Annotated in this window: 119 protein-coding genes and 2 tRNA genes (1 of these 121 cut by a window edge); 76 read left to right on the top strand and 45 right to left on the bottom strand. The window is 65.1% G+C overall.

Annotated elements, in window-relative coordinates:
* Positions 1-335 carry the 3' portion of an HFX_2341 family transcriptional regulator gene (locus P2T60_RS12390; protein WP_276279561.1) on the top strand. 601 nt of this gene lie to the left of the window's left edge, so the window shows 335 of its 936 coding nt (coding positions 602-936); its start codon lies beyond the left edge, outside the window; it ends in the stop codon at positions 333-335.
* Here the strand turns inward: P2T60_RS12390 and P2T60_RS12385 are convergent, their stop codons facing one another.
* Positions 336-1,058, bottom strand: coding sequence for a DUF1405 domain-containing protein (locus tag P2T60_RS12385; RefSeq protein WP_276279560.1), 723 nt, complete (start codon positions 1,056-1,058; stop codon positions 336-338). It abuts the gene before it with no gap.
* 112 nt (positions 1,059-1,170) lie between these two features.
* Here P2T60_RS12385 and P2T60_RS12380 point away from each other — a divergent pair, with 112 nt between their 5' ends.
* The 3 genes from P2T60_RS12380 (at position 1,171) to pdxS (ending at position 3,180) form a co-directional block, all read left to right on the top strand.
* Positions 1,171-1,887: a hypothetical protein gene (locus tag P2T60_RS12380; protein WP_276279559.1), complete on the top strand. Its 717-nt coding sequence runs from the start codon at positions 1,171-1,173 to the stop codon at positions 1,885-1,887.
* A 79-nt stretch (positions 1,888-1,966) separates the two neighbouring features.
* A complete protein-coding gene (locus tag P2T60_RS12375) occupies positions 1,967-2,152 on the top strand; it encodes a hypothetical protein (RefSeq protein WP_276279558.1) in 186 nt (61 codons plus the stop codon).
* Between the two features lie 119 nt (positions 2,153-2,271).
* Positions 2,272-3,180, top strand: a complete 909-nt coding sequence (gene pdxS / locus P2T60_RS12370) for a pyridoxal 5'-phosphate synthase lyase subunit PdxS (protein WP_276279557.1) — start codon at positions 2,272-2,274, stop codon at positions 3,178-3,180.
* Between the two features lie 33 nt (positions 3,181-3,213).
* Here pdxS and P2T60_RS12365 read toward each other — a convergent pair whose 3' ends face one another.
* Complete coding sequence (locus P2T60_RS12365; RefSeq protein WP_276279556.1) at positions 3,214-4,098, bottom strand: homoserine kinase; 885 nt, start codon at positions 4,096-4,098, stop codon at positions 3,214-3,216.
* Positions 4,099-4,226: 128 nt separating this feature from the next.
* Between P2T60_RS12365 and P2T60_RS12360 the strand changes: the two genes are divergently transcribed.
* From P2T60_RS12360 to P2T60_RS12330, 7 genes are all read left to right on the top strand, one after another.
* Complete coding sequence (locus P2T60_RS12360; protein WP_276279555.1) at positions 4,227-4,871, top strand: adenylate kinase; 645 nt, start codon at positions 4,227-4,229, stop codon at positions 4,869-4,871.
* 343 nt (positions 4,872-5,214) lie between these two features.
* Positions 5,215-6,126 (top strand): DUF106 domain-containing protein, encoded by a 912-nt coding sequence (locus tag P2T60_RS12355; RefSeq protein WP_276279554.1) that lies wholly within the window; start codon positions 5,215-5,217, stop codon positions 6,124-6,126.
* A 148-nt stretch (positions 6,127-6,274) separates the two neighbouring features.
* Positions 6,275-6,850, top strand: coding sequence for a (d)CMP kinase (gene cmk, locus P2T60_RS12350; protein ID WP_276279553.1), 576 nt, complete (start codon positions 6,275-6,277; stop codon positions 6,848-6,850).
* Positions 6,851-6,854: 4 nt separating this feature from the next.
* On the top strand, positions 6,855-7,724 hold the full coding sequence (locus tag P2T60_RS12345) for an RNA-guided pseudouridylation complex pseudouridine synthase subunit Cbf5 (protein ID WP_276279552.1): 870 nt from the start codon (positions 6,855-6,857) through the stop codon (positions 7,722-7,724).
* Positions 7,725-8,189: 465 nt separating this feature from the next.
* Entirely contained in the window at positions 8,190-9,353 is a 1,164-nt protein-coding gene (locus P2T60_RS12340) for a succinylglutamate desuccinylase/aspartoacylase family protein (protein ID WP_276279551.1), read from the top strand.
* 72 nt (positions 9,354-9,425) lie between these two features.
* Positions 9,426-9,496: transfer RNA gene (locus P2T60_RS12335), tRNA-Pro, on the top strand.
* Positions 9,497-9,809: 313 nt separating this feature from the next.
* The gene (locus tag P2T60_RS12330) at positions 9,810-10,877 is read left to right on the top strand and encodes a beta-keto acid cleavage family enzyme (protein WP_276279550.1); all 1,068 of its coding nucleotides are present in this window, start codon (positions 9,810-9,812) and stop codon (positions 10,875-10,877) included.
* Between the two features lie 13 nt (positions 10,878-10,890).
* On the opposite strand, the gene P2T60_RS12325 is transcribed toward P2T60_RS12330, so the two are convergent.
* On the bottom strand, positions 10,891-11,421 hold the full coding sequence (locus tag P2T60_RS12325) for a hypothetical protein (RefSeq protein WP_276279549.1): 531 nt from the start codon (positions 11,419-11,421) through the stop codon (positions 10,891-10,893).
* 195 nt (positions 11,422-11,616) lie between these two features.
* Here P2T60_RS12325 and P2T60_RS12320 point away from each other — a divergent pair, with 195 nt between their 5' ends.
* Positions 11,617-12,312 (top strand): hypothetical protein, encoded by a 696-nt coding sequence (locus P2T60_RS12320; protein WP_276279548.1) that lies wholly within the window; start codon positions 11,617-11,619, stop codon positions 12,310-12,312.
* A gap of 17 nt (positions 12,313-12,329) precedes the next feature.
* Here the strand turns inward: P2T60_RS12320 and P2T60_RS12315 are convergent, their stop codons facing one another.
* The 3 genes from P2T60_RS12315 to P2T60_RS12305 are packed head-to-tail and all read right to left on the bottom strand — an operon-like array spanning position 12,330 to position 13,083.
* Positions 12,330-12,512 (bottom strand): hypothetical protein, encoded by a 183-nt coding sequence (locus P2T60_RS12315; protein WP_276279547.1) that lies wholly within the window; start codon positions 12,510-12,512, stop codon positions 12,330-12,332.
* The gene (locus P2T60_RS12310; protein WP_276279546.1) at positions 12,509-12,835 is read right to left on the bottom strand and encodes a hypothetical protein; all 327 of its coding nucleotides are present in this window, start codon (positions 12,833-12,835) and stop codon (positions 12,509-12,511) included. Before P2T60_RS12310 ends, P2T60_RS12315 begins: the two co-directional genes overlap by 4 nt.
* A complete protein-coding gene (locus P2T60_RS12305; protein ID WP_276279545.1) occupies positions 12,781-13,083 on the bottom strand; it encodes a hypothetical protein in 303 nt (100 codons plus the stop codon). Before P2T60_RS12305 ends, P2T60_RS12310 begins: the two co-directional genes overlap by 55 nt.
* A gap of 22 nt (positions 13,084-13,105) precedes the next feature.
* Here P2T60_RS12305 and P2T60_RS12300 point away from each other — a divergent pair, with 22 nt between their 5' ends.
* Positions 13,106-13,435: a transcription factor S gene (locus tag P2T60_RS12300; RefSeq protein ID WP_276279544.1), complete on the top strand. Its 330-nt coding sequence runs from the start codon at positions 13,106-13,108 to the stop codon at positions 13,433-13,435.
* 163 nt (positions 13,436-13,598) lie between these two features.
* On the opposite strand, the gene P2T60_RS12295 is transcribed toward P2T60_RS12300, so the two are convergent.
* Complete coding sequence (locus tag P2T60_RS12295; RefSeq protein WP_276279543.1) at positions 13,599-13,988, bottom strand: DCC1-like thiol-disulfide oxidoreductase family protein; 390 nt, start codon at positions 13,986-13,988, stop codon at positions 13,599-13,601.
* 172 nt (positions 13,989-14,160) lie between these two features.
* On the opposite strand from P2T60_RS12295, the gene P2T60_RS12290 reads away from it, so the two are divergent.
* On the top strand, positions 14,161-15,162 hold the full coding sequence (locus tag P2T60_RS12290) for a hypothetical protein (protein ID WP_276279542.1): 1,002 nt from the start codon (positions 14,161-14,163) through the stop codon (positions 15,160-15,162).
* A gap of 289 nt (positions 15,163-15,451) precedes the next feature.
* On the opposite strand, the gene P2T60_RS12285 is transcribed toward P2T60_RS12290, so the two are convergent.
* Positions 15,452-16,981 (bottom strand): RAD55 family ATPase, encoded by a 1,530-nt coding sequence (locus tag P2T60_RS12285; RefSeq protein WP_276279541.1) that lies wholly within the window; start codon positions 16,979-16,981, stop codon positions 15,452-15,454.
* 153 nt (positions 16,982-17,134) lie between these two features.
* Between P2T60_RS12285 and ppc the strand changes: the two genes are divergently transcribed.
* On the top strand, positions 17,135-19,828 hold the full coding sequence (gene ppc, locus P2T60_RS12280; protein WP_276279540.1) for a phosphoenolpyruvate carboxylase: 2,694 nt from the start codon (positions 17,135-17,137) through the stop codon (positions 19,826-19,828).
* A 104-nt stretch (positions 19,829-19,932) separates the two neighbouring features.
* Here the strand turns inward: ppc and P2T60_RS12275 are convergent, their stop codons facing one another.
* Positions 19,933-20,985 carry a hypothetical protein gene (locus P2T60_RS12275; RefSeq protein WP_276279539.1) on the bottom strand — a complete coding sequence of 351 codons (1,053 nt, stop codon included), beginning with the start codon at positions 20,983-20,985 and terminating at the stop codon, positions 19,933-19,935.
* 159 nt (positions 20,986-21,144) lie between these two features.
* Positions 21,145-22,695 (bottom strand): methyl-accepting chemotaxis protein, encoded by a 1,551-nt coding sequence (locus P2T60_RS12270; RefSeq protein ID WP_276279538.1) that lies wholly within the window; start codon positions 22,693-22,695, stop codon positions 21,145-21,147.
* Positions 22,696-22,794: 99 nt separating this feature from the next.
* On the opposite strand from P2T60_RS12270, the gene P2T60_RS12265 reads away from it, so the two are divergent.
* The 4 genes from P2T60_RS12265 to P2T60_RS12250 all read left to right on the top strand — a co-directional run bounded on the left by P2T60_RS12265 (position 22,795) and on the right by P2T60_RS12250 (position 25,073).
* Positions 22,795-23,337 (top strand): hypothetical protein, encoded by a 543-nt coding sequence (locus tag P2T60_RS12265; RefSeq protein ID WP_276279537.1) that lies wholly within the window; start codon positions 22,795-22,797, stop codon positions 23,335-23,337.
* Between the two features lie 61 nt (positions 23,338-23,398).
* Entirely contained in the window at positions 23,399-23,911 is a 513-nt protein-coding gene (locus tag P2T60_RS12260) for a hypothetical protein (protein WP_276279536.1), read from the top strand.
* Between the two features lie 65 nt (positions 23,912-23,976).
* Positions 23,977-24,150: a hypothetical protein gene (locus tag P2T60_RS12255; protein WP_276279535.1), complete on the top strand. Its 174-nt coding sequence runs from the start codon at positions 23,977-23,979 to the stop codon at positions 24,148-24,150.
* A 467-nt stretch (positions 24,151-24,617) separates the two neighbouring features.
* Positions 24,618-25,073 carry a phosphate-starvation-inducible PsiE family protein gene (locus P2T60_RS12250; RefSeq protein ID WP_276279534.1) on the top strand — a complete coding sequence of 152 codons (456 nt, stop codon included), beginning with the start codon at positions 24,618-24,620 and terminating at the stop codon, positions 25,071-25,073.
* A gap of 108 nt (positions 25,074-25,181) precedes the next feature.
* Here P2T60_RS12250 and P2T60_RS12245 read toward each other — a convergent pair whose 3' ends face one another.
* Positions 25,182-25,499, bottom strand: coding sequence for a cupin domain-containing protein (locus tag P2T60_RS12245; RefSeq protein WP_276279533.1), 318 nt, complete (start codon positions 25,497-25,499; stop codon positions 25,182-25,184).
* 562 nt (positions 25,500-26,061) lie between these two features.
* Positions 26,062-26,280 carry a DUF8142 family protein gene (locus P2T60_RS12240; RefSeq protein WP_276279532.1) on the bottom strand — a complete coding sequence of 73 codons (219 nt, stop codon included), beginning with the start codon at positions 26,278-26,280 and terminating at the stop codon, positions 26,062-26,064.
* 113 nt (positions 26,281-26,393) lie between these two features.
* On the opposite strand from P2T60_RS12240, the gene P2T60_RS12235 reads away from it, so the two are divergent.
* The 3 genes from P2T60_RS12235 to P2T60_RS12225 all read left to right on the top strand — a co-directional run bounded on the left by P2T60_RS12235 (position 26,394) and on the right by P2T60_RS12225 (position 28,200).
* Positions 26,394-27,089 carry an MBL fold metallo-hydrolase gene (locus P2T60_RS12235; protein WP_276279531.1) on the top strand — a complete coding sequence of 232 codons (696 nt, stop codon included), beginning with the start codon at positions 26,394-26,396 and terminating at the stop codon, positions 27,087-27,089.
* A 39-nt stretch (positions 27,090-27,128) separates the two neighbouring features.
* Entirely contained in the window at positions 27,129-27,758 is a 630-nt protein-coding gene (locus P2T60_RS12230) for a class I SAM-dependent methyltransferase (protein ID WP_276279530.1), read from the top strand.
* Positions 27,759-28,071: 313 nt separating this feature from the next.
* Positions 28,072-28,200, top strand: coding sequence for a hypothetical protein (locus tag P2T60_RS12225; RefSeq protein ID WP_276279529.1), 129 nt, complete (start codon positions 28,072-28,074; stop codon positions 28,198-28,200).
* Between the two features lie 21 nt (positions 28,201-28,221).
* Here the strand turns inward: P2T60_RS12225 and P2T60_RS12220 are convergent, their stop codons facing one another.
* Genes P2T60_RS12220 through pyrG form a run of 3 tightly spaced genes read right to left on the bottom strand, consistent with a single transcriptional unit; the run spans position 28,222 to position 31,131 of the window.
* Entirely contained in the window at positions 28,222-28,542 is a 321-nt protein-coding gene (locus P2T60_RS12220; protein WP_276279528.1) for a DUF7126 family protein, read from the bottom strand.
* Position 28,543: 1 nt separating this feature from the next.
* A complete protein-coding gene (gene guaA, locus P2T60_RS12215; protein WP_276279527.1) occupies positions 28,544-29,461 on the bottom strand; it encodes a glutamine-hydrolyzing GMP synthase in 918 nt (305 codons plus the stop codon).
* Positions 29,461-31,131, bottom strand: a complete 1,671-nt coding sequence (pyrG, locus tag P2T60_RS12210; protein ID WP_276279526.1) for a glutamine hydrolyzing CTP synthase — start codon at positions 31,129-31,131, stop codon at positions 29,461-29,463. Before pyrG ends, guaA begins: the two co-directional genes overlap by 1 nt.
* Positions 31,132-31,495: 364 nt before the next feature.
* Here pyrG and P2T60_RS12205 point away from each other — a divergent pair, with 364 nt between their 5' ends.
* Complete coding sequence (locus tag P2T60_RS12205) at positions 31,496-31,699, top strand: hypothetical protein (RefSeq protein ID WP_276279525.1); 204 nt, start codon at positions 31,496-31,498, stop codon at positions 31,697-31,699.
* A 56-nt stretch (positions 31,700-31,755) separates the two neighbouring features.
* Here P2T60_RS12205 and pyrF read toward each other — a convergent pair whose 3' ends face one another.
* The 4 genes from pyrF to P2T60_RS12185 form a co-directional block, all read right to left on the bottom strand.
* Positions 31,756-32,616, bottom strand: a complete 861-nt coding sequence (gene pyrF, locus P2T60_RS12200) for an orotidine-5'-phosphate decarboxylase (RefSeq protein ID WP_276279524.1) — start codon at positions 32,614-32,616, stop codon at positions 31,756-31,758.
* Positions 32,617-32,769: 153 nt separating this feature from the next.
* Entirely contained in the window at positions 32,770-32,964 is a 195-nt protein-coding gene (locus P2T60_RS12195; protein ID WP_276279523.1) for a hypothetical protein, read from the bottom strand.
* 411 nt (positions 32,965-33,375) lie between these two features.
* Positions 33,376-33,972 (bottom strand): DUF8135 domain-containing protein, encoded by a 597-nt coding sequence (locus tag P2T60_RS12190; RefSeq protein WP_276279522.1) that lies wholly within the window; start codon positions 33,970-33,972, stop codon positions 33,376-33,378.
* A complete protein-coding gene (locus P2T60_RS12185) occupies positions 33,969-34,898 on the bottom strand; it encodes a hypothetical protein (protein WP_276279521.1) in 930 nt (309 codons plus the stop codon). The genes P2T60_RS12190 and P2T60_RS12185 overlap by 4 nt, the downstream gene beginning before the upstream one ends.
* Before the next feature lie 111 nt (positions 34,899-35,009).
* Here P2T60_RS12185 and P2T60_RS12180 point away from each other — a divergent pair, with 111 nt between their 5' ends.
* On the top strand, positions 35,010-35,729 hold the full coding sequence (locus tag P2T60_RS12180) for an HAD family hydrolase (protein WP_276279520.1): 720 nt from the start codon (positions 35,010-35,012) through the stop codon (positions 35,727-35,729).
* On the opposite strand, the gene P2T60_RS12175 is transcribed toward P2T60_RS12180, so the two are convergent.
* The 5 genes from P2T60_RS12175 to P2T60_RS12155 form a co-directional block, all read right to left on the bottom strand.
* Complete coding sequence (locus tag P2T60_RS12175; RefSeq protein WP_276279519.1) at positions 35,726-36,046, bottom strand: hypothetical protein; 321 nt, start codon at positions 36,044-36,046, stop codon at positions 35,726-35,728. The genes P2T60_RS12180 and P2T60_RS12175 overlap by 4 nt on opposite strands.
* Before the next feature lie 5 nt (positions 36,047-36,051).
* Entirely contained in the window at positions 36,052-37,716 is a 1,665-nt protein-coding gene (locus tag P2T60_RS12170) for a GTPBP1 family GTP-binding protein (RefSeq protein ID WP_276279518.1), read from the bottom strand.
* A gap of 114 nt (positions 37,717-37,830) precedes the next feature.
* Positions 37,831-38,856: a restriction endonuclease gene (locus tag P2T60_RS12165; protein WP_276279517.1), complete on the bottom strand. Its 1,026-nt coding sequence runs from the start codon at positions 38,854-38,856 to the stop codon at positions 37,831-37,833.
* A 65-nt stretch (positions 38,857-38,921) separates the two neighbouring features.
* Positions 38,922-40,409 (bottom strand): BGTF surface domain-containing protein, encoded by a 1,488-nt coding sequence (locus P2T60_RS12160; RefSeq protein ID WP_276279516.1) that lies wholly within the window; start codon positions 40,407-40,409, stop codon positions 38,922-38,924.
* Between the two features lie 139 nt (positions 40,410-40,548).
* Positions 40,549-41,100 carry a J domain-containing protein gene (locus P2T60_RS12155; protein ID WP_276279515.1) on the bottom strand — a complete coding sequence of 184 codons (552 nt, stop codon included), beginning with the start codon at positions 41,098-41,100 and terminating at the stop codon, positions 40,549-40,551.
* 275 nt (positions 41,101-41,375) lie between these two features.
* On the opposite strand from P2T60_RS12155, the gene P2T60_RS12150 reads away from it, so the two are divergent.
* From P2T60_RS12150 to P2T60_RS12135, 4 genes are all read left to right on the top strand, one after another.
* On the top strand, positions 41,376-43,058 hold the full coding sequence (locus P2T60_RS12150; RefSeq protein WP_276279514.1) for a DUF255 domain-containing protein: 1,683 nt from the start codon (positions 41,376-41,378) through the stop codon (positions 43,056-43,058).
* A 369-nt stretch (positions 43,059-43,427) separates the two neighbouring features.
* The gene (locus P2T60_RS12145; protein ID WP_276279513.1) at positions 43,428-43,847 is read left to right on the top strand and encodes a DUF2178 domain-containing protein; all 420 of its coding nucleotides are present in this window, start codon (positions 43,428-43,430) and stop codon (positions 43,845-43,847) included.
* A complete protein-coding gene (locus P2T60_RS12140) occupies positions 43,844-44,068 on the top strand; it encodes a helix-turn-helix transcriptional regulator (RefSeq protein WP_276279512.1) in 225 nt (74 codons plus the stop codon). Before P2T60_RS12145 ends, P2T60_RS12140 begins: the two co-directional genes overlap by 4 nt.
* Positions 44,069-44,252: 184 nt before the next feature.
* Entirely contained in the window at positions 44,253-45,065 is an 813-nt protein-coding gene (locus P2T60_RS12135; protein ID WP_276279511.1) for a TrmB family transcriptional regulator, read from the top strand.
* Between the two features lie 43 nt (positions 45,066-45,108).
* On the opposite strand, the gene P2T60_RS12130 is transcribed toward P2T60_RS12135, so the two are convergent.
* Positions 45,109-47,457 (bottom strand): amino acid permease, encoded by a 2,349-nt coding sequence (locus P2T60_RS12130; protein WP_276279510.1) that lies wholly within the window; start codon positions 47,455-47,457, stop codon positions 45,109-45,111.
* Between the two features lie 325 nt (positions 47,458-47,782).
* On the opposite strand from P2T60_RS12130, the gene P2T60_RS12125 reads away from it, so the two are divergent.
* From P2T60_RS12125 to P2T60_RS12110, 4 genes are all read left to right on the top strand, one after another.
* Positions 47,783-48,397, top strand: coding sequence for a hypothetical protein (locus P2T60_RS12125; RefSeq protein WP_276279509.1), 615 nt, complete (start codon positions 47,783-47,785; stop codon positions 48,395-48,397).
* Between the two features lie 83 nt (positions 48,398-48,480).
* Entirely contained in the window at positions 48,481-49,266 is a 786-nt protein-coding gene (locus P2T60_RS12120; RefSeq protein WP_276279508.1) for a hypothetical protein, read from the top strand.
* A 300-nt stretch (positions 49,267-49,566) separates the two neighbouring features.
* On the top strand, positions 49,567-50,910 hold the full coding sequence (gene trkA / locus P2T60_RS12115) for a Trk system potassium transporter TrkA (RefSeq protein WP_276279507.1): 1,344 nt from the start codon (positions 49,567-49,569) through the stop codon (positions 50,908-50,910).
* Positions 50,907-52,433, top strand: a complete 1,527-nt coding sequence (locus P2T60_RS12110; RefSeq protein WP_276279506.1) for a TrkH family potassium uptake protein — start codon at positions 50,907-50,909, stop codon at positions 52,431-52,433. The genes trkA and P2T60_RS12110 overlap by 4 nt, the downstream gene beginning before the upstream one ends.
* A 265-nt stretch (positions 52,434-52,698) precedes the next feature.
* Here P2T60_RS12110 and P2T60_RS12105 read toward each other — a convergent pair whose 3' ends face one another.
* Positions 52,699-53,349, bottom strand: a complete 651-nt coding sequence (locus P2T60_RS12105; RefSeq protein ID WP_276279505.1) for a helix-turn-helix domain-containing protein — start codon at positions 53,347-53,349, stop codon at positions 52,699-52,701.
* Positions 53,350-53,882: 533 nt separating this feature from the next.
* Between P2T60_RS12105 and P2T60_RS12100 the strand changes: the two genes are divergently transcribed.
* Positions 53,883-54,113, top strand: coding sequence for an Lrp/AsnC ligand binding domain-containing protein (locus P2T60_RS12100; RefSeq protein ID WP_276279504.1), 231 nt, complete (start codon positions 53,883-53,885; stop codon positions 54,111-54,113).
* Positions 54,114-54,219: 106 nt separating this feature from the next.
* Here the strand turns inward: P2T60_RS12100 and P2T60_RS12095 are convergent, their stop codons facing one another.
* Positions 54,220-54,669: a DUF7975 family protein gene (locus tag P2T60_RS12095; protein WP_276279503.1), complete on the bottom strand. Its 450-nt coding sequence runs from the start codon at positions 54,667-54,669 to the stop codon at positions 54,220-54,222.
* A gap of 78 nt (positions 54,670-54,747) precedes the next feature.
* Here P2T60_RS12095 and P2T60_RS12090 point away from each other — a divergent pair, with 78 nt between their 5' ends.
* Positions 54,748-56,007, top strand: coding sequence for a DNA double-strand break repair nuclease NurA (locus P2T60_RS12090; protein WP_276279502.1), 1,260 nt, complete (start codon positions 54,748-54,750; stop codon positions 56,005-56,007).
* Between the two features lie 80 nt (positions 56,008-56,087).
* Complete coding sequence (gene phoU / locus P2T60_RS12085) at positions 56,088-56,765, top strand: phosphate signaling complex protein PhoU (protein WP_276279501.1); 678 nt, start codon at positions 56,088-56,090, stop codon at positions 56,763-56,765.
* 230 nt (positions 56,766-56,995) lie between these two features.
* On the opposite strand, the gene P2T60_RS12080 is transcribed toward phoU, so the two are convergent.
* Positions 56,996-59,221, bottom strand: coding sequence for a CDC48 family AAA ATPase (locus tag P2T60_RS12080; protein WP_276279500.1), 2,226 nt, complete (start codon positions 59,219-59,221; stop codon positions 56,996-56,998).
* Between the two features lie 578 nt (positions 59,222-59,799).
* On the opposite strand from P2T60_RS12080, the gene larC reads away from it, so the two are divergent.
* Positions 59,800-61,134 (top strand): nickel pincer cofactor biosynthesis protein LarC, encoded by a 1,335-nt coding sequence (gene larC, locus P2T60_RS12075; RefSeq protein WP_276279499.1) that lies wholly within the window; start codon positions 59,800-59,802, stop codon positions 61,132-61,134.
* Between the two features lie 32 nt (positions 61,135-61,166).
* On the opposite strand, the gene P2T60_RS12070 is transcribed toward larC, so the two are convergent.
* Positions 61,167-61,922, bottom strand: coding sequence for a hypothetical protein (locus P2T60_RS12070; RefSeq protein ID WP_276279498.1), 756 nt, complete (start codon positions 61,920-61,922; stop codon positions 61,167-61,169).
* 99 nt (positions 61,923-62,021) lie between these two features.
* Between P2T60_RS12070 and P2T60_RS12065 the strand changes: the two genes are divergently transcribed.
* Positions 62,022-62,396 (top strand): DUF7993 family protein, encoded by a 375-nt coding sequence (locus P2T60_RS12065; protein WP_276279497.1) that lies wholly within the window; start codon positions 62,022-62,024, stop codon positions 62,394-62,396.
* Here the strand turns inward: P2T60_RS12065 and P2T60_RS12060 are convergent.
* The 4 genes from P2T60_RS12060 to P2T60_RS12045 form a co-directional block, all read right to left on the bottom strand.
* On the bottom strand, positions 62,391-63,047 hold the full coding sequence (locus P2T60_RS12060; RefSeq protein WP_276279496.1) for an HAD family hydrolase: 657 nt from the start codon (positions 63,045-63,047) through the stop codon (positions 62,391-62,393). The genes P2T60_RS12065 and P2T60_RS12060 overlap by 6 nt on opposite strands.
* Before the next feature lie 160 nt (positions 63,048-63,207).
* Complete coding sequence (ilvD, locus tag P2T60_RS12055) at positions 63,208-64,917, bottom strand: dihydroxy-acid dehydratase (RefSeq protein ID WP_276279495.1); 1,710 nt, start codon at positions 64,915-64,917, stop codon at positions 63,208-63,210.
* Positions 64,918-64,978: 61 nt separating this feature from the next.
* On the bottom strand, positions 64,979-66,031 hold the full coding sequence (locus P2T60_RS12050; protein WP_276279494.1) for a TrmB family transcriptional regulator: 1,053 nt from the start codon (positions 66,029-66,031) through the stop codon (positions 64,979-64,981).
* A gap of 552 nt (positions 66,032-66,583) precedes the next feature.
* Positions 66,584-68,671: an alpha-amylase family glycosyl hydrolase gene (locus P2T60_RS12045; protein ID WP_276279493.1), complete on the bottom strand. Its 2,088-nt coding sequence runs from the start codon at positions 68,669-68,671 to the stop codon at positions 66,584-66,586.
* Between the two features lie 106 nt (positions 68,672-68,777).
* On the opposite strand from P2T60_RS12045, the gene P2T60_RS12040 reads away from it, so the two are divergent.
* Complete coding sequence (locus P2T60_RS12040) at positions 68,778-70,952, top strand: DUF7997 domain-containing protein (protein WP_276279492.1); 2,175 nt, start codon at positions 68,778-68,780, stop codon at positions 70,950-70,952.
* Positions 70,953-70,984: 32 nt separating this feature from the next.
* Here P2T60_RS12040 and P2T60_RS12035 read toward each other — a convergent pair whose 3' ends face one another.
* Positions 70,985-72,106: an ABC transporter ATP-binding protein gene (locus P2T60_RS12035; RefSeq protein ID WP_276279491.1), complete on the bottom strand. Its 1,122-nt coding sequence runs from the start codon at positions 72,104-72,106 to the stop codon at positions 70,985-70,987.
* 626 nt (positions 72,107-72,732) lie between these two features.
* Between P2T60_RS12035 and P2T60_RS12030 the strand changes: the two genes are divergently transcribed.
* From P2T60_RS12030 to P2T60_RS12005, 6 genes are all read left to right on the top strand, one after another.
* Positions 72,733-74,025 carry an extracellular solute-binding protein gene (locus P2T60_RS12030; protein ID WP_276279490.1) on the top strand — a complete coding sequence of 431 codons (1,293 nt, stop codon included), beginning with the start codon at positions 72,733-72,735 and terminating at the stop codon, positions 74,023-74,025.
* Between the two features lie 9 nt (positions 74,026-74,034).
* The gene (locus tag P2T60_RS12025) at positions 74,035-75,000 is read left to right on the top strand and encodes a carbohydrate ABC transporter permease (protein WP_276279489.1); all 966 of its coding nucleotides are present in this window, start codon (positions 74,035-74,037) and stop codon (positions 74,998-75,000) included.
* The gene (locus P2T60_RS12020) at positions 74,997-76,079 is read left to right on the top strand and encodes a sugar ABC transporter permease (protein WP_276279488.1); all 1,083 of its coding nucleotides are present in this window, start codon (positions 74,997-74,999) and stop codon (positions 76,077-76,079) included. Before P2T60_RS12025 ends, P2T60_RS12020 begins: the two co-directional genes overlap by 4 nt.
* A gap of 181 nt (positions 76,080-76,260) precedes the next feature.
* The gene (locus tag P2T60_RS12015; protein WP_276279487.1) at positions 76,261-77,220 is read left to right on the top strand and encodes a glycosyltransferase; all 960 of its coding nucleotides are present in this window, start codon (positions 76,261-76,263) and stop codon (positions 77,218-77,220) included.
* Positions 77,221-77,274: 54 nt separating this feature from the next.
* On the top strand, positions 77,275-78,243 hold the full coding sequence (locus P2T60_RS12010; protein ID WP_276279486.1) for a beta-ribofuranosylaminobenzene 5'-phosphate synthase family protein: 969 nt from the start codon (positions 77,275-77,277) through the stop codon (positions 78,241-78,243).
* Between the two features lie 694 nt (positions 78,244-78,937).
* Positions 78,938-79,774, top strand: coding sequence for an RAD55 family ATPase (locus P2T60_RS12005; RefSeq protein ID WP_276279485.1), 837 nt, complete (start codon positions 78,938-78,940; stop codon positions 79,772-79,774).
* An 83-nt stretch (positions 79,775-79,857) separates the two neighbouring features.
* On the opposite strand, the gene P2T60_RS12000 is transcribed toward P2T60_RS12005, so the two are convergent.
* Positions 79,858-80,232, bottom strand: coding sequence for a hypothetical protein (locus P2T60_RS12000; RefSeq protein ID WP_276279484.1), 375 nt, complete (start codon positions 80,230-80,232; stop codon positions 79,858-79,860).
* Positions 80,233-80,341: 109 nt separating this feature from the next.
* On the opposite strand from P2T60_RS12000, the gene P2T60_RS11995 reads away from it, so the two are divergent.
* Complete coding sequence (locus tag P2T60_RS11995; RefSeq protein ID WP_276279483.1) at positions 80,342-80,659, top strand: helix-turn-helix transcriptional regulator; 318 nt, start codon at positions 80,342-80,344, stop codon at positions 80,657-80,659.
* Position 80,660: 1 nt separating this feature from the next.
* Here P2T60_RS11995 and P2T60_RS11990 read toward each other — a convergent pair whose 3' ends face one another.
* The 5 genes from P2T60_RS11990 to P2T60_RS11970 all read right to left on the bottom strand — a co-directional run bounded on the left by P2T60_RS11990 (position 80,661) and on the right by P2T60_RS11970 (position 83,682).
* Positions 80,661-81,149 carry a double winged helix-containing putative transcriptional regulator gene (locus P2T60_RS11990; RefSeq protein ID WP_276279482.1) on the bottom strand — a complete coding sequence of 163 codons (489 nt, stop codon included), beginning with the start codon at positions 81,147-81,149 and terminating at the stop codon, positions 80,661-80,663.
* Between the two features lie 25 nt (positions 81,150-81,174).
* Positions 81,175-82,107 (bottom strand): methenyltetrahydromethanopterin cyclohydrolase, encoded by a 933-nt coding sequence (mch, locus tag P2T60_RS11985; RefSeq protein ID WP_276279481.1) that lies wholly within the window; start codon positions 82,105-82,107, stop codon positions 81,175-81,177.
* 112 nt (positions 82,108-82,219) lie between these two features.
* The gene (locus tag P2T60_RS11980; RefSeq protein ID WP_276279480.1) at positions 82,220-82,531 is read right to left on the bottom strand and encodes an MTH1187 family thiamine-binding protein; all 312 of its coding nucleotides are present in this window, start codon (positions 82,529-82,531) and stop codon (positions 82,220-82,222) included.
* Between the two features lie 79 nt (positions 82,532-82,610).
* Positions 82,611-83,039 carry a hypothetical protein gene (locus P2T60_RS11975; RefSeq protein WP_276279479.1) on the bottom strand — a complete coding sequence of 143 codons (429 nt, stop codon included), beginning with the start codon at positions 83,037-83,039 and terminating at the stop codon, positions 82,611-82,613.
* A gap of 572 nt (positions 83,040-83,611) precedes the next feature.
* Positions 83,612-83,682, bottom strand: a tRNA-Gly gene (locus P2T60_RS11970).
* Between the two features lie 213 nt (positions 83,683-83,895).
* Between P2T60_RS11970 and P2T60_RS11965 the strand changes: the two genes are divergently transcribed.
* The 25 genes from P2T60_RS11965 to P2T60_RS11845 all read left to right on the top strand — a co-directional run bounded on the left by P2T60_RS11965 (position 83,896) and on the right by P2T60_RS11845 (position 97,529).
* A complete protein-coding gene (locus P2T60_RS11965; RefSeq protein ID WP_276279478.1) occupies positions 83,896-84,780 on the top strand; it encodes an RNA methyltransferase in 885 nt (294 codons plus the stop codon).
* A gap of 4 nt (positions 84,781-84,784) precedes the next feature.
* The gene (rpl3p, locus tag P2T60_RS11960) at positions 84,785-85,801 is read left to right on the top strand and encodes a 50S ribosomal protein L3 (RefSeq protein WP_276279477.1); all 1,017 of its coding nucleotides are present in this window, start codon (positions 84,785-84,787) and stop codon (positions 85,799-85,801) included.
* A 3-nt stretch (positions 85,802-85,804) separates the two neighbouring features.
* Positions 85,805-86,551, top strand: a complete 747-nt coding sequence (gene rpl4p / locus P2T60_RS11955; RefSeq protein ID WP_276279476.1) for a 50S ribosomal protein L4 — start codon at positions 85,805-85,807, stop codon at positions 86,549-86,551.
* Positions 86,548-86,799, top strand: coding sequence for a 50S ribosomal protein L23 (locus tag P2T60_RS11950; protein ID WP_276279475.1), 252 nt, complete (start codon positions 86,548-86,550; stop codon positions 86,797-86,799). Before rpl4p ends, P2T60_RS11950 begins: the two co-directional genes overlap by 4 nt.
* A gap of 3 nt (positions 86,800-86,802) precedes the next feature.
* Positions 86,803-87,522, top strand: a complete 720-nt coding sequence (locus P2T60_RS11945) for a 50S ribosomal protein L2 (protein ID WP_276279474.1) — start codon at positions 86,803-86,805, stop codon at positions 87,520-87,522.
* A 2-nt stretch (positions 87,523-87,524) separates the two neighbouring features.
* Positions 87,525-87,950 (top strand): 30S ribosomal protein S19, encoded by a 426-nt coding sequence (locus tag P2T60_RS11940; RefSeq protein WP_276279473.1) that lies wholly within the window; start codon positions 87,525-87,527, stop codon positions 87,948-87,950.
* Positions 87,951-87,954: 4 nt separating this feature from the next.
* The gene (locus P2T60_RS11935; protein WP_276279472.1) at positions 87,955-88,416 is read left to right on the top strand and encodes a 50S ribosomal protein L22; all 462 of its coding nucleotides are present in this window, start codon (positions 87,955-87,957) and stop codon (positions 88,414-88,416) included.
* Positions 88,416-89,330: a 30S ribosomal protein S3 gene (locus P2T60_RS11930; protein WP_276279471.1), complete on the top strand. Its 915-nt coding sequence runs from the start codon at positions 88,416-88,418 to the stop codon at positions 89,328-89,330. Before P2T60_RS11935 ends, P2T60_RS11930 begins: the two co-directional genes overlap by 1 nt.
* Positions 89,330-89,551 (top strand): 50S ribosomal protein L29, encoded by a 222-nt coding sequence (gene rpmC / locus P2T60_RS11925; RefSeq protein ID WP_276279470.1) that lies wholly within the window; start codon positions 89,330-89,332, stop codon positions 89,549-89,551. The genes P2T60_RS11930 and rpmC overlap by 1 nt, the downstream gene beginning before the upstream one ends.
* Positions 89,552-89,558: 7 nt before the next feature.
* On the top strand, positions 89,559-89,942 hold the full coding sequence (locus P2T60_RS11920) for a ribonuclease P protein component 1 (RefSeq protein WP_276279469.1): 384 nt from the start codon (positions 89,559-89,561) through the stop codon (positions 89,940-89,942).
* The gene (locus P2T60_RS11915) at positions 89,933-90,310 is read left to right on the top strand and encodes a 30S ribosomal protein S17 (protein WP_276279468.1); all 378 of its coding nucleotides are present in this window, start codon (positions 89,933-89,935) and stop codon (positions 90,308-90,310) included. The genes P2T60_RS11920 and P2T60_RS11915 overlap by 10 nt, the downstream gene beginning before the upstream one ends.
* Positions 90,310-90,708: a 50S ribosomal protein L14 gene (locus P2T60_RS11910; protein ID WP_276279467.1), complete on the top strand. Its 399-nt coding sequence runs from the start codon at positions 90,310-90,312 to the stop codon at positions 90,706-90,708. The genes P2T60_RS11915 and P2T60_RS11910 overlap by 1 nt, the downstream gene beginning before the upstream one ends.
* Entirely contained in the window at positions 90,705-91,061 is a 357-nt protein-coding gene (gene rplX, locus P2T60_RS11905) for a 50S ribosomal protein L24 (RefSeq protein ID WP_276279466.1), read from the top strand. The genes P2T60_RS11910 and rplX overlap by 4 nt, the downstream gene beginning before the upstream one ends.
* Positions 91,058-91,768 (top strand): 30S ribosomal protein S4e, encoded by a 711-nt coding sequence (locus P2T60_RS11900; protein WP_276279465.1) that lies wholly within the window; start codon positions 91,058-91,060, stop codon positions 91,766-91,768. Before rplX ends, P2T60_RS11900 begins: the two co-directional genes overlap by 4 nt.
* Entirely contained in the window at positions 91,765-92,289 is a 525-nt protein-coding gene (locus P2T60_RS11895; RefSeq protein WP_276279464.1) for a 50S ribosomal protein L5, read from the top strand. Before P2T60_RS11900 ends, P2T60_RS11895 begins: the two co-directional genes overlap by 4 nt.
* The gene (locus P2T60_RS11890; protein WP_276279463.1) at positions 92,286-92,468 is read left to right on the top strand and encodes a 30S ribosomal protein S14; all 183 of its coding nucleotides are present in this window, start codon (positions 92,286-92,288) and stop codon (positions 92,466-92,468) included. Before P2T60_RS11895 ends, P2T60_RS11890 begins: the two co-directional genes overlap by 4 nt.
* A 2-nt stretch (positions 92,469-92,470) precedes the next feature.
* A complete protein-coding gene (locus P2T60_RS11885) occupies positions 92,471-92,863 on the top strand; it encodes a 30S ribosomal protein S8 (protein WP_276279462.1) in 393 nt (130 codons plus the stop codon).
* A 2-nt stretch (positions 92,864-92,865) separates the two neighbouring features.
* Positions 92,866-93,402, top strand: a complete 537-nt coding sequence (locus P2T60_RS11880; protein ID WP_276279461.1) for a 50S ribosomal protein L6 — start codon at positions 92,866-92,868, stop codon at positions 93,400-93,402.
* Positions 93,403-93,405: 3 nt separating this feature from the next.
* A complete protein-coding gene (locus P2T60_RS11875; protein WP_276279460.1) occupies positions 93,406-94,116 on the top strand; it encodes a 50S ribosomal protein L32e in 711 nt (236 codons plus the stop codon).
* Entirely contained in the window at positions 94,113-94,553 is a 441-nt protein-coding gene (locus P2T60_RS11870) for a 50S ribosomal protein L19e (protein ID WP_276279459.1), read from the top strand. The genes P2T60_RS11875 and P2T60_RS11870 overlap by 4 nt, the downstream gene beginning before the upstream one ends.
* Before the next feature lie 2 nt (positions 94,554-94,555).
* The gene (locus tag P2T60_RS11865; RefSeq protein ID WP_276279458.1) at positions 94,556-95,107 is read left to right on the top strand and encodes a 50S ribosomal protein L18; all 552 of its coding nucleotides are present in this window, start codon (positions 94,556-94,558) and stop codon (positions 95,105-95,107) included.
* A 3-nt stretch (positions 95,108-95,110) separates the two neighbouring features.
* A complete protein-coding gene (locus P2T60_RS11860; protein WP_276279457.1) occupies positions 95,111-95,755 on the top strand; it encodes a 30S ribosomal protein S5 in 645 nt (214 codons plus the stop codon).
* Positions 95,755-96,219, top strand: a complete 465-nt coding sequence (gene rpmD / locus P2T60_RS11855; protein WP_276279456.1) for a 50S ribosomal protein L30 — start codon at positions 95,755-95,757, stop codon at positions 96,217-96,219. The genes P2T60_RS11860 and rpmD overlap by 1 nt, the downstream gene beginning before the upstream one ends.
* 2 nt (positions 96,220-96,221) lie before the next feature.
* Entirely contained in the window at positions 96,222-96,701 is a 480-nt protein-coding gene (locus P2T60_RS11850) for an uL15m family ribosomal protein (protein WP_276279455.1), read from the top strand.
* 126 nt (positions 96,702-96,827) lie between these two features.
* Entirely contained in the window at positions 96,828-97,529 is a 702-nt protein-coding gene (locus tag P2T60_RS11845; RefSeq protein ID WP_276279454.1) for an MvaI/BcnI family restriction endonuclease, read from the top strand.
* Here P2T60_RS11845 and P2T60_RS11840 read toward each other — a convergent pair.
* Complete coding sequence (locus tag P2T60_RS11840) at positions 97,521-98,876, bottom strand: TRM11 family methyltransferase (protein WP_276279453.1); 1,356 nt, start codon at positions 98,874-98,876, stop codon at positions 97,521-97,523. The genes P2T60_RS11845 and P2T60_RS11840 overlap by 9 nt on opposite strands.
* 611 nt (positions 98,877-99,487) lie before the next feature.
* Here P2T60_RS11840 and P2T60_RS11835 point away from each other — a divergent pair.
* Positions 99,488-100,147, top strand: coding sequence for an HAD family hydrolase (locus P2T60_RS11835; protein ID WP_276279452.1), 660 nt, complete (start codon positions 99,488-99,490; stop codon positions 100,145-100,147).
* A 119-nt stretch (positions 100,148-100,266) separates the two neighbouring features.
* Here P2T60_RS11835 and P2T60_RS11830 read toward each other — a convergent pair whose 3' ends face one another.
* Entirely contained in the window at positions 100,267-100,974 is a 708-nt protein-coding gene (locus P2T60_RS11830; protein WP_276279451.1) for a DUF6663 family protein, read from the bottom strand.
* A 202-nt stretch (positions 100,975-101,176) separates the two neighbouring features.
* On the opposite strand from P2T60_RS11830, the gene secY reads away from it, so the two are divergent.
* Together secY and P2T60_RS11820 are read left to right on the top strand one after the other, a co-directional pair.
* A complete protein-coding gene (secY, locus tag P2T60_RS11825) occupies positions 101,177-102,649 on the top strand; it encodes a preprotein translocase subunit SecY (protein WP_276279450.1) in 1,473 nt (490 codons plus the stop codon).
* Positions 102,650-102,787: 138 nt separating this feature from the next.
* Complete coding sequence (locus P2T60_RS11820) at positions 102,788-104,206, top strand: dihydrolipoyl dehydrogenase family protein (protein ID WP_276279449.1); 1,419 nt, start codon at positions 102,788-102,790, stop codon at positions 104,204-104,206.
* 27 nt (positions 104,207-104,233) lie between these two features.
* Here the strand turns inward: P2T60_RS11820 and P2T60_RS11815 are convergent, their stop codons facing one another.
* Positions 104,234-105,142, bottom strand: coding sequence for a Vms1/Ankzf1 family peptidyl-tRNA hydrolase (locus tag P2T60_RS11815; protein WP_276279448.1), 909 nt, complete (start codon positions 105,140-105,142; stop codon positions 104,234-104,236).
* Positions 105,143-105,496: 354 nt separating this feature from the next.
* Here P2T60_RS11815 and P2T60_RS11810 point away from each other — a divergent pair, with 354 nt between their 5' ends.
* On the top strand, positions 105,497-106,495 hold the full coding sequence (locus P2T60_RS11810; RefSeq protein WP_276279447.1) for a metallophosphoesterase family protein: 999 nt from the start codon (positions 105,497-105,499) through the stop codon (positions 106,493-106,495).
* The gene (locus P2T60_RS11805; RefSeq protein WP_276279446.1) at positions 106,492-106,641 is read left to right on the top strand and encodes a hypothetical protein; all 150 of its coding nucleotides are present in this window, start codon (positions 106,492-106,494) and stop codon (positions 106,639-106,641) included. Before P2T60_RS11810 ends, P2T60_RS11805 begins: the two co-directional genes overlap by 4 nt.
* A 63-nt stretch (positions 106,642-106,704) precedes the next feature.
* On the opposite strand, the gene P2T60_RS11800 is transcribed toward P2T60_RS11805, so the two are convergent.
* Positions 106,705-107,568 carry an N-acetylmuramoyl-L-alanine amidase gene (locus tag P2T60_RS11800; RefSeq protein ID WP_276279445.1) on the bottom strand — a complete coding sequence of 288 codons (864 nt, stop codon included), beginning with the start codon at positions 107,566-107,568 and terminating at the stop codon, positions 106,705-106,707.
* A 207-nt stretch (positions 107,569-107,775) separates the two neighbouring features.
* A complete protein-coding gene (carA, locus tag P2T60_RS11795) occupies positions 107,776-108,843 on the bottom strand; it encodes a glutamine-hydrolyzing carbamoyl-phosphate synthase small subunit (RefSeq protein ID WP_276279444.1) in 1,068 nt (355 codons plus the stop codon).
* A gap of 102 nt (positions 108,844-108,945) precedes the next feature.
* On the opposite strand from carA, the gene P2T60_RS11790 reads away from it, so the two are divergent.
* The gene (locus P2T60_RS11790; protein ID WP_276282203.1) at positions 108,946-109,359 is read left to right on the top strand and encodes an Lrp/AsnC family transcriptional regulator; all 414 of its coding nucleotides are present in this window, start codon (positions 108,946-108,948) and stop codon (positions 109,357-109,359) included.
* Positions 109,360-109,406 lie beyond the last annotated feature (47 nt).

Raw genomic sequence — 109,406 nt, 5'->3', positions numbered from 1 at the left:
TCGGCGACGGCCACATCGCCGAGATTCCGGTCGCCTCGTTCTCCAACGTCAAACCCTTCGAAGAGGTCATCCTGTTCAAACTCGGCGAGGAAGGGGAGTTCGAGTCGGTCTCGGAACTCGCCGAAGCCCTCGCCAGCGAACTCGACGAGGAGTACACCGACAGCTTTCGCTCGAAGGTCATCTACAACGTCGATAGGTTGGGACCGGGCGGGAAAGGGTACATCGAACAGGAGGAACACGGGAAGTCCTACCGGACACGCCTGTCCCGAATCGGCGAGTTGTGGGTCCGAGCGCACGCCAACGGCGACGTTCTTGACGGGTCCGACAGGGCGTAACTACAGTCTCGCTTCCAACTTCTTCACCCGCGTCGAGAGCGCCAGAAACGTCGCCGCGACCGTAATCACGACGGCTCCGGCCGCCGCGATTTCGTGGGTCGGCGAGGGGTGGGAGAACCCGCGCACCGTCTCAAGCACTTCTTGGCCCGGAAGCGCGGTGTGGTGGGGGGTGCCGACGACGGGGAGGAAGTAGTCCACCACGTCGTTGAAGAGGTACCAGACCACCGCGACGAACACCGCGCCGACCGGGAAGTCGCTGTACCGATGAATCAGGAACGCCTCGGCGACCATCCCGAGGTGGCTCCAGAACAGGAAGTTGTACATCAGCACCGAGTTGTACGAGAACCCCTCCATGAACGCCAGCAGGGTGAACGGCGTCCAGAGACCGAGTTTGAGACACCCGAAAAAGGCCAGCGCGTTGACCACCTCCGAGTTCCGGCCGAGTTTCCAGAGCGCGAGGCTGGCCGCGATGAAGAACGTCGCCACCGGACTGTCGGGGACGAACGGCCACATCACCGGCGGTTCGACCGCGAACTGCCACGTGACGAGGGGGTCCGACAGCGGAAGCGGGTGGAAGCCGTAGTACCAGAAACCGAACGCGGTCCCGGCGAGGTTGACCGCGACGATGACCCACGCGAACCGGAGGGCGAAGTCCTCCAGCGACTCCGGCAGGGGGGCGACGTATCGCGGCAGGTCGGCCCGGTCGGGGAGCGGCACGGACATATGCCGACCGTCGGACGGTCGCGGCAAATCCTTGCCGGTTCCGATTCTTCCGATGTCTAGAAATAGTCTATTCCGACACATATATTGTCTATGTTCTTTCTTATCATAAACGATGTTACTTCGGTCGGTTTACGCAACGGCTCTGTTAGTGGCGGCGGCAGTCTGTCTTCTCTCGTTTCTGTTCACCGGAATGGTGATTCTCTTACTCAAAACTGTCACGAGCCGAGTGCGGAAGACTATACTTAAAACCATCATCGGTGCTATCCTCTTGTTTCCTACACTACTCTTCCTGCTCAAAGATTCGACCGGCGAATCGAGTTCGAAACTCTTCAGACGAGAATTCATCACGCTAGTCGCACTCGACGTAGCCATCACTCAGCACTTCTTCGTCATCGTCGGCTACTCGATGACCGCAGTTCTGTTCTCGATACTCGGAAGTATAGCTACTGGTACCTTTGTCGGAAATCTTCAAGCGTGGGTAACTCTAGGTAGTGTCGGGGCTACGAGTCCCTCGAAGTGGGTCTCGTTTCTACTCGGCGGATACGGGATGATTGGTATCGCTCTGCTCGTTAGTTTGATAATCAACACGTACAGCGACATCGTGGACGAATTTCCCCGCACTGCGACGGAGATGCAACAGTACCTCTCGACTGTCATCTACGACGACGAAATCGACGAAGACAACATCTCGTTGCACGATATGCCGGAAGACGTGAAGGGTTCGCTCGTCAAAACGATGGTCGGAGACTCGATAGAGGACGTAATTGAAAAGGGATATTTGGGAAATCCGACATTCTCGCGCGTGTGGACGTGGCTACGTAATCGATAAGAGTAGTTCAGAAGTATAAATGTAACAAAACTTTTAACCGGTGCCGTCCAAGGCATGGACACGAATCGGAGGGGGACGGATGAAAGAAACAAAGCTCAAAGAACGACGGGACACCTTCGAGAGTCGTGGCGAAGAGTATCAGGAGGCGATGAAGACTATCGCCGACTACAGCCGTGACGACTGCAACGACTGCGTCTCCCGAGAAGAGTACGAAGACGCGCTAGACACGGTTAAACAGTATCAGCGGTCGAACTTTCACGTTTAGTCCCTGCTTTCGGGTTTATCGAACGTCCAGCGCCGTAGTCCCCGCCTTCGAACTTCTTCCGTGAGTCGTTGCTACGACCAATCGGTACGCATTAACCCGTCGCGTTCTCATTTCCAGACATGGCCGAAGAAACCGACATCGAGCAACTCAAGCGAGGTAGCGAACTCGTCAAGCGCGGGTTCGCTCGGATGCAGAAGGGCGGCGTCATCATGGACGTGGTGAACCGCGAGCAGGCCCGCATCGCCGAGGACGCGGGTGCCGTCGCGGTGATGGCGCTGGAAGCGGTTCCGGCCGACATCCGCAAGCGCGGCGGCGTCGCGCGGATGGCCGACCCCGCCGACGTGGAGGAAATCATCGACGAGGTGTCCATCCCGGTGATGGGCAAGTCCCGAATCGGCCACACCAAGGAGGCCGAGATTCTGGAGGCGGTCGGCGTGGACATGATAGACGAGTCGGAGGTGCTGACGCCCGCCGACGACCGCTACCACATCGACAAGCGCGAGTTCACCTCGCCGTTCGTCTGCGGCGCGCGCAACCTCGGCGAGGCCCTGCGCCGCATCGAGGAGGGCGCGGCGATGATTCGCACGAAGGGCGAAGCGGGCACCGGCGACGTGAATCAGGCGGTCCACCACCAGCGCGCCATCAAGGGCGCGATTCGCAAAATCGAGGGCATGACCAAGGAAGAGCGCGAGGCCTTCGCCCGCGAAATCGAGGCCCCCGCTCCACTCGTCCACGAGACTGCCGAGGAGGGTCGCCTCCCGGTCGTCAACTTCGCGGCGGGCGGCATCGCCACGCCCGCGGACGCCGCGCTGATGATGCACCACGGGTGCGACGGCATCTTCGTCGGGTCGGGCATCTTCGGTGCCGAGGACCCCGAGGCGATGGCCGACGCCATCGTGGAGGCGACGAACAACTGGGACGACCCCGAGCGACTCGCGTCCATCAGCAAGAACATCGGGTCGGGCATGAAAGGCGAGGCAAACGCCGACCTGCCCGAAGACGAGAAGTTGCAGGGCCGCGGGAACTGAACGCGGGTTTCCTAACGAATTCTCTTTTTTGCGCTACGCGCGATGGAGTTCCGCCCCATCCCCGATTTCGGTCTGGTAGGCGCACGCATCCACCCCAGCGTCCTCGAACGCGCCGACCATCGCCGAGGCGACGGCCCGGCGCTGACCGCGGCGGCGACACACCGCCAAGACGCCCGGACCCGCGCCAGAGACGGTGACGCCGGTCGCGCCTGCCTCGCTCGCGGCCTCGGCCACCGCGTCGTAGCCGTCGATGAGTTCCGCGCGGGCAGGTGTGACTACGGGGTCGGTCAGGCCCCGACCGACGAGTTCGGGGTCGTCCCGACACATCCCCGCGACCAGCGTCGAGGCGTTGCCCACCGTCTCGACCATCTGGTCCATCTCGACCGACTCGGGAACGACGCGGCGGGCGTCGCGGGTCGAGACGACAGTCTCGGGCAGGCAGACCACGACCGGCAGGTCGGCGTCGATTGTCGTGATGCCCGCGTCGGTGACGACGGTGAACCCGCCCAGAATCGAGGGGGCCACGTTGTCGGCGTGGGCCTCGCCCGAGACGACCGCCTCGCCCTCGGCCGCAAGCCAGACGAGTTCCTCGCGGGAGAGTCCCCGGTCGTAGAGTTCGTTCAGCGCGACCGCCGCACCAGCGGCGCTGGCGGCCGACGAACCGAGACCCGACGAGGGTCGAACTCCTTTGTCGATTCGGATGTGAGCGGGCGCGTCGAGTTCGCGGGCGACCACGCCCGCGGTGTTCTCCGCCGGGTCGGTCGGGACGTACTCCGCGCCCGCGCCGGTCACTTCGATGGTGGTCTCGCTCGCTCGTTCGACCCGCACCACGTCCGCGGGGCGGGTCAACGCCGCCCCGAACACGTCGAAGCCACTGCCGAGATTCGCCGTCGTCGCCGGGGCCCGCACCGTAAGCATGGCCGTGCATAATCAGGGCCAAATCAAAAACTTGCCGGGGTCGTCTCGACGTGTGTGAGTGCTGACTAAACCGGGTCACGCTGTCCGCTTTCTTTAAGCCTTTATGCGAGGGCGATGGAGTTGCAGACATGAACCCGCACGTTCTGATACTCGGCGCGCCGGGCGCAGGCAAAGGAACCCAGAGCGACCGCATCGTCGAGGAGTTCGGCGTCGAACACGTCACGACGGGTGACGCCCTCCGGTCGAACAAGCAGATGGACATCGGACACCTCGGCTTGGAGTACGACACGCCGGGCGAGTACATGGACCAAGGCGAACTCGTCCCCGACGAAGTGGTCAACGAAATCGTCGAAAAGGCGCTGTCGGACGCCGACGGCTACGTGCTGGACGGCTACCCCCGAAACCTCGACCAAGCCGAACACCTCTCGGACATCACGACCCTCGACGCAGTTCTCTACCTCGACGTGGACGAGGACGTACTGGTCGAGCGACTGACCGGCCGTCGGGTCTGCGAGGAGTGCGGCGCGGCCTACCACGTCGATTTCAATCCGCCGGAGGAAGAGGGCGTCTGCGACAAGTGCGGCGGCGACCTCTATCAGCGCGAGGACGACACCGAGGAGACCGCCCGCGAGCGAATCCGGGTCTACGAGGAGAACACCGCGCCGGTCGTAGAGTTCTACGACGACGTTGGGAGTCTGGTCCGCATCGACGGCGAACAGACCCCCGACGAGGTGTGGGACGACGTGAAGATGGCCCTCGAAGAACACGCCTGAGAGCCGCGTCTTTTCGTAGTTTTGGTGTCGCGCACTTCTTTCTGTTTTGCACGCTGTTTTCGGTTCGCACACTTCTTTCTGTTTCGCACACTGTTTCCGACTCACGCTGGCGCGGCGCACGCGCCGCGCCAGCGCACAGACCTCTACGGAAACGCCCATCACGTCTACGGAAACGCCCATCACGTCAGAACTATCCTGCGTTCTGCGAAGCGGAAACGTGGCTAAGACGTGCCTCGTCCGTTCCGAGTGCCGGTCGTCTGACAGTCCCGGCGAGCCGACGATTCGAAACGAGTCGCACACGAGAGCGAAACTTGATTAACCGGGGGATTCCAAATCGTCCACAATGGCACGGACCGCGGACAAAATCGAGTCGCTCATCGCCGACGACCCGGCGATGGCCGACGCCTTAGCGGTCGTCTACGACCGCACCGACGGCGGCTCGGACCGCATCGAGTGGGCCGACGTGAACGACGAACTCACGAGCGGCCAGTGGGGTCGCCTCATCGAAAAGGACGTGTTGGAGAGCGTCGGCGACGAGTTCCGACTCGCCGACCCCGCCGCCGTCGAGACGGCGCTGGACGACGAACCGACGACGACCACGGTCACGACCGACACCGACGCCGACGACCTCGACGCCGACGAGTCGTCGTGGACCAAGTGGGACAAACTGGCGGCCGTCGGTGCCGCCGGACTGTTCCTCGGCTACTCCCAGACGGCGGTTCGGGACGTCGTCGGGGGCACCGTGGACTTGCTGTTGGGTCCCATCGACGGCGTGGTGCCCTTCTACATGGTCGTGTTGGTCGTGGCGGTACTGACGGGGCTGTTCACCACCCTCCTGCAAGCGAACCTGATGGACATGGAGAAGATGAGCGCGTATCAGGAGCGCATGAAGGCGATTCAGGAGAAGCGCAAGCAGGCCAAAGAGCGCGGCGACGACGAGGCCCTCGAACAGATTCGGGAGGAGCAGATGGACGCCATGGGCGACCAGTTGGGCATGTTCAAAGAGCAGTTCCGCCCGATGGTGTGGACGATGTTCTTCACCATCCCGGTGTTCCTCTGGATATACTGGATGGTGCTGGACGGCCACGTCTCCTCGGGCGAGTGGACCATCGTCGCGCCCCTCATCGGCGAAGCGCGCTGGACGACGAAGGTCCTCGGCCCGATGCAGCTCTGGATTGTCTGGTACTTCCTCTGCTCGATGAGTTTCACGCAGGTCCTCCGGAAGGCGCTGAACATCCAGACGACCCCGACGTGAGGTCGGGTTCCGTTTTTTTCTTCGCGTCACCGTCACGGTGTCTCTCGAAGCTCCCGCCCGGCGACGGCGTGCCGTCGCCGGGCGGCGAATCCACTGCCGGATGACGCAAGTTCAAAACCTCTTTCATACCCCCGCTCCGAGATGGGATATGCTAATTACCGTGTCTGGACCGCCGGGGAGCGGCAAGAGTACGACCGCCTCCAAACTGGCCGAGGCGCTCGACCTCGACCACGTTAGCGGCGGGGACATCTTCCGGGAACTCGCCGACGAGCGAGGCTACACGACGCTGGAGTTCAACAAACTCGCGGAGGAAGACGACCAAATCGACCGCGACTTGGACCGGCGACTCCGGTCGATTGCGGCCGAACGCGACGACGTGGTGCTGGAGTCCCGACTCGCCGGGTGGCTTGCGGGCGACCACGCCGACTTCCGAATCTGGCTCGACGCGCCGCTCTCGGTGCGCGCCGAACGCATCGCCGACCGCGAGGACAAGTCGGTCGAGGAGACCCGCGAGGAGACCGCCGCACGGCAGGGGAGCGAGGCCGACCGCTACGCCGAGTACTACGACATCGACATCACCGACCTGACTATCTACGACCTCTCGGTCAACACCGCGCGGTGGGACGCCGATTCGGTGCTGGAGATGCTCGTGACCGCCGTGGGCGACTACGACGCCGCGACCGACGAAGGCAAGTACCCCGTGGACGCGACCTACGACTTCTGACGCCATGCTCCGCCGACCTCCCGACGAACGGTCGCCCGACGAACTGCTCGCGTTCGGCGTCGTGAACCTCGACAAACCGCCCGGTCCCTCGGCCCATCAGGTCGCGGCGTGGGTGCGGGACCTAGCCGGGGTCGAACAGGCCGCCCACGCCGGGACGCTCGACCCGAAAGTCACCGGCTGTCTGCCGGTGCTGACCGGCGCGGCAACTCGCCTCTCGCAGGTGTTTCTGGAGGGTGCCAAGGAGTACGTCACGGTGTTGGAACTCCACGACGACCCGCCGGGAGACATCAAGGCCGTCGTCTCGGAGTTCGAGGGACCGCTCTACCAGAAGCCCCCGCGCAAGAGCGCGGTGGCGCGCCGACTCCGCGTCCGGGAGGTGTACGACCTCGACCTGCTAGAGGTCCGGGACCGGCAGGCGCTCCTGCGGATTCGGTGCGAGAGCGGCACCTACATCCGGAAGCTCTGTCACGACATCGGTCTGGCGCTCGGCACCGGCGCGCACATGGGCCACCTGCGCCGGACCGGAACGGACCCCTTCGACGACTCGACGCTGGTGACGATGGAGGACTTCGCCGATGGGTTGGCCAGATGGCGCGAGGACGAAACGGACGACTGGCTACGCGAGGCGGTCCAACCGGCCGAGCGCGCGCTGGCCCACCTTCCGGCAGTCACCGTCGCGCCGAGCGCCGCCGAAGAGGTGGCGCAGGGAGCACAGGTGTACGCGCCGGGCGTGTTGGAGTCTGAGGAAGCGGACGACGGGCAGTTGGTCGCGTGCTTCACACCCGACGACGCGGCGGTGTGCTTGGGCCGGATGGTCGGCGATGCTGATGCAGAGGCGGGACTAGTGGTGGAGTTGGAGCGCGTGTTGTTGTAGGTTGACGGCGGAGTCGCTTCGACAATCTATATATCTACCTTCCGTGGTTTGAGTTTCCTCATCAGATTCTATTTCGTTCTTTAAGAATTATTTCTGTTGCTCCGCGCTCCGGTGGACGCTACTCCCTGCGGCGTGACCGCTCTCCACCGCGACGACTCGGGACGCACCGCCACAGCACCGCGACGATTCGGAGACGCTAGCTTCAGGCTTGAACCAATGAAGACCGCACCGCACAGCACCGCAACCGCGAACCACACGCCTCCCCAACCGACTCCTTCGCTCCTTGCAGTCGCTCAGTCGTCCCTCGCGCGGTGGGCGCGGCCACTTGCGGGCCGCGCCCGCGCGCCGGGGAGGATAGAAAGGCCCGTCCAGCGCGCGCCGGTTGGAACCACGGTGTGAACCCCCGTACCGACCCCGGCCTGCCGCCACGCCCACCTTTTTGCTCCCGCCCGGACACCTCCCTGCATGCAACTCGGAACCGCGGAATCCGTCCCCGGCGAACTCGCTACCGGGTGGTTCGACGCCACCGAACTCCCGACCGGCACCCCCGAGCGACTCCCCGTCGTCGTCGCGGAGGGCGAGGAAGACGGCCCGACGCTCTGGATTACGGCCGCCATCCACGGCAACGAGGTGACGGGGATGGCCGTCGCTCAAGACGTGATGACCGGCGAGTTGGCCGAGGAAATCCGGGGCACCGTCGTCTGTCTCCCGAACCTCAACCCGGCGGGCCTGCGTCGCAACTCTCGGACCTCCTACTACGACGACGAGGACCCCAACCGCTACTTCCCCGACCCCGACGCCGAGCAGACCCGGCCCCCGAGCGTCCAGCAACTCGTGGACGAGCGCATCTACGAGGCGTTCGCCGACTCCGCGGACGCCCTCGTGGACCTCCACACCGCCCACGTCGGGTCGATGCCGTTCCTGATTCGGGACCGAGTTCTCTACGGCGAGAGCGAGGCCCGACGCGCCTCGGAGAGTCGAGCGGCGGAGCCGCGAGACTGGCGCACGGAAGCGGAGGCCCGCGAACTCGCCGCCGAACTCGAATCGCTCGTCGAGGCGTTCGGCATGCCCGTGGTCAACGAGTACGCCGCCGCGGAGTACACCGAACAGAACCTCCAGCGTTCGACCGCTGGCGCGGCCCTGAACAACGCCGGAATCCCGGCGTTCACCGCGGAGTTGGGCGGCCACGCCGTCGTGGAGGAGGACGTTCGCGCCGCGGGCGTCGAGGGCGTCCGGAACGTCATGCGCGAACTCGGCGTACTCCCCGGCGACCCCGACCCCGCCGCGGTGGGTCCCGAGGCACCGGTCGAGTTCCCGGTCAAGCGCGCGGTCCACCCCCACACCGACGCGCCGGGCATCGCGCGCCACCGCGTCGAGGCGGGCGACGTAATCGAGGCGGGCGACCCGATTGCGGACATCTGCACGCCCCACGGCGACCGGAAGACCACCGCCGAGTCCGACCACGACGGCTACGTCCTCGGCCGAATGCACGGCGTCGCGGCCTACGAGAACGACGCGCTGGCGAGTCTGGCGGTCCGGGACGACGGCGATTTGGTCGTCCCGCGGGACCCGGACGCCGGGGACGACGACCGGACCGACTCCGACGCCGCGGCCGACGACTCGGGGTGAAATCGCTCGACGCGAAACGAAGCGCTTAACTCACGGACGCACTTTTGTCGAATTGCACGCGAAGTGCATTGCGGGACCGTGGGGTAGCGGTATCCTCAGCCGATGGGGTCGGTTGGACCTGAGTTCGAATCTCGGCGGTCCCACTTTTCACGAAGCAACACGCGACGAGAGGCGTCTTTCTCTCGTCGAGTTCGCCTACCTTCTGACAGATTGGCATTTTCGAGCGGCGACTGTCGAACGTCGGTCGGGCGAGAGCCGGAGATAATTTCGATGTGACAAGACCGGCGTGCTATCGAACCCTTGACAACGAGTCTCTAGGCAAAACGATGATGTTAGAAACCGAGCGTTACTCGGCGTTCTCGTTCCTAGCCGGAGTGTTTTGAAAGATAATCATTTACCAATTTATTTTCATCAGAGCAAATATTTAAGTATTTAGCAGACGGTTGTCTGAATGTAATGTCCTCGCACAGCTCGAACCCCGACGCTGACGACGGTCGGCCGGACGAGGTGCCTCTTCACCGGAACCTCTACGACGACCTCTCGTTCAACGAGTTGGAGCCGTCGCCGACGTTCACCGAAGAGGCCGCCAAGCAGTTCTTCCCGGTTCACGAGGAGGAACGCATCGACACGATGGACAGTCCGGTCGTCATCGAGTGTGCCTATCCGGGGTGGCAACCCGGCGGGGACCACTACCCGGCGGTCCCCGAGACCAAAGGCGAGCAGATTCAGGAACTCGTTGATAGCGTTGAGGCGGGGGCCGCCGCGGTCCACGTCCACCCGCGCGACGAGGACGGCCGTCCCCAGTGGAACGACAACGACCTGTTGGTGGACGTTCTCGACCCGGTGTTCGAGGAGTGTGGCGATGTCGTGACGTTCAGTCAGGGGTGGAGTACTAGCCCCCACGCCGATTACGTCACCGGCGTCCACGACTTGCTCGAACGCGGCGACGGCAACAAGTACTGTCAGGGCGGGGTCGTCCTGCCGCCGGGTCTGTTCGGTGCGGGGTCGCTCCACTCGATTTCGACCATCAAGGAGGCGGTCCGCTACTACGAGGACAACGGCGTCAAGCCAATCTTCCAGCTCTACGACACTCACGTCCTGCGCGACCTGAAACACCACCTCATCGAGGACGACGAACTGGAGTGGGACCCCTACATCATGAGCCTCCGGGCCGGGTCCCACCACTCCCAGACCACGAACAACGACCCGTGGTCGTACTTCAAGGTCATCTCGGAGATATACAACGTCCGCCAGTCCGTCGAGGACAGCGTGGTCGGACTCTACCCCGGCGGTCGGAACTGGCTTCCGATGCTGATGATGGGACTGGTCGCGGGGGCCAACGTCATCCGGGTCGGCATCGAGGACGCCTACTGGATGTACCCCCACAAGGACGAACTCATCCAGAAGAACTCCGAAGTCGTGGAGATGGCCGTCGAAATCGCCGAGATGCTCGGCCGGGAGGTCATCACCGACCCCGACCGCGCGCGGGAGTTCCTCGGCATGAAGTACACGTCACCTCGCTGACGCGCCGACTACCTCACCACGAAATCTGGTACGTTCGGGTTTCGCCTTCGCTGGTCTGTTCGATGCGGACGAACGCGCCTTCGCCGCTGAACTTCTCGGCCACCGCCTGAATCAGGCCCTCGTCGAGTTCCGGCGGGTAGGGGTTCTTACACTCCATGATGCCGCCCGAGTCGCCCGTCCTCTCGAACTCGTAGTAGCCGATTTCGCCGCCGCGGTGGTTCATCTGGTACACGTCGTCGAGTGCGTGCATCCCGTCTTCGACGGTTTCGACATCTTCGGGCCACTCGACGACGTTCGGAATCTCCGACCCGATTTTCGTCACCGTCTTCGGGCCGACGGTATCGACGAGTTCCGCGAAAGCGTCGAGGTACGACTGCATCGAGTACCACTCGCCTTCGGTCGGTTCCGGCAAGCCGTGGTTGGCGAGAATTTCGAGCGCGCGCTCTTTGTACGCGCTGGAGAACTGTCCAACGCCTTCTACGATGGACTGGACCGACCGCCCGTTGACCTCGGCTTCGGAACTGAATGCTTTGTACTCAGGCATAGTAGCCCGTTCTTGTTTATTTCACTTAGTTTTATGGTCGGTAATCTATTAATTATGATAGTTGATGACATAGTGTCGGTATCGACCCGAAAACGACCACTAGCGGTGGAAGTCACCGATTTTCTGGGTCGCGTCTCGGAGTTGTGGCGCATTTCCTAGGTTAATTTTATAATAAAACCGAGAGACCTAATTCCCATGAGCAGCGATAGGTACGCGATAGATGATGTCGCCTTCATCGGTCGGACGGTGGAGGAGTACGAACACATGTTCGACCTTGACCTCTCGGCGTGGGAAGGTCAGTCGGTCCTCGACTGTCCCGGCGGCGCGTGCGCGTTCGTCGCGGAGGCGAACACGCGCGACATCGACGCGGTTGGCGTGGACATACTGTACGACGTACCGCCCGACGAACTACACGAGAAATGTGAGTCAGACGTAGACACCGCTATCGCGGGATTCGAGGGCGTCGAAGACCAGTTCATCTGGGAGTTCTACGACGACGTGGCCGACGTGCGCGCCCACTGGACCGCCGCTTATCAGGAGTTCATCGCGGACTACGCCGACCGGTTCGACACCGACCGCTACGTCGACGCCCAGTTGCCGGACCTGCCGTTCGAGGACGACTCGTTTTCGCTGGTCCTCTCGGCCAATCTCATGTTCCTGTACATGGAGAAGTTCGACTACGAGTTTCACGAGCAGTCGCTACTGGAACTCGCCCGCGTCGCGAGCGACGAAGTTCGGGTCTACCCCCTCGAACGCTTCGACGGCAAGCGCTACCCGCGACTGGACGAACTCCGCGAGGTGCTGGCCGACGAGGGGTACGAGACGGAACTTCGGCCGGTCCCGTTCCGGTTCCAGCACGGGGCCGAGGAACTCCTCCGAATCGAGGTCTGAATCCCACAGGCCGACACTCAGCGCCCGCGGCCGGTAGTTCGACCGGCCTTCGGACCGGCGGGGTCGCCAGTACAGGTTATCCGGACCTCGCGGGACAGTCGGACCGAAACGTCGCCGCCGCGAACGGCGGCGACGACCCGAACAGCGAAGACTTCGGCGTTCTCCCCGTTGTTCGCGCAGGTCACGTCCGCGACTATCACCTTCGTCGCTCCCCCGTCTTCCGCGACGACCGACTCGTTTTGACCCGCGGCGGTCGGGGGTCGCCGCTCCCGACGACCCGGACCACCGAGACCGAAAGCGACCCGTCGCCGAACTGGTTTCGGAGCGACAGGAGTCGGACGCGCCGATGGACGCCGTTCGAGAGCGACCGACTGCCGTGGTCGATTTCGAGGAGTGCGTCGTCGCCCGTGACCACGACCCGGAGACCGCGGTCGGTGTCGGCCGAGGTGAATTCGCCGGTGCCGACGGTCAACACGGCCACACCGAGCAGTGCGAGCGCGAGCGAGACGCGCCTCGTCGCCATCTCCGTTCGGTCTCCGGCGGGGCCTCGCCCGCGCCGAGTTTCGTCCGTCGCGCGTAGTAGTGGTGGACGAGCGCCGACACCCCGAACATCGTCGTGAGGAACGCCGCCCGCGCCGCGTCCGAGAGCAGGATGAAGGGGTACGCGCCGACCCAGAGCGCCCCGACCAGCGCGGCCCCCACCGCCGAGAGACCGACGTAGCACTTGCTCCACGGAATCACAGAGAGCGCGGCGAACGTGGCGCTTATCACGCACCACCGACTACGCCCGCCCATGCAATTCTGCGACGAGTGCGGTTCCATGATGAAGTCCATGGGGTCGAAGATGATTTGCACGAACGACGACTGTCAAGACACCACGGACAAAGACGAGGAGAAGGCCGCCGAGTTCGTCTCGACCGAGGAACAGGGCGACTCGGAAGTCATCGAAACCTCCGAGGACGCCAACTTCGAGGGCAAACCCACTGCCGAGGACGTGACCTGCGACGAGTGCGGCCACGGCAAGGCGTGGTACACCATCAAGCAGACCGGCGCGGCCGACGAACCGCCGACGCGCTTTTTCAAGTGTCAGGAGTGCGGCCACCGCTGGCGAGGGTACAGTTGAACCGACTCCGGAAATACACGCACAGGTAATGAACACCGCGTTCGACCCACTCTATCTCGGCGACTCCACTCCGCCCGAGAGCGCCCCGAGACCAGCAGGTAGCGGTCCCGCGAGTGCGCGGGTCGGGTCGTTGCCGGGACCGGGCCGAATCTGCGATTCGGCCCTACTCGTTTTCGTCGGACTGCTCGCGCGCCGGGGGCGTCTTCGAGACGACGACGCCGAGGTCGCCGCGCCGGTCGGCAATCTCGCGGTAGAGGGCCTCTCGGAGGTGTTCGTAGTCCTCGAAGTTGCGGAGGAACCGGACCACCGGACGGAAGTCCTCGCCGACCGCCGACCGGACGAACGCCTGTTCGAGCGACTCGCCACAGGAGTACACCTCGTCGTCGGTCAGGAGGTGAGCGCACTCCTCGTAGTCGTCGGGGAGTCGCCCGCGCTCTTCGTCGGTGAGTTCGGTGAAGCCGACGACTCGGAAGTTCGACCGGTTCGCGAAGAAGTCGGCCCACCACGTACAGAAGCCACAGTCGTCGTCGAAGACGAGGGTCGCGTCGTCCATATCTCAAGAGACGAACGTGGGTCACTAATTCCTACTGAAAACGACCGGAGCGGACTGCGGTTTCGCTATCGTTACAACTCTACTCTAGTTTCCTTCAGTTCGAAGGCTGAAGAGCAGTTGCACCAAACACCAAGGTATAAATATCGGCGCTGAATGTCTGACAGTGGAAACAATGGGAGCGGACGTGACGGAACTCGTCGAGGCGGTAACCTCGTCAGACGAACCTGCCGAGGTCGAGAGCATTTCGGGCCACGAACTACCGCCCGAGGTGCAGGCGTTGATAGACGAGTACGACACTTTCGAGGGGAGTCGAGATTCGTTTCTCTGGAAGTGGGTACACCGGTTGACGCCGCACTTCACGTTCTCGTTCGTTCCCGACGAACACGTAACCGACGTACGAACCGTCAAGACGCTGGCGACTATCTTCATCACGATTCTCGACGACTTCTTGGAGAAAGACCGAGACAGGGAGACGTTCGACGAGGCGGCCAAGATTCCCCACTCGGCCTACGAGATGGACGCCGACCGCGAGGAAGTCCAGACCGAGCAGTTGGAGTTCGCGCAGTTGGTGTGGGACGAACTCCAGAGCGTCTTGGACGACGCCCCGCGGTCGGAGTTCTACCTTCCGCTCTTCCGGTTCGACACCCAGCAGGCGGTCAACGCCATCGAGTACTCCTACTTCCTCGGTCAGTACCCCGAACTCGCCAACTATCAGGAGTTGACCGTCCACGAGTCGCACAACGTCATGATGTTCGCCTACGCGGACATCGACCTGATGTACGCGCCCGCGCTTCCGACCGACGACTTGGCCCAACTCCGGCGGATGGTGTGGGAGGCCCAGATGATGGCCCGCATCGGCAACTGGGTGGCGACGTGGGAACGCGAGATTCACGAGACCGACTTCAGTTCCGGTCCGGTGATATACGCCCTCGAAGAGGGGTTGCTCACCTACGAGGACCTCCAGCGACTCCGCGACAACCCCGAGTATCAGGCGGAAGTCGTCGAGCGACTCCGGGACGCCGACGTGGACGCCGCCTTCTTCGAACGGTGGCAGAGCCACTACGAGGAACTCGAACGCCTCGCCGAAGACCTCTCGTCAATCGACGCCTCGTCGTACGTCGAGGGGATGGAGACGGTCCTGCGGTACTTCATCTGGGGCAAAGGGAAAGTGTGACGGAGGTTGCTTTCCGTTTCTCTCGAAATTGTATACGTTTCCCCAAGAAACAATTTTGTTGCTTTCGGAATTGTATAGGCGTGCTTTGAGTGTCGGAGTGTGTGTCACAGGTAGAGCAACTGCGACCACAGGAACCGCCGTGACGAGCGCCCAGAAAGCCCCCGCCCGCGAGCGGGCGGCCCCTCTATCCCACCCTTTATCCCACCCTGTCGGCTGATTGGCCGAGCGTCTGCTGTCGGTTGGTCGGCCTGCAACCGCCCTCAGTATCCAAAAGTTCGACCCGCCCGGTTCACTTCGTCGGACGCGTGACTTCCACGAAGGGCGCGCTATCGACGTGGTTGACCACGCCCATCGACTTCGTGGTGCCCGCGAGCGACTTCTCGGCCTTGACGTACTGGATGTCGTTCTCGTGTTTCCACGTCCGGAACATGTGCTGGGCGTCGTAGACGAAGAACTCCGCGAGGTTCGTCTCCATCGTCTCGGGGTTGTGGATGTAGGTCACGGTGTCGGCGTCGAACGAGACGTTCTCTCGCGCCCAGTAGTAGAGTTCCCGGACCTGCGGGGCGTCGAACCACCGGAGGAACGCCTCGGTGTACACCAGCGCGAGAACCGGCCGGTCGCGCCGCGACGTGATGTCTTGGAGGACGCGCTTGACGAACGCCATCGACATCGTAGAACTCTTGGTCAAGATGCTACTGATGAGTCCGCTGGAGGAGGCCGCGTAGACGTTCTGGTGGTCGTTGTAGGCTTTCCAGACGTTGAACGAGTCCAACACGAACAGCGAGTTCGACGCCAGTAGCGTCGGAATGTCGTCTTCCCCGGCCGGGAGCATCGACTCGAACCGACTCGGCGTGAGCGACGGCGACGGGACGAGCCAGATTCCCATCCCCGAGTCGAGCGCGCTGGCGGCCATGCCGACCACGAGTCCGTCCACGAACGCCCGACCGTCGTGTTCGATGAGAACGCCGCTTCCCTTCGTGAGACCGCCGCTTATCTCGTCTAAGCCCTCGAACCCGGTCGAGATTACGTCATCGTCGTTCACGCCGAAGTCGTGGGTCCGGTTGTGCGGCGTCAGGTACACCCCCGACTCGCCGATTCCGAGTTCGTACTCGCGGGTGTCGTGGTCGATGCCGCGCATCTTGACGACTCGGAGGAACCGGCGGGGGTTGCCCTCGACCTGACTCCGCCGGAGTCGAATCACCCCGTGAGTCGAGAACTCCAAGACGGTCTCCGGAGCGAGTTGTCCGCCGGGGTCGTCCTCGCCGGACTCCGGCACGAGCGACTCGGCGGTGAGCAGAGAGGTGGCCTCGAACTCGTCGGTGAACAGTCGGACCAAATCGAGGATGGCGCGCTGAAAGAAGTGTGAGTCGCTCTCGATGCCCGCGAGACTCGCCGTGCTGTCGAAGACCACCCTGTCGCACGGCGCGAACCGCGAGAGGTACTCCTCTATGTACTGCATCTCGAAGGGCGCGGAGTACCCCTCCCCGAGAACTTCGTCGCCGTCGGTCGTCTGCATCGTCAGGTTCTGTTCGCCGTCTTCGATGGTCCGGCCGGTCCGAGCGTGGATGTGGACCAGCGTCAGGTTCGGGTGGTCCAACTCGAAGTCGAACTGGTCGAACGACGCCCGCAACTCCTCGGCGGTCTGTTCGGTCGAGACGTAGAGGCACTGGTCGCCGTCGGCCAGTCCCTCTTGGAGGAACTGCATAGCGAGGGTACTCTTTCCGACTCCCGGCCCGCCCGAGAGCAGTATCGAGCGATTCGTCGGGAATCCGCCGTCGAGAATCCGGTCTAAAACGTCGCTCCCCGTGGAGACTGGCATTTGTCGTAAGATTTCGGTCCCGCGACTTGAACTTAACACTTTACTTCCGCCGGTCCGCCGTCCTGACACAAAGAGAAAGATATTAACTCAGAGGCGAGTGGCAATTTTCACGGATTCCGGACGTTTTAGCCCCGTCACCACGTAGGGTGTGGTATGGAACTTCACGCCAGAGACGTACGTCGGGACGTGCGCGAACTCGGCGCGTTGCTCGGTGACGTGCTGGAAGCCCAGTCCTCGGCGGAAGCGTTCGAGACGGTCGAGTCCGTCCGGACCGAGGCCATCGACTACCGGCGCGGTGACGCCGAGAGTCGAGACGACCTGCGCGCCGACCTCGCGGACCTGCCGCCCGCCCGCGCGGGAGTCGTCGCCCGCGCGTTCGCCACCTACTTCGAACTCATCAACCTCGCCGAGGAGCGCGAACGCGTCCGAGCGATTCGGGAGGGGACCCAAGCGGGGACCCTCGCCGACAGCGTGGCCGAGACCGCCGACGTTCTCGCCGAGGCGGGCGCGGACGACGAGACGGTCCAGCAGGTGTTAGACGACGTGCTGGTCGAACCCACGTTCACGGCCCACCCGACCGAGGCCCGGCGCAAGACCGTGAAGGCCAAACTCCGGTCGGTCGCCGACGACTTGGAGACGCTGGACGAGCGCAGACTGACCGACCGCGAGGAGAAAGCGGTCGAGCGCGACCTCGAAGCCGAGGTCACGAGTCTCTGGCAGACCCCGCAAGTCCGCGAGCGCAGGCCCGACGTGACCGACGAGGCGTTGAACGTCCAGTGGTACCTCGAAAACACGCTGTTCGACGTGGTTGGCGAAGTGTACGACGAACTGGAGCGAGAACTCGGCGACCAGTTCGGGAAGATGGAGATTCCCAAACTCTTCGAGTTCCGGTCGTGGGCCGGGAGCGACCGGGACGGCAACCCCTACGTCACGCCGGAAGTCACAGCCGAGACGCTCGAACGCCAGCGCGAGGTCGTGGTGGCGCGCTACCGCGACGAGTGCAAGCGCCTCTCGGGCGTCCTGAGTCAGGCCGACCGGTCTATCGCGGTCGGCGACGACCTCCGCGAGCGAATCGAGACCGACCGCGAGCGCCTGCCCGGAGTCGCCGCGGAAGCCGAGGAACGCTACCCCGACGAACCCTACCGCCAGAAACTGAAGCTGATGCGCGAGCGACTCGACCGGGTGGGCGACGTGCGACCCGGCGGCTACGACGACGCCGACGAACTGCTCGCCGACGTGGACGCCATCATCGAGAGTCTCCGGGCCAACGGCGCGGAGACGGTCGCCGAGGCGAAGGTCGACCCCTTCCGGCGACGGGTCGCCACCTTCGGTCTCTCGCTGGCGAGTCTCGACCTGCGCGACCACCAACAGAACCACACGACCGCGGTTTCCGAGGCGCTGGCCCGCGAGGGAGTCGATTACGAGGCGATGGACGAGGACGAACGCGTCGAGACGCTGACCGAGGCTATCCTGCAGGACGACCCCATCGTGGACGTGTCCGACACCGACGACCTCTCGGAGGCCGCGGGTCGGGTCCTCACGCTGTTCGACCGGACCGCCGACTGGCAGGCCGAGTACGGCGTCGAGGCCATCGACACCTACTGCATCAGCATGACCGAGGAACCGAGCCACGTCCTCGAAGTCCTGTTCCTCGCGGACCAAGCCGGGGTCGTGGACCTGCCGGGCTACGCCGGAATCGACGTGGTGCCCCTGCTCGAAACCGAGTCGGCGCTGTCGGGTGCCCGCCGCATCATGGGCACCCTCTTCGAGAACGAGGCCTACGCCGCGGCGGTCGAGGCCCGCGGGGGAACCCAAGAAATCATGCTCGGCTATTCGGACTCCAACAAGGAGAACGGCTTCCTCGCCGCGAACTGGAGCCTCTACCGCAACCAGAAGCGCCTCGCTACCATCTGCGACGACCACGACGTGCGCCTGCGCCTGTTCCACGGACGGGGCGGGTCCATCTCGCGCGGCGGCGGGCCGATGAACGACGCCCTGCTCGCGTTGCCCAACGAGACGGTGACGGGCGAAGTCAAGTTCACCGAACAGGGCGAGGCCATCGCCGAGAAGTACGCCAACCCCCGCATCGCCGAGCGCAACCTCGAACAGATGCTCGACGCCCAAATCCGGGCGCGCCACGAGGCCATCCGGGAACCCACCGAGGACGTGCCCGAGGAGTGGTTCGACGCGATGGAGACCGCGGCCGACGCCGCCCGCGACGCCTACCGCGACCTGCTCGAAACCGAGGGGTTCGTCTCGTACTTCGAGGACGCGACCCCCATCGAGGTCATCGAGGAACTCAATCTGGGGTCGCGCCCGGCCTCGCGGTCGGGCGAGCGCACGGTCGAGGACCTGCGGGCCATCCCGTGGGTGTTCTCGTGGACGCAGGCCCGGTGTATCCTGCCGGGTTGGTTCTCGCTGGCGCAGGGGTTGGACGCCTACCTCGATTCCGGGGGCGACCTCGACGCGCTCCGGGAGATGTACGACGAGTGGCCGTTCTTCCGGACGACGCTCGACAACGCGGCACTCGCGCTGGCCCGGACCGACCTCGAAATCGCGGCCGAGTACGCCCAACTCGCCCCGAGCGACCGCCGGGAACGGTTCTTCCCGCGAATCGAGTCGGAGTACGACCGCGCGGTCGAACTCGTGACCGAGATTACCGAACGCGACAGTCTGCTCAAACGCGAGTGGCTCGAAGGCAGTCTCGGCCGTCGAAACCCCTACGTGGACCCCCTGAACCTGCTCCAGACTCAACTGCTCGCCCAGTCGCATCTGACGCCCGAAGAAGAGCGCACGCTTCGACTGACGGTCAAAGGAATCGCGGCCGGGATGAAGAATACGGGGTAGCGACGGGGAATCTGGATTCAGGGGGATTTAGAGTTGCGGAGGCAGGGAGTACCGATACCTTTTATTGCAATTAATTAATATACTAAATTAGTATATAATTGTGGTTATTTTTCTTCGTTATACTTGTTTCTGACTTTTTGCTCCTCGCTCTCTTCGTCATCATCTTCTCGTGGGTCCGGGTGACGAACCATCGGGTCGGATTCTGCAAGTGCTTCGAGTCCGTAGCCACTTCGGGTAAAGAACTTGGCCGGAATTGTATCGACCATCTCTGCTTCCTCTATCCGGGTAAGTAGCATATCGGGTGAGACGGTATATCCGGAGAGCAAATCAATAGCGATGGGGCTATGGCGAAAATCATAGCGGAGTTTATACATATTGAATTTATCCTCGTCGTGTTCGTAGTGGACGAGTTCGTAGGAATGTTCACCGAGGATGAATAGATAGTGGTCGCCGTTGTTGAAATTGGAGAGTCGCTCTGTAGTAAGGTGATTCTTGAGTTCCTTGTGAACTTCATAAGGTATAGAGATTGAGCGCAGATTATGGATTTTCTCTCGTATCCACTCAACACTATTCCGAACCTTTATAACGATTTTTGAGATACCTCTCTGAAGTCGTCCCTGCCGTTCTCGGTTAAGAAGTTCTTTGAGGCGTTCAGCGTTCTCTGAGAAATAGAACTCTCGCATTGAGTAGTAGTGAGAACCGTGAGAGATGAGAATGAGTTCGCGACAGTCATCCCACCGCTGGATGATTTCGTTCATCACTTCGGTCATCTCGTCTGTAGCGTTCTGGTGACGCCTGTGTTCTTTTAGCTCGTCTGTGAGTTTATCCATCTCTTCGACAGTCCGCTTGCGGTCTTCATCTTCTGGACGAGTACCTGAGTAGTGCCAAGTTTGCTGTATCCCATTAGCCGTTCGCTCAACCTCTTCGTACCAATTTTCAGTATCCTCGTCTCCACTTGACCAAAGGACCTTGAAAATCTGCCATCCGAGATAGATGACGATGAGGGTAAGAAGTGCTGTACCGACCCAACCTCTGAAGATGGAGGGAATCCAATTCAAGTAGTTTGACTCGCTATTAGAGAGACGGAACAAGACGAGGACAAGTCCTGTCAAAGCAGAGATGCCGACAAAGATTAGTTGTAGGTCATCTCGATTCATTAGGTGGAAATAGTCAGTCTGGTTTTATGTAACTACTGGACACGCGGCTATTCAGAACTAGAAACCGCGTTCTTCATTAGGAGAGTGACCGCCCGACCACCACCTAGCCGTATAGTATCCCTTTAATGTACTTTGGTATTTCTGAATACAACCGCCCGCCTACAGTTTCGAGACCGTCTCTTCGAGGTCGGCTATCATCATCACCTGTTCTTCGGTCGCCGCCGCGATGGTGTCAACCTCGTCGGACACCCGGTCGGCCTTGTCCGCGGCGTCGTCTATCATGCTGGCGACTTCCTCGGTGCTGGCGGCCTGCTGGTCGGTCGCGTCGGTAATCTCGCCCATCCCGGTCGCGGTTTCGGTCGCGGCGTCCACGATGCGTTCGAGTTTGTCGCCGGTCTGTTCGACCGCATCCACGGTGTCGGCGATGGACCGCTCGCTCTCGCCGAGGCTATCGAGGGTACTCTGGGCGCGGTCCTCGATGCGGCCGACCATCGACTCGATTTCGGAGGCGCGGGTCTGTGACTCCTCCGCGAGGTTCTTGACCTCCTCGGCGACCACGGCGAACCCGTCTCCGGCCTCGCCAGCGCGTGCGGCCTCGATGGACGCGTTGAGCGCGAGCAGGTTGGTCTGGTCGGCCACGTCGTTTATCATGTCCACGGCGTCGCCGATTTCCTCCACGGCGTCTTGGAGGGCTTGGGCGTCCTCCACGATGCTCTCGCGGGCCTCGTCGGTCTCCTTGGTCGCCTCGATTGCGCGCTGGCCGAGTTGTTGGCCCTCCTCGGCGAGTTGCTGGGCCTCGCGGCTTTGCTCGCCGACTTCCTCGGCGCTGGCCGCGATTTCCTCGATGGTGGCGCTCTGCTTGGACACCTCGCTGGCGATTTGGTTCATCTGGTCGGACTGCTCGTCGGTGAGTTGGCTAATCTCTTGGGCGCTCCCGTTCACGTCCTCCGCGGAGTCGTCGAGGTCGGCCACGGTCGCCTGCGTCTTCTCGCCGACCGCATCTGCGCGCTCCAGTTTCTGCTCTAACTGCTCGTTCTCCTCGCGCAACCGCTCGACTTCGGCTTGGAGGTCCTCGCCCTCGGCGTCCCCGTCGTCGGACTCGTAGGCGTCGAGTCCGACGCCCGCGTCGAGTGCGAACAGTCGCGCCAGCGACGTGACCTGCTCGAAGGTCTCGTCGATGTGGCTATCGACTTCTTCGACCAGCGCGTCGAGTCGGTCGTCGGCCGACCCCTCCGCGACGACCGTTCCGCCGTCGGTTTCGGCGTCGTCGGCCTCGCCGTCGCCGCCCGAGGCCGCCTGTCGGACGGTCTCTTCGACTTCGACTTTGAGGCTCTCGCGCAGGGAGGGCAGGACGGTCTCGAACCATCGGGCGTGACCGCAGAGGTACGCCGACCGGGACAGGCCGAGTTCGTCGTGGGCCGCGCCGAACGCGGCGCGTTCGGCGAAGAAGTCGGCGTCGTACGCGCCCTCGGCGTCGGCTAGAGTCGCACCGAGGTCGGCCAGTGCCCCGGCTTGGTCGCCGTCCACGTCGTCGCGAGTCGCGTAGGCTTCCCGGAGGCGGTCGGAAATCGCCTCGTGTCGGCCGTCGAGCGAGAGCGACGAGAGGGCGTCGGCGTCGGTCCGGTCGAACCCGACCAGCGACTTCCGCGCGTCGAGTTCGGCCAGTTCGACCGATACGTCGGAGGCGTTTTCGGCGAATATTTCAGGCATTTTAGTCATTTACAAAATACTTATCGGAGGGCTTAAATCAGTACCGCTTCTGGAAGCGGCAACAACGATTACGGGCGTCGGCGTGTTGGTGTGTCGGCGATGGGGGAAACAGACGAGAGCGAAATCGACCTCGACAGGCGGAGCTTTCTGAAACGGAGCGCGGTCGGCGCGTTCGGGTTGTCGGGCGTGGCCGCACAGCAGGAACCGAACCGGTTTCGGTCCACGCGGCGCATCGCGTTCGAGGAACCGAGCGGGCTTTCGGACGACTGGCGACAGCGCATCATCCTGTTGACCGACCGAACCGACGACGACCCCGACGTGAGCGAGGTGGACGCGTGTGCGTTCAGCAACTGGCCGACCGAGAAGATGACGATTTGGGAGGGCATCGTCGTGGACGTGAAGGACCTCGGCGACGTGGCCGGGTTCTTCGGGTCGAACCCGACGGTCCGCGCCGAGAAGTTGGTCGAGCGCAACCGCATCTTCGTGGACGAACAGCAGACGCCGGTTCCGCTCGGGACGCCGCTGGTAGTCAGTGGCGTCGTGGACTGCCCGGAGAAGTATCTCGGCGTCCTCGCCACCCAAATCCCCGGCATCCGCATCAAGACAGGGCCGGGCGTGAGTACGGGCGAAGCGACGAACTGACCGACGGGTCCCGAGTCGCGGGAACGAAGGCTTTTATCCCGGAGGGTGCGACCCCCGAGACGTGACCGACGACGAACCGCCGCGCGTGGAGGTGTACCCCGGTCGGGAAGCGGTCGTGGAGTTCGACCCGAACCTCACCTTCGAGTGCGTCGAGGAGTGTACGTGGTGCTGTCAGCACGGGGTCCTGCTCTACGACGAGGACTTTCTGGAACTCGCCGAGCGCGCGGACCTGAGCGAGGCCACGACTCGATTCCGCGGCGAGGACTTCGTGACTCGGGAGACCAAAGACCGGGAGACCCACGTCGCCGACGACGGCGCGGCCTGCTACTTCCTCCGGGAGGACGGACTCTGCGAACTCCACGCCGAACACGACTGGAAACCGACGCGTTGCTCGGTGTTCCCGCTGGAAGTAGCCCTCGAAGGCGGCGAGATTCGGGTCTCGACCCGCGAGAAGGCGTGGGACCACTGCGAGGGGATGAACGCGAGCGAGCGCCGGGTCGTGGACCACTTGGACGCCTTCCTGCCGGAGTACCTCTGGGAACTCGACAACCCTGACACGAAGCGGGGATTATAAACCACCTTTTTCTTCGTCGGGTGACTGACGGCCGCTTGCGGCCGTCAGTCACCGCTCCTCGAAAAATGGACCAAAGAACCGCGTGCGAGGAGCGCCGACGGCGCTCCTCGCTCGCGGGAGAACTGCTGGCGTTTACTGTTCGGTTAGCCGACGCTCCGGAGACGGTTCTCCCGGTCCCGAACGACCCGACGACCGGCCCGTGCGTGCGGTGCAGTACGTCGCTGGCCAACAGTAGCTAGCGCTCTCGGTCCCGGCCGTCGTTCAGCGTGCGGTCGCGGAACGGTCCGGTCACCGTCCACGACCGCTGGCGCACGGCGACGCCACTCTTCGTACCGTCTCGGAGGGTCCGACCGCTCGCCGCCCTCGACTCCGCACGACGAACACCGCCGACGTTGGCTCAGCCCTCTCGGGGTAGTCGGACTGGCGGTCCCGCGGCGCGCGGGCAGTGCCCGCGCGCCGCCGCGCCCGGAACCGCGCGAAGCGTCCGCACCGAGTTGGTCCCGGCTTCGCACTTGAACCTTCGCACGAAAAGGACTTATATAGTTGTGTTTTAGACATATTATCCTATGTTTAGAAGTTGTATAGATTGCTCGAACGCTCCGGAAAGCGACGAGCGATTTCCGATTCAGTTTCGATTTTCGAGCGTAGAACCCGGTTGCGGGGGCAGAACTGACTTCCGGCGCGGCACCGAGATTTCGACGCTACGATGGACCGCATAGAGGCCACCCGATTCACGAGACAGCTCGAACGAGGGATTACGCTTCTTCAGTCAGTCATGGCCGCGTTTCTGGCGATTTTACTCTTTCTCGGCGTCGTCAACCTCGGCATCACCATCGGGCGGGCGATACTCGTCCGCGACGTGACCGACGTGGCGGCAACGCTGGCGCTCATCCGGTCGAGCATCGACATCGTTCTCTACCTGTTCGTCATCGTGGAACTCTACCACACGGTCGTCGCGTACGTCGAGGCCCAGAGCGTCGTCATGGCGGTGATACACGCGGGTCTCATCGCGGTCGTCCGCCAGATTATCACGTTCAAGCCCGACGAGTACGGTCCCCAAGAGGCCATCACCGTCGCGGGCGTCTACGTCGTCTTGCTCGTGGGTCTGTTGCTCGGCTTCTACGTGGTCCACCGGGAGATAGACCAAGAGAGCGTGGAGTGAGGGAGTTAGAACGACGAACCGAGGGGGCAGAGGGAGGCCCGGAGAAACGGACGACTCCGGAAAAGAAGAAGAGACGGACGACCCCGAGGCCACGACGGGAGTGGAGGGTCACGACGGAAGCGGGCAGAGACTCGCGGTCAGCACGGCGCGCTCGTCGGTCTCGTTGCGCGCGCCGTGGACGACTCCGCGCTCGTGGAGGACCACGCCCGGAGCCTCGACGGTCTCCTCGTCGTCGCCCTGTACCACGGTCACGGTGCCTTCCAGTACGTGGAAGACGTTGGTCGCGTCGGCGTGGTCGTGCGGTGAGAGTTCCGCGCCGGGGCCGAGCGCGAACGCCTTCACCAGTACGTCGTCGGTCACTGCCACTTCCGCGTCGAGGACCTCGCCCTCGTCGGGGTCGAGGTCCGGATACCGGTCGAGTCCCATGCCACGTCGGACGCGCCGACGACCCTTAAAACCGGGTCCGGTCGGCGGCGTCTACTCGACCGATTCCGCATCCGGGACTCCGGGTACGAGTCCGGATGGGTCGGGGGCCGGGTGTGCCCCGACCTTCGGCCGTCCCGAGAAAAGCGGGGCGACCGGGTAGGTCTCGACGGATAGCGTAGAGCGGCGGTCGATGGGTGCGGATGTGTGCCTCTGTGCCGATACCACGGAAACGACGAGCGGACGCCGAGGCGGTCGGCCGTCGCGGGACGAAACCGGGCCGGTGGGCGGGTCCGACCCGGCCGGGTGTGTTCGTCGTCGCTCGTCGCGCCGGGATGTGCGGTTGCGGTCGAACGCACACTACCGGGAGCGGAACGGTAGTGCGCCGGTCGCTGACGACCGCATCACCCCCTACGGACGTGTCCCACTTCAACCGGCGTGACCGTCCAGATGGTTCAGACTCGTTCACCGCCGGATGAACGGTCGTGAACAGTTCAACGGCGGCCCACGTGCGGTGCGCTCAATCAGCGCCTGAACGAGAGCAAAGAGACGTAGGACGCGCCAACTACGTCCGGTGTTCGCCGACGAACCCCGTCGAGAAGGCAATCCACGCCAGCACGCTCACGAACAGAATCGGCGGCAGGATGGCGAACCCCCACAGCGGGTCGATTCCCCACGCCAACAGTAGCAACACGTCGAACAGGCCGAGCGCAAGAAACGGCAGGACGGCAAGCGCCGCCCGCTTGCGGTCTATCGACCCCGAAGACGGGAAACGGTTCTCCATACTCGAAGAAGTGGTCCGAACCGACAAAAAGCGTCCGTTCGCCGGGAGGCCGAGAGCGCGCGCCGACGCGGGCGGGGAACAGGGCTTTGGGGGATGCTGACGTATCTTTCGGCATGGCGACTGCGACCCAACTCGAAGCCGAACCCGACACCGAATCGGGCGTCTGGTGGCTCGACCTCGGTGGCGTCAACGCCTACCTCGCCGACGACTACGGGGACCTCGTGCTCGTGGACGCCGGGACCCCGCGGGACGCCGACGACATCCGTCGGGGCATCCGCGAAGCGGGCTACCGCGTCTCGGACGTGGCGCGGGTCCTCGTCACCCACTACGACCTCGACCACGTGGGCGCGCTGTCGAAACTCGGCATCGACGCGCCGGTCTACGTCGGCCGGGCGGACGCCGAGATACTCGCCGGACGGCGAAAACCCGACTGGCGCAACCACAAGGGTCTGCTCCAGCGCGCGACCGACCCCTTCGTCTCGACGCCCGACCGCCCCGTCCGGCCGGTCGAAGACCGCGACGAAATCGGCGGTTTCACTGCCTACCACGCGCCGGGTCACACGCCGGGCCACACAGTCTACGTCGCGGAGTCGCCGAGCGTGGCGTTTCTCGGCGACCTCGTGCGCGAGACCGGTGGCCGACTCGAAGCCTCGCCGTGGGCCATCAGCTACGACACCAACGAAGTCAAGCAGAGCATTCGGCGGGTCGTCCGCGCCGCGCCCGACTTCGAGATGGCCGCGATGGGCCACGGCACGCCCATCATGCGCCACGGGAGCGACCGACTCCGGGAGTTGGCGAACCGACTGTAGTCAGGGGGTTTACGTGGCGGACCCGACTCTACGGACGTGATGAGCGACAGAGACGCAGTTCGTCGAGGCTACGACGAGATGGCCGAGACCTACGCCGCCGAGCGGTCGGAGGGCGGCCGCGGGACGGAGCTTCTGACCGACTTTCTCGACGCGCTTCCGGACGACCCTCGCGTCTTAGACGCCGGGTGCGGACAGGGAACGCCGGTCCTCGCCCGACTCGCAGAGTCGGGCGACCCCCTCGGTCTCGACTTCTCGCGCGAACAGCTGCGACTCGCGGCCGTGAACGTCCCCGGCGCATCGCTCTCGCAGGGCGACATGACCGCCCTCCCCTTCCGAGACGACGCCTTCGACGCCGTGACCGCCTACAACTCGCTGATTCACGTCCCCTACGGCGACCACGAGACGGTTCTCGGGGAGTTCGCCCGCGTCCTCCGACCCGGCGGGCGAGTCCTTCTGACGGAAGGCTGTCAGGAGTGGTCCGGCGAGAATCCCGATTGGCTCGACACCGGCGTCGAGATGCAGTGGGACATCGCCGGGACCGAGGCCACGAGAGCGCAACTGGAGAGCGCGGGGTTCGCCGTCGTCGGCGAGTGGGAAGTGACGGACAGACTGAACGACGACGGTGAAGAGGTGCCGAAACCGGTTTTCGAAGCTCGGTTGGTGGGGTAGAACGACAGGCGACGAAATCGCAGAACGAGGGTTCTATTCTCACCACAAGACGTTTACCGAACCGAATTGTCTGGAGATTCAACTCTCTCATGGTGGGAAGAGAGTCCAAATCCGGCGACGACGGTGAACCGGCCTCGAAACCAACTCGAAGAGAGTGTTTGAAGACGTTCGTCGGCGCGGACGGTCAGACTTCCGAACATCACGCCGAAAATGGATGAAGGTGGTCGTAGCTACCCTAGGGGTCGGCAGTGTTACGTTTGTCAGAGTGTTCAGCGTCAAGGTCGTAATCAACCTTTGTCTGTTCTGTACGAGGATGGTGGAGACTTGGACGGTTGGAGATGCCGTCAACGACGACGGCAGTAGCAACGACGGGTTCGGTGCCGATACTGACGATTCGAAAAGTAGCTGGAGTACAGGCGACGCAATCAACGACGATGGATGATAGAAAACAGCAGAAGACGGCTTACGAGGCCAGTTCCTCGGCCACCGCGTCGGCAGACAGAAGTCGCGGGTCCACGATGAGGTCGGCCTGCCCGCGGGCGAAGTCCGGCAGGTTGTCGTCGGCGTAGACGACTACTCGAACGTCGTCGTTGAGGTCCTTGGCGATGGGGATGCTAGTCGCGCCCGACGCCTCGGTCAGGACCAGCGCGTCGGCCTCGGTGATTCCGGCCTCTTCGAGCGCCGGTCGGTTGCCGAACTCCTCGATGCGCGTCACTTCGACGCCCTCGGATTCGAGGGCGTCGCCCAGTCCGTCTCGGTCGGGTCCGACGAGGATTGCCTTCATCTTACTCGTACTCGATGGTGGCGGGCGGTTTGTGGGTCACGTCGTAGACCACCCGCGAGACGTTCTCGTTCTGTCCGGTGATGCGACTCTGGATGCGCTGGAGGGTCTCCCAGTCTATCTCCTGCGCTCGGGCGGTCATGCCGTCCCGACTCTCGACCGACCGGACAGAGACCACGTGGCCGTGGACCCGGTTGTCGCCCTTGACGCCGGTCGCTTTGCCGAGGACCGCGGCGAACGCCTGCCACGGGTCGTACTCTTCGAGTTCTTCTTCCACGACGTGGGTCGCTTCGCGGGCGACTTCGAGTTTCTCGTCGGTGACTTCCCCGAGGATGCGGACCGCGAGGCCCGGACCGGGGAAGGGCATGCGCTCGGCGATGATTTCTTCGAGGTCCAACTCGCGGGCGACTTCCCGAACCTCGTCCTTGTAGAGGTCCCGCATTGGTTCGACGATTCCCTCGAAGTCCACCACGTCGGGCAGACCGCCGACGTTGTGGTGGGACTTGATGGTGCCCTCGCTCTCGATGCGGTCGGGGTAGATGGTCCCCTGCACCAGATAGTCGGCGTCGGTCTCCTCGGCGACCGTCTCGAACTCCCGGATGAACTGCTCGCCGATGACGTGGCGCTTTTCCTCGGGGTCGGTGACGCCAGCGAGTGCGTCGAGGAATCGGTCTTTCGCGTCCACGATGCGGAGACTGTCCATGTAGTCGAACGTCTCCCGAATCTCGTCGGTTTCGCCCTTCCGCATCAGGCCGGTATCGACGTAGACCGGGGTGAGTTGGTCGCCGACCGCTTCGTAGGCCAGCGCCGCGGCCGTAGAGGAGTCCACGCCGCCCGACAGCGCGATGACGGCGTTTGCGTCCCCGACCTGTTCGCGGATTTCCGTGACTTTCTCCTCGATGAACTCGTCCGTGTTTACCATTATGCTTCGACCTCCTCGGGGGTTTCGGCGTCGGTGTCGGTCTGTTCGTCGTCACGGTCCAGTACGGTCTCAAGCAGGCCGACGAACGGCGGACTCGCGCGGGTCGGCCGCGACCGGAACTCGGGATGGAACTGGGTGCCGACGAAGTACGGGTGGTCTTCGAGTTCCAGAATCTCCATCCGGTTGCCCGACCGACCGGAGAAGACGAGACCGGTGTCGTCGAACTGTTCGAAGTACTCGGGGTTTACCTCGTAGCGGTGGCGGTGGCGCTCGGTGCAGGAGGTGCCGCCGTAGATTCTCTCGGCGAGGGTGTCGGGCTCGATGTCGGTCTCGTGGGCACCGAGTCGCATCGTCCCACCGAGGTCTTCGAGGTCGTACTGCTCTGGCAGGAGGTCGATGACCGGGTGGGGCGTGTCTTCCTCGATTTCCGCGGAGTGTGCGTCCTCCAGTCCGAGGACGTTCCGGGCGAACTCCACGACTGCGAGTTGGAAGCCCAGACAGAGACCGAGATACGGGACGCCGTTCTCGCGGGCGTACCGAATGGCCTCGATTTTACCCTCGGTGCCGCGACTCCCGAACCCGCCGGGGACGACCACGCCGTCGGCCTCGCGGAGTCGCTGTTCGTGGTCGTCGGCCATCTTCTCGGAGTCCACCCACCGGACGTTCACGTCCACGTTCTTCTCCAGTCCCGCGTGCTTGAGCGCCTCGTTGACCGAGATGTAGGCGTCTTCGAGGTCGTACTTGCCGACGAGTGCGATGTCTACTTCGCCGTGGGTCTCTTGGGTGACGAGGTTGCGCCACTGGTTGTCGCGTTCGCCCTTCGGAAGCGCGTCGTCCGTCAGGTCGAAGCGGTCCATCACGTATTCGTCGAGTCCCTCCTCTTCGACCATCAGGGGGACGTGGTAGATGTCCTCCACGTCGGGGTTCGAGAACACGGCGTCGGTCGGCACGTCGCAGAACAGCGCGATTTTCTCCTTGGTCGAGGGGTCGAGTTCGTCCTCGCACCGACCGACCAGAATGTCGGGTTGGAGACCGATAGAGCGCAGTTCCTTCACGGAGTGTTGGGTGGGCTTGGTCTTTTGCTCGCCGTTCTTCGAGTAGGGGACCAGCGTGACGTGGGTCAGCAGGAAGTCCTCGTCGTCTTCCTCGTGGGCGAACTGCCGGAGGGCTTCGAGGAACGGCATCCCCTCGATGTCACCCACCGTGCCGCCGACTTCCACGATACACACGTCGTGGCCCTCGGCGGCCTCCCGAATCCGGCGCTTGATGTCGTCGGTGACGTGCGGGATGATTTGGACCGTCTTCCCGAGGTAGTCGCCCGCGCGCTCCTTCTCGATGACGTGCTGGTAGGTCTTGCCCGTGGTGACGTTGTGGTCGAACGTCATGTCCACGTCGAGGAACCGCTCGTAGTTCCCCAAGTCGAGGTCCACCTCGCCACCGTCCTTGAGGACGTACACCTCCCCGTGCTGGAAGGGGTTCATCGTCCCGGCGTCCACGTTGAGATAGGGGTCGATTTTGACCGCCGTCACGTCGAATCCGGCGTTGGCCAGCAGTCGGCCGGTCGAGGCGGCCGTGATTCCCTTGCCGAGTCCCGACATGACGCCCCCGGTTACGAAGATGAACTTGTTTCCGAGAGAAGGGTCGTAATCAGTTTCCGGTTCTGTCGGCATACTGGGTGTCGGCGAGCGTCGTTCAAAACGATTTCGGAGCGCGAGTTGCGCGTCAGAACGTGCCACGGCAAGGCGGCGAAATGTGGACGCTCCGCCACGTTTCGGGCGGAACAGACCGGCGTCACTCTCGGGCGTCGCGGACTGTCGCAGGCCGCGGGACGCGCCGGTCGTCACAGACCACGTGCGGTCGCGGTGCTGTTTCGGTGCTGTGCGGTCGCGGTGCGGTCCTGATTGGTTCAAGAAGTCACCGACGTTTCCGTCGTCCCATTCACTTCTGTCGTCTCCGTCGTCCCATTCACTTCCAGTGCGACCCGCCCACACATTCATACGCTTCGACACCTTAGCGAACGCAAGTGAGAAACCCATGAGCGTCACGGGTCTCTGTCAAATCTGCGAACGGCAGGAAGCCGAACACTCGTGTCCCAACTGCGGGACGCTCGCGTGCGAGGAACACTGGGACGAGGCGACCGGTCTCTGTGCGCAGTGCGCCGCGACGGTCGAACGCGGCGGGCGCGAGGGGACCGTCCGGCCCGACGACGTGGACGACGACGACGTGATGCGGTTCTGACCGCGGTGGCGAAAGCGGCCGCCGCTCCGGTCGCTCACCAGTGGCGGTCCGGTCGCTCACCGATGGCGGTTCAGTTGGCGCTTGAGTCGGCGGGCCGCTTCGCGGGCCGCCGCCGCGTAGTCGTCCTGCCCCCGTCGGCGGCCCCGGCCCGCGGTCTCACCGGCGTAGAGAACTTCTCGGGAGGTCTCGACCAGTCCGACGCCCGCGTCCGCGCCCGTCTCGGGCGCGGCGTGGGCGGCGACCGCGGGGTCGTTTCTCGCGCCGCCGACCACGAAGAACGGGCGTTCCGGCGCTCGCTCGCGGAGCGACTCGACTGCTTCGGTCGGCCCGCCGACGAGCAGTCCCACGTCGGCCGCGGCGTCGTCGGCCCACGACGCCACAAGACTCGCTATCTCCTCGGCCAGCGTCGGCGCTCCGTCGTCTCCCTCGTCGTCGGTACCTCCTTCCCGTTCTCCCTCGCAAGCGACGGGTCGGTCCTGCAGGTCCGCCGCGCCCGCGTTCGGCGTCCGGCAGGTCACGAACACGCCCACGTCGCGGTCGAGTAGCGGCGCGAGCGCGTCCCGGCCGAGGTACGGCGAGACCGTTACGGCGTCCACCGCGTCGAGCAGGTCGGCGTCGGGGTTCGGCACGTCGCCGTCCTTCGCGTCGAGGACGACGGGGACGCCGCGGCCCCGAGCGTAGGCGACGGTCTCGGCCAGCGCGGTCCACCCCTCGGCATCGGCGTAGAAGGCGGGCGAGACGGTGTACGCCGCGACGTGTTCGTGGGTCGCGTCTACGATTCGGCGGGTGAACGCCCGCCGGGGGTAGTCGTACTCCCGGCAGTCGTCGGGGAGGCGAGCGAGGACGGGATTCAGACCGACCGCGAGCGTCCCGTCGGTCGCTCGGATGCGGTCCCGGAGGCGGTCGAAAAACGCCATACGCGAGGTTGCGACGGCGCGGTCAAGGCTCTTGCCTTCGGACGGGGCGCGGCGCGGAGCGTCACGCCGAGTCAGCTCACGCCGCGTTTAGGATAACTATACCATTCTAAAGCGAATGATATTCATTCTTTCGGCAACGGAAAAGTGTCTCGGTCACGCGATGCCGACCAGACCGGTCTCGACGGCCACCGCGACGGCCGCGCCGAACGCGAGCGCACCCGTCGCCGGGTAGAGCGTGAACTTCCAGCGGGCCATCCCCGCGAGTCCGGCGGGTACCGACACCATCGAGCGCAGGACCGGGAGCAGACGACCCCACGGCACCGGACTCCGCCCCAGCGGTGGAACCACGCCGTCGCGCGCTCCAGTCGGTCCTTCGAGACCCGGAGTCGGCCGGAGTCGGGAACCGACTCGTCCGGGAGTCGCGCGTCCGCCGTGACCGTGCTACGACGACCTGAACACCGGAGACGCAGGGGACGCCTCGAAAGCCCCTGCCGTTCGCTCTACACCGCAAAAACCCGAAAGACCGTCTTTTCCTCGAAAGCCCCCGCCCGCTCGCCACCGGCAGACGTTCCTGCTCGCTTCGCTGTCCCCGAAAATCGGAGATTTTCGGGATGGAGCGAATCAGTGATTCCCAACAGCTCGCCAGAGCTTGCTCCGCCGGTGGACGAGCGAGGAGACCGGGAGGTGGGAGGTCCTCGGTCGCGGTGCCGTGCAGTCACGATACCGTCGCGGTCCGTACGGTCGCGGATACGGTAGCCGTCACTCGTCGTCGCTTCCGACGCCGATACCGCTGATGTCCTCCTCGCCATCGACCACCATCGGGCAGTCGGCCACGCGGAAGTGGCCGGTGTCGGGCATCGCCAGAATGTCGGTGCCCTCGTGGGTGCAGGCGAGGTCCGGCGGGTCGCCGAAGTGCGGGCACCCGTGGCAAGTCTCGGTCGGAATCGTGCGCACGTCGCGGTCGGAAGCGCTCGCGGCGGGGTCGGGAGAAGTCGTCTCGGCGACTTCGGTCGCGTCGGCGGACTCCGCCGTCGGCGCGTCGGCCGAGACTGCGGCCGTCGCGCCCTCGCCTTCGTCTCCTCTTTCGGCCAACTCCTCCCAGAGCTTCTCGCCGTCGATGTCGCCCACGTCCACCGACTCGAAGGCGTCGGTCTCGTCGCGCTTGCGCCGCCGTCGCTCGTCCACCGCCGAGGCAACGTCGGCCAGCGGTCCCTCTCGGGTCGGCGGGTCGTCGCGCTCGCCGCGGGTGGTCCCGGTTCGCTCGCGCACTTCCGCGGCGAGGTCCCCGAGCGGTTCGTCCCGACCGGCGCGGGTCCGGTCGTCTCGCCGGTCGGGGTCGTCGCGCCGGTCGCTCATTCGTCGTCCTCCGCCACGATGTCGTCGAGGGCCTTGCCGATGTCCCGCCCGTCGGCGTCCATCACGCTCCCGAGGTCCCAGTCGGCGCGCTCGCCCTCCAGCGCGGGCGGGTCGCCGACAACGAGTTTGGCCGACCCGAACAGGCCCTGTTTGGGTTCCACGTCGTTGAAGGTGCTGGCGCAGTGGGGGCACTTGGGTTCGGCGAGCAGGCCGACGTGGACCGTCTCCGAGCAGTGGCCGCACTTGGCGCTCTCGACGCCCCGGCGGTTGGCGAGGTGGGCGAGTTCGTCGGCGGCGGCGCGGGCGGCGTGGCGGGCCGCCAGCGTCTCGGTCTGGTCGCGCAGGTCGGTCGTCACCTCCGCGAGCGTCGTGAGTTTGGCTTCGAGGTCGTCGGTCGCGTCGGTCAGGTACTCCAGCACGTCCTCGTAGTTGTCGAAGCCGGTTTCGACCCGCTCGTCCAACTCCGAGACGGTCTCCGAGAGCGCGTCGAGTTCCTCGGCTAACCGGTCGGCGCGGTCGGCCACCTCCTCGGTCCGCCCGTGGAGTTCGGGGTGGTCGTGGTCGGCCGGAGCCTTCCCGTCGGTCTCGCGCTTGACCTGCACCACCCGCTCGCGCACGTCCTCGATTTTGTCCTCGAAGTCGTTCTCGGCGTACGCGAGGTCGGTCTCCACGTCGGCGAGGTCGGCCTCGACTTCGGCCAGTTGGGTCTCGAACTCCTCTCTGGTGGCCGCGAGGCGTTCGCCGAACTCCCGGCGGAGCGCGGCGAACGCCTCGCCGTTCTCGATGCCCTGAACCGAGTCGCCGTCTCGGAGTCGCGCGAGCAGTTCCTCGCGGCTCACGCCTAGCTCCTCGGCCTTCGCGTCTAACCACCCCTCCAGCGAGTCGTCCGGTGCCTGCGACGGCCCGCTGACATCTTCGCCAGCCATTCGGTTTCAGTTATCACAGCCTCAACTTAATGGTTGGCCTCTTTCAGCGCAAGCTGGTGGCCCATCGACACGATTTTTCCCCGCCGAGTCCGACGTTCGACCGACGACCACATGTCCGGTGACGACCACGCCACATCCGACGACGATGCCGACATCGACGCCGTGCTGTTCGACCTAGACGGGACGCTCGTGGAGTACGAGCGCCCGCCCGGAGAACTCCTCGACCTCGCCTTCGAGTCGGCCGGGGAGGACTCGTTTTTCGACGTAGGCGAGTACTTCGACCGGTTCGGCGACCACCTCGCGCCCGGCGTCTCCATCGCCGAGGGGCGTGCGAACTGCTTCGCGGAAATCGCCGCGGACCGCGGCCACGCCCCCGAACGCGGCCGGGCGGTCGCCGACGCCTTCGCCGCCGAACGCGACCACTCCCGAGTCGAGTGTCTGCCCGGCGCGCGCGAGACTCTCGACGAACTCGCCGACGACCACGCCCTCGGCGTCGTGACCAACGGTCCGCCCGAGATGCAGACCACGAAACTGGAGGCCGCGGGACTCGCCGACTGCTTCGAGACTGTCGTCTTCGCGGGCCACGACGCCGCCGCGAAACCCGACCCCGAACCTTTCGAAGTCGCGCTCGCGGACCTCGGCGCGACGGCCGACCGAGCGGTACACGTCGGCAATTCGCTATCCTCGGACGTGGCGGGCGCGCACGCCGCGGGAGTCGGGTCGGTGTGGGTGCCTTCCGAGGAAGGCGTCGAACCGGACCCGGAACCGCACTACGCGCTCTCGTCGCTGGAGCGACTCGCGGACTCCGAGCGACCGTGGAAATCCGACTAGCGGAGGTCGAGCAGGTTCGCCGCGACTATCACGACGCCCGCCACCGCGAGCAACGCCGACAGCAGGTCGCCAGTCGTGAGGTACCCGTAACCGCCCCACACCGCGACCCCGGCGAAGAACGCCACCTGCCAGCGTGGGGTGTCGATAATGTCCCGGAGGACGCCCGCGAGGAGCAGGGCCGTGAGGTAGACGCCGAACACCGCCGAGACGAGTCCGTCGCCGCTCTGCACCGCGACGGCGAGACCCGCGGCGCTCAGGACGAACAGGACTCCGGCCAGAAGCGTCGTCGCCAGTTCGACCGCCCGGTCTCGGTTCACGGGTTCTACTTGGGGTTCACGTCGGTCACGGTGCCGACGCCCTTGCTCTGGCCCTCGCGGAAGACGAACCGCTGGCCCTCCTTGACGAGGTAGGGCCGGAACTTGAACCGGACCGTGGTGGTCCCCGAGTCGCCCGGCAGGAGTTGGCCCTCGTGGGGGTGGAAGGTCGCGGCCTCGCTCACGGTTTCGAGGTGGATGACCGGTTCGTAGCCGTCGCCGATGCGGGTCGGGTGGTTCAGGACGACGACTTCGGCCTCGAACTCCCGGACCGGTTCGGGGTCGGCCTCCTTCGGGAGCAGGACCATCCCGCGCTCTACGTCGGTCTCCCGGACCCCCTTCAGCGCGATGCCGACGATGCGGCCCGCCTTGGCCTTGTCCACGCGGTGGTAGTGCATCTCGATGGACCGGACTTCGACCTCTCGAAAGTCACCGTCGGCCATCGGTCCCAACAGGAGTTCGTCGCCCGCCTCGACTTCCCCCGACATGATGGTCCCCGAGGCGACTGCGCCGACCCCAGTCACCGAGTAGCTTCGGTCGATGTACATCCGGAAGTCCCCGGAGTCTGCGGTCGTCTTCGGCAGGCGTTCGAGCAGTTCGTCCAGCGTCTCCAACCCCTCCATCGTGACCGCGCTGGTCGTCAGGACCGGCACGACGCTCCCGCCGATTTCCTCGATTGCGGCGTCCACGCCGTGGCGCTCGATTCGGAGCGGGGTCTTGCCCACGTCCCGGAGCAGTCGCTCGACTTCGCGCTCGACTTCGGCGACGCGCTCGTCGTCCACCACGTCGGCCTTCGTGATGACGACCATCGTCGGCAGTTCCGTGGCGAGCAAGACCCCGAGGTGTTCGCGGGTGGTCTTGGTCGGGCCGTCGTCGGCGGCCACGGTCAGCAGGCCGTAGTCGAGTTTCTGGCCGACCAGCCCCCGAATCGTGGTTCGAAGCCACGGTTCGTGACCCACCGTGTCCACGAACGAGACGAGTCGGTCGGACTCCTCGACCACGCGGGCGCGGTCGGACTTCCGGTGGGGGTTGTCCATCCGAACCGGGCCGTCGCCGTCGAAGCCGTAGACGCCGTAGGAGAGGTCCGCCGACAGGCCGCGCTCGACTTCGTGGGGTTGCACGTCGAGGTAGCCCCGCGTGCCGCCCTCGCCGTCGTCGGGTTGGCCGGTCACGAGCGACCCGACCAGCGTGGACTTGCCGTGGTCCACGTGGCCCGCGGTGCCGACCACGATGTGTTCGCTGTCTGTGTCGAGCATCGCGCCCTCCCGAATCGTCGCCACGCCGACGAGTCCGTCGGTACTCTGCTCGGCGTCCCGGTCGGTCACGAACAGCTCGTCAATCTCGCTGGCCGACCCGTCGGCGTCGATGCCCCACGTCTGTACGTCTTCGATGTGGGCACCCGCTTCCTCGGCGAGCAGACTGAGTACGTCCATCGACTCCGAGAAGGCCTCGTGGCTGATTCCGGCGATGCCGCCGTCGTCGGTCACGCCGACGACGTAGGTGGCTTCGCCGTCGCCCGACAACACTCGATGTCTGAGTTGGGCCGCGAGACTCTCCATCCGTCCCTCTGTGAGGTGGAGTTCCTTGGTGAGTCGCTCTTTGAACTCGACGCTCCCGCCCTCCTGTTCGCCGCGTTCGAGCGCGCTTCGCAAGACGGCCCGGTTAGGGCACATACGACGGGGTTAGGTCGGAGTCGCCAAAAGCCTTGCCCGGATTGGGACGACTCCGTTCTGCACGCTAACGGGGTGTTCGACCCGGTTTCGGTGCGATTCGACTCGCCCGCCGTCCTACCGCTGGGTCACGTTGACCGCGAGGTTCGGGTCGTGGTCAAACGAGACGGCGATTGGTTTGTCGGAGGCGTTCCGTTCGTAGACCAGCGTCCCGGTCGTCCCCTTCGGCACCGAGAACACCGTCCACCCGACGTAGTTGGTGCCCGGTGAGATGGCGAAGTCCACGAAACCGTCGTGTTCGTTGAGCGGTTGGTGGCTGTAGGTCCGGTTTTCGGTCCGGAGTTTGAACCCGGCCTGTCGCACCTTCGCGCTCTTCTCGCCGGTGTTGTTGACGCTCATCCGGACGAGAACGAACTGCTCGCCGCGCGGTGCGTGGTAGGCCCGCCCGTCGCTCTCGTTGGGGTCGATGGTGTCTACTACCTTTGCGTTCCACGAGACGGTGACGTTGGTCGTGCTGTTGGCGGGCGCGACGGATTCGGCCGAGATGGGCGCGCCGCCACCGCCGCCGCCGAGGAAGGGTATCGACGGGCCGACGAGAACACCCACGGCGAGCAAGGCGACTACCACGACGACCCCGAGTGCGGGTTTCGTCGGGACCGAAACGTCGGTGTCGCCGAGCGCACCCGAGACCAGCGACGACGCTCGCTCGCTCACCGCCTTCAGCGAGTCGAGGGGTGAGTCGCCGTCGCCGCCGGACGGTACGTCGCCGCCGCCGTACTCCTCGGCGAGGTCAATCCACTCCTTGCGCTTGAGTATCTGTGCGATGCCCTCGGCGTCGAGGAGTTCGACGCCGGACCCCTGTGAGACCTTCTCTGCGTCGTCCGAGAACGTCCCCGCGGTGACGATTGCCGCCTCCGCGACTTCGTACTGCTGGCAGAGCGAGGCGAACTGCTGGACTTGCTGGCCGCCGACTTCGCCGTCGTCGCCGCGGGCCCACAGCAGTCCCTCCTCGCCGGACTGAGGTCGCTGGACCGCGACGAAGACCCGGCCGTCGTCGCGCTTGACCTGTGTCTGCCAGCCCTGCCGCTCCCAGAGGGCCGCAACGAACTGCCCGAAATCCGACTGGTCCATTCCCTGCAACATGATTTCACCGCGGGGGAACCGTGTTCGACTTCATATCCTCAGCCCCTGTATAAAAAACATCGGCCCTACCGCCGTCGGGCGGCTAACAGGGTGGCCGCCACCACCGCGACGATTGCTCCGATTCCGTCGAAACCGGGGACTGGGCCGCCACTTCCACCGCTCCCGTCTTCGCTCTCCTCGACGGGTCGCTGTGTCAGCGGCTTGCCAGTACCGTTCACCGCACGCTGAGTGAGACCGTCGGGCGTCGTTGTCGTCGCGTTGGTCGTCGCGTTCGGCGGGGTCGTGGTCGCGTTGGTCGTCGCGTTCGGCGGGGTCGTCGTATTCGGCGGGGTCGTCGTCTCGTTCGGCGACCCTCCCTTCGACGGGGCCGAGTCGTTCGCAACCATCGCCGGGACGGTCTCTTTCTGGTCCACGAGGCGAATCTCGAACCTTCGTCCGGGACGCAGTTTCGAGAAGTTGAACGTCGCTTGGAACGTCCGGTTCTTGGAGACAGTCACCGTCCGCGGATAGAGGAAGGGGTCGGTGCCGGTGTCGCGCGCCGAGATGTTGATTTTCGTGCCGGGCGTCAGGGTGGTCGAGCCGTTTATCGTGGTCTCGTTCGCCACGACGACTTCCTTGCCCGGTCCCCTTCGCTCCACGAGGACTCGGCGCTCGGCGACCCGAAACTTGGTCGAGACGTTCTGTTTCTTCTTCGCCAGCGAACTCCCTTTCGGGATAACGAACGACGCTCGGTACTTGTCGCCGGGTTCCACGTCGTCCTCAGCGGTGTCCACCGCGAGGTAGAACCCCTCGAAGTCACCGCCGGTGATGACCCGCTCTACCGTCGCGCCGGTGAAGTCGTTGCTCCGCCCGTTCATCGGCGGGTTGGTCTGGACGAAATCGACCCGCATCCCGGACTCGCCGTCGCCGTCCAGCAACGACTTTTCGAGCGCACCCCGGACGCCGGTGGCGTTGACGCGCAGGAAAAACCAGTCGCCGTAGGCCACCGAGTCGCGCCACGGCGGGACCGTCGCGTTCCGTACGTCGGCGCTCGAATTTAGCTTCGACACGTCGAGGGCCTCGGGCGCGATGCGCGCGGAGATGTTGTAGGTCGCGCGCTTCTCGACGACGAACGCCCCGAGCGCGCGCTCTTGGCCCTGTATCGTGACGTTCATCTGGTACTCGGCGGTGTCCAGCGCCCCGTCTATCGACTGGGTGAGGAGCGCCCGATTCCGGACGGAGCCTTTGGCCGCCCACACCATCTCCGAGACGGGATACGTCGCGGACCGACCGGCTTTGAAGGTGTTGAGCCGTAGTTTGGTCGTCCCCTTCTTGACGCCGACCTGCAACCAGAATCCCTGCTCGGCCGACCCGAGGTTGACCGTCGCCGATTGGGAGGCTTTGACGGTGATGTTCGCCACGTCGCCGCGTTGCTCGTAGACGACGCTCTCGACGAACGAGGCGTTGGTTTCGGCGCTCGCAACCGAACTCGCACCAATCGACGGCGCGACTGTCGCCGCGAGTAGGAGGGTCACGACGGCGACGACGCGGTACTGCGGAGGTCTCGCTGACATGGCGGGGTGAAAGTTAGCGAGGTGTTATGACCCATCCGTAATAAATCCGCTTGGTGATAGTCCGCGACTGCGCGGTGTGAGACCGGGACTTCGGGGAGTCGCCGCCGCCGACGAGTCGTCGGCGGCGACAGTCCCGCGCTCAGCGTCGCTCTTGGAGTCGCTCGTAGGCTTCTTTCACGCGCTTGAACTCGGCCTCGTCGCCGGACTCGCGGTCGGGGTGGACCGACTTGACTTTCTCGCGGTAGGCCCGCTTGACCTCCTCGGCGTCGGCGTCGGTGTCGAGTCCGAGGACGCGGTAGTCTTCGGCCGCGGTGGGTCCGGGGTCGCGCCCGACTCGCGCGCCGTCCGCGCGCGCTCGCTGGCCGCGCGCTCGCTGACCTCGGCCACCTCGCGCGCCGAACCCGCCGCGGTCGGCGTCGAACCCGCCGCGGCGCTCGGAGTACGACTCGCGGGGACCCGCGCCGAACCCGCCTCGTTCGGTCGCCGTGCGCTGGTAGCGCCCGGCCCGACCGCTCTCGACTCGCTCGCGGAGGCGACCGCTGGCTTGGTACCAGACGAGGTACGCGGCGGCCGCGAACGGGATGGCGATGGCGAGCAACGCGGGAGTGTAGACGAACGCCAGCACGAACTCGAGGGTGGCGATGCCCGCGAGAACCGCCGCCAACCCGAACAGGAGACGGTCTTGTTGCACGTGTGGGGGTTGGTGGCGCGGGATTGTAAGCGTCCCGCTACTCGGGGCGGTGTCGTGACGAACGCAGTGAGTCACGGCTCGTGGGAGCGAAGCTCCCACGGTGCCGTGCGGTCTTCATGGGTTCGAGCCTGACGCTAGCTTCCTCCGGACTCCCGTCGGATGACTCACGTCCTCTCGCCCTCGTCGTCCACGTCCCCGCAACTCACCTCTCCAACAACCGTCGCACAACGCCGACATAGCAAGACCCATCCCGGCCCGCCACCAACCCCCCGGACATGAACGAAAGCGCCGAGGAGACCAAAATCGAGTGGCGCGAGTGGGGCGAAGACGCCTTCGAGGAGGCCCGGAACGCCGACAAGCCCGTCTTGCTCTCGCTCTCGGCGACGTGGTGTGCGTGGTGTCACGAGATGGACCGCGAAGCGTACAGCAACCCGATGGTCGCCGCGAACGTCAACGACTCGTTCGTCCCGGTTCGGGTGGACATCGACCGCCAACCGCGGGTTCGGGAGCGGTACAACGCGGGCGGGTTCCCCTCGACCGTCTTCTGCACGCCTGACGGCGACCTGCTCACCGGCGCGACCTACCTCGGTATCGACGGGATGCGGAAGGTCGTCCAGCGCGTCCGGGACCTCTGGACCCACAAGGGCGAGGACGCCGCCCGCATCCCGCGGAGTCTCCGCGAGGACCCGCCGGTCGGGGACCTCTCGCCCGACATCGAGCGACTCGTCGCCGGGCAGTTGGACGAGAAGTTCGACGACCAGTTCGGCGGGTGGGGCGACAGCGAGAAGTTCCCGCTCCCGCGGACCGCGGAGTTCGCGCTGAAGCGCGAGCGCGAACAGGCGCTGGCGTCGCTGTCGGCGGTCCGCAAGCACCTCTACGACGACTACGACGGCGGTTTCTTCCGGTTCGCCGAGGGCCGCGACTGGTCGGAGGTCCACCACGAGAAACTGGCCTCGACCAACGCCGCCCTCGTTCGGGCGTTCGCCAACGCGTACCTCTACACCGGCGACGAGGAGTACCGCGACCCGGCCGAGCGCACCGTGGAGTACCTGACCGCCACGCTCTGGAACGGCGAGGCCTTCGGCGGGAGTCAGGCCCCCGGCGCGAGCGACGACCCGAACGTCAGCGAGTACTACGCACTCGGGCCGACCGACCGGGAGACCACCGACGCGCCCGCGGTGGACCGGACGGCGTTCGCCGACGCGAACGCGATGGTCGCCGACGCTCTGCTGACCTACCACGCCTACACGGACGACGAGCGTGCGCGCACGTACGCCGAGCGAGCGCTGGACTACGTGCTGTCAGAACTGGTCGAGGGCGGCGAAGTGACCCACTTCGACGCCGGGAACGAGGCGGACGAGCGGAGCGAGTCCGGTCTGCTGGCCGACCACGCCCACCTGCTGGGTGCGCTCACGACCGCACGGCAGGTCACGGGCGACGAAGCGTACCTCGACGCCGCCCGCGAGGTGGCCGACTACGCGCTCGACCGACTCCGGGCCGAGGGCGACGACTCGGGCGCGTTCGTGGACGGTCCCCGCGAGGGACCGGGCCTGCTCGACCGACCGCTCCGACCGCTCGACCACAACGCCGAGATAGCCGACGCGCTGACCGACCTCGCGCTGTTGACCGGCGAAGACCGCTACCGGGAGGCCGCAGAGGGCGCTGTCGCGGCGTTCGCCGACGCCGCCGACCGCTTCGGGGTGCAGGTCGCGGCTTACGCCACCGCCGCGGCGCGACTCTGCCGGGACCCGCTCGTCGTCGAAGTCGCCGACGACGCGGGGTCGGACCTCCACCGCGCCGCGCTCCGGGTCGCCGACCACGAGAAGGTCGTGATTCCGGGCGTCGGGGCCGAGTCCGACGAGCAGGGGACCGCCTACGTCGTCGTGGACGGCGAGCGAAGCGAGGCCGTGACCACGCCCGAGGAACTGAGCGAGCGAGTCGCCGAGCTGACCGAGTAGACGACTTTTCCCTCCTTCTTCTCTCTTCGCGCTCGGCCGACCAATCCACTGCAAACGCTCGACCGACCAACCGATAGGGGGGATAAAGGGGCCGCGCGCTCGGCGAACCCCGGCGACGGAAGGACCGCAGGGAGGAACGGAGTGACGACCGAGGACCGCACCGAGCCGCGGGAGTCGAGCGCGCGGGGGCTTTCGAGACGTTCACTGCGTCTCCGGTGTTTGCGGTCGCTGTCACGATGCAGAGCGACCGGGCGGGGGATTTCGAGACGTTCACACGTCCGTCACCCCTAGAACTAAGTAGGAGTGTAAAGTAGACTTTACTGTAAAGCGTACTTTACGACAAGCCCGCTTTACACCTACTCCACGTCCATGACACGAACTACGCACTCCGAACGCGGTCCGCTCGCCAAGAAACGACTGTATCGACGCCTAATGGTCGGGTTCCTCCTCGGCGGCGTCGGTCTCGGCCTCCTGCTCAGGGAGGTGTTGGGCTACCCGCTCGCCAGCGAAGCGGTCTACTGGGTCGGCGTCGCCGGGTTCCTCGCCGTCTGGCAGGGCACGTCGCTGTCGCTGTTCGACGAGCGAGACCGGGCGCTCGAACGGCGAGCGAGTCAACTCACGCTGACGCTACTCGCGCCGGTGTTAGCCGTCGCCGCGTCCGTCGCGCGCGTCCTCCCGCGGGTGAGCGACTACACCGTTCCCGCGGCGGTGTGGCCCGCGCTGTACGGGTTCGTCGGCGTCTACGCGCTGTTCGGCGTGGTCTACCTCGCGCTTCGCTACCGGCCATGAGGAACGAGGTCCGGGAGCGACGGAGCGCCGAGGGCATGAGCCAGTCGGACCTCGCGGCCGCGGTCGGGGTCACGCGCCAGACCATCAACGCCATCGAACGCGACCGGTACGACCCGTCCATCGAACTCGCGTTCGAACTCGCCCGGCACTTCGACTGCCGCATCGAAGACCTATTCGACCCGGAACTCGACGGCGACGGGTCGGCCGACGGCGAAGAGTGAGGCGACGAGTCGAACGCTAAATATTCCTAAATCGTTGCTTTAGAAATCTAAATATTTCTTAGGTGTGTGTATACGTTTCCCTCACGGCCCTACCGACGCGCGTGCGTCTCGCACGCGCGTCGTGATGCCGTCTCAACAACAAACGAAGCGAGAGTTTATAGGGTCGGCGCGTCTGGCTACCCACATGGCGAGTCTACGAGACCTCGGCCTCTCCGAGTACGAGGCCCGAGCGTATCGGTCGTTGTTGGACGCGGGACCGACAACTGCCAAAGAGTTGTCGCGGGCGAGCGACGTACCGATGGGCCGAATCTACGACGTGCTGAGCAGTCTGGAGACCCACAACCTCGCGCGGTCCCAGAGCGCGAGTCGGCCCAAGAAGTACGTCGCGGTCGAACCCGAAACCGCGTTGAACCGCCTGCTGGACGACAAACTCGAAGAACTCGAAGAGCAGGCCGAGCAGTACGAGGGCATCGTGGACGACCTGACCGAGGAACTCGACGCCGCCGAACCGGTCGAAGAGGGGTTCTGGACCGCGGCGGTGGGTCCCGAGGAATCGACGGACCTGCTGGTCGAGCGACTCGACGCGGCCGACGACCGAATCGTGATGGTCGCCGGGGATTCGTCGGCCCAGTTCGACATCGGCGACGTGGGTGACCTCGTGGCCAAGCACCTCGAAGCGGCGCTGGACCGCGGCGTGAAGGTGTCGTTGCTCATGACGCCGGAACTCGTGGAGACGCTCCCGCCGAGCGTCGGCGAACGCTACACCGAGACGTTCGCCGACCACCCCGAGTTCGCGGTCCGGACGACGGAGGGTCTGCAGGGAACGTTCAACCTCATCGACGACGTGGAGGTGTGCGTCGAGGTAGCGAATCCCCTGAACCCCGGCGAGGCGTTCGCCATGATAGACATGAAAGACCCCGAGTTCGCCGCGGGCGTCCGAAAGAAGTTCGCGCCGCGCTGGGAGGAGGCTAAACCGCTCTCGTTCGGCGGTCTCTGACCGCGCTCGGCTCCACAAACGACGTGTCCGGGTGGACGACGCGCTACTTCCGGAACGCCGACCGGATGTAGCGACTGACCGGGAAGAGGGCTTCGCCGAGTCGGTCGCTGAGACCCGTCGGTTTGGCGTAGACGACCACCGGGACGCCGAGGTCGTCGGCCCGGTCGATTACTCGGTCGGGCGTCGAACCGAGGACCCACCGCCGGAGCAGGCGAGTCCGGGACGCGCCGATGAACAGCGGTCCGCCGTTCTCGGCCGCCGTCGTGACCAGTCCCTCGGCCACGGTGTCGGCCTCGACTTCGTGGGCTTCGACCGACAGGTCGTCGGGGAAGGCGTCTAGGGTCCGCCGGATGTTCTCGGGGGTCCCGCCGCCTCCGGCGGGGTTAACGTTGACGACGTGAATCGCCGCACCCGACTTCCCGAGCGAACTCACCAGCGAGACCATCGAGTCGTGGTGGGGGCCGCCGCCCGCGCCGATGGTGACGACATCCAGACCGTCCAAGTCCTCGGTCTCGAACCCCTGCGTGAACAGCACGTCGCAGGGCGCGTCGTACTCCACCGTCTCGGTGACTTCGTAGTGTTCCTCGGGATAGCCCATCAGTACGAGGTCCACGCCGTCGTCGCGGGCGGTCTGGTTGATGTCGAAGCCGATGTCCCGCGAGATGTGTCCCTCGACCGTGTACTCGGCGTCCACGTCCACGCTTTCGAGGCGCTCTACGAGTCTGTCGGCGCGCTTCTCGGCGTCGTCTTGGACCATCTCGTAGGGCGTCTGGTCGGGGATGTGGGTGACGTTGACGACCTGTAGCATCGGGTTCTCGGCCCGCGCGTTCGCCAGCGTCGCGGCCAGTCGTACGTGGACCGGCGCGCGGTCGATTCGCGCCACCGGGACGAGGACCCGGAAGCGGTCCCCGGACTCGGCGGGGGTCCCGGTCTCAGACGTGCCTTCGACACCTCCGGCCGTCCGGTCGGCACCGGTGCGGTTGACCGTCTCACCGCCGCTGGTTCGGACCGGTTGGTGACGGCCCACGGCCTCTTTCGTGAGTTCCGCCACGTCGGGCGCGCCGCCCCACGCGAGGTACGCGGCCACGAGCGCGAGTTCGATAGCCACGCCGATGACGATGCCCTTCGGCGGTAGGTTCGTGATGAGCGCGACGTTGGCGACGATGCCGAGAATCGGCACCCACGGCGAGAACGGCACTTCCAGCGGGCGGTCCATGTCGGGGTAGCGCCGCCGCGAGAGGATGAGCGCGACGTTGACCACCGCGAGCGGGCCGAGCAGGTTGAGGTTGGCGAACCCGGTCAGCGCGTCGAGTCCGAGATTGAGAACGCCGAGGCCACCCTCGGCGGGAAACAGCGACATGAACACGAGGATGAGAGCGGAGATGGTTCCCGTCACCGAGACGACGCTCCAGAACGGCGTCCCGTACTCGGGGTGGACGCGGCTAAACCGCCGGGGTGCTTGGCCCTGCCGACCCATCAGCGACCCGATGCCCGACGCCGCCAGAATCGAGGCGTTCGACGCCGACACCATGCTGAAGATGGCCCCGGCCACGATGAGCCACTTGCCGAAACTCCCGAGGAACGCCGCGGCGACCTCCCCCATCGCCGTCTCGCCCTGCCGGGCCACGACTTCCGCCGGAATCGGCGAGTTGACCATCGCCACGATGACGAAGATGTACAGAATCGTGACCGTGAGGATGCTCGCGCCGATTGCCTTCGGGACGACCCGCCGCGGTTCGATGATTTCGCCCGCGCTGGCCGCGATTGCCGAGAACCCGAAGAAGGTGATGAACGCCACCGCCGCGATTTGGACGATGCCGCCCGCGTTCGTTTTGAACTCCCCGGCGAAGGTACCGACCGCCTGCGTCGGTCCCTCGAAGGCGAACGCCCCGGCGATGAACACCAGCAGGACCGCCACCTTCGCGGCGGTCACGAGGACCTGAAACGTCCCGCTCTCCTCGGTCCCCTGCGCGTTGAGGTAGCCCAACAGAACCGCGGCCGTGATTGCGACCGCACCGTGGGGAATCGGAACGCCGTGCGGGATGATGAACTGGTGGAACCACTCGCCCATCGTGGCGAGGTAGAACGCCGTGGTCGCGCAGTAGCCCATGAACAGGGACGCTCCGACCGCGAACAGGAGTTTGTCGTTCTCGAACGTCCGCGACGAGAAGAGGTAGCCCCCGCCGTTCTCGCTGTAGATGGAGGCGAACTCGGAGTACGACGCCGCGGTGATGCCCGCGATGACCGCCGCGAGGACGAACGAGATGACCGCACTACTCCCGACCACCGCCACGGCCGTCCCCGACAGCGAGAAGATACCCGCGGCTATCATCGTCCCCAAACCCAGCGCGAACGCGACCCGGAAACCCAACGTGCGAGTGTGTTCTGCCATCCGTCGCTCTGAGGAAAGTTCGACTCGTGCGCTAACGAAAGTGTTGGCCGTCGTTCGGCGAATCGGCCGACAGAGCCACTATATCTTCCGGGAGAGAGGTGTCTGTTCGGTCTTTCGGCGCGTGACGACGGACCGACCGGAAAAAGTCGCGCCGCCCGTCGCGGTAACCCCGGCGTGAAGTCGGTTCTATCCCGCGTTGCGCTCGGAAACGTCGCGTTTCTCGCGTGAACTTCGGTTGATTCGGTCCGACCGGGCGAAAGACGGGTTGAGGAGCGTCCGGGTTCAAACCCTCGGAGCGCAACGACTCGACCGGGGTGTGGAACCAATGACCGACTCTGCGGACGACGGGGAATCGAACATCGACCGACGGACCGTACTGGGAGCGACCGCCGCGGGACTCGCGGGGAGCGCACTGGCCGGAAACGCCAGTGCCGAGGGATGGCGCGAAATCACGTTTTGCGCGGCCGGAGACGAGACGTTCTCCTACGAGGTCAGCGTGACCGGCGAAGTCGAGCGCGGCGGGACCTACGAGACCGACCCCGGCGACGAACTCGTGGACGAGAACACCGGCCGCGGGGCCGTCGCCGAGGGGCGGTGCGACAGTTGGCTCTTCACGGGCGAACCCACCGACCTGCAACTCGACGGGCCGGGAAGGGTGTTCGTGGACGGCGACCTCTTCGAGGACACGACCGAAGACGACGAGCAACTGCCCAACACGATAACCGTCGAGGGCGAGGGTCCGAAGGCCAACTACAAGTTCCGGGTCAGCGGACGGGTCGAGGCGGCCGAGAACGCCGAATCCAGCGACGAGATTTCCGACTCGAACGTGGTCCGGGGCGTCGTAGACGGCGGGTTCGACGTGTATCGCTACTCCGGGGCCGTCGCGTTCGACGGGGCCGACGCGCCGGTGACGGTGACGCTGGACGTGAACCCGGACTGAGACGGCGTGTCGCTCGCGCCGACGCCGGAACGAGGGTGGAACCGGGACGAAAGCATAAACCGGCGCGCGTCGTGTCGGTGACCATGAATCGGGAGCGACGGGCGGTCCTGCGAGGGATAGCCGCCCTGACGGTGGGAGCGGTCGGAAGCGGCGCGGCGGCCGAAAACGGAGTGACGGCCGAGCGCGGACCGGCGGCCGACGGCGCGTCTGCGCCGTCGGCCCGCCAAGAGGTAGACACCTCGCTCGCGCCGGGGGTGACGCTGTTCGACCTGAACGGCGACGGTTCGTACACCGCGACGGTCGAGGCGGGCGACGACGCGCGCGACGAGGCCCACCCGCGGCCGATTCACGTCACGTCGGGCGGGAACTCGACGGTCGATTACGCGGCGTCGATAGCGGCCCCGAGTTCCGAGACGACGCTGGGCGGTCTCGGCGAACTCGCCTACGACTACTACGAGGGACCGAACAACGTCAACCCGGACGACTCGGGGGCGCTCGCGCCAGACGAGACGTTTCTGGTGGTCGAGAACGCCGACGGCCGACACGGGATGTACCTGACCGCCGACGCGGGCGGCGGCGACGAGCGATGGACCACCTTCGACGTTCTCGCCCGGATGCGCGGGGACACCGCCGGGACGAGTCGCTGGTTCGAGTACACCGAGACCGAAGGGGGCGAGAGCGCGACGTTCGACGACGTGATAGCGCGGTTCGGCGACGACGCCCGACTCGTCCGAGTCGGGGTGGGCCACGGCAACGCGGTCAACCCGGCCACGCTCGACCTCTACTACGACAACCTCGTGATAGACGGCCGAACCAGCCGGTTTCCGGTCTCGGTGACCAAGCGCGTCTCGCAGTCGCGCACGGCCTGAGACCGAGAGCGCGACCGGCGCGCCGGTCGCGCGCGCCACGAACCGACAGTCATAATTCGTTCCGAAAGACGCATTTAGATTTCTCAAAGAATAATATATAATTGCCCAAAGCACGGTATACGTTTTTCGCCCGCCGTCGCCGACAACTCGTCGGCGACGGCGGGCGAATCCGGGTTCGGACGGTTCCCGGCCGGAATTTTGCTCACGGCGTCGGGACCGGCGAGTCGCGCCGCCGTCCGAGAAAGGAAATAATCATACGGTGGGGCTTGCAACAGCCTTCAAGAATGACGGAGGGTACTGATGCGCGTTATCATCATCGGCGCAGGTGAGGTCGGCTCCTCCATCGCGGCGAGTCTCGCGGACACCCACGAAGTCGTCGTCGTGGACGTAGACGGCGAACGAGTGGACGCTCTGACCTACTCCGAGGACGTGCTGGCCATCCAAGGCGACGGCACGTCCATCTCGACGCTCCGGGAGGCGGGCATCGACGAGGCCGACATGATGATTGCCAGCACCGACGACGACGAGACGAATCTGGTCGCCTGCGGCACCGCCAAGACCGTGGACGACCCGTTCACCATCGCGCGAGTCAAGAACGTCGATTACCTCGAAACGTGGCAACACGCCGCCGACCGGACCGCGTTCGGCGTGGACTTCATGGTGTGTACGAACCTGCTGACCGCCCAAGACATCGTTCGGGTCATCGGCCTGCCAGCCGCGCGCGACGTGGACCCGTTCGCGGGCGGTACCGTCCAGATGGCCGAGTTCGAGGTGGGCGAGAGCAGTCCCGTCGCCAACCAGACCGTCAGCGAGGCCGACCGCTTCGACTCGCTGACGTTTGCGGCACTCCTCCGAAACGGCGACGTGGAGATTCCCCGCGGGGAGACGGTCATCCGGGCCGACGACAAGGTGGTCGTCATCGGAAGCCCCGAGAGCGTCCAAGAGTTCGCCCACGAAATCGCGCCCCGCGAGACGCCCTCGCGCAACGAGGATTTGGTCATCATCGGCGGGAGCGAAATCGGCTATCACACCGCTCGACTGCTCGAAGAGCGGGGTCTCCACCCGCGACTCATCGAACACGACCACGACCGGGCGCGCGAACTCGCCGAGGAGTTGCCCAACACCGTGGTCATGGAGAACGACGCGACGGACGCCGAGTTCCTCGCCCGCGAACACGTAGACGAGGCCGACGCCGTGGTCGCCGCGCTCGAAAGCGACGAGAAGAACCTGCTCGTGTCGGTGCTGGCCAAGCAACTCGGCGCGCACCGGACCGTCGCAGTGGTCGAGTCCGGCGAGTACGTCAGCGTCTTCGAGACGGTCGGCGTGGACGTTGCGGTCAACCCTCGGGAAGTCACCGCCGAGGAGATAACCAGATTCACCCGCGAACTCCACACCGAGAACGTCGCGCTCATCGAGAACGACAAGGCCGAAGTTCTCGAAGTCGAGGTGGACGACGAGTCGGTCCTCGTGGGCCGACCCATCCGAGAAGCGGTGGCCGACCTGCCCGAGGGGTTCATCGTCGGGGCCATCACCCGCGACGAGTCGTTCGTCGTGCCCCGCGGTGACACCGTGGTCGAACCGGGAGACCACGTGGTCGTCTTCGTGGACAGAGACGCGCTGGAAGCCGTCACCGAGAAACTATGAACCTGCGCGTCGATTGGCGCGCCAGCAGTAGTCTGGTCGGCACCGTGGTCAAGTGGTTGGCCGTGGCGATGGTGTTTCCGCTCGCGCTCGCAGTCTTCTACGGCGAGGGCGTGACGACGTTCCTCGCGTCGATGGCGCTGGCGGTCGGTATCGGGTGGGGTCTCGAACAGTTGGACGACGACCCCGACCTCGGCGCGCGCGAGGGCTTTCTGATGGTCGCGCTGACGTGGCTAGCGGTCTCTATCGTCGGTGCGACGCCCTACGTCATCGCCGGAGAGGGGACGGTCGCACACCCCGTCAACGCCATGTTCGAGTCGATGAGCGGGTTCACTACCACGGGGGCCACCGTGATGAAGAACATCGGGTTCGAGGACCACTCGCGGGCGCTGATGATGTGGCGCCAACAGACCCAGTGGCTCGGCGGCATGGGCATCGTCGTTCTCGCCGTCGCCATCCTGCCCGAACTCTCGGTGGGTGGCGCGCAACTGATGGACGCCGAAGCGCCGGGACCGGGCATCCAGAAACTCACGCCCCGAATCGCCGAGACCGCCCGCGCGCTCTGGCGGGCCTACCTCGGTATCACCGCGCTGGAAGTCGTCTTGCTGTTCTCGCTCCACCTCGCCGGTCTCGCGCCGAACATGACCCTCTACCAGTCGGTCGCCCACGGGTTCACCACGATGGCGACCGGCGGGTTCTCGCCCGCCGCCCGGAGCATCGAGGCGTTCTCTGCCGCGGTCCAGTGGCTCATCGTCCCGTTCATGGTGGCCGCGGGGACCAACTTCGCGCTGTTCTGGCACGCGCTGAACGGCGAACCCGAGGTGTTCGGAGAAGACACGGAGTTCCGATTCTACGTCGGCGTGCTGGCGGTGTTCTCGGGACTGCTCGCCGTCCTGCTGTTCACCGGCGGAACGGCCGAACAAGCCGCAGTCAGCCCTCTCGCGGGCGAGTTCGAGAAGTCGCTTCGTCACGCCGTCTTTCAGGTGGCCTCGCTCGTGACGACCACGGGGTACGCCAGCATGGACTTCAACACGTGGGGGAGTCCGGCCCAGTACGTCCTGTTCGTGGCGCTGTTCGTCGGCGGTTCGGCGGGTTCGACCGGCGGAGCCATCAAAATCGTGCGCTGGCTGGTCATCCTGAAGTCGCTCAAGCGTGAGTTGTTCACGACTATCCACCCCGAGGCGGTCCGGCCGGTCCGACTCGGCGGCCGGTCGCTGGACGAGCGCGCGGTCCGGGGCATCTACGCGTTCACCCTGCTCTACTTCGTCATCTTCTTCGTCGCGACGATGGTGGTCTACCTCGACGCCGCCCGCGTCGGGATGGACTTGGTCGCGCTCGACGCGATGAGCGCGACCGCGGCGACCCTCGGCAACGTCGGTCCGGGGTTCGGTCTCGTCGGTCCGATGAACAACTACATTCCGTTCCCGGCGTCCACGAAACTGTTCATGGTGTTTTTGATGTGGATAGGCCGCCTCGAAATCCTGCCCGTACTCGTCCTGCTGACGCCCGCGTACTGGCAGTCCTGACCGGACTATCTCGATTTTTCGCGCTCCCCGAGGAAGTCCGCCGCGAGTAGTTCGTGGCCGCGCCGTCGCGCTCGAACGTCTCCGCGAGTGCGAGTGTGGACGCCCGACCCTCGATTTCGAAAGCAGTCGCTACCCCGTGCGTTCCCGAAACTCCGTTCTCTCGCCGCGCGACGACTCGGCGTGACACCGACTCCGTATGGCACCTCCGCTACCATCGTCTGATAGAAAACGAAGGTAAGACCTCGGTCTCGATACTGATGCCGACTCACTCCGGCCGCCGCCGTCCGTTGGCGAGGAGCGTGTTCCGGACTAAGGCGTCGTGGGCGCGGCGGAGTCGCTGAGAGACCGAGTTAGTCGAGATGCCGAGGTGGTCGGCGAGGTCCTCGACGGTGGCCTCGCGGGGTACCGAGAAGTAGCCCATCTCCGAGGCCAGCACCAGCGTCTCGCGTTGCTCGGGCGTCAGGCCGAACTCGCGGTGCTTGGGTTCGGTGGTCCGTTGCTTCCGGTGGAGTTCGAAGTCCGGTCCGAAGTGGCGGTAGAACGCCGAAAGCTGGTTCTCGTCGGCGAACCGGAGTTTGAGGAACCACTCGTGGCGAGCGACCGCCTCCTGTACGATGGCGTGTTTGTCAATCATCGTGTCCACGAGACGCTTGACGGACTCGCTCCACTCGACCATGTAGAGGCGCGTGTCGCCGAGACGGTCGAGCGTCTTCACGTCGGCGACCGTCTCGTCGTCGGCCAGTGCATCCCCGAAGGCGTCGGGGTCACCGCCCGAGACCCAGAGGAACGGCATCACCCACTCCCTGCTGTGGGTGGCGAGACGTTCGACTTCGACCTGCATCTCCGGCACCGCGGCGAGTGCATCCCCGAGAGCGAAGTCGTCGGCCGAGACGGAGAACTCCGCGACGAAACTCATGTAACGAGATTCGGTCTCCGGACGGAAACCTCGTGTGGCAGGCGGTCGCGCGGCCGGTCGGGTGCGTGTGTGACCGCGGGCGCGTACGAGTACGCGCCCGAGACGAGCGCAGGCGGACGCGAGCGGCGGTTTGGCGCGCCCGGCCGAGCAACCGACAGCGAACGCTCGCCCGACCAACCGCCGGGGTGGGATAAAGGGGCCGCCCGCTCGCGGTCACGCGAGCGAAGCGAGTGTGACCTCGGGAGACGCGGTTTGTCTCCCGGCGTTCTACGTGGTCGTCTCAGTGACCTCTCTCGGAGGTGAGCGACAGCGAACCGGAGAGATGTCACTGAGCGACCGCGAGCGGGCGGGGGCTTTCGAGGAAGTCATCATCGGTTTGGTTCCTGCGGTACGGAGCGAGCGGTCAGAGCTTTCCGAGACCACGAAGACAACAGAGACCACGAGGATAGCAGAGACCACAGTCGAATCCGCGAGAACCGGCACCGTGCGAATCGGCAACAATACTTTGGTGGGGGGTCGTCGTACCCGGTGGCATGGTCCGTGCCTACATCGCAATCATCACGGGAGCGGGAGCGTCGGAGGACGCGGTTGCCACCTTCCGCGACCTGTCGGGAGTGACGGAGGCCCACGTCGTCTCCGGGGACTTCGACGTGGTAGCCGAAATCGAAGGCGAGACCGTCCGAGACCTCCAGAAAATCGTCACCGGCGGTATCCACGAGGTGGAGGGCGTCGGGACGACTCGGACGTATATCCACTTGGACTGAGACGGCTTTCAGAAACCTAGGGGATTGTCTTCACTATCTAAACATTTTCTAAATATAGGTGTAGATTGCCGAAAAGACGTTCAATCTGGCTATCGAACTCGCCGAGTCACACCGCGACGACCCACGCGCGGAACGACTCGGGTTGGTCGTACACCTCCCGGAAGATGCGCTCGACGCACTGGCCGACCCGGTTCGGGTCGGCCAGCGCGGACACCCGGACGTTGACGCCCTCGGCCTCCTCGGGGCGGGTGAGGTCGTCTATCTTGAACGCCGGGAACTCGCCGAGGACCGACTTGAGGTCGTCCAACTCCGCGTCGGTGCAGTCGAGGTTGAGAACGCCGTCGCCGAACTGAACCCACGGCGGCGCTTCCGTCTGGTCGTCGGCGTCCGCGCCGGTCGTCCCGTCGCCGCCCGCGTCGGTTTCGGCGGCGAGCGCCGACGCGTCGGCGCTCGCCTCGAACGTGGCGAACGGACTCCCGCGCTCGCGGTGGGCGGTGATGGCTTCCGCGAAGAGTTTCTGGCGGTCCTCGGGCGTCGCGGCGTCGAATCTGGTCATGGACGGTGGTATGCGGTCGGCCCCCAAAAGGCCACCTGAACGGCGGGATTTTTGGCGGTGGGTCCGAATGCGGTCTGTATGACGCTCGACCCGGTGCATTTCGACGGCATCGCGGGGTTGGCCGACTGCATCGACTACGACGCCGAGGACCGAGACCACCGGGACGCCGCCGAGACCGTCTGGGAGAACTTCCTCGACCCGCTCGTCGGCGACGACGGACTCGTCGTCGAACCGATGGACGAACTGGCGCGCCGCCGGGTGAACGCCGAGGAAATCGCGCTCGAAGACGCTCCGTTCCCGACGACCCACGGTCTCGACGCCGGGACGCTCAACCCCAAGCCGTTCAAGAACGGTCTGGTCTTAGACGTGGCCCACGCCGCGATGAGCGCTAGCCCGTCGGACCTAGACCTCCACGACTGCCGGACGGTGGTGAAGGCGCTCCACTCGAACGACACCACGAAGGACTTCGGCACCGACTGGGAGTCCTACGACCGCGGCAGTCGGCGGCGAATCGTCCACACTCACCTCCCGCAGAACCAGTACGAGGAGGACGTGGTTCACGCCCTCGCGCTCTACCTCGCCGAGAGTTCTCACGCGCTCGAACACGCCGACCGGGTGTCGGACCTCCTCCTGCTCGACGGTCCCATCTACCCGAAGGGCGTCCTGCGGTGGAACTACCGGAGTCCAGCCCTGACCGCCCTGTTCGAGGACTCGGACCACGTTCGCCGAATCCTCGCCAACTACGCCGAACTGGTCGAGACGTTCGCCGACCGCGGCGTCCCGTTCGCCGGGTTCGTCAAGAACGTCTCGGCGAAGTCGGTCGTCCGGACGCTGAAGCGCGAGACCGACTTCGGGCCGGTGCCGTGGGCCCACGACGCGGGCCTGTTCGCCCAGATTCTCGAACGCCGGGAGAGACGCGCCGACGGCGAGTTCGAGCGCCTGACCGACGACCTGACGCTCACCAACTGGTTCGTCTCGGAGGCCGGAGTGGACGACTTCTTCGCCGACGAGACGAACCCCCACTTGGACCGGAGCCTCGACCCCGAGCAGTACCGGGTCACGTTCTGCGTCGTCTACGACCCCCGCCGGGACCTCGTGTTCAAAATCGAGGCACCGAAGGCGTTCACCGACGACTCCGAGACCCGCGAGCGAATCGAGCGCCAGATTCTCGGCGAAGTCGCGGCCCGACGCGGACCGCCGCAGGCCATCTCGAAGGCCGACGACCTCGCGCGAATCGACCGCGGAAGCGTCGATTCGCTCGTGAAGTCGTTCGAGCGGTCGCTCGACACCAAACTCGACGAGAACTACAACGCGGTCCGGTGGGGCCGCGACTACTGACTCGCCTCGCGGACGCCGAGTCCCGTCTTTCGGCCGCTCCGGTCGAAAGGTACAACCGTCGGACCCGCACATTCGTAGGTATGCCCCGAGAGGACTACCAACAGAAACTCATCGACCTCCGCGAGAACGTCCTCTACATGAGCGAGGTCGTGATGGAGCGACTTCGCATGGGACTCGACGCCCTCGAACAGAAAGACGAGGACCTCGCGTGGGAAGTCATCGACGGCGACGAGGAGGTCAACGAACTCTACCTCGAACTCGAACAGGAGTGTATCGACCTGCTGGCGCTCCAGCAACCCGTCGCGGGCGACCTGCGGTTCATCGCCGCGTCGTTCAAGATTATCACCGACCTCGAACGCATCGGTGACCTCGCAACCAACCTCGGCGAGTACACCCTCGAAGCCAACCACGACGTGTTCCCCGAGGTGGACATCCAAGAACTCGGCACGCTCACCCTCGGAATGATAGACGACGCGATGGCGACCTACGCCGACGAGGACACCGACGGCTGTTACGACATCGCCGACCGGGACGACCAACTGGACGCCCAGTGCGAACGCGCCAGCGAAATCGTGGTCCGGGACCTCATCGAGACCGAACTGGAGAACAACACCGAACAAGAGGTCGAACAGCTCCTACAGGACGTTTCGCGCCTGCTCCTGACGGTCCGGGACCTCGAACGTGTCGGCGACCACGCGGTCAACATCGCCGCCCGAACCCTCTACATGGCCGAGAACGACGACGAACTCATCTACTGAGAAGACTTTTCCAGCGGTCAGGCGTTCGCCCCCCGAACGCCCTCCCTCGCAGAAGCTCGACCGAACTCCGCCGTTCGGGCAGCGATTCTACCGCGAGCGAAGCGAGCGGACCAAGGAACCCTCGAAGTCACGCGCCTCCGGCGCGTGACTGAGGGGGTGACGCCGTGTTTTTCGTGAACGTTTTGCCAGCGAGGAAGCGCCTCCGGCGCTTCCGAGCGCGGCAAAAGGTTCTATTGGAACCCGATGCGCCCGCCGCGGCGACCTTCGGTCGGACTGGACGACCCGCCTTTGAACTCGTCTTTCATCTGCTCGTAGTAGTCGAGCAGGTCCTCGGTGATGGTCGGGCGGACGTTCTCCATCGCCTGCCGGAAGTGAGTCATGCCGACCTCGGTGGCGTCGTCGTCCTCGCGGAGGGCCTCGATTGCGGCCTCGCGCGCGATGGATTCGAGGTCGCTCCCCACGTAGCCGTCGGTGATTTCGGCGAGTTCGCGCAGGCTCACGTCGGCCGACAGCGGCGTGTCGTCCGTGTGAATCTTCAGAATCTGCTCGCGGCCCTCCTCGTCGGGTTGGCCAATCATGACGAGGCGGTCGAACCGGCCCGACCGGATGAGCGCCGGGTCTATCATGTCCGGGCGGTTGGTCGCGCCGATGACCATCACGTCGCCCTTCTCTTCTAGCCCGTCGAGTTCCGTGAGCAGTTGGTTGACCACGCGCTCGGAGACGTTACTGCCCATCTCCTGACTGCGCGAGGGCGCGAGGCTGTCCAACTCGTCGAAGAAGATGACCGTCGGGGAGACCTGCCGGGCCTTCCGGAACGTCTGGCGGATGGCCTTCTCGGACTCGCCGACCCACTTCGACAGCAGTTGCGGCCCGCGGACCGAGATGAAGTTGGCGTTGGTCTCGTTGGCCACCGCCTTCGCCATCAGGGTCTTGCCGGTCCCCGGCGGTCCGTAGAGCAGGACCCCGCTCGGCGGACTGATGCCCATGCGCTGGAACTTCTCGGGCGAGGACAGCGGCCACTCGACGCTCTCTTTGACCTCCTGTTGGGCCTGTTCGAGTCCGCCCACGTCGTCCCACGAGATTTTGGGCAGTTCCACCAGAACTTCGCGCATCGCGGAGGGTTCGACCTCGTTGAGTGCGCCGTTGAAGTCCTGACGCTTGACTATCATCCGGTCGATGAGGCTCGGCGGGATGTCCTCCTCGTCCAAGTCGATTTCGGGGAGGTACCGGCGCAGGGCCTTCATCGCGGCCTCTTTGGTCAGGCTCTCGATGTCCGCACCGACGAAGCCGTGGGTGTCGTTCGCCAGCGAGTCGAGCGCCACGTCGTCGGACAGCGGCATCCCGCGGGTGTGAATCTGGAGAATCTCCTCGCGGCCGGTCTCGTCGGGCACGCCGATTTCGATTTCGCGGTCGAACCGGCCGGGACGCCGGAGTGCGGGGTCAACCGAGTCCACGCGGTTCGTGGCGGCGATGACGATGACCTGCCCGCGGGATTCGAGACCGTCCATCATCGTCAGCAGTTGGGCGACCACGCGGCGTTCGACTTCGCCGGTCACGTCCTCGCGCTTCGGAGCGATGGAGTCCAACTCGTCGATGAAGATGATGGACGGCGATTCCTCGGTCGCGTCCTCGAAGATTTCCCGCAACTGTTGTTCGGACTCGCCGTAGTACTTCGAGATGATTTCCGGTCCGGCGATGGAGAAGAAACTCGCGGAAGTCTCGTTGGCGACTGCCTTGGCGAGCAGGGTCTTACCCGTCCCCGGCGGCCCGTGGAGCAGGACGCCCTGCGGGGGTTCGATTCCCAGTTTCTTGAAAATCTGGGGGTGTTTCATCGGGAGTTCGACCATCTCCCGGACGCGCTGAATCTCGTTTTCGAGACCGCCGATGTCCTCGTAGGTGATGCCGCCGCCGGTCTTCTCGAAGCCGCTGATTGGCTCTTCTCGCAACTCGACTTCGGTGTCCTCGGTGATGAGACACACTCCGTCGGGTTCGGTCTCGACGGCGATGAGCGGAATCGCCTGTCCGGGCGAGCGCATGAACGGGTGGTTGGTCGAGGACATCACGGGCACGATGTCGCGCTCGACTACCGGGCGCTTGAGAATCTGGCGCTTGACCATCCCGGCCGCGTCCGAGCCGAACTGGACGCTGGCCTCTTCGGGGGGTGCCAGCACCAGTTTGTCGGCTTTCTCGGCCTCGGCCTTCCGGATTTCGACGCGCTCGCCGATGCCCACGTCGGCGTTCTGCCGGGTGAAGCCGTCGATGCGAACCGTGTCGGTGTTCCAGTCCTGTCGGTCTGCGCGCCACACCTTCGCGGCGGTGGTGTCTCCGCCTTCGATTTCGATGATGTCGCCCGGACTCAGCTTCAGATGCAACAGCGTGTCCGGGTCGAGACGGGCGATACCGCGACCCGAGTCGTTCGGGTACGCCTTTGCCACCTCTAGTTGGACTTCATTCATGATTCGATAATACGGGGATTGTTTGTCGCTCCGCGCCCGCGAAGGATAAGTCCTTTGCTACCGGGGGATTCGTCCACTGAATCGGCCAACGCGGTCTTCGCGTCCGGGCGCATGCTATGGTTTTGCATACGCGTTCGGGCTACAAAGCCGTTTGGCCTTCGGGTGTACTTTGTGGCTAGGCGCGGCTTTCTTCTCGGGAATCACGGGGTTCCGGTCGCGGCGTGGATGCAGGGAACAGGGGAGGTCGATACCGGGGTCCGCGACCGCGCATCTGCGTGAGTGTGCGAGTGCGTGAGTGCATGAACGAACGCGCGGGCGCGAGTCCGCCTCCGCTCACGGCCCGGCGCGTGCGGGCGCGGCCCGCAAGTGGCCGCGCCCATTCGCGCGAGGGACGCGGCCGCGAATGCGGCCGCGAGGGTGGGGAGGCGTGAGGTCCGCGGTTGCGGTGGCGGTGCTGTGCGGTCTCGGTGCGGTCGCGGTCTTCATCGGAGTCGGCGACACTGCGGTTCGCAGTGTGATTGCAGTCGCGGCCGCCAACAACCGCGGCCTTTTTCGCCGCGAGCGACCACTCCTACGGCATGAAGACGCTCGCATTCGACGGTCGGATGGGCGCGAGTGGCGACATGATACTCGCGGCCCTGCTCGCGGCGGGCGCGGACCGCGACGCGCTCGCACCCGTCGAGGACGCCCTGCCGGTGCGCTACGAAGTCGGCGAGACCGACAAGAACGGGATTTCGGCGACGGTGGTCTCGGTCCTGTTGGAGGGCGGTGGAGACGACGAGACCGAGGACGCAGACGCTGACCACGACCATCACGACCACGACGACCCCAGTCACGACCACGACCACCATCATCACGACCACGGCCATTCGCACGACCACTCCCACGGCAACCACTCGCACTCTCACGCCGAAGGCTCGGGACCGCTCCGGACCTACCCCGAGGTGGTCGAACTCGTCGAGTCGATGGACCTGTCCGAACGTGTCGAGACCGACGCCCTCGCAATCTTCGAGATACTCGGCGAGGCCGAGGCGAGCGTCCACGGCACCGACCTCGAATCGACCCACTTCCACGAAGTCGGCGCGGACGACGCCATCGCCGACGTGGTTGGTGCGGCGCTCCTGCTGGACGACTTGGCCCCCGAGAGCGTCGTGACGACGCCGCTCTCGACCGGCGGCGGCGAGGTGGAGATGAGCCACGGCGTCTACCCGGTGCCCACGCCTGCGGTGGTCGAAATCGCGGAGCGCGCCGACTGGTCGCTCCGGGGTGGGCCGGTCGAGACCGAACTCCTGACGCCGACCGGCGCGGCGATTCTGGCCCACTACGCGGAGGGAGTCGAGTCGCTCCCCTCGCTTCGGGTCGATTCGTCGGGCTACGGCGCTGGCGGGTACGACTTCTCCGAGCATCCGAACGTCCTGCGGGCGATGGTCGGGGCGTCGGAGGGTGGCGGCCTCGAATACGACGACATCGCCGTCCTCGAAACGAATCTGGACGACGCGCCGCCCGAGATTCTGGGCGGGTTGCAAGAGTCGCTGGCCGAGGTCGGCGCGCGCGACGTGTCTATCGTCCCGCTGACGATGAAGAAGTCCCGGCCGGGCCACCTCGTGAAGGTCGTCTGCAAGCCCGAGGACGCCGAATCGGTCGCGCGCCGCCTCGCCGAGGAGACCGGCACGCTCGGGATTCGACAGACGGGAGCGACCCACCGCTGGATAGCGAATCGTGAGTTCGAGACGGTCGCCGTCGAGTTCGACGGCGACCGCTACGAAATCGCGGTCAAACTCGCCAGCGACGAGGACGGGACGTTCTACGACGTGAGCGCCGAATACGACGACTGCGCCGAGGTCGCGCGCGAGGCCGACGTGCCCGTCCGCGAGGTGATGCGCCGCGCCGAAAGCGCGGCGCGAGAGCAATGATATTATTTCCTAAAGCAACGTATTAGTTTTCCTCAGCTATCGTCGCCGTTCCGATGCTCGTCCATCGCCTCCTCCAGCGTCAGGTCGCCCGCCGCGACTCTGCGGGCCAGTTCCTCGTCGATTTCCCGGTTGTCGTCGGCGCGCTCGCGGGACTTGTTCTTGATGACCTGCAACTCCCCGGCGGTGGGTTCGACCGTCCGGCCCTCGACGCGTTCGCCTTCCAGTCGGGCGATGTTCACCGCGGCCAGCACGTCGCCCATGCCGCGCGCGCCGGTGCCGAGGTAGGGCGTCGTCCCGGTCTCGTCCACGAGTTCGACCGGCGCGTCCTCCAACTCGCGGACGAGTTGGCTCCCCTGCAAGCGCGCGCCGTCGCCGATGCGGACAATCGGGTCCACGGCGTCCGCGATTTCCCGGCGGACCGTCTCCGCAACGTCGGCTAGCGGGACGTGGAACACCGCGACCACCATCTCGCCCGAGAGGACGGCGATGCCGGGCCGGGTGCCGGGGTCTACGCCCACGACGGTCCGGCCCTCGCCGCCGCGGAGTCGGGCGAGCGCCTCGTCTACCGCTCGTCTCGGAGCGTCGGGGTCGGCGACGACGGTTTCGACTGCGGCGCCCGGGTCGATTTCGAGGTCGGTCCCGTCGCTCTCGGCGCGGACGAGGACCGTCGCGGAGTCCGGGAGCGGGTCGCCGGGTTCGACCGTGGTGAAGGTCACGCCTCGGTCGCGTAGTTCGTTGACCACGCCGTGGTACACTTCGAAATCTTCGGTGGCGACGACGACTGTCACGGTTTCGTGGTTGGTCGGCAGGGGTGAAAAGTTTCTCTCCGTTTCGACCGGGAGAACCGAAAGCCGAAGCCTAATCCTGCGGCCCGCTTACGACCCGGTATGGTCGAGGACCGAACTACCGACGGCAAGCGCATCGCCCAACTGCTCTCCTCGGAGGTATCGAGCCGCGAAGACTCCGGACTCGACGCCCTCGAAGTCGTCAACGCCGACCCCGACGTGGAGGGGTCGGCCGACGGGGAACTGGCCTACGAAGTCGCGTTCACGGACTCCGACGACGTTCTCGCGGAGGTCTACGTCCACGACGACCGGGTTCGCGTCGAGTTCCGCGACCGGGTGGACGCCGCGGCCGAAACCGCCGAGGATGTCGGCCTGCGCGTCCGGCCGAAGGCGGTCCGGCCCCCGCGGACGCTCGTCTTCGTGGAGGACGGCGCGGAGGTCAAGCGCGCGACGGACGTGTTCGTGGCGGTGCTATAGCTTCCGGAGGGCATCGGGCAACTCGGTCGCCAGCGAGTCGCGTTCGAGGTGGAGGTCTGCGTCCGGGTGAGGTTCCGGGCCGTCCTCGAAGACGACCTGCACGGCGTAGAGTCCGGCGTTGCGCGCGCCCTCCACGTCCGCCTCGGGGTCGTCGCCGACGTAGACCGCTTCCTCCGGCGCGACGCCAAGGTCGGCGAGGACGGCCTCGAACGCGCGTTCGTCGGGTTTTCCGGCGTCGAGGTCGCCCGTAATCGCGATGGCGTCGAAGTGGTCCACCCAGTCGAACTGGTCGAGTTTGCTCTGCTGGGCCTTCGTCGGTCCGTTGGTGAGCAGTCCGAGGGCATAGTCCCGCCGGAGGTCCGCCAGCAGGCCGGAGGTCCCCTCGACCGGGCGGAGCGACTCGGCGACCTTCCCGCGGTAGGTGTCGGCGAGCGCCTCGGGGTCGGTGTCGCCGTCCTCGGGAAGCAGTTCCGCGAAGATGGGCGTCCGACTCTCGCTGTCTAGGTGGTCGGCGTGGGCGTCGAGGTACGCCTCGCGCGTGAGGTCGGGCGCGCCGACTGCCTCGGTACTCTCGGCCAGCACCGCTTCGCGCGACTGGACTGGCACGGCGAGCGTGTAGTCGAAGTCGAAGACGACGGCAGAGATGGTCACGCGACTTCTTTGGGCCAACGCCCTCTTGAGACCTACGGGAGCGACCGAGGAGAGCGATGGGGGTAGAAGCAGTCGGGTTCTCGAATGCCGTCGCTCGCTCACTGCGTTCGCTCGCGGGGAAACGGCGCGCTCCGCGCGCCGTACCCGTCGTGCAACTGCCCTACTCGTCGCGCTTCACGCCCGGATTCGTCACCGCGCCGTTGGCCGCCGACCCGAACGTCGCGCCGTACTTCGCCAGCACGCCGTTCTGGTAGGCCATCTCGGGTTCGTCGCGGGCGTCGAGTCGGCGTTCGAGTTCGTCGTCCGAGAGGTCAACCGCGAGCGTCCGGTCGGGGATGTCGATGGTCACGTGGTCGCCGTCCTCCAGCGCACCGATGGGACCGCCCGAGAACGACTCGGGGGCGACGTGGCCAATCATCGGCCCGCGGGTCGCGCCCGAGAACCGGCCGTCAGTCACCATCGCCACGTCGTCCTCGTGGCCCGCGCCGACGACGGCGGACGTGACGCCGAGCATCTCGCGCATGCCGGGACCGCCCCGCGGTCCCTCGTCGCGGATGACGATAACGTCGCCCGACTCGATGTGGCCCTCTTGGACGTACTGCATCGCGTCCTCTTCGGCCTCGAAGACGCGCGCCGGTCCCTCGTGGTGGAAGTCGTCTTCGCCCGTGACCTTCAGGACGCCGCCGTCGGGCGCGAGGTTGCCCGTGAGAATCTTGATGGCTCCCTCCTCGTGGAAGGGGTCCGAGACGGGTCGGACGAACTCGGCGTCGATGTCCTCGTCGTCTGGCAGGTCGAGTTCGTCCAGTTCCTCCGAAATCGTCCGGCCCGTGACCGTCATCGCGTCGCCGTCGAACAGGCCCGCGTCCACGAGTCGCCGAATCACGACCGGGACGCCGCCCTGCTCGTAGAGGTCGAACATCACCCGCTCGCCGCCGGGTTGGAGGTTGGCGATTTTGGGCGTCCGCCGCGAAATCTCGTCGAACTCCTCGATGTCGAGGTCGATTCCGGCCTCGGCCGCCAGCGCGAGCAAGTGGAGGACGCCGTTGGTCGAACCGCCGATGGCGACCTGCAACGCGATGGCGTTCTCGAACGACCGCTTGTCGAGTACGTCCGAGGGCCTGCGGTCGTTCTCGATGCAGTCCAGCGCGAGTTCGCCCGCTCGCTCGGCGATGTCGTAGCGTTCCTCGAACTCCGCTGGCGCGCCCGCGCTCCCGAGCGGCGCGAGACCGAGCGCCTCCGAGATGGAAGCCATCGTGTTCGCGGTGAACATCCCGCCGCAGGACCCCGCGCCGGGGCAGGCGTGGCGTTCGAGGTCGTCTAACTCGTCTTCGGACATCTCGCCCTCCGCGACTGCGCCCACGCCCTCGAAGACGTTCTGGACCGTGACTTCCCGGCCGTCGTGTTCGCCGGGCATGATGGACCCGCCGTAGAGGAAGACCGAGGGCAGGTCGGTCCGAATCGCGGCCATCATCATCCCCGGCAGGTTCTTGTCGCACCCCGCGACCGTGACGAGTCCGTCCATGCGCTCGCCGAACGCGACCAGTTCCACCGAGTCGGCGATGACCTCTCGGGAAATCAGCGAGGCGCGCATCCCCTCGGTCCCCATCGAGATGGCGTCGGAGATGGTGATGGTCCCGAACTCGATTGGCATCCCGCCAGCGAGGTCCACGCCGTCGTAGGCCGCTTCCGCCACGTCGTCCAGATGCACGTTGCACGGCGTGATGTCGGCCGCGGGGTTGGCGACCCCGACCATCGGCGACGAGAGGTCGGCGTCGTCGTAGCCCATCGCGCGGAACATCGCCCGGTGGGGCGCGCGCTCGACTCCTTCCGTGACCTCGTTGCTCGGGAGGTCGTCGGGTTTCTCGGTCATGTCGCTCGAATGGCGACGGAACGGCTTAAATTACCACTATGGAACAAACGTTGCTGTTCGGTCACTCCGCGGGTTCGAGCAGGACCTCCTCGGCCTCGTAGTCCTCCACGAACGCGCCGTCGCCGCCGACGCTGTACCGGCCCGCGCCGGTCTCGACGACCAGCGCCGCCTCCACCGGGAAGGAGTTGTTCGCGGGTTCGACCAGTCCCTGCCGCACCGCGACGACCCGGCCTTCGAGTTGGTCGGGACCGTCTTCGGTGTTGAGTCGTCGGCCCCGGACGGTCGCCACGAGGTCGGTTCCTGCCCGGAGGTGGAGAGTGGCCTGTAGCACGGCCTGCCGGAAGTCGGCGTAGGTCTCGGGCAGGTCGTGGGGGTCGGCGACGTACACCTCCTCGGCCATCGGCCAGTAGTTGCCGAAGAACGACCCGACGATGACGGGCGCGAGCTGTGGCTGAGTGAACGCGATTGCGCGCTCGCCGCTGTTCGACCGGGCTATCATCTGGGGCGGTGCGACCAGACTGTGGGTCCGGTCTGCGGTTATCATCGTCGGCGTCGGTTCCTCCCACGCGCGGGCGACGGTGGCGAGTCCGTCGAGCGCGAGGTCGTCGCCGGGCGACGCGCCGGTGACGACCAACAGCACGAGGACGCCGCGCTCGACGGCATCCCGGAGTTCGTCGGCCACTTCCGAGAGGTGGTCGTGGGGGAGCGACAGCGCCACCTCCTCGTCGGCCTCGCGGATGAGCGCGGTGATTCGCTTGAGGACCGTCACGCGGGCCTTGATGACCTCGAACTCGTCGGACTCGGGGGTGGCCCGCGAGTATCGGGATTCGAGCGCGGGACCCATCCGTTCGACGTTCTGGGTCAGCGAATCGACCACCTGCTCGGGAGGAACCGCCCGAATGGTCGTCGGGACCGCGTGGTCGTTGACCGAGACGAATCCCCGCTCTTCGAGGTCCTCGCTCACGCTGTAGACGTACCGCTTGGAGACGCCCGCGTCGTCGGCGATGACGCTGGCCTTGGCTTCGCCGTGGTCGAGTATCGTCAGATAGGTGTCAATCTCTTTGTCCGAGAGACCGAACTCCCGGAGGAGTCGGGAGAGCGTCGGGTCGTCCATAGTTCACACGTCTCCGGGGACGCCACTTAAGCGCCGCGTCTGACGCGATTCCCGCTGTTACAGGTTGGTCGAGGGAGTTCGGAGTCGTCGCGTCGCCCTCGAAAATCGTGGTCTGCTCGGCACGAGTCGATACAGGAACGGCACGATTCGCCGTGACGAAGGCTCGGAAAGTCCCGCCCGCTCGCGGTCGCTCCGCGGGATATTCTCGCTCACTGCGTTCACCGGCAGACGTTCCTGCTCGCTTCGCTGTCTCCGAAAATCGGAGATTTTCGGGATGACGAGAGCGTTGCTCTCGAACCATGCGGGCGTGCGACTGCCGAAGTCTGCGTTGCTCCGCTCCGCAGACCGCTCGAATAGTGGCCCGCGGAGACGACCACGACGAACGCGAGCGGGCGACCCCTTTATCCACCCGACGGCGGTTGATGGGCCGAGCGTTCGCTGGCGGTCGGTCGGCCGGGCGCGTCCCGTGGACCGTCGCGCCAAGCGCGCCTGTAGCAAGAAAATTCGTTCCTAAAGAATGAATTTCCTGCTCTTAAAATATCTATATATGTCTCACATCTCGCTTTCGAGGACCACCGCGTCGGCGACTGTCACGCCGTCCCCGGCGGCGACGGACTCGCCGGTCAGCAGGTCCGTCTCGGCGACCGACTCGCCGAGACGGACCTCGCGGGGGTCGTCGCCGAAGTTGAGGGCGACGACCAGTCGATTTTCGCCGTCGTCGCGGGCGAACGCGACGGTTCGGTCGTCGCCGTCCCGGTCGATTCGCTCGACGCGGCCGGTCCGCAAGACCGGCCGCTCGCTCCGCAGGCGCGAGAGTCGGCGGTGGAACGCGCTGAGGTCGGCGTCCCCGTCGTGCCACTGCATCACCCCGCGCTGTTCCTCGACGCCCCGCTCCTGCCCGTAGTACACCATCGGCGCGCCCGGCAGGGTGAACGTCGCGCCCGCCGCCGCGCGGAGCGCCGCTTCGTCGCACTCCTCGATATAGCGCGTCTCGTCGTGGTTCTCGACGTAGCGGAGCAGAAGCGACGACTCGGGGAACCCCTCCCGGCGGTTCGCGTCCAGCGCCTCGAACAGGGCTTCGGCGGGGGCCTCGCCGCGTCCGATTTCCCGGAGCGCGCCGTAGAGGGCGGTGTCGTAGTGGGCGTCGAACTCGCTCTCGTGGAACTGGGGGTCCCGCGGGATGGTCTCGTCCAGCAGGAAAAACTCCGAGTCGGCCGACTTCAGGCGCTCGCGGACCTCCTTCCAGAAGCCGTGGGGGACGCCCCACGCCACGTCCGCGCGAAAGCCGTCGACCAGCGGTGCCCACTCGTCGATTACGTCCAGCATCCACGACCGGACCGCCAGCGAGTCGTAGTTCAGGTTCGGGATGCGCGTCCAGTTGAACAGGTAGCCCGGTACGCCCTCGCCCGCCCAGTCGGTGTCGTCCTCGGGGAGCGCGTCCCGGTCGGTGCCGTCGAGGTCCGCAGGCACTCGCTCGTAGTAGTCGGCGTACTCGTCCACGCCCGCCGCGTGCATCTGGAACGCCGGGTGGTCCCGCGACGTGTGGTTGATTACGAGGTCGAACACGACCCGAATCCCGGCCTCCCGCAGGCGCTCGACCAGCGACTCGAACTCGGCGCGGGTCCCGAGGTCCGCGGCGGTGTCGAAGTAGTCGGTGACGTGGTAGCCGTGGTCGGTCGGACTCCCCACGACGGGGGTCAGCCACAGGCAGTCCACGTCGAGCGATTCGAGGTACGGCACCCGGCGCTCTATCTCCTCGAAGGTCGTCTCGACCGTCTCGCCCGCGAACCGCCGGACGAAAATCTGGTACACCGTCGCGTGGCGCGCCCACTCCGGCGGGTCGTTGGGCCGCGAGACCGACACCTCGGCGTCGGCCGCCACGACCAGCGTGTCGGCGACGCTGTGTCGCTCGGCCACTGCGACGGCGTGGATTCGCGCGCGCTCGGGCAGGTCGGCCACCGCCACGCGCAACTCCGACCCGTCCGACTCGACGGCCGACTCCGACAGGTCGTCGCGGTCGTCCAGCCAGAACTCCACTTCGGGGTCGCTCCCCTCCGGTGCTGACTCGGCCCGCGCGGTCACGACCAGCGTCTCGCCCTCGACGCGGCCGTCGAGGTGGACGCGGGGCCGACCCGGACCGGAGACCGAAACCGCCACGTCGTGGCAGTGTTCGAAGTCGTCGTTGACGACGCAGATGCCCTCGTGGTCGCCCGGCGGCAGGTCGAAGTCGGCGACGTAGCCGTCTCCTTCCCGGACCATCCTGTCGCGGCCGAGCGTGTAGTCGTTGAACGGACCGGTGAGCGAGACGGACTCCACCTCGTCGGCCGGGACCGGCAGGTCGGCGACCGGCGCGTCGAACCGGACCTCCTTGCGGGGGTCGGGAAACGCCCGGACGACTTGGCGGTGGGTGCCGTCGGGCGCGTCGAGTTCGAGGGCGTATACGCCCGACTCGTCCGGTTCCAGATGGACGACCGGGCCGTCGCCGACGCCGACTTCGCTACTCTCGGGTCGGTCGCGGACGCGCCACGAGAAACGAGCGTCGGGCCGGTCGTCGGCGTCCGACACGGCGTCCGGCCGTCGCGGAGCGAGTTCGACCGACGCGCCGACGTGCGTGAATCTCGGCGGACCGGGTTCGTGCATACTCCCACGGCCCGCGCCGACGCACTTCACTGTTCCGCTAACTGTGCATGTGTGAACAACAATTACACCAAAGGTTATTAACGGGGTCGCCGCGTTCGTTTTCTCAATGCAACTCCGCGACGCTCTCGACGACTTCAAACGTCACGAGGGCCACGACACCCGATTTCCCGGCGAGCGACGAACGACGACGGGCCGATTCTCCGGATACACCCCCGCGAACGACTCGGGCCGACTCGTCCACGTGGACCGCGATGGAAGTCCCCGCGACTTCGGGTCGCCCCTGACCGGCCGCCACGGTCTGGACGCGGCCAGACTCGGCGTCCGGCGCGACGGCGAACTCGCGTGGTTCGACGACTGCGAGACGACTTCCCAGACGTATCACGGCGACACGACGCTCGTCGTCACCGAGCATCGACTCCCCGACGGCGAGACCGTCACCCAGTACGACCTCACGCTCGGGCACGCGCACGTGACCCGCGTCGAGCGCGAGCCGCGCGAAGCGCGCGAGCGCGACGACGCCGAACTGGTCGCCTTCCTCGGGTTCTCGCCCGACGGCCGCGACACGGGGGTCGCCCAACTCCACCACGCCGACGCGGTGGAACTGTACCACGACGACGAACACGACTACGTGGGTAGCGCGACCGGGTTCGCTACCGCCCGCGGATGTATCCCGGCCGACTTCGAGCGCCTGCTCGACGCCGCCCCGGTCGAGCGACCCGCGACCGACGAGGGCGGCCGCCGAGAAGAGTCGAGTCTGAGCGGCGACCTGTACTGTCGCCTCCCCTTCGAGGACGGCGCGGTGACGTTCGCGACCCTGCTGACCGACGCGGCCGAAACCGACCGCGAGGCGGCTCTCGACCGTCTCTCGGCGGTTCTCACCGAGTACGACGACGCCGAGGTGCTGAAGCGGGCGGCCGACGAGCGTGCGCCGCCGGTCCCGGTCGACCTCCCCGAGCGAGACGCGGTGGCGGCCGACCTCCGGGTCCTCGGTTCGCTGTCGGCCCCGACCGGACTCCGCATCGCCGGACCCGAGTTCGACCCCTACTACGTCCACTCCGGGGGGTACGGCTACACGTGGTTCCGCGACGACGCCGAAATCTCGCGGTTCCTCCTCCACGCCGACCGGCGGTTCGGTCTCGGACTCGGCGACTGGCACGCCCGGAGCGCCGAGAGTTACTGCGCGACCCAACTGCGAGACGGGACGTGGCCCCACCGGGTCTGGCCCCGCAACCGGTCGCTCGCACCCGGATGGGCCAACAGCCACCTCTCGGTCGGCGACGACCCGGACTACCTCGACTATCAGGCCGACCAGACCGCCAGCGTCGTCGCGTACCTCGCCGACTCGCTCCCCGAACTCGACGCCGACCTCGCAAGTCGGACGAGAGAGACCCTCGCGGACGCGCTCGTCGGACTCGACCGGACGGTCGAGTCCGACGGCCTGCCGGTCGCCTGTCAGAACGCGTGGGAGGACGCCACCGGCCGGTTCTCCCACACCGCGGCGACGTTCCTCGAAGCGTACGCCACGGTCGCCGACGGCGAGGCGGACCTCGCCGCGGTGGGCGGAGTCGGACGGGTCGGCGACGACGCCGACCCGTCCGACCCGGCCGACCTCTCGGACCGCGCCCGAGCGCAAGCCGACCGGGTGTACGAGGCGCTCGACGACCTCTGGGTCCCCGACCGGGGAATCTTCGGCTATCGCCTCGTCGCGGAGACCGAGACCGGCGACGACGGGAGCGTCCGGTTCGAACCGGGTGACCTCGACACGCGGTGTGACTCGGGGTCGCTCGCGCTGGCGAGCGCGCACCGCGCGTACGACCGCGTGGGCGAGGTCGATGACCGCCGCCTCGACAGACTCGTCTCGCACGTCCGGACCGTGGTGGACGAACTCCACCGCGACCCCGACGCGAGTTCGGCCCGCGGGTTGGTCCGCTACGAGGGCGACGACTGGCGGACCCGCTCGCAGGACGACGAGAAGATTTGGACGGTTTCGACCGCGTGGGGCGCGTTCGCGTCGGCCAACCTCGCGGCGCTGTTGGCCGACCGCGACGACCCGCGGGCCGAGGAGTTCGCGGCGACGGCCCGCGACCTGCTGAGTCTGGTCCTGCCCGGCGGACCGCTCTGCCTGAATGGTGCGCTCCTGCCCGAACAGGTGTTCGACGAGGGCACGCCCGACAGCGCCACGCCGCTTGGGTGGCCCCACGCGCTCCGGACGACCACGCTCGCGTTGCTGGCCGAGCGAGACCTGTTGGCCGACGAACCCGCGGCCGTGCCGAGCGAGTAGGAAGAAGCGAGCGAAGCGAGCGAACCGAATTTTCAGACGGTCGGTGCCGCCGACTGCTCGGACTCGTACAACAGCGACTCGCCGTCGTCGGCGTCGAAGAGGTGGAGGTCCGCCGGGTCGAACGAGACGTGAACCGTCTCGCCGTTGTCGGGTTCCACGTCCGAGGGGACCCGCGCGATGAAGTCCTCGCCCACCGAGAGGTGGAGGTAGTTGTCCGACCCGACCGGTTCGATGACCTCGACGGTGGTCTCGACGGCGTTGTCGCCCGGTTCCGTGACCGTCACGTCCTCGGGTCGGACGCCGAGTTTCACCCTGTCGCGGCCCCGGACCGCGCTTCGGAGTCGGTCGTCTCGGAGTTCGTAGTCGAACTCGCCGTCCCCGACGAGTCGGGTGGTCCCGGCGTCCTCGACCGACACGTCGAGGAAGTTCATGCTCGGCGACCCGATGAACCCGCCGACGAAGGCGTTTGCCGGGTCGTTGTACACTTCCTTCGGGACGCCGGTCTGCTGGAGCTCGCCCCCGTCGAGGATGACGATGCGGTCGCCCATCGTCATCGCCTCCTCTTGGTCGTGGGTCACGTAGATTGAGGTGGTGCCCAGTTCGTTCTGGAGGCGCTGAATCTCGGTGCGCATCGTCGTCCGGAGTTTGGCGTCGAGGTTCGAGAGTGGTTCGTCGAACAGGAACACGTCGGGGTCCCGGACGATGGCCCGGCCGAGCGCGACCCGTTGTTTCTGGCCGCCCGAGAGTTCGTCGGGTTTCTGGTCTAAGAGGTCCTCGATGCCCATCATCGCGGCGGTGTCCCGGACTTTCTCGCGGCGTTCGTCCTTCGAGAGGTCGGTACTCATCCGCAGGCCGAACGCCATGTTCTGTTCGACGGTCTTGTGCGGGTAGAGCGCGTAGTTCTGGAACACCATCGCTACGTCCCGCTTGCGCGCGTGAACGTCTGTCACGTCGTCGTCGCCGATGTGGACGCCGCCGTCGGTCGGTCGTTCGAGACCGGCAATCATCCGCAGGGTGGTCGATTTCCCGCATCCCGACGGGCCGACGACGGTGACGAACTCGCCGTCTTCGACCGAGAGGTCAACGTCGTCCACGGCCACGATTTGGCCGTTGGAGTACTCCTTTCTGAGGTCGCGTAGCGTTACAGTCGCCATCGTTCTCCTTGCGTACGTCTGCCAAGGTTTAACTCTTGCCTTCTTCGCTAAATCTGTGACGCATTATTTCGTCGCTTTTCGAAGCGGTTCCCCCCGCGAATCGGTCCCGTCGGTCCGACAGTGGTCGCGCGACGGCGTGGTCCGACCGGACCGAGCGTCGGCGTCCGCTCGCGCGCGAGCGGACGCCTCGCCGAGGTGAGATAACTATACATTTCTCTTAGAAATACCTATATTGCTAAGACGTATTTATTCAGAAGGTCTCTCGGCGGTGCGCGGGTCGCGCACGGCGCGACCCGCGCCCGCGACCGACCCGGACGCCGTGGTCTCCTTCACGCGACGGGGGTCTCAGTTCTCTCGAGCGACGATACTCGACCTCGCGCGTCGGCGATGCGGTCGGCGATAGACGGCCAGCGCGCACGCGAAGCGTGAGCGCGGTTCGCCGTGACGACTGCCACTCGTCCGGACCCCTCGCCGCGACGAACCGAGGGATTTAGCCGGGCTTCCGACCCCAACGACGCCGAACGGCGCGGTTCGATTCCTTTTCTCACATCGCGTCTGCCGTGAAAGACCGTGTTGAAACCCAAGCCTTTAAGTCATGAACAACTAATTCAACACTTATTCACCCCATGACAATGAATCGCAGAACAGCTCTCAAGAGCATCGGCGTGACGGGACTCGTCGGCGCTCTGGCAGGGTGTGCGAGCGTTCAGGAGCAGAACGACACGACGACCAGCGGAGACGGCGGGAGCGACACCACCAGCGGCGACGACTCCGACCAGACCGAGACCACCGCGACCGGTCCCGCGGGGACCGCGAAGGCGTGGTACCAGCTTCAGGACACGGAGCTACAGGCCCGAAAGCAGGCGTTGAAGCAGTTCAACGGCGACTCGAAGCACGCCATAGAGGGGTCGGACATCTCCGACCTGAAGAAGAAGACCACGAGCGCGGTTCCGGCCGGACAGGGACCGGAACTGTTCGACTGGGCGCACGACTGGGTGGGCGACTACTACCAGCGCGGGTTCGTCACCGACCGGAGCGACCAACTCGGCGTCGAACTCGACACCTTCACCGACGCCGCGGCCGAGGCCGTCCGGTTCGATGGCAACGTAGTGGGTCTACCCTACGCCGCCGAGACGGTGACGCTCGTCTACAACAAGGAGATAGTGGACGAAGCGCCCGAGACCGTCGCCGACATGAAGTCCGCGATGGAGAAACACCACGACCCCGGCAACAACACCTACGGTCTCAGTTACCCCTTCGACCCTTACTTCGTCAGCGCGTGGGGTCAGGCGTTCGGCGGCTACTACTTCGACCCCGACAAGGACCCGATGCTCGGCCTGACCGACTCCAAGACCGTCGAGGGCATCCAGTTCGCGCTCGACAACTTCAAGCCCTACATGCCGAAGGACCCGAGCTACGAGGCCCAAGCCGCGCCGTTCTCGGAGGGAAACGCCGCGTTCGCCATCAACGGCCCGTGGTACCTCGCCACGCTCAACGAGAAGGGCGTGGACTTCGGCGTCACTACGCTCCCGACGCCCGAGGGCGGCGAACCCCAGCCCTACACCGGCATCCAGATGTGGTATTTCTCGAAGGCGATGGAGAACGACGACGCCAGCACCGCCGCCGCCCAGTCGTTCGCCGAGTGGTACGCCACCGACGAGGACCTGCTGAAGCAGGCCGCCAAAGAGCAGGGTAGCATCCCGGTTCTGGAGAGTCTCGCGGGAAGCGACGCCCTCCCCGCGGACGTGAAGGCGTTCTCAGAGACGGTCCAGATGGGCGTCCCGATGCCGACCCACCCCAAGATGGGGAAGGTGTGGCAACCGCTCACCGACGCGCTCACCAAGGTCTTCAACGGCGACGCGGGCGTCGAGAAAGCGATGGAGCAGGCCGAGAAGACCGTCCGAGAGAACTGGGAGTAGACCACACCAATGAGTACTGCCTCTCGCGTCGCCCGGCGGGTCGAGGACGTGCCCTTCCTCGAACGAGAAGACGCCTCGCTGTTGCTCGTGTTGCCCGGCCTGTTCGTCTTCTCGGCGTTCATGCTGTTTCCCATCCTCTACCTGCTGGGCATCTCCTTTACGAACGCCGAACCGTCGAACCTGTTCGCGGGCGAAGGTGCGCTGTCGGTGCTGACGTTCGGGGAGGCGGCGTTCGTCGGCGTCCAGAACTACGTCACCGTCCTGACCGACCCGCAGTTCTGGAACTCCTTCGGCATCACGTGGCTGTTCGTCGCCACGAGCGTCGTGCTGAAGTTGACGCTGAGCATCGGCGTCGCGCTGGTCGTCACCGGCGACCGAGTGCGTGGCAAGCGCGTGATGCGCTCGCTCATCATTATTCCGATGGGCCTGCCCGCTATCTTCACCATCACGGTGTGGCGCGGTATCTTCAGTTCCGCGGAGTTCGGACTGGCGAATCAGGTTCTCGGGGCACTGGGCTTCTCGTCGGTGTCGTGGCTGAGCGACCGTTGGATGGCGTTTCTCGCCTACAACGTCACCGAGGCGTGGCTAGCCTACCCCTTCATGGTCATCATCACCGTGAGTGCGCTTCAGGACGTGTCCGAGGAACTCCACGAAGCCGCGAAGGTAGACGGCGCGGGCTACTTCGCGCGATTCCTGCACGTCACCCTGCCGTCCATCAAGCGGCCGGTCCTGTTCGCGTCCATCCTGACGGCCGCGGCGTCGTTCCAGCAGTTCCTCATCCCCTACGTGTTCAATCAGGGCGGTCCGGCGCGCGCGAACGAACTCATCGTCGTCTACGGCTACCGAGAGGCGTTCACCTACTTCGAGTACGGACAGGGCGCGGCGATTAGCCTCGTCGCCATCGCGTTCATCGGAGCGTTCATGTGGCTGAACGTCAAGCGCGGGAAACTCGCGGACGGGGTGAACGACGCGTGAGTCTGCTCCGTTCGGTCGCTCGGAACCTCAGAGACGATGCGGTGGGACTAGCGACGACGCCGGTCGAGGTGTTCCGGGAGGCACGCTACACCGCTCGCGGGATTCGGAAGGGTGAGATTTCGCCGGTGCGACCGCTCAAGAGTCTCGGACTGACGGCCGGTGCGTTAGTCGTTGTCCTCACGCTTCTGTTCCCCATCTACTGGATACTCGTCTCGGCGCTGTCGGGGTCCGGCGGGTCGATACACTCCGTGGACGGCCTGCGATTGTTCCCCGAGCAACCGTCGGTCCAACCGTTCGTCTGGGTTCTGGGCGACCTCATCGTACCGAGCTACCGCATCGCGCTGGGCATCCCGCTCACCGACGCGGCACTGGTGTTCGACACGCCACGGATTGCGTTCCTCGACGCCTCGGCCTACGGCGTCGAGAACCCTTCGGACTTCAAGAAGTTCCTGTGGAACAGTCTCACCGTCGCCATCCCGACGGTCATCCTGTCGATGTGTCTGGTCGTCCCCGGCGCGTACGCGCTCTCGCGCCGGAAGTTCATCGGCCGCCGGAAGATTCTGTTCGGCTACGTGCTGTTGACGCAGGTCGGCGGCGGTCTCGGAATCGCACTGCTCATCGGACTCTACACCGTGTTCGTGCAGGTCGGACTCAACGACAGCAAACTCGCGCTGTCGGTGTACTACGCCGCGACAGCGGTCCCGTTCAACACGTGGCTGTTGAAGACCTACATGGACGGCATCCCGGTCTCCTACGAGGAGGCCGCGGTCGTAGACGGCGCTCCCGCGTGGCGGGTCGTCGTGGAAGTCATCCTTCCGCTGTCGAAGGCGGGACTGGCGACGGTCTTCATCTTCACCTTCCTCACGGGGTGGACGGAGTTCGTCGTCGCCCAGACGTTGCTCGGGACCGACAACTACACCCTGCCGGTCGGGTTGTTCTCGCTGGTCAGCGAGTACTCGGTGCCGTGGGCGCGGTTCTCGGCGTTCGCGCTCACGTTCGCCTCACCCATCATGCTCGTCTACCTGTTCGCCCAGCGGTACATCGAGGGCGGTCTCTCGTTCAGCGGGATGGAAGGCTGACCCGTCCCGGTCCCGTCCTGTAACCTCGAAGTCACTCTTTTCGGGCGTCGGTGACTTTCGGTCGTCCCGGCCGGAAACGAAGGCGAAGCGGCCGATACGCGGAACTGCCGGTGACGCTCCGACGTTCCAACGAAATTCTGGAATGAGAACATACTTTCGGGACGCCCGTCGAAAGGACGCCATGGACCAGACGGTCGCCGTCGCCCACTACCCCGAAGGCGCTGGCCACGCGACTCGGATGCTCGCCGTCGCGCAGGCCTTCGAAGACGCGGGTGCGGAGATTGCGCTCGCTGGCGGCGGCCCCGGTTCCCGATTCATCGAACACAACGGCTACGAGGTGTTCCGGGCCGCGCCGGTCGATTACATCGGCGACTACCAGCAGGGTTCCCTCGGCCGGGTCCTCACCAGAAGCCTCCCCTACAGCGGTAAGCGCGTCTTCGACTTCGTTCGGTGGCTCCGGCGCGAGGACCCCGCGGCGCTGGTGACGGACGACATGTTCGCGGCGATGGCCGCGCCGCTGACCGGGACCCCGCTCTACATCGTCACGCACAACGCGGCGTCCTACTACGACGCCGCCGTCGAACAGGTGTTCACGTGGCTCCTCAACCGCTACCAGTTGGGTGCCGCCGAGTCGTTCCTCTACCCGGCGGTGTGGCCGCCCGACGAGGGCGACCCGCCGGGCGTGACTCACGTTCCGCCCGTCGCGCTCGACCCCGGAGACTGTCCGCCGCCCGAAGACGACGTGGACGTGTTGGTCGTTCCGAGCGTCTACTCCACGAACTTCGACGTACTCGCCGAGACCCTGCGGACCGAAGGCCACGAGGTGACGCTGGTCGGCGACGAGGCGTGGGAACCGGTTCCCGCGCTCTTGCCGTGGATTCGGGCCGCCGACGTGGTGGTGTGTTCGGGCTACTCCACCGTGATGGAGGCCGCAGTCGGCGGCACGCCCTGCGTCGTCTACCCGTTCACCGACGAGCAACACGGCGTGACCCGGGTCCTCGAACGCAAAGGCGTTCGGGGCTTTCAGGTCGAACACTCCGTGACCCACGTCGCCCGAGCGGTCCGACATCCGCCGAACGAACCGGACCACGACAACGGGGTCGAACGGGTCGCCGACCACGTTCTCGCGGAGTTGACCTGACCAGTTTTTGCCACTGTCGGAACGACGAACCCCGTCCCCCTCGAAACGGAGGACATGGCTCGGGTCACGGCGGGGGGGCGTCTCCACTTCGGCTTTCAGAATCTCTCGTTGGCGCACGCGCGACTCTACGGGTCGCTCGGGATTGCGCTCGACTCGCCGCGCGTCGTCGTGACCGCCGACGCCGCCGAGACAGTGCGATGTGACCACGACGACGCCCGCGAGTACGCCCGACGAGCGACCGAACTGCTCGACGTGCCGGGTGCGGACGTGACAATCGAGCGGACGCTCCTCCGCCACGTCGGACTCGGGAGCGGAACCCAGTTGGCACTCGCGGTCCTCGCGGCGGTCGCTCGCGCCCACGACCGCGAGCGGCGGGTTCGGGAGCGCGCGCCCAAACTCGGTCGGGGTGGGCGGAGCGGGGTCGGGGTCGCCACGTTCGAGTCGGGCGGATTCGTCGTGGACTCCGGCCACCCAACCGAGCGGTTCACCGCCGACCGACCGCCGCGCGGGGAGTGGTCGGTCCCGGCGGTGGCGGCCCGCCACGAGGTGCCCGACGACTGGCGGTTCGTCGTCGTCCTGCCCGACTCCGAACCCGGTCGGAGCGGCGACGGCGAGGACGAGAGCATGCGGTCGGTGGTCGAGAGCGCGGACCCGAAACTCGCCGACGAAATCGCCGCAGTCGTCGCTCGGCGCGTCCTGCCCGCGGTCGCCGAGGGGGACGCCGACGACTTCGGCGCGGCCGTCGCCGAAGTCGGCCGTCTCAACGGCGCGTGGTACGCCGACGAGCAGGGCGGGGTCTACCGACCGCCGGTCGGCGAACTCGTCGCGCGCCTCTCGGAGTCGGCCGCGATAGCTGGCGCTGGCCAGTCGTCGTGGGGTCCCGCGGTGTACGGCGTGACGACCGAAAACCGGGTCGAGGCCGCCCACGAAGCGGCCCACGCCGCACTCTCGGCGGCGGGCGTCGGCGGTGAGGTGCTGGTCGCCGAACCGCGCAACCGGGGTGCGCGGGTCGAACGCGAGTAGGTAGATAGGTAGGTAGATGGCTCAGCCCTCTCGGGGTAGTCGGACTGGCGGTCCCGCGGCGCGCGGGCAGTGCCCGCGCGCCGCCCGCGCCCAGAACCGCGCGAGGCGTCCGGGCAGGGTTCGTCGCGTCTCGGTACTTGAACCTTTGTGCAGGACGCGCCCGGAGTCTTTGTGCAGGACGCGCCCGGAGTGTCAGACCCCGGGACGCGCCGCGTCTGCGCTCGCGTTCGCGAGCGCAGACGCACGCGGGGAGGAACGGGGGCGCGGTGCGGTGGCAGTGCGGTGGCAGTGCGGTGCTGTGGCGGTACGGTGCGGTGCTGTGGCGGTACGGTGCGGTGCTGTGGCGGTACGGTGCGGTGCTGTGGCGGTACGGTGCAGTCTGATTGGCTCAAGCAGTCGCTCCCGTTCTCGTCGTCGTTCCACGTCGCCGTTCACGTCGAAGCGGTCCCTCGTCGTCCTGCGTCACCGTGCGGCGTGGTCGCGGTGGCGTTCTTCGCCGGTTCGAGTCGGCCCGGTGCGCTGATGACCCGTCTCCGCAACCGGATACAATTTTATAGTTATGCTTAAGAAATATTTAACCATTTTAAGAAAACAAAATTCTGTTCAAAACGAGACACACCGCTACTGAACCCTCGGCGAACCACCGCAGACGAAAGACCCAAGCACCGCGATTGAGACGTTCGACCCGAGAGACATGGCCAGAGTTCCGTTCGGCGTCTCCCGACTCGACGACATCATCGGCGGCGGCGCACCGCCCGGAAGCGTCGTCCTGCTGGCGGGCGAGGCCGGGGCCGGTGCCCGCGAGTTCTGCTACACGTCCGCGACCATCAACGGGTTGGCCCACACCGACGAGGAGCAGTTCGAACTCCACTACGGCGACGTGTCCGACCGCGCGGCGGTCCCCGAGGACATTCACTACGTCTCGTTCACCGCCAGCGGGGACGAACTCCGCCGAGAAATCGAGTTCACGATGAGCGAGGAACTCGTCCACGCGGGCGTCTCGACCGTCGAGTTCGCCGACTTCAGTCAGGAGTACTTCCAACTCTCGGCGATTCCCCGCGAGTGGTACACCAGAAAGACCCAGACCATCACGGACCTCGGACAGGGAAGCGACCGCCGCGGCGTGTTGGAGGCGCTCGGCGAGTACCTCAACGAGTACGCTTCGGGCAACCTCGTCGTCATCGACTCGCTGACGGACCTCGCCCGCGCGCCGAACGAACACTTAGACTGGAGCGACATCACCCTGCTGGTCAAAGGGCTTCAGAAGGCCTCGCGCGCGTGGGACGGCCTGATTCTCGTCCTCGTCAATCAGGAAGCCCTCTCGGACACCCAGATGGGGAGTCTGATGGGCGCGGCCGACGGCACCATCGCCTTCGAGTGGGAGACCGGCGGCAACGAACGCGACCGGGTGATGTTCGTCCGGGAGTTCCGCGGGGTGCTGTCGAGGTTGGAGCAAGAGGACATCATCCGCTTCGAGACGGAGATTCACGACGGCGGATTCGACATCAGTAACGTGCGGAAGATTCGGTGAGAGGGTCTGTGAGCATCTCATTATTTTTATACCGTTTGTAGACTGGGCTAATTCATAGAATAGGTGACAAAATCCGAAGCCGATTATTTTAGTGCTTCTTTGAGGGGTTCGTACGCCATACTCTCCGGTGTATCTTCAGCACGACCGACGATAGTCAGCATTTTCAGTGGACCTCTCCCGACGTAGACCTCGCCGCGTCGTCGCTGATGACCTGCCTCAAGATGTGTTTCTTGGCTATCTTCAGGTGGATGCCAATGGGTGTTCGGGTGCTTGTTCTCCGGGAAATCAAGCGTGTACTGACCCCCTCCCGGTCCCGAAACCCGCACTTCCACACCATTTTGCGTTTCGGTGATTGCATCTACACTTGAAAAATTCGTATCTCGTTCTTCGGCTGTTGCGGTCCAAAGAATAGTATCGCCCACTTCTAGACGCTCTACCACCGAGTAGAGGTTTGTCATAATTTACTTAGCCGTTTAGATTTTATTAATCCTCCTATAATTTTTGGGATTATAGATTGTGAATGATTGACGCGAAAAGCTTCCTTCGCCGTACTTATTACACTCACACATGCCCATCAGCATCGACCAGTTCGACGAGGACCCGACCCCCATCCTCGACCTCCAAGAAGGAACCAACCCCTACCGCATCCTCCAGTTCCTCGCCGAGAACGACACGCAAGCCTTCACGCAGACCGAGATTCACGAGGCGACCGGCATCAAGCGCGGGAGCGTCGGAGCCACCTTGTCACGCCTCGAAGACCGCAATCTCGTCCGACACCGCGGACGCTACTGGGCCATCGCCGAGGACGACCGAATCGCCGGGTACGCGGCCCAGATGCGGGCTACTTCGGCGTCTACGAACGACGACTACTACGGCGAGGAATGACTCACTCGGCCACGTACTCCCCGTCCGTCCGCTCCACCAACCCCAACAGCACGCCCCACTCCAGCAGATACCCCACGCGCTCGCCCCAAATCTCCTCCCACGAGTTCGGATTCTTGTGATGCTCCCACGTCGGCACCTCGCTCTCGAACGCCGCAAACACCTCCTCGGCGGAGAGCGACCCCTCCGCCGTCTCCAGAATCTCCAGCACCGCCGGGACCCCGAAGACGTTCTCGCGGAACCGCTCGCGCAGGAACTCCGGCGTCGGGTCCTCGCGCGTCCGGGTGAACCCCGACGGCCCTTCCTCGGCGAGTCCCAACGCCCGCAGGAACGTCAGCCACGTCCGGGCGGCGTCACGACTCGTCAGGTCGGTCCGGTCTAACATCCGGGCACAGCAGTCGTCTTCGCTCCCCGGCACGAGGGGGACCGCGCGCTGGGCGTCGGCCACGAAGTCGAGGTCCGCGGGCGGTTCGGGAACCAGTTTGAATTGCATCTCTCTTCACCTCCGTTCGTCGCGGTCAGATACCGAAGCTCTCGGTCAGCAGGTCTTCGTCTCGCTCGCCCACGACGTAGGTGTCGCCGCCCACCACGTCCACGGTGGCTTGAGCGGGCGCGAAGACGCTCTCGTCTACCTCGTAGAAGTCCCAATCGACCGACTCGAAGATGTCGGCGAAGTGGGTGCCGTACTCGTCGTTGGCCGTCGAGACTATTTCCTCGAAGCGGTCGAACTCCTCGCGGACGGTCAGGTGGACCTGCCCGCCGTAGGCCAGCGCGTCGTTGGTCCGGGCGATGGCGGTCTCTTCGTCCCCGGCGACCGGCGCGACCGGTGCGGACCCCGCGACGCTAATCACGTCCAGCGGGTCGTAGCCCAGTTCCGAGAGGCGGAAGACCGCCATCTCCGCGGCGCGCGAGGCGATGCTGACGCTCCCCGCCACGCTCGCGGTGGGAACCGACGGGAGGAAGACGCTACTCGATTCGACGCCGGTCAGGTCCGCGACGTGTTCGGCGACCGACTCGGTGGGGTAGTCGTCGCTCTCGACGGCCAGCACCGCGAAGTCCGACACGTCCTCGTAGCCGACGCGCGCGAACTCGTCTTCCTCGGCGACCAGCGCGCGGGCCGGACCGCTCCCGAGACCCTCGTAGTCCTCGGTCCTGACTTCCCACCCGGCCTTCTGCGAGCAGAGCAGGGCCAGCGCGGGGTGGTCGCTCGTCAACTCGACGTGCTGGAGCGGCGCGCCCGCAACCTCGCCCATCCGGGTCTGGACGGTGGCGAGACCCGCGGTCTGCATCTCCGCGAGGAGGAGACCGGCCTCGATTCCGCCGTCGAACTCGTGACCGAAGTCGAGGACGGTGGCCCCGTTGTCGAGTTCTCTCGCTCCGATGTCCAACTCCTCGGCGAAGTCCAGCGCCTCGTCCGCGAGTTCGAGCGCGTTCCGGTTCAGGCTATCCATGCGCGTCGATTGGGCGTCACCCCGTAAACCGTTTATCAGTCGCTCTCAGTTCGGGACAGGTTGTCTCGGAACGCAGTCGAGGACGTTCGCACGACGAAAACGGAGTCGCGGGCTATCGCTCCCGCTTGGCCTCCCGACCCAGCGCGTCTTCAACCGCATCTACCTTCTCGTGCGCGCGTTGCTCGCGCGTGCGCTTGTCGTCTATCTTCAGGAACGTACTCACCCGGTCGCCGTCCACGGCTTCGTGGGCGGCCTGCGCCGCGGCGAACAACTCGTCCACGGAGTCGGCTTCGATGACGGTCCCCATCGGGTTGGTCTCGTAGGACACGTCGAAGTCGTCCAGCGCGGCGACGGCCTTCGCTACCTCGTCGGCCATGCTGTCTTCGACGACCGGCGCGACACTCAGGAGTGCGATTGCGGTCATGAACGAATTAACCGAAGCGGGCCGACGCCTTTGGAGTTTGGTCCGAATCGCCGTCGGGTTCGGAGTCGTCGGCGATTCGCTACGCTGGCGGGTCGGTCTCGTCGGGGAGCCACGTCTCGTGGAGGTGGACCCACTCGACGCCGTTGGGCGCGTCGGCGCGGCGGAACAGCGCGCTACTGACTCGCCCCTCCCACCCGCCGTCGGCGCGTTGCCACTCCTCGTAGGTCACGAGGCAACTGTCCGCGCTCTCGGCGCGCGTCCGGACGTTCGCCACGCGAATCTCGAACGGCGGGTCGGCGTCCGCGAACGTACCGTGACCGTTCCGGAGGTCCGCGCGGAGCGTCTCCCCGTCGCGCCGGTCGCCGGTCGGCGAGACAATCTCGAAGTCGTCGGGGACGACCGCTTCCGCCCGGTCGTACTCGTCGTCGGTCAGGCGTCCGGCCAACCAGCCTTCGATGAACTCGTGGAACTCCCGGACCTCTCGCTCGGCGTCGTCGCTGAGTGACATCCCGCGTGTTAGTGGGACCCGCGCGGACTTAACCGTGGGTCCTCACCCGACCGCTCTCGGGCGTTTCGGTCGTCCCCTGACTCCACCGACCGACTCCTTCGGTTCTGACCGACTCCTTCGACTCTGATTCTCGGCGCGTGCGGGCGCGACCCTCGTGGTCGCGCCCAACGCGCGAAGTCGGCCGCGGATGCGGCCGACGAGGATGGGGAGGTTCGAGGCTGTCGCGGTGCAGTGCGGGGCGGTGCGGTCCTGATAGGAGTCGGCAGTAGCTAGCTCCGACGAAACAGACAGCGGACTCTCGGGTCGGACGGGAGACTTTCTAGCCGGACGACGGACTCGCCGGTACGGAAGTGTCCGCCGAGAAATAGACGAGCGTACACGGAGTCGTGACTCCGGAAGAAGTTAGCGTCCGAAAGAAGTGCGCTGGCGGGGATTTGAACCACGCCGAGACGTTCCTGCTCACTTCGTTGCGCGGGCGTGCGACTCGTCTACTTCGAATCCCTTCCGCATACATCGGAAACACGCTCGCAGAGCGATAAAACGCTCTGCTCGACGTGTTGTTTCCGTAGAAGTGCGCTGGCGGGGATTTGAACCCCGGTTGCGACCATGGCAAGGTCACGTGATACCACTACACTACCAGCGCCCTGCGACTGCATTTCCAGATAATGCCCGGCCACTAAATAAGACTTCCGAATCGAACTAGAATCGGGAGACAGTGACACGATTCAATGGGCGATTTCCGGCACTACGGGCTTTGTGACGGCCCCCCACGGCCGGAACCAAAGCGGCATCCTTTTAAGACCCAAGCCGGTACGATTCGCTACAGTCTAGTGAGCGGGCGTCGAAGCGTCACGGTATGACCTTCAGCGTACTCGTTCCGTCATCCCTCGTCCGGGAAGCCGAAGACAAGCGCGAGGCGACTCGAAAAATCGGTTACGTCGCTCGCGCGGCGACGGTGTTCCGGGCCGACCGCATCGGGGTCTTTCCCGACCCCGACGGCGAGCGGAGATGGGGTGGCGGGTTCGTAAGCACCGTGTTGGAGTACGCCGCGACGCCGCCCTACCTCCGAAAGGAGGTATTCGGCAAGCGGGACGAACTGGAGTACGCGGGCGTCCTACCGCCGCTCCGCGCCCCCTCACTGACCGGCTCCGAATCCGAGGGTTCGGGGTCGTTAAGACAGGGAATCGTGACCGAGGTCGGACCTGAAGGGCGCGTTCGGGTCAATTGCGGACTGCAACACCCGATTTCGCTCGTCGTGCCGCCAGAAATGGAGGTCGGCGAGGGGAAGCGCGTAACCGTCAGGATCTCTTCGCGAAGTCCGGTCCGTGCGAAACTCGTAGACGAACCCCTCTCGGGTTTGTCGGTGACGCGCACGGACCTTCCGGCGGCCCTCGACCGCGACGACGCGGGCGTTCGAATCGCAACGTCCCGCCACGGGGTCGAGTTGACCACCCGGCGGTTGACCGAACTGGTCGGCCGGACCGAACGCGACGGCATGACCGTCGCGTTCGGTTCACCGGGTCGAGGCCTGCCGGAGATGCTCGACCTCCCCATCGACTCGCTGGCCGATACGTGGCCAGTCGGGGAGGACGAGGCGGACGCGGAGTCCGGAGTCGAATCGGGCGCACCCGGCCGGTTTGACCTCTGGCTGAACGCGGTTCCGAACCAAGGTAGCGAGGTCGTGCGAACCGAAGAAGCGATGTTCGCCGCACTCGGCTGCCTGAACCTCAAAGAGAAGTGATACGATGCCAGAAACAAGCAGACCACGCAAAGGTTCGCTAGGGTTTGGCCCCCGCACGCGCGCGACCAGCGAGGTTCCGCGCTTCAACTCGTGGCCCGAAGGAGACGGCAATCCGTCTCTCCAAGGCTTCGCGGGTTACAAGGCCGGTATGACCCACGTGGTAATGGTGAACGACGAATCCAACTCCCCGCGAGAAGGGATGGAGGAGACCGTTCCCGTTACTATCGTGGAGACGCCGCCGATGCGGGCGGTCGCTCTGCGAGCCTACGAAGATACGCCGTACGGCAAGAAGCCGCTGACGGAAGTGTGGGGCGACGACTTCCACGACGACCTCTCGCGCACGCTCGACGTGCCGGAGGACTACGATGTCGATGCCGCCGAAGACGAACTGCGCGAAGCAGTCTCGAACGGCGATGTCGCCGACCTTCGCGTCGTCACCCACACCGTTCCGGACGAAATCCCCAGCGTTCCCAAGAAGAAGCCCGACGTGATGGAGACTCGCGTCGGTGGCGGGTCGCTCGGCGACCGCGTCGATTTCGCGCTGGACCTCCTCGCTGACGGCGGGGAACACGCCATGAACGACGTGTTCCGCGCAGGCGAGTACACGGACATCAGCGGCGTCACGAAAGGTAAAGGCACGCAGGGTCCCGTCAAGCGATGGGGCGTCCAGAAGCGGAAGGGCAAGCACGCCCGGCAGGGATGGCGACGACGGATTGGCAACCTCGGTCCGTGGAACCCATCCCGCGTCCGCTCGACGGTGCCCCAGCAGGGCCAGACCGGATACCACCAGCGTACCGAACTCAACAAGCGCCTCGTCGACATCGGCGACGGCGACGACATCAACGTGGACGGCGGCTTCGTCAACTACGGCGAAGTCGACGGCCAGTACGCGTTGGTCAAGGGTTCGGTCCCCGGTCCGGACAAGCGTCTCCTGCGTTTCCGCCCGGCCATCCGGCCGAAAGACCAGCCGCGCCTCGACCCCGAGGTACGGTACGTAAGCACCGAATCGAATCAGGGATAAACTATGCAGGCAACTATCCGCAACCTCGACGGCGAGGAAGACGGTTCCGTGGACCTGCCGGACGTGTTCGACAAGACTGTCCGGCCGGACCTCATCAAGCGAGCCGTTCTCGCCGCGCAGGCAAACCGAAAGCAGGACTACGGTGCCGACGACTACGCCGGGATGCGAACCTCGGCGGAGTCGCCCGGTAGCGGTCGCGGGATGGCTCACGTCCCCCGGACGAACGGGCAGGGCGCACGAGTGCCCCAGACCGTCGGGGGTCGCAAGGCCCACCCGCCGAAAGAAGAGAAAGACCGGACGCTCGACATCAACACGAAGGAGCGAAAGAAGGCAATCCGAAGCGCAGTCGCGGCGACTGCCGACGCCGACCTCGTGGCCGAGCGCGGCCACCGCTTCGACGAGGACCTCGACCTACCGCTCGTCGTGAGCGACGACTTCGAGGACCTCGTGAAGACCAAGGAGGTCGTCTCCTTCCTCGAATCGGTCGGCTTGGACGCCGACATCGAGCGTGCCGAGGAGAACAAGACGGTTCGTGCCGGGAAGGGTACGACTCGTGGTCGCAAGTACAAGACGCCGAAGTCCGTGCTGTTCGTGACCAGCGAGGAACCCTCGAAGGCCGCCCGCAACCTCGCGGGTGCCGACGTTGCGACCGCACGAGAGGTCAACGCCGAGGACCTCGCGCCCGGTACCCACGCTGGCCGACTCACCGTCTGGACCGAGAGCGCAGTCGAGGAGGTGGCCGACCGATGAGCGTCATCGAGTACCCGTGGGTCACCGAGAAGGCGATGAACGAGATGGACTTCCAGAACAAGCTCCAGTTCATCGTGGACCTCGACGCCGAGAAGCCGGAAATCCGCGACGAAATCGAAGACCAGTACGAGGTCACCATCGAGAAGATAAACACGCAGGTCACCATGAACGGTGACAAGAAAGCGACGGTGACTCTCTCGGAGGACGACGACGCGCAAGAAGTCGCCTCCCGAATCGGGGTGTTCTGACACATGGGACGACGAATCCAAGGACAGCGACGTGGCCGCGGGACGCCGACGTTCCGCGCCCCCTCGCACCAGTACAAGGCGGACCTCACGCACAAAAAGCCCGAAGAGGTCGATACCGTCTCCGGAACGGTCGTGGACATCGAACACGACCCCGCACGGAGCGCGCCGGTCGCCGCCGTCGAGTTCGAGGACGGCGACCAGCGACTCATCCTCGTGCCCGAAGGCGTCGGCGTCGGCGAGACCATCCAAATCGGCGTCAGCGCCGAAATCAAGGAGGGCAACACGCTTCCGCTCGCCGAGATTCCGGAAGGAGTCCCGGTGTGTAACGTCGAGCGACAACCCGGCGACGGCGGTAAGTTCGCTCGCGCCTCCGGCGTGAGCGCCAACCTCGTCACGCACGACCGCGACGCCGCAGTCGTGGAACTGCCCAGCGGCGAGGTCAAGCGCCTCTCGCCCGACTGTCGGGCGACCATCGGCGTGGTCGCAGGCGGCGGCCGAACCGAGAAGCCGATGGTGAAGGCGGGCAACAAGTACCACAAGATGAAAGCGCGCGGCACCAAGTGGCCGAACGTTCGCGGCGTGGCGATGAACGCCGTAGACCATCCGTTCGGCGGCGGTGGCCGCCAGCACCCCGGCAAGCCCAAGTCCGTCTCGCGGAACGCTCCGCCGGGCCGGAAGGTCGGGGACATCTCGTCCCGGCGCACGGGACGGGGAGGTAACTGACCATGAGCGAAGGCGAATACCGAACCGGCCGTGACGGTGAGTTCACCTACCGCGGCTACGACCTCGACGAGTTGCAGGACATGAGTCTGGACGAAGTTGCAGAACTGCTTCCCGCACGACAGCGGCGAACCATCGAGCGCGGTCTGTCCGCCGAGCAGGAGAAACTGCTCGAAGAGGCTGGCGAAGCCACCGAGGAAGGGTCGGCCAACGACCCCATCCGGACGCACCTGCGAAACATGCCGATTCTCCCCGAGTTCGTCGGCAAGACGTTCGCGGTGTACAACGGCCAGAGCTTCGACCGCGTGCGGGTCGAACCGGAGATGCTGGGGCACTACCTCGGCGAGTTCCAGTTGACCCGCAAGTCGGTCGAACACGGACAGGCCGGTATCGGCGCGACCCGCTCCTCGAAGTTCGTGCCACTCAAGTGATACCATGGGAATCAGTTACAGCGTCGAGACCGACCCGGACACCACCGCCAAGGGGATGCTCCGGGAGCGGCACATGAGCCACAAGCACAGCAAAGCCATCGCCCGCGAAATCAAGGGCATGACCGCTGACGAGGCACGCGAGTACCTCCAGCAGGTCATCGACGGTGAGCGGTCGGTGCCGTTCAAGCAGCACAACAGCGGCGTCGGCCACCGAAGCGACATCGACGGCTGGGACGCCGGTCGCTACCCCGAGAAGGCTAGCGAGGCCTTCCTCGACCTCATCACGAACGTCGTCAACAACGCCGACCAGCAGGGCTTTGACGGCGAGACGATGGAGATTATGCACGTCGCCGCCCACAAAATCGGCGAGGTGCAGGGCCGGAAACCCCGCGCGATGGGACGCGCCAGCGCGTGGAACACGCCCGAAGTAGACGTAGAACTCGTACTCAAAGAGGTGCAAGAATAATGGCAGACGAACAAGAGTTCATTCACGACGGGCTTCAGCGGTCCCAAATCGACGAATTCTTCGCCGACGAACTCGGCCGCGCGGGATACGGTGGCATGGAAGTCGCCAAGACCCCGATGGGCACTCAAATCGTGCTCAAGGCCGAGAAGCCCGGTATGGTCATCGGCAAGGGCGGGAAGAACATCCGGAAGATTACCACGCAACTCGAAGAGCGGTTCGACCTCGAAGACCCGCAAATCGACGTGCAGGAAGTGGACGAACCGGACCTCAACGCCCGCATCGTCGCCGACCGACTCGCCAACGCACTCGAACGCGGTTGGTACTTCCGGAAAGCCGGTCACACCACCATCGACCGCATCATGGACGCCGGTGCCCTCGGTGCCGAAATCGTCCTCTCCGGGAAGGTCACCGGTGCGCGCTCGCGCGTCGAGAAGTTCAACCGCGGGTACATCAAGCACAACGGCGAACCCGCCGAGGACATCGTAGACCACGGCCAAGGGGTCGCGGTCCTCAAACTCGGCACCATCGGCGTGGACGTGAAAATCATCCCGCCGGGAGCCAACCTCCCCGACGACTTCGAAATCGAAGAGGGCGCGAGTCCCGAGGAAATCGTCCCCGAGGCAGTCGAGGCCAACGAACAGGCTGGCGTCGAGGAACTCCTCGAAGAGCCGACCGACGAGGAACTCGAAGAACTCCGCGACGACGAGGAGGCGGGCGAGGAGCCTGCCGAAGTCGGCGAGGAAGAACTCGACGAGGAAGTCGTCGAAGAGGTCATCGAGGACGAGTCGAGCGACGAGTCGGCTGAGGAAGCCGAGGAGTCGGTCGAAGAGGAACTCGACGAACTCGAAGAAGAGGTCGAACAGGAAGCCGAAGACCTCATGGACGAGATGGAAGACGAGGAGAGTGAGGAATAATGGCAATCCTTCACACCGAGGAAATCCGCGACATGACGCCCGCAGAGCGCGAGTCGGAACTGGAAGACCTCGAAACCGAACTCCTCAACGCGAAGGCCGTGAAAGCCGCCGGTGGCGCACCGGAGGACCCCGGCCGATTCAAGGAACTTCGCCGGACCATCGCGCGAATCAAGACGGTTCAGCGCGAGGAAGGCGACCTCGAAGACACAGACGAAGAATAACCGAACCATGCCACTCACACCCGAGACGCTGACGCGACACGAACTCAACGGACTCCCCGTCCGCGTCGTAGACGCGCCGAACCCGGACCTCGTGGGAATCGAGGGCCGGGTCGTCGCCGAGACGCAGGGGACGTTGAGCGTCGCGTCCGCCGACCGGGTGCGGCAGGTGCCAAAGCAGGGCTCGACATTCGAGTTCGCGCTCACAGATGAATCCGCCGGGGTCGAGAAGGCTCCGGGGACCGCGTTCAAACGTGGGTCGGAAACTGCCGGAGTCCGCTCCGGTCAGTCTGGTCCATGCGAGAGCGTGGCCTACGTTACGGTGGATGGCGCGCGGTTGCTCTCACGACCCGCATTGCGCACCGAGAAGGCAGGTGACTCTAAATGGCAATAGGACTGAACGTATCAGAGCCGGAGGGAACCTGCTCCGACGAGAACTGTCCGTTCCACGGAAGCCTTTCCGTGCGCGGCCAGACCCTCGAAGGAGAGGTTGCCTCCACCGACATGGACAAGACCGTAATCGTCGAGCGAGAGTACGACGTTCCGGTTCCGAAGTACGACCGATACATGAAGCGTCGGTCGCGCGTTCCGGCACACGCGCCGGACTGTCTGGAACTGGAAGTCGGCGACACGGTTCGTATCGCAGAGACCCGACCGCTTTCGAAAACGAAGAGCCACGTCGTCGTCGAGCAGTTCGAGACGACGCGGAGCTTCGGCGCGGGCGGAACCGAACAACAAGACGAAACGGAGGGCGAAGAGTAATGGAAGCGCTCAAAGCCGACGTGACGCAGGGACTCTCGAAGGGGTCGCTGCTGACGTGTGCCGACAACACCGGCGCGCGTGAACTCAAGGTCATCAGCGTTTCCGGCTACTCGGGTACCAAGAGCCGACACCCCAAAGCGGGCATCGGCGACAAAGTGACCGTCTCGGTCACGAAGGGTACCCCCGAGATGCGACGGCAGGTGCTGGAAGCGGTCATCGTCCGCCAGCGCAAGTCTATCCGTCGTCCCGACGGTACCCGCGTCAAGTTCGAAGACAACGCGGCCGTCATCATCGACGACGTGGAGGAACCGCGCGGGACCGAAATCAAGGGTCCCATCGCGCGGGAAGTCGCAGAGCGGTTCGGAAGCATCGCAAGCACCGCTACGATGATAGTATGACTAAGCAACCACGCAAACAGCGAAACCAGACCGAGCACGCCTCGCTCCACGAGCGACACGAGCACGTCAAGGCGACGCTCGCCGACGACCTCCGCGAGGAGTTCGACGCCCGTAGCGTCCGCGTCAACGCGGGCGACACTGTCGAGGTCATGCGCGGGGACTTCGCCGGAGAGGAAGGCGAAGTTATCAAAGTGGACCTGCGCGATGCCGTCGTCCACGTCGAGGACGTGACCCTCGAGAAGGCCGACGGCGAAGAGGTCCCGCGACCGCTCGACGCGAGCAACCTCCGCGTGACCGACCTCGACCTCGAAGACGACCGGCGCGAGGCGCGCCTCCGAGGTGAGAACGAATGACCAAGCATCAGAAACGACTCTCAGTTCCGAAGTCCTGGCCGGTCGAACGTAAGACCGAAACCTTCACCGTGAAGGCCGACTCCGGCCCGCACGGAGAGGACGGCGTTCCCCTGCTCATCCTGCTACGGGACGTGCTGGGCTACGTCCAGTCCCGGAAGGAAGCACGGTACGCGCTCGACCAAGGGAACGTGCTGGTCAACGGCGACGACAGCGTCGCCGAGGACCGGCCCATCGGGATGTTCGACATCGTTGCGTTCATCGAGCGAGAAGAGTACTACCGCGTCTTCCCCGACGAGGGCGGTCGGCTCGCGCTGACCCCCATCGACGCGGACGCCGCCGGTAGCAAACTCGGCAAAATCGAGGACAAGACGAAGGTCGCTGGCGACCAGACCCAGCTCAACCTCCACGACGGGCAGAACCTGCTCGTCGAGGACGCGAGCGAGTACAGCGCCGGTGACTCCATCGTCATCGACAACGACGACAGCGAAGTCGTCGCTCACTTCCCCTACGAGGAAGGCAGTCTCGTGACCGCCGTTCGCGGCGCGCACGCTGGCGAAATCGGCGAAGTCACCGAGATTCAGGTGACGCCCGGTAGCGGCTCGAACAACGTCGTCGTGGAACTCCTCGACGAGGACGGAACCTTCGAGACGGTCGAAGAGTACGTCGTCGTCATCGACGAGAACTTCGTCGGAGGTGACGACGAATGAGTGAAGCGGAAGCCGAATTCCACGACATGCGAGAGCCGACCGTCGAGAAAGTCGTCGTCCACATGGGCGTCGGCGAAGGCGGCCGCGAACTCGCGGACGCCGAGGAGATTCTCGAAGACGTGACCGGCCAGCAGAGCGTGCGGACGCTGGCCAACTCCACGAAACCCGAGTTCGGCATCCGTCAGGGCGACCCCATCGGCGCGAAGGTCACCCTGCGCGACGAGGAAGCCGAGGAGTTCCTCCAGAAGGCGCTGCCGCTGTCGGACGTGTCTGCCAAGCAGTTCGACGAGACGGGGAACTTCAGCTTCGGCGTCGAGGAACACACCGAGTTCCCGAGTCAGGAGTACGACCCGAACGTCGGCATCTACGGTCTCGACGTGACGGTCAACCTCGTCCGACCGGGCTACCGAATCAGCAAGCGCGACAAGGTGACTCGCTCGGTGCCGTCGGGTCACAAACTGACCGTCGAGGACGCCATCGCGTACCTCGAATCCAACTTCGACGTGGAGGTCAACGAATGAGTGAAAGCGAAACCGACTCCGAGGCGACCGGAGAACACGCGGCCAAGCGCACCGGCCAAATCGAAGAGTGCCAGCGCTGCGGTCGGAAACAGGGTCTCGTCGGAAAGTACGACATCTACCTGTGTCGACAGTGTTTCCGCGAAATCGCCCGGAGCATGGGCTTCAAGAAGTATCGATAATCATGGCAGGAAACGATCCGCTGGCCAACGCGCTTTCCGGCATCGACAACGCCGAAGGCGTGGGTCACCTCGACCACACGGTACAGCCCGCCTCGAACGAAATCGGCAGCGTACTCGAGGTCTTCTACGACCGCGGGTACATCGACGGCTTCGAGTTCGTCGACGACGGTAAAGCCGGGCAGTTCGAGGTCGAACTGAAAGGCGCGATAAACGAGTGCGGTTCGGTCAAGCCCCGCTATTCGGCGGGCGCAGACGAGTTCGAGAAGTGGGAGAAGCGATTCCTCCCCGCCCGTGACTACGGGGCGCTCGTCGTCACGACCAGCCGCGGCGTCATGAGCCACTACGAGGCCCGCGAACAGGGCGTCGGTGGCCAAGTCATCGCGTACGTCTACTAACAATGGCACGAAGCAAACTGGAAATTCCCGACGACGTGACCGCCGAGAAAGACCACCTCGAACTCACCGTCGAGGGGCCGGAGGGGTCCGTTACGCGACGCCTCTGGTACCCGGACGTGTCGGTCGAAGTGGACGACGACGGCGTGGTCATCGAGAGCGAGACCGAGGACGCCAAGACCAACGCGACCGTGGGCACCTTCGAGAGCCACGTTCGCAACATGTTCCACGGCGTGACCGAGGGCTGGGAGTACACCATGGAGGTGTTCTACTCCCACTTCCCGATGCAAGTCCGCGCCGAGAACGGCGAGGTCGTCATCGAGAACTTCCTCGGAGAGAAGGCCCCGCGACGAACGAACATTCACGGTGACACGACCGTCGAAGTGGACGACGAGGTACTCCACCTTCGCGGGCCGAGCATCGAGGACGTGGGCCAGACGGCCGCGGACATCGAGCAGTTGACCCGCGTGCAGGACAAGGACACCCGCGTCTTCCAAGACGGCGTTTACATCACCGAGAAGCCCCAGACCGGAGGTGTCTAACGAATGGCAGACGACGAACCCGAAACACTCGAAGACGTAAGCGGAGTCGGCCCGAGCAAGGCCGAGGCGCTCCGCGACGCGGGCTTCTCGTCCGTAGAGGACGTGAAGGCCGCGACTCAGGACGAACTCGCCGAGGTCGAAGGCATCGGGAACGCCCTCGCCGCCCGTATCAAGGCGGACGTTGGCGGTCTCGAAGTCGAAGAGGAGACCGAGGCCGAAATCGAAGAAGAAGAGCCCGAAGAGGCGGCGGAAGCCGAGGGCGAGGAAGTCGAAACCGAACTCCAGCCCCGCGGTCTGGTCGACAAGACCCCCGACCTCAGCGAGCGCGAGGAGGAACTCCTCACGCAACGCAAGCGCGTCGGCAAGCCGCAGTTCAACCGGCAGGACTACCACAAGAAAAAGCGCACGCCGACCTCGTGGCGACGCCCGCGCGGAAAGCTGTCCAAACAGCGCCGCGGCGTCAAGGGCAAAGGCCCGACGGTCGAAGCCGGATTCCGAACCCCGACCGAAGTGCGCGGCAAGCACCCCAGCGGCTTCGAGGAAGTCCGCGTCCACAACACCGACGACCTCGAAGGCGTCGACGGCGACACGGAAGCGGTCCGCATCGCCTCGAAAGTCGGTGCCCGCAAGCGCGAGCGCATCGAGGAACAGGCCGAAGAGAACGGCATTCGCGTCCTGAACCCGACCTACGTCGAAGTGGAGGTCGAAGAATGACTGACCTGAACGCACAGAAGCGACTCGCCGCCGACGTTCTCGACGTGGGCGAGAACCGCGTCTGGTTCGACCCCGACGCCCAAGGTGCCATCGCGGAGGCGATTACCCGTGAGGACATCCGTGAACTGGTCGAGGACGGCTCCATCACCGCCAAGGACAAGAAGGGCAACTCGCGCGGTCGGGCGCGCAAGCGCAAGGAAAAGCGCGACTACGGTCATCAGACCGGCGCCGGTACCCGGAAGGGTAAGTCCGGCGGTCGCCAGCAGCGGAAAGAACAGTGGCAGCAGACGATTCGCGCGCAGCGAACGAAGCTCCGAGAACTCCGAGCCGAAGGCGAAATCACGCAGTCTCAGTACCGAGACCTGTACGACAAAGCCAAGGGCGGGGAGTTCCGTAGCGTCCAGTACCTGCTCAACTACATCGAGAGTAACTACTAACAATGGCAACAGGACCACGATATACGGTGCCGATGCGCCGTCGCCGCGAGGTCCGGACTGACTACCATCAGAGGTTGCGCCTGCTGAAATCGGGCAAGCCCCGGCTTGTCGCTCGTAAGAGCAACAAGCACGTCAGGGCGCAGCTGGTCACGATGGGTCCCGACGGCGACGAGACGGTAACGAGTGCGTACTCCGGCGACCTCGAAGACTACGGCTGGGAAGCCCCCACGGGCAACCTCCCCAGCGCGTACCTGACGGGGCTTCTCGCTGGCAAGCGAGCGCTCGAAGCCGGAGTCGAGGAAGCGGTCCTCGACATCGGTCTCAACACCGCGACACCCGGTGGCAAAGTATTCGCAGTACAGGAAGGCGCTATCGACGCAGGGCTCGACATCCCTCACAACGACAGCGTGCTGGCCGACTGGCCGCGCAATCGCGGCGAACACATCGCCGAGTACGCCGAGCAGTTGGACGAACCGCTGTACAGCGGGGATTTCGACGCCACAGAACTACCCGAGCACTTCGACGAAGTGCGCGAGAACCTCATGGAGGACTAACGTATGTGTGCAAACCACGACGGCTGGGAACCCCAGACCCGTCTCGGCCGCAAAGTCGCCGAGGGCGACATCGACACGATGGAGGAAGCCCTCAACTCCGGTCTCCCGCTGAAGGAGTCGGAACTGGTCGACCAGCTTCTGCCGGGACTGGAGGACGAAGTGCTGGACATCAACATGGTCCAGCGCATGACCGACTCCGGTCGCCGCGTGAAGTTCCGCTGCGTCGTCGCCATCGGCAACCGCGACGGTTACGTCGGCTACGCCGAAGGCCGCGACGACCAAGTTGGCGGCGCGATTCAGAAGGCCATCGACATCGCTAAACTCAACCTGATTCAGGTCAACCGCGGCGCGGGGTCGTGGGAGGACCGAAGCGAACGACCCCACTCGCTCGCTCGCCGGACGAAAGGCAAGGCAGGGAGCGTCGAGGTCGAACTGATTCCGGCACCGACCGGACTCGGACTCGCCGCGACCGACACCGTCCGCAAGATTCTGGAACTGGGCGGCGTCGAGAACGCCTGGACCAAGAGCCACGGCAACACCCGGACCACGCTCAACCTCGCCAAGGCGACCTACAACGCCTTGGAGAACGCCGCGGAGTCCCGCGGTCCGCGAGGTCGGACCGACTACAGCGAGGAGGTGGCCGAGTAATGAAGGCGGTCGTCCAGATTCGCGGTGAGGTAGACATGAACGGGGCCACGCAGGACACGCTGGAGATGCTGAACCTCCACCGCGTGAACCACTGCGCGCTCGTCCCGGACACCGACTCCTACCGCGGGATGATTACCAAGGTCAACGACTACACCGCGTACGGCGAACCGAGCCAAGACGTGCTGGAGACGGTGCTAGAAAAGCGGGCCGACCCCCTCGAAGGCGACGCCGACGTAGACGACGAGTGGGTCTCGGAGAACACCGACTACGACGACGTGAGCGACCTCGCGTCGGCGCTGTTGGACGACGAGACGACCCTGCGCGAGCAGGGTCTCGCTCCGGTCCTCCGTCTTCACCCGCCGCGCGGCGGTCACGACGGACTCAAGCACCCCACCAAGGAAGGTGGCCAACTCGGAAAGCACGACACCGAGGAAATCGATTCGCTCCTGAAGGCGATGCGATAACCATGACGGACAAGAAACGACGACAACGCGGCTCCCGCACGCACGGCGGCGGTAGTCACAAGAACCGGCGCGGTGCCGGTCACCGCGGCGGACGCGGACGCGCGGGTCGCGCCAAACACGAGTTCCACAACTACGAACCGCTCGGCAAACACGGCTTCTCCCGACCGGAGAAGGTCAAAGACGAGGTTCTGACCGTCACGGTCCAGAAACTCGACGAGGACGCGGCACTGCTGGCCGCCGACGGCGACGCCGAGGAGACCGACTACGGCTACCGTCTCGACGCCCGCGACGTGGTTGACGACGGTTGGGACGCCGACGCCGTGAAGGTTCTCGGCGACGGCCAAGTCCGCAACCAACTCGAAGTGACGGCCGACGCCTTCTCCGCGAGTGCGGTCGAACTCATCGAGGAGGAAGGCGGCGACGCAGTGCTGAGTGACCGCGCCGAGGAAGCCGAAGACGAAGCGTCGGACGACGAAGAGTAACTGCGGGTCTCCGTTTTCCCGTCTTCTCGCGTTCTCGATAGACGTTATCGCGGAAGATTTATAGCGTTAAGCAACACCGTTAATGACGGACGGTTATTATAGTCCGTTTCACACAGTCAGTCTGCAATGGAAACCTTCGAAGATTTCGTAGAACGTCTCCGGGAGATAGAGCAGATGGGTTACGTCGAAACTCACCGAGCGGGGAACACGGGAATCGGGAAAACGTTGGAAGACCTTCTCGGCATCGAAGAGAACAACGTTCCTGGACCGGACGCAGTTGGTGTCGAACTCAAGTCTACTCGCCGCCACTCGAACAACCTCACAACGCTGTTTACGAAAGAGCCTCCGCGAGGTGAGCGCGACCTTTGGAATCAGGACCTCGTTCGGAAACTAGGATACGAAGACAGCAAAGAACGGCAGGCCCTGAAAGTGACTATCGAGCCGGACACTCCGAACAGTCAGGGGTTTCTCCTCTCGTACGACGAAAGCTCAGTAGCGGTGTCTCACGAAAACTACGGAGCCTGTGCTACCTATCCGCTGGATTTCCTCCAAGAGACCTTCGAGGGGAAGATGCCGGAGTTGGTGATGGTAATGGCCGACACGAAGAAAGTAGATGGTCGAGAACACTTCCACTACGACGAAGCCTACCATCTCGATGGGTTCGACGGAGACCATTTCCTCCAACTGATGCGAGACGGGGTGATTACGTTGGACCTGCGGATGCACATAAAGGACAACGGAAATATCCGTAACCGGGGGACTGCGTGGCGGATTTTAGATGACAGCCGCCTCGACGAGGCATTTGCAGAGCGAACGTCGCTACTCTGAGGGCGAGCGCGTAACGACGATATTCTCGTTCGCCATCAGGTCGCCTTTCGTTCCTTCGATGTTCTCGGGAGCGTTTTCCCACGGAAGCGTTTTCGTCGGGATTTCTCGCGGAAGCGTAACTTCGTGTTCGTACCCGAGATGTTGACAGAGTTCCTGCGTGATGAGGTGAGTGGGGATGTTGACCCGACTCATCGTTCGATTTGCGACGACCCACGCGGCCGGTTGACCGGGTTTCAAAATCTTCGCTACTTCCTTCATCACTTCGTAGTAGTCTCGGACGAAGTTCATCGCGTCCTCGGCACGTCCGCCTTTCTCTCGGAGGGCGTCCAGAGTCGCACCGAACGAGGGCGACCAGTTTTCGAGGTCGGCTATCGGTTTGAGGTCGCTGTTCGGTCCGCCAAGACCGTTCTTATCAACGTCTTTCATTTCGTCGTATCCGTACTCACCTGCGACGATGGCAGGGTCTTGTGAGAACTGGCCGTACGCGACCGTCGTGCGGTGGTCTCCGTAGGGTGGTGACGTAATCACAATATCTGCGCTGTCCTTCTCAACGGCAGAGTCGTTCGACGTGGCAGTCCGAGAGTCGGCGTAATGAACTACGGTAGAGAGAGAGTGGTCGGCTCTCGCACTGTACTTTCGCATCTTCCGGACGTTTTTGTTGAGTTCGGACTGGAAAAGGTCGAAGACGTTCGGGTCGTGTTCGTCTCGTTTCTCTTCCGGAAGCCGGTACCGCTTGTACTCCCCGTTCCGCTGATAACTTACTTTACGGACGATGCTAGACAGAGAAACTCGCAAGAGGCGGCCGATTCCTTCGCCGTACTCCGCCTCGATACCGTCGATTCGCCGCCGAACGTGCCAGAGTTCCTGTTGCTGTGGCTCTGGGAACCACCCGTCTCGAACCGCGAGTTCGTCTAGTTCGAGCGTTCCGTCCTCGTAGGCGCTCCGCACTTCCCGGAGTTCTTCGGCGAGACCGTCGAGCAACTCCCGACGGGCGGTCTCAACTTCTTCCCGGGGGAGCGGGATTGACTTAGCGAACGTGAGGAGACAAGCGAGAGGATTAACGTCGTTCGCTTCCGCGTTCAAGCCGTGAAGCCGCCCTTCTACTGCTGTAGTACCGCTTCCGCTAAAAGGGTCGTAAACGGTGTCGCCCTCCGAGAGTACCCCTTTCGACTTGTAGTAGTCGAACAACGTACGCGGAATCTGGGGAATCATCCGCGCAGGATAGGAGTGTAGTCCGTGTGTCAAATACTGCGTGTCTGCCCCTTCGAAAGTCCAGTCGATATCTTTGAGGTCGGCGATTTTGCCGGAGGGCGCATCGAGCGTGGTTTGGCGGGTATACTCTGCCATTATTCGGTTGAAGCGACCTGGGATACCCAGCGTGGTAGTTTTTTCGTACTTTTCCTCGATTCGGACGCTTCAGTCTTCCGTATCATCAGTAAAGACGGGTTCTCCGTAATCGTACTTAAAGTTTGTTTTGTTAATTAACGTCATTAAGTAGCGGGGTTGATTAACGGCTACCGAAATCAACGAGACATGGGCGACCTTCGACTGAACGACGCGGACAAGGCGATTTTACGACATCTTCGAGACGGGCGAGTGACCGCTGTTTTTCTGGATAGGCGAACTGAATGGTCGAGGGAATATCTCACTCAGCGGCTACGACGGTTAGAGGAACACGGTATCGTGGAAAACTTGGCGGACACGGGACTGTACGAACTACGGGACGACCCTACCGACTCTACTTGAGTTCCGTCGCCGACCGTCGTTAGCTACTACTTTTGCTGGCAGGAGCGTCGTGCGTCCGAGCAACGAGTTGTGGACAGCTTTGCCTATCATAAACAAATATTTTACTATCTCTTAGAATTGTTCTTCTATGTGTAAGCGACGCCGCGCCCGACTCCCGTCGAAAGCAGTGCGGGGACTGCAACACTTATAACTCCGGCTCACCATCACCAGATATGACCTACGATACCGTCGTCTTCGACAACGACGGTGTCCTCGTCGGTCGAACGAGCTTCGACGTTCTCAGGGACGCGACCCTTCGGACGTTCGAGAAGTTCGACGTGACCGACCCGGACCCCGACCACGTAGACGACATGACTGTTGGGGCGACTCCCAGTCGCGTCGGCGAAATCTGTGCCGAGTACGACCTCACGCCGACGACGTTCTGGAAGGCCCTCGACAGCACCTCTTCGCGCGCCCAGCAGATGGAGGCCCGCGAGGGGCGCAAGACGCCCTACGACGACATCCACACCCTGACGGACTTAGACGCCACGATGGGTATCGTCTCCTCGAACCAGCAGGAGACGGTGGATTTCCTGCTCGACCACTTCGAGGTGTCCCACATGTTCGACACCGCCTACGGCCGCGAGGCGACCATCGAGAGCCTCGACCGGCGAAAGCCCAACTCCCACTACATCGACCGGGCGCTGGCGGACCTCGACGCGGACTCGGCGCTGTTCGTCGGCGACAACGAGTCCGACATCAGGGCCGCCGAGAACGCCGGTATCGACTCGGCGTTCATCCGCCGACCCCACCGAACGGACTGGGAACTCAACGTCTGGCCCACGTGGGAAATCGAGTGTCTGGACGACCTCCACAGAGTCTGTAGCGCCTAAGCGAGCGTCCGGGACCGCGGTTCTGTGTTCGACGCGCAGACGCGGGCGATTCGGCGCGCGCAGTCCTGCGCGCGCCGAATCGCCTCCTTAGAAGCGGTAGCCGTGTCACCGAGCGGCCGCTATTCGACCGACTCCGGCGGGCGCGGACAGTCGTACGTCTCCCGAAGGGTGTCGGCGAACTGGCCGCCCTTCCGGAGCGCAATCGTGACGACGACGAACTGCTCGTTTGCGGGTCGGAGGACGAACACCTCCCGCGGGGCCGACCCCTGCTGGTCGTTCACCCTGTCAACCAGCGGTTCGACCGGACGGGTGCCGTCGCGGAACGCCTCGAACGTGCCGCCCACGCCGTCGTCGGCGAACACGTAGAGGACGCCGTTGACCTCGTTGTCGGTGTTGCGAGTGACGCGACTGTTCATGCCGTCGCCCGCGGCGCGCGCGTCGGCCCACGTCTCCCGTGCCGCCTCGAACACTGGTTCGATGCCGTCGGCGAAGGCGTACAGCGTCGGCCGGGCCACCGACACCGACCGGACCGTCGGGTCGGCAGACGACCAGTCGAGGTCGGCGTCCACGAGATAGCCCGGCCGGAGGTCCTCGACCGACGTGTCGTGGCCCTCCGCGGCGGTGACGACCGGTTCGTACGTCTCCCGGTCGAGGAGTCGGAGGCGTCCGCGCTCGGGGACGGCCAGCACGCGGTAGCGCTTCTCGTCGGGGGTCCGGTCCTCGCCGGTGGTTCGGTCGGCGTCCTCGGTCCGGTCGTCTGTGGTCCCTCTCTCTGTCGTTCCGTCGCGCGTCGTCCCGTCGTCCGAGGTCCAGATGTCGTCGTTCATGGACGCGGGTAGGGTGGGCGGGCGGGAAAAGGGCACGCATCGGCGCGCTCTCGGCGGACGGCGCGGCGGGAGTTCGCCTGCCGACTGATGGCGAGTCGGCCGAAGCGCCCGCGGTTCCGGGTCGGTTCGTGCCATTTTCTCACACCCACACCGGGGTCCAAAGCGAAGCACATACAAGCCCCCGTCCGATGTATTGCGATATATGAGTTGGAAAGAAGCGGCAGAACCAGTACTTACGCGGATGCCCTCCGTGCGACGGCCGGAGGGCCACGTTCCGTTCAAGCGAAAGCTTGGGTGGACCGCGGGCGTGTTGGTTCTGTATTTCTTCCTCACGAACGTCTACCTGTACGGGGTCAACATCGGAGGCGCTGACGCCTTCGGCCAGTTCCGCTCGATTCTGGCGGGCGGGCAAGGGACAGTCCTCCAACTTGGTATCGGTCCGATAGTCACCGCGAGCATCGTCCTCCAGTTGCTCGGCGGTGCGGACCTGTTGGGACTCGACACCGACGACCCCCGCGACCAGGTGCTGTATCAGGGCCTCCAGAAGCTACTGGTGGTCGTGATGATATTCCTGACCGGCCTGCCGATGGTGTTCGCCGGTGGCTTCCTGCAGGTGGACCCGCAGGTCGCCCAGAATCTCGGCATCGGGTCGATGGGCGTCAAGTGGCTAATCTTCGGCCAAATCGCGGTCGGCGGCATCCTCGTCCTCTTCATGGACGAGATTATCAGCAAGTGGGGCGTCGGGAGCGGTATCGGGCTGTTCATCATCGCCGGTGTCAGCCAGAAGCTGCTGGGCGGCCTGTTCGCGTGGCCGAGCCTGCCGGGACAGACGGGTCTCATCCCGACGTGGATAGGCCTGATTACCGGGAGCGCCGAGAACGTGCCCTCGCTGCTCACCAGCGACGGTATCCAGTACCTGTTCCTCGGTGACGGGGACATCATCGCGTTGCTCACGACGGTCCTCATCTTCGGCATCGTCGTGTACGCCGAGAGCGTCCGGGTCGAGATTCCGCTGAGTCACGCCCGCGTGAAGGGCGCTCGCGGCCGCTTCCCGGTGAAGCTCATCTACGCCAGCGTCCTGCCGATGATTCTCGTCCGGGCGCTACAGGCCAACCTCCAGTTCCTCGGGCGCATCCTCTACAGCCAACTCGGTGCGAGCGGGATGCCCAACTGGTTGGGGACCTACGGTCAGGCAGGCAACCCGACCGGCGGGTTGTTCTACTACCTCGCGCCGATTCAGGCCCCCGGCCAGTGGATGTGGTGGACCGGTACGGTCGCTCAAGAGCCGTGGCAGGTCATCGTCCGGGTCCTCATCGACCTCACGTTCATGGTCGTCGGCGGAGCCATCTTCGCCATCTTCTGGGTCGAGACGACCGACATGGGTCCGGAAGCGACCGCAAAGCAGATTCAGAACTCCGGAATGCAGATTCCCGGCTTCCGCCAGAACACGGGCGTCATCGAGAAGGTGATGGAGCGCTACATCCCGCAAGTCACCGTCATCGGCGGCGCGCTGGTCGGCCTGCTGGCCGTGCTCGCGAACATGCTCGGAACCATCGGCGGCGTCTCCGGTACGGGTCTGCTGCTGACGGTCTCCATCACGTACAAGCTCTACGAGGAAATCGCCGAAGAGCAACTGATGGAGATGCACCCGATGATGCGCGACATGTTCGGATAATCCCGACGAACTACCGTTCGCACTGTTTTTCTCACTCGTCACTGATTCGCTCGGTACTCGAACGTCGAGCTATCGCCACAACGAGTCCGACCGCTAGCGGCGGGGACCTTCTTTGCGCTCGCTCGCGTCACTGGACGCGTGACCGAGTTCGAACTCATCGTTCTCGGCGGGGGAACCGGCAACGTCGTCGCGTCGGCCGCGGCCGAAGAGGGACTCGATGTTGCGCTGGTAGAGCGCGACCGACTCGGAGGGACCTGCCTCAATCGGGGCTGTAACCCCTCGAAGAAGCTAATTCACCGGGCGGACGTGGCCCAGACCGTCCGTCAGGCCGGGTCGCTCGGCGTCGAAGCCAGCGTCGAAGACATCGCGTTCGCCGACATCGTGGACGACGTGAACGCCAAAATCTCCGCGGAGGCCGAAGCGAAGGCTGAGACCGCCCGCGAGAGCGACCGCATCACGTTCTACCAGACGGAAGGCCGGTTCGTCGGCGAGCGAACCGTCGAGGTGGAGACGGGAGACGCCGGAGACGAGAGCGAGGAACTCACCGCAGAGAGAATCGTCCTCGCGGGCGGGTCGCGGCCACGGATTCCCGAGGCCATCGACGGCACCGACGAGGTGTCGTTCCTGACGAGCGCCGAGGCCCTCCGACTCCGCGAGCGCCCGGACAGACTCGTAATCGTGGGCGGCGGATACATCGCGGTCGAGATGGGCCACTTTTTCGGCGCGATGGGTGCAGAGGTCGCCATCGTCGGCCGGAGCGACCTGTTGGTGGACCGCGAGGACCGCGAGGTGGCCGAGTTCCTGACCGACGCCTACGCCGAGCGGTACGACCTCTACACAGGCTACGGCGCGACCGAACTCGCGGAGGCGGACGGGGAAGTAGATGGAAAAGCGGACGGCGGGAAAGTCGTCCGCGCGGAGTCCGACGACGGCGACGAAATCGACGTTCGCGGCGACGAGATACTGCTGGCGACCGGTCGCAGACCCAACTCCGACGCGTGGAACGTCGGGGCCGCGGGCATCGGCACCGACGAGAAGGGGTTCGTGGAGACCGACCGGTTCCTCGAAACGTCGGCCGACGGCGTGTGGGCCATCGGCGACATCGCGGGCAACTACATGTTCAAGCACTCGGGCGACAAGGAGGCCGAGTACGCGGTCCGGAACGCGGTCCGCGGCGAGCGCGCGTCGGTCGAGTATCCCGGCATGGCTTACGCCGTCTTCGGGTCGCCGCAGGTCGGGAGTCTCGGGAAGACCGAGGGCGAGGTGGACCGCGACGAGTACGACGTTGGCACCTTCGCGTACGACGAGACCGCGCTCGGGACCGCGCTCGCCGAGGATGGCTTCGCCAAGGCTATCGCGGCCCCGGACGGCGAGATACTCGGCTTCCACGTCGTCGGCCCCCACGCCTCGATGCTGGTCCACGAGGTGTCCACCGCAGTCGCCGCGGGAGGGGATGCCGACCGCCTCGCGGAGACCATCCACGTCCATCCGGCGCTCTCAGAGGTCGTACAGGGCGCGTTCCGGGAGTGTCGGGGCCACCCGCCGACGGGAATCTGAGTCGCGGTCGGAGAGACCGAGAACAGCTCAAATCCGATACAGTCGCGTCGTCCAGAACTCCCGGAAGGCGTCGTCCAAGGCCTCTTTCGGTTTGCCGGTGGCGTCCACCGGCCGGGTCGCGTCGGCCCGACTCTCGAACTCCCCGAGGAGCGTGCGCTGGCCGACGACGAACAGGCGGTCCGGGCCGTCCCCGGCGAGGACCTCCGCGATGGCGTCCTCGCACTGCTCCAGATGCTCGTCGATTTGGGCGTCGCGTCGGCGCTCGAACCGGCCCTGCGAGAACCCGCCTTTCGAGTGGTCGGACTTCACGTCGCTCTCGAACCCCTCGAACTCCCGGCGCTCGCGGCCCTCGTAGGTGCCGAGCGCGAACACGTCCGAGCGGACCAGCGCCAGCGCGAACTCGCCGGTCGGCAGGAACCACTGGCGGTCGATGCGGAAACCGTCGGCCCACGTTGCGAAGGGGTCGGGTGCGACGGGGGGAACGAGCGCGGCGCTCACGAGACCTGCGTCGTCCGTGACCGCGAGGCAAGGCGCGGCCCGGCCGACCAGCGCGGCGTGGTCGCCGAACGCGGCTTCGACTTCGCCGGGGAGGTCGGCGTCCCCGTCGCCCACCATCGCGGTCAGCGCGCCCTCGCGGTCGGTCCCGACGGATTCGAGGCGAGCGAGGACTTCGGCGAGTCGGTCGCCGCGAACCGTCTCGACGCTCCGGAAGTCGAGGTTCTCGTCGTCTGTTTCGGTCCGCTCCACGCGGTCTTCCAACTCGGCGATGCGGTCTTCGAGCCGGTTGACCCGCTCTTCGGCGGCTTGGCGGGCGGTCGCGGCCTCGGAACGGCGTTCCTCCTCGGCCTCTATCCGGCGTTCGAGGTGGCGTTTCTCCTCTTGGAGGTCGGCGATGCGCTCTTTCAACTCCGCGCGCCCGAGCAACTCGTCGAGCATTCGGCGTGAACCGCGGCCGGAGGCGTCTTGTACTTTCCGTTCGAGGGCGTCTGGCCGGTCGTGTTCGCTCTCCACCGCGACGGCGACCCGCGGAAACTGCGAGCGAGAGCGCCCGGCAAACCTCCGTCCGCTCGCGGACCGCCGCCGGACACCTCTGCAACCCTTTCAGCAAGAGATATAATTGGAAAAAAATTGTAGAGAAATGTGAGAGCAAGAGATACGCGTGCTTCGGCGACGCTCGTCGCCGACACACGCGGCGAGCGCCGACCGGGCGAATCTATATAGATTATGGTGTCAAATATATACTTCCTGCGCTACGCTTAAGGTCGTGAGTCGGCTACCCGCGACTACGCAATGACTACCGAGGGAAGCGCAGTCTACCGGCGGCGAGACGCCACGACGACGGCAGACGACGCCGAAACACCCGAAATTCGCGCCCGCAGAGGACCCGCTACGCTGGCCCGGTTCGCGCGTCCGCGGGCCGACACTCGGACGACGCTCGCCGTCGTCTCCGACCCGCACCTTTCGACCGACAAGGAGGGAACGTGGAAGGTCTTTCACCGGACCGAGGACCGACTTCGGGCCGCCATCGCCGACGCCAACGACCGCGGCGTGGACGGCGTGGTGTTCGCTGGCGACTTGACCGAGGACGGCAGACCCGAGGACTTCGACGGCGCGGCCGACGTGCTGGCGGACTTGGACGCGCCGTTCGTCGCGGTGCCGGGCAACCACGACGTGCCCAAGGCGTTCGACGACCACGACACCCCGCCCGTCGCCGAGTTCGCCGACCGCTTCGCGCCCGGCGAGTTCCCCTTCCGGACGCAGTTCGGCGGCGTGGACGTGTTGGGACTGAACTCCGCGTCCGCGCCCGGCGGCGAACTCGACGCCACCCACGACGGCGCGATTTCCGACGACCAACTCTCGTGGCTCGAATCCACCCTGCCCGAGACCGACGCCGCGCTGGTCGTGAGCCACCACAACCTGCCGGGTCTCGACGCCGCCGTCGGCGCGGACGGCTACGCGCCCCACCCGCCGGTCGGGGACGCGCCCGCGTTCGTGGACGCGCTAGCGGGCCACGACGCCCTCCACCTCTCGGGTCACGTTCACCTGCCCGCCGCAATCACCGGCGACGTTCGGGGACTCGTCTGCCCCGCGCTCTCGTCGTTCCCGCAGGCCTACACCCTCGCGGAGGTCGGTCCCGAGGGGACTACCCTCCGGATGGTGCCCGTGGCCGACACCGAGGGCGTCGAGGAGGCCCACCACCTCGCCCGGACCCACTCCGACCGGAGCGGGGACATCGCCGCGATGGTCGAAGACCAGCTTTCGGACCTGCCGCTGGTGGACGAGCGATGAGCCAGTGGTGCGTGCGTATGAGTCGGCGCGCCCGCGGCGCGAGCGCGCCGCGGACGCGCACGCGGTTGGGGGCACGAGCGGTCGAACGGGCGCGCACGAGCGATGCGCAGGCGGGCCTGCGCGCGACGGTCCGCGGTCTAGTCTGACTCGACTGTCGGTAGCCGGACGATAAAAGAGTCGGCGGACATCGTGGTCGGCGATTCGCCCGCTCAGATGGCGTCCGAGGCGTGGAAGCGGTCCACCGACCACCCGGTGACGCCGTTGTTGTACTCTATCTTCCACCACGTGTAGCCGTCTTCGGTGACGTAGCCGTCCTGCACGTAGCCGACTTCGCCGACCGGATTGGTGTGGACGACGTTGTCGCCGATTGCGGGTTCGCTCCGGACGTTGACGCTCGCGGTGGTGACGACGCCCTCGCCGATACTGAACCGCGCGCCGAGCGTCGTGCCCTGCACGTAGTTCATGTAGGTGCCCCAGTCCCACGTCGAACCGGGGTCGGTGTGGCTGTTGTAGCCGCAGTCGTTGGGGTCGGGAACCTGATGGTGGCCGATGATGCCGCCGATGCCGTCGTAGGGGTTACACGGCGCGACGCCCGACGGTCGGGTCAGCGGGATGTTGCACTTGTCGGCGAGGTACCGGACGACTTTCGCCGACGAGCGGTAGAGCGCGTCGGTGAAGGTGGTCTGGTCGGTGTACCCCTCGTGTTCGAAGCCCAGCGACGTGTCGTTGTAGCCGCCGTTGCCCGCGTGCCACCCGATGTCGCCGCGGTTGAGCATCTTCGTGATTTCGGCGTTGCTGTCGTTCTCGATGACGTAGTGTGTGCTGACGTTCGCGTCGGGGTCCTTGAACCAGCTAATCGTCCCCTCGTAACTGCCCTCCGTGACGTGGATGATAATCCACCGCATCTCGGAAGGGCTCCGACTCGCCTCGGTGTAGTTGCTCGGGTCCGCGGGTTCCCAGCGCATGTTCGGCTGGGACGAGTACGCGCTCGCGGAGTTCGATGCGCCAATCAGGGCACCCGTCGCCGCCGTCGAACCGGCGAGCTTCAGGAACCGTCGTCGTGACTGAACCATTGCACGCTCTAGAATTAACTCTAAATTAAAATAATTTTTGAAGGAATACTTATACACACGTTCTCACCCGGTCCGACAGACGCCGAGTGGCGCAGTCGCTACGCGGTAGCGACTGCGCGAGGAGTGAAGACGGCCCGAGAACGGAAGGGAAACGTCTACGCGAGGGGACCACAGAACCGAAAAATCGAGGGGAGAACTCTCCGCCCGTCAGTCAGCGGCGACGGGCGTTCGACACTCGTTTCCCGCCATCTCCACCACATCGTCGAAGAATCCGAGCGTGTCGTGCGGGCCGGGGTTCGCCTCGGGGTGGTACTGGCGAGTCAGGACTCGCAGGTCGTCGCTCTCCAGTCCTTCGGGCGTGTCGTCGTTGACGTTGACCTGCGTGACTTCGAGGTCTCCGGGGTCGGCGACCGTGTAGCCGTGGTTCTGGGTGGTCATGACCACCTTGTCGGTCCGGAGGTCCCGAACCGGTTGGTTGACCCCGCGGTGGCCGAAGTCCATCTTCTCGGTCGTGCCCCCGAGCGCACGCGCGACGATTTGCTGGCCGAGGCAGATGCCCGCCAAGGGGACTTCCCCGACGAACTCCTCGACGAGCGACTGGGCGGCTTCGAAGTTCGCAGGGTCGCCGGGACCGTTCGAGAGGAAGAGTACGTCGGGGTCCAAGTCGGCGACTTCCTCGGGCGTCACGTCGTAGGGCAGGACGTGGACCGTCGCGTCGCGTTCGAGCAGTGACTCGGTGATGCTCCCCTTCGCGCCGCAGTCCACGAGCGCAACGTCGGGTCCGTCGCCGCCCTCGTAGGTCTTGCGCCGGGAGACGCTGACCTGCGCGCCGATGTCCGTGTGGTCGCTCATGCCCGGACAGTCCGCCAGCGCGTCCTTGGCCTTCTCGGGCGAGGCGTCGGGACCGGCCGAGATGCCGCACTTCATCGCGCCGCCCTCTCGAATCTGGCCCACGAGGTCGCGGGTGTCGAGGCGGTCCACCGCGGGAACGTCCTCGGATTCGAGCCATTCGGCCACGTCGTCGGTGAGTTCCCGCGCGACGACCGCGCGCGGGTGAACGCGGTCGTCCTCGAATCGCTCGCGCCGGACTCCGTAGTTACCGATGAGCGGGTACGAGAACGTCAGGACCTGTTCCTCGTAGGACGGGTCCGTCAGGCTCTCTTCGTAGCCCGTGTACGCAGTAGTGAATACCAGTTCCCCGTGGGACGTGCCCGGAGCGCGACAGCGAGCCTCCACGACGCTGCCCCCCTCCAGTGCGACGTATGCGGCCGACATTACGAGATTCATACGAAACGACGGGTCATAAACCTTGCTTTCGTAGCGAGATTACGAATTTCGTAATCATCAAGTGCCGTGCCAGTCTACTCACACATCTCGATGGACGAACTGGACCGCGAAATCCTGAGCATCTTGCGCCGAGACGCCCGAAAACCGTACACCGAAATCGCCGAGACGGTCGGCACCTCGGAGGGAACCGTCCGCAACCGCGTCGAGCGAATGACCGACGAGGGAGTCATCGAACGCTTCACCGTCGCCACTCGGACCGGCAACGTGAAGGCGATGATAGAACTCGACGTGGCGGTGGACGTGAACACCTCGGACCTCGGCGAGCGAGTCGCCGACTGGGAACAGGTGGACTTCGTGTGGCAGGTCTCGGGCGAGGAGGACATCGTGCTGGTCGTGGACGCGGCGGATACCCAAAGCGTGAACCAACTGATTACGAGAGCGCGCGAGTTGGAGGAAGTCGTGAACACCAAGACCCGACTGATTCTGGACGAGAAACTCGGGTAGCGATTCGTTTTAGGCGTTTATATATGTGTTTAAGACGCGTATGTATT

The sequence above is a fragment of the Halorussus caseinilyticus genome, assembly GCF_029338395.1.
Lineage (GTDB): Archaea > Halobacteriota > Halobacteria > Halobacteriales > Haladaptataceae > Halorussus > Halorussus caseinilyticus.
The sequence above is the reverse complement of the archived record's forward strand: the minus strand, read 5'-3'. Positions and strand labels throughout refer to the sequence as shown.

Bases quoted from the DNA above. Each gene is read 5' to 3' on its own strand.
- P2T60_RS11810 (WP_276279447.1), top strand. From the start codon at position 105,497: ATGACTACCGAGGGAAGCGCAGTCTACCGGCGGCGAGACGCCACGACG.
- P2T60_RS12235 (WP_276279531.1), top strand. From the start codon at position 26,394: ATGGCGACTGCGACCCAACTCGAAGCCGAACCCGACACCGAATCGGGC.
- P2T60_RS12000 (WP_276279484.1), bottom strand. From the start codon at position 80,232: ATGACAAACCTCTACTCGGTGGTAGAGCGTCTAGAAGTGGGCGATACT.
- P2T60_RS12355 (WP_276279554.1), top strand. From the start codon at position 5,215: ATGGCACGGACCGCGGACAAAATCGAGTCGCTCATCGCCGACGACCCG.
- pyrF (WP_276279524.1), bottom strand. From the start codon at position 32,616: ATGGCGTTTTTCGACCGCCTCCGGGACCGCATCCGAGCGACCGACGGG.
- P2T60_RS12185 (WP_276279521.1), bottom strand. From the start codon at position 34,898: ATGGCTGGCGAAGATGTCAGCGGGCCGTCGCAGGCACCGGACGACTCG.
- P2T60_RS12030 (WP_276279490.1), top strand. From the start codon at position 72,733: ATGACAATGAATCGCAGAACAGCTCTCAAGAGCATCGGCGTGACGGGA.
- P2T60_RS11995 (WP_276279483.1), top strand. From the start codon at position 80,342: ATGCCCATCAGCATCGACCAGTTCGACGAGGACCCGACCCCCATCCTC.
- P2T60_RS11975 (WP_276279479.1), bottom strand. From the start codon at position 83,039: ATGTCACTCAGCGACGACGCCGAGCGAGAGGTCCGGGAGTTCCACGAG.
- P2T60_RS12295 (WP_276279543.1), bottom strand. From the start codon at position 13,988: ATGGACGACGCGACCCTCGTCTTCGACGACGACTGTGGCTTCTGTACG.
- P2T60_RS12015 (WP_276279487.1), top strand. From the start codon at position 76,261: ATGGACCAGACGGTCGCCGTCGCCCACTACCCCGAAGGCGCTGGCCAC.
- P2T60_RS12380 (WP_276279559.1), top strand. From the start codon at position 1,171: ATGTTACTTCGGTCGGTTTACGCAACGGCTCTGTTAGTGGCGGCGGCA.
- P2T60_RS12110 (WP_276279506.1), top strand. From the start codon at position 50,907: ATGAACCTGCGCGTCGATTGGCGCGCCAGCAGTAGTCTGGTCGGCACC.
- pdxS (WP_276279557.1), top strand. From the start codon at position 2,272: ATGGCCGAAGAAACCGACATCGAGCAACTCAAGCGAGGTAGCGAACTC.
- P2T60_RS11840 (WP_276279453.1), bottom strand. From the start codon at position 98,876: ATGGCAGAGTATACCCGCCAAACCACGCTCGATGCGCCCTCCGGCAAA.
- P2T60_RS12105 (WP_276279505.1), bottom strand. From the start codon at position 53,349: ATGAGTTTCGTCGCGGAGTTCTCCGTCTCGGCCGACGACTTCGCTCTC.
- P2T60_RS12120 (WP_276279508.1), top strand. From the start codon at position 48,481: ATGAATCGGGAGCGACGGGCGGTCCTGCGAGGGATAGCCGCCCTGACG.
- P2T60_RS11800 (WP_276279445.1), bottom strand. From the start codon at position 107,568: ATGGTTCAGTCACGACGACGGTTCCTGAAGCTCGCCGGTTCGACGGCG.
- rpl3p (WP_276279477.1), top strand. From the start codon at position 84,785: ATGCCAGAAACAAGCAGACCACGCAAAGGTTCGCTAGGGTTTGGCCCC.
- P2T60_RS12040 (WP_276279492.1), top strand. From the start codon at position 68,778: ATGCAACTCCGCGACGCTCTCGACGACTTCAAACGTCACGAGGGCCAC.
- P2T60_RS12045 (WP_276279493.1), bottom strand. From the start codon at position 68,671: ATGCACGAACCCGGTCCGCCGAGATTCACGCACGTCGGCGCGTCGGTC.
- P2T60_RS12145 (WP_276279513.1), top strand. From the start codon at position 43,428: ATGACACGAACTACGCACTCCGAACGCGGTCCGCTCGCCAAGAAACGA.
- P2T60_RS12220 (WP_276279528.1), bottom strand. From the start codon at position 28,542: ATGAAGGCAATCCTCGTCGGACCCGACCGAGACGGACTGGGCGACGCC.
- P2T60_RS11980 (WP_276279480.1), bottom strand. From the start codon at position 82,531: ATGACCGCAATCGCACTCCTGAGTGTCGCGCCGGTCGTCGAAGACAGC.
- P2T60_RS11835 (WP_276279452.1), top strand. From the start codon at position 99,488: ATGACCTACGATACCGTCGTCTTCGACAACGACGGTGTCCTCGTCGGT.
- P2T60_RS12330 (WP_276279550.1), top strand. From the start codon at position 9,810: ATGTCCTCGCACAGCTCGAACCCCGACGCTGACGACGGTCGGCCGGAC.
- P2T60_RS12240 (WP_276279532.1), bottom strand. From the start codon at position 26,280: ATGGAGAACCGTTTCCCGTCTTCGGGGTCGATAGACCGCAAGCGGGCG.
- P2T60_RS11945 (WP_276279474.1), top strand. From the start codon at position 86,803: ATGGGACGACGAATCCAAGGACAGCGACGTGGCCGCGGGACGCCGACG.
- carA (WP_276279444.1), bottom strand. From the start codon at position 108,843: ATGTCGGCCGCATACGTCGCACTGGAGGGGGGCAGCGTCGTGGAGGCT.
- P2T60_RS12165 (WP_276279517.1), bottom strand. From the start codon at position 38,856: ATGTTGCAGGGAATGGACCAGTCGGATTTCGGGCAGTTCGTTGCGGCC.
- P2T60_RS12375 (WP_276279558.1), top strand. From the start codon at position 1,967: ATGAAAGAAACAAAGCTCAAAGAACGACGGGACACCTTCGAGAGTCGT.
- P2T60_RS12035 (WP_276279491.1), bottom strand. From the start codon at position 72,106: ATGGCGACTGTAACGCTACGCGACCTCAGAAAGGAGTACTCCAACGGC.
- P2T60_RS11930 (WP_276279471.1), top strand. From the start codon at position 88,416: ATGGCAGACGAACAAGAGTTCATTCACGACGGGCTTCAGCGGTCCCAA.
- P2T60_RS12125 (WP_276279509.1), top strand. From the start codon at position 47,783: ATGACCGACTCTGCGGACGACGGGGAATCGAACATCGACCGACGGACC.
- P2T60_RS12080 (WP_276279500.1), bottom strand. From the start codon at position 59,221: ATGAATGAAGTCCAACTAGAGGTGGCAAAGGCGTACCCGAACGACTCG.
- P2T60_RS11935 (WP_276279472.1), top strand. From the start codon at position 87,955: ATGGGAATCAGTTACAGCGTCGAGACCGACCCGGACACCACCGCCAAG.
- P2T60_RS12265 (WP_276279537.1), top strand. From the start codon at position 22,795: ATGGGGGAAACAGACGAGAGCGAAATCGACCTCGACAGGCGGAGCTTT.
- P2T60_RS12100 (WP_276279504.1), top strand. From the start codon at position 53,883: ATGGTCCGTGCCTACATCGCAATCATCACGGGAGCGGGAGCGTCGGAG.
- P2T60_RS12180 (WP_276279520.1), top strand. From the start codon at position 35,010: ATGTCCGGTGACGACCACGCCACATCCGACGACGATGCCGACATCGAC.
- P2T60_RS12140 (WP_276279512.1), top strand. From the start codon at position 43,844: ATGAGGAACGAGGTCCGGGAGCGACGGAGCGCCGAGGGCATGAGCCAG.
- P2T60_RS11815 (WP_276279448.1), bottom strand. From the start codon at position 105,142: ATGCTCGACGAGTTGCTCGGGCGCGCGGAGTTGAAAGAGCGCATCGCC.
- P2T60_RS11950 (WP_276279475.1), top strand. From the start codon at position 86,548: ATGAGCGTCATCGAGTACCCGTGGGTCACCGAGAAGGCGATGAACGAG.
- P2T60_RS11895 (WP_276279464.1), top strand. From the start codon at position 91,765: ATGAGTGAAGCGGAAGCCGAATTCCACGACATGCGAGAGCCGACCGTC.
- P2T60_RS11865 (WP_276279458.1), top strand. From the start codon at position 94,556: ATGGCAACAGGACCACGATATACGGTGCCGATGCGCCGTCGCCGCGAG.
- P2T60_RS11920 (WP_276279469.1), top strand. From the start codon at position 89,559: ATGCCACTCACACCCGAGACGCTGACGCGACACGAACTCAACGGACTC.
- P2T60_RS11965 (WP_276279478.1), top strand. From the start codon at position 83,896: ATGACCTTCAGCGTACTCGTTCCGTCATCCCTCGTCCGGGAAGCCGAA.
- P2T60_RS12365 (WP_276279556.1), bottom strand. From the start codon at position 4,098: ATGCTTACGGTGCGGGCCCCGGCGACGACGGCGAATCTCGGCAGTGGC.
- P2T60_RS12245 (WP_276279533.1), bottom strand. From the start codon at position 25,499: ATGGGACTCGACCGGTATCCGGACCTCGACCCCGACGAGGGCGAGGTC.
- P2T60_RS11915 (WP_276279468.1), top strand. From the start codon at position 89,933: ATGGCAATAGGACTGAACGTATCAGAGCCGGAGGGAACCTGCTCCGAC.
- P2T60_RS12270 (WP_276279538.1), bottom strand. From the start codon at position 22,695: ATGCCTGAAATATTCGCCGAAAACGCCTCCGACGTATCGGTCGAACTG.
- cmk (WP_276279553.1), top strand. From the start codon at position 6,275: ATGCTAATTACCGTGTCTGGACCGCCGGGGAGCGGCAAGAGTACGACC.
- P2T60_RS11860 (WP_276279457.1), top strand. From the start codon at position 95,111: ATGTGTGCAAACCACGACGGCTGGGAACCCCAGACCCGTCTCGGCCGC.
- P2T60_RS12300 (WP_276279544.1), top strand. From the start codon at position 13,106: ATGCAATTCTGCGACGAGTGCGGTTCCATGATGAAGTCCATGGGGTCG.
- P2T60_RS11850 (WP_276279455.1), top strand. From the start codon at position 96,222: ATGACGGACAAGAAACGACGACAACGCGGCTCCCGCACGCACGGCGGC.
- guaA (WP_276279527.1), bottom strand. From the start codon at position 29,461: ATGGTAAACACGGACGAGTTCATCGAGGAGAAAGTCACGGAAATCCGC.
- P2T60_RS12065 (WP_276279497.1), top strand. From the start codon at position 62,022: ATGGTCGAGGACCGAACTACCGACGGCAAGCGCATCGCCCAACTGCTC.
- P2T60_RS11885 (WP_276279462.1), top strand. From the start codon at position 92,471: ATGGCAGGAAACGATCCGCTGGCCAACGCGCTTTCCGGCATCGACAAC.
- P2T60_RS12325 (WP_276279549.1), bottom strand. From the start codon at position 11,421: ATGCCTGAGTACAAAGCATTCAGTTCCGAAGCCGAGGTCAACGGGCGG.
- P2T60_RS11890 (WP_276279463.1), top strand. From the start codon at position 92,286: ATGAGTGAAAGCGAAACCGACTCCGAGGCGACCGGAGAACACGCGGCC.
- P2T60_RS12095 (WP_276279503.1), bottom strand. From the start codon at position 54,669: ATGACCAGATTCGACGCCGCGACGCCCGAGGACCGCCAGAAACTCTTC.
- P2T60_RS12170 (WP_276279518.1), bottom strand. From the start codon at position 37,716: ATGTGCCCTAACCGGGCCGTCTTGCGAAGCGCGCTCGAACGCGGCGAA.
- ppc (WP_276279540.1), top strand. From the start codon at position 17,135: ATGGAACTTCACGCCAGAGACGTACGTCGGGACGTGCGCGAACTCGGC.
- phoU (WP_276279501.1), top strand. From the start codon at position 56,088: ATGCCCCGAGAGGACTACCAACAGAAACTCATCGACCTCCGCGAGAAC.
- mch (WP_276279481.1), bottom strand. From the start codon at position 82,107: ATGGATAGCCTGAACCGGAACGCGCTCGAACTCGCGGACGAGGCGCTG.
- P2T60_RS12150 (WP_276279514.1), top strand. From the start codon at position 41,376: ATGAACGAAAGCGCCGAGGAGACCAAAATCGAGTGGCGCGAGTGGGGC.
- P2T60_RS12310 (WP_276279546.1), bottom strand. From the start codon at position 12,835: ATGGCGACGAGGCGCGTCTCGCTCGCGCTCGCACTGCTCGGTGTGGCC.
- P2T60_RS12090 (WP_276279502.1), top strand. From the start codon at position 54,748: ATGACGCTCGACCCGGTGCATTTCGACGGCATCGCGGGGTTGGCCGAC.
- P2T60_RS11910 (WP_276279467.1), top strand. From the start codon at position 90,310: ATGGAAGCGCTCAAAGCCGACGTGACGCAGGGACTCTCGAAGGGGTCG.
- P2T60_RS12340 (WP_276279551.1), top strand. From the start codon at position 8,190: ATGCAACTCGGAACCGCGGAATCCGTCCCCGGCGAACTCGCTACCGGG.
- P2T60_RS12275 (WP_276279539.1), bottom strand. From the start codon at position 20,985: ATGAATCGAGATGACCTACAACTAATCTTTGTCGGCATCTCTGCTTTG.
- rpl4p (WP_276279476.1), top strand. From the start codon at position 85,805: ATGCAGGCAACTATCCGCAACCTCGACGGCGAGGAAGACGGTTCCGTG.
- P2T60_RS11845 (WP_276279454.1), top strand. From the start codon at position 96,828: ATGGAAACCTTCGAAGATTTCGTAGAACGTCTCCGGGAGATAGAGCAG.
- P2T60_RS11805 (WP_276279446.1), top strand. From the start codon at position 106,492: ATGAGCCAGTGGTGCGTGCGTATGAGTCGGCGCGCCCGCGGCGCGAGC.
- P2T60_RS12130 (WP_276279510.1), bottom strand. From the start codon at position 47,457: ATGGCAGAACACACTCGCACGTTGGGTTTCCGGGTCGCGTTCGCGCTG.
- P2T60_RS12010 (WP_276279486.1), top strand. From the start codon at position 77,275: ATGGCTCGGGTCACGGCGGGGGGGCGTCTCCACTTCGGCTTTCAGAAT.
- P2T60_RS12345 (WP_276279552.1), top strand. From the start codon at position 6,855: ATGCTCCGCCGACCTCCCGACGAACGGTCGCCCGACGAACTGCTCGCG.
- secY (WP_276279450.1), top strand. From the start codon at position 101,177: ATGAGTTGGAAAGAAGCGGCAGAACCAGTACTTACGCGGATGCCCTCC.
- P2T60_RS12160 (WP_276279516.1), bottom strand. From the start codon at position 40,409: ATGTCAGCGAGACCTCCGCAGTACCGCGTCGTCGCCGTCGTGACCCTC.
- P2T60_RS11880 (WP_276279461.1), top strand. From the start codon at position 92,866: ATGGCACGAAGCAAACTGGAAATTCCCGACGACGTGACCGCCGAGAAA.
- P2T60_RS12385 (WP_276279560.1), bottom strand. From the start codon at position 1,058: ATGTCCGTGCCGCTCCCCGACCGGGCCGACCTGCCGCGATACGTCGCC.
- P2T60_RS11900 (WP_276279465.1), top strand. From the start codon at position 91,058: ATGACCAAGCATCAGAAACGACTCTCAGTTCCGAAGTCCTGGCCGGTC.
- ilvD (WP_276279495.1), bottom strand. From the start codon at position 64,917: ATGACCGAGAAACCCGACGACCTCCCGAGCAACGAGGTCACGGAAGGA.
- P2T60_RS12360 (WP_276279555.1), top strand. From the start codon at position 4,227: ATGAACCCGCACGTTCTGATACTCGGCGCGCCGGGCGCAGGCAAAGGA.
- P2T60_RS12135 (WP_276279511.1), top strand. From the start codon at position 44,253: ATGGCGAGTCTACGAGACCTCGGCCTCTCCGAGTACGAGGCCCGAGCG.
- P2T60_RS12050 (WP_276279494.1), bottom strand. From the start codon at position 66,031: ATGGACGACCCGACGCTCTCCCGACTCCTCCGGGAGTTCGGTCTCTCG.
- P2T60_RS12285 (WP_276279541.1), bottom strand. From the start codon at position 16,981: ATGCCAGTCTCCACGGGGAGCGACGTTTTAGACCGGATTCTCGACGGC.
- P2T60_RS11830 (WP_276279451.1), bottom strand. From the start codon at position 100,974: ATGAACGACGACATCTGGACCTCGGACGACGGGACGACGCGCGACGGA.
- P2T60_RS12025 (WP_276279489.1), top strand. From the start codon at position 74,035: ATGAGTACTGCCTCTCGCGTCGCCCGGCGGGTCGAGGACGTGCCCTTC.
- P2T60_RS12205 (WP_276279525.1), top strand. From the start codon at position 31,496: ATGAGCGTCACGGGTCTCTGTCAAATCTGCGAACGGCAGGAAGCCGAA.
- P2T60_RS12225 (WP_276279529.1), top strand. From the start codon at position 28,072: ATGGTGGAGACTTGGACGGTTGGAGATGCCGTCAACGACGACGGCAGT.
- trkA (WP_276279507.1), top strand. From the start codon at position 49,567: ATGCGCGTTATCATCATCGGCGCAGGTGAGGTCGGCTCCTCCATCGCG.
- rpmD (WP_276279456.1), top strand. From the start codon at position 95,755: ATGAAGGCGGTCGTCCAGATTCGCGGTGAGGTAGACATGAACGGGGCC.
- P2T60_RS12255 (WP_276279535.1), top strand. From the start codon at position 23,977: ATGGACCAAAGAACCGCGTGCGAGGAGCGCCGACGGCGCTCCTCGCTC.
- larC (WP_276279499.1), top strand. From the start codon at position 59,800: ATGAAGACGCTCGCATTCGACGGTCGGATGGGCGCGAGTGGCGACATG.
- P2T60_RS11790 (WP_276282203.1), top strand. From the start codon at position 108,946: ATGGACGAACTGGACCGCGAAATCCTGAGCATCTTGCGCCGAGACGCC.
- rplX (WP_276279466.1), top strand. From the start codon at position 90,705: ATGACTAAGCAACCACGCAAACAGCGAAACCAGACCGAGCACGCCTCG.
- pyrG (WP_276279526.1), bottom strand. From the start codon at position 31,131: ATGCCGACAGAACCGGAAACTGATTACGACCCTTCTCTCGGAAACAAG.
- P2T60_RS12230 (WP_276279530.1), top strand. From the start codon at position 27,129: ATGAGCGACAGAGACGCAGTTCGTCGAGGCTACGACGAGATGGCCGAG.
- P2T60_RS12250 (WP_276279534.1), top strand. From the start codon at position 24,618: ATGGACCGCATAGAGGCCACCCGATTCACGAGACAGCTCGAACGAGGG.
- P2T60_RS11875 (WP_276279460.1), top strand. From the start codon at position 93,406: ATGGCAGACGACGAACCCGAAACACTCGAAGACGTAAGCGGAGTCGGC.
- rpmC (WP_276279470.1), top strand. From the start codon at position 89,330: ATGGCAATCCTTCACACCGAGGAAATCCGCGACATGACGCCCGCAGAG.
- P2T60_RS12290 (WP_276279542.1), top strand. From the start codon at position 14,161: ATGGGAGCGGACGTGACGGAACTCGTCGAGGCGGTAACCTCGTCAGAC.
- P2T60_RS11940 (WP_276279473.1), top strand. From the start codon at position 87,525: ATGAGCGAAGGCGAATACCGAACCGGCCGTGACGGTGAGTTCACCTAC.
- P2T60_RS12190 (WP_276279522.1), bottom strand. From the start codon at position 33,972: ATGAGCGACCGGCGCGACGACCCCGACCGGCGAGACGACCGGACCCGC.
- P2T60_RS12320 (WP_276279548.1), top strand. From the start codon at position 11,617: ATGAGCAGCGATAGGTACGCGATAGATGATGTCGCCTTCATCGGTCGG.
- P2T60_RS11870 (WP_276279459.1), top strand. From the start codon at position 94,113: ATGACTGACCTGAACGCACAGAAGCGACTCGCCGCCGACGTTCTCGAC.
- P2T60_RS12005 (WP_276279485.1), top strand. From the start codon at position 78,938: ATGGCCAGAGTTCCGTTCGGCGTCTCCCGACTCGACGACATCATCGGC.
- P2T60_RS11990 (WP_276279482.1), bottom strand. From the start codon at position 81,149: ATGCAATTCAAACTGGTTCCCGAACCGCCCGCGGACCTCGACTTCGTG.